At 51.5% G+C, this 115,343-nt stretch carries 94 protein-coding genes, 4 tRNA genes and 1 other annotated feature (2 of these 99 running past the window's edge); of the genes, 86 read left to right on the forward strand and 12 right to left on the reverse strand.

What is annotated here, in order from left to right; translation table 11 throughout:
• The 18 genes from NW747_RS06060 to NW747_RS06145 form a co-directional block, all read left to right on the forward strand.
• Positions 1 to 950, forward strand: partial view of a branched-chain amino acid ABC transporter permease gene (locus NW747_RS06060; RefSeq protein WP_008858530.1) — the 3' portion only. 13 nt of this gene lie to the left of the window's left edge; the window shows 950 of its 963 coding nt (coding positions 14-963); its start codon lies beyond the left edge, outside the window; it ends in the stop codon at positions 948 to 950.
• Positions 950 to 1,714, forward strand: coding sequence for an ABC transporter ATP-binding protein (locus NW747_RS06065; RefSeq protein WP_273185916.1), 765 nt, complete (start codon positions 950 to 952; stop codon positions 1,712 to 1,714). The genes NW747_RS06060 and NW747_RS06065 overlap by 1 nt, the downstream gene beginning before the upstream one ends.
• A complete protein-coding gene (locus tag NW747_RS06070; protein ID WP_008858532.1) occupies positions 1,711 to 2,433 on the forward strand; it encodes an ABC transporter ATP-binding protein in 723 nt (240 codons plus the stop codon). Before NW747_RS06065 ends, NW747_RS06070 begins: the two co-directional genes overlap by 4 nt.
• Before the next feature lie 261 nt (positions 2,434 to 2,694).
• Positions 2,695 to 5,274, forward strand: a complete 2,580-nt coding sequence (polA, locus tag NW747_RS06075) for a DNA polymerase I (RefSeq protein WP_273185919.1) — start codon at positions 2,695 to 2,697, stop codon at positions 5,272 to 5,274.
• 58 nt (positions 5,275 to 5,332) lie between these two features.
• Positions 5,333 to 5,956 (forward strand): dephospho-CoA kinase, encoded by a 624-nt coding sequence (coaE, locus tag NW747_RS06080; RefSeq protein WP_273185922.1) that lies wholly within the window; start codon positions 5,333 to 5,335, stop codon positions 5,954 to 5,956.
• Between the two features lie 8 nt (positions 5,957 to 5,964).
• Entirely contained in the window at positions 5,965 to 6,549 is a 585-nt protein-coding gene (locus NW747_RS06085; protein ID WP_187368020.1) for a lytic transglycosylase domain-containing protein, read from the forward strand.
• Position 6,550: 1 nt separating this feature from the next.
• The gene (locus NW747_RS06090; RefSeq protein WP_273096174.1) at positions 6,551 to 7,249 is read left to right on the forward strand and encodes a hypothetical protein; all 699 of its coding nucleotides are present in this window, start codon (positions 6,551 to 6,553) and stop codon (positions 7,247 to 7,249) included.
• Positions 7,250 to 7,304: 55 nt separating this feature from the next.
• Complete coding sequence (locus NW747_RS06095; RefSeq protein WP_273185926.1) at positions 7,305 to 7,844, forward strand: hypothetical protein; 540 nt, start codon at positions 7,305 to 7,307, stop codon at positions 7,842 to 7,844.
• A 13-nt stretch (positions 7,845 to 7,857) separates the two neighbouring features.
• Positions 7,858 to 8,805, forward strand: a complete 948-nt coding sequence (locus NW747_RS06100) for a ketopantoate reductase family protein (protein WP_273185929.1) — start codon at positions 7,858 to 7,860, stop codon at positions 8,803 to 8,805.
• Positions 8,806 to 8,997: 192 nt separating this feature from the next.
• On the forward strand, positions 8,998 to 11,352 hold the full coding sequence (feoB, locus tag NW747_RS06105) for a ferrous iron transport protein B (RefSeq protein WP_273185932.1): 2,355 nt from the start codon (positions 8,998 to 9,000) through the stop codon (positions 11,350 to 11,352).
• A gap of 10 nt (positions 11,353 to 11,362) precedes the next feature.
• Positions 11,363 to 12,562, forward strand: a complete 1,200-nt coding sequence (locus NW747_RS06110) for a TonB-dependent receptor plug domain-containing protein (RefSeq protein ID WP_273185935.1) — start codon at positions 11,363 to 11,365, stop codon at positions 12,560 to 12,562.
• Positions 12,563 to 12,602: 40 nt separating this feature from the next.
• The gene (locus tag NW747_RS06115; protein WP_337954997.1) at positions 12,603 to 13,382 is read left to right on the forward strand and encodes a TonB-dependent receptor plug domain-containing protein; all 780 of its coding nucleotides are present in this window, start codon (positions 12,603 to 12,605) and stop codon (positions 13,380 to 13,382) included.
• 183 nt (positions 13,383 to 13,565) lie between these two features.
• Positions 13,566 to 13,763 (forward strand) — a binding site (T-box leader).
• 181 nt (positions 13,764 to 13,944) lie between these two features.
• Positions 13,945 to 15,105, forward strand: a complete 1,161-nt coding sequence (locus NW747_RS06120) for an ABC transporter substrate-binding protein (protein ID WP_008858542.1) — start codon at positions 13,945 to 13,947, stop codon at positions 15,103 to 15,105.
• A 679-nt stretch (positions 15,106 to 15,784) separates the two neighbouring features.
• Positions 15,785 to 17,047: a Y-family DNA polymerase gene (locus NW747_RS06125; RefSeq protein ID WP_273185939.1), complete on the forward strand. Its 1,263-nt coding sequence runs from the start codon at positions 15,785 to 15,787 to the stop codon at positions 17,045 to 17,047.
• Positions 17,040 to 17,357, forward strand: a complete 318-nt coding sequence (locus tag NW747_RS06130; protein WP_273185942.1) for a hypothetical protein — start codon at positions 17,040 to 17,042, stop codon at positions 17,355 to 17,357. The genes NW747_RS06125 and NW747_RS06130 overlap by 8 nt, the downstream gene beginning before the upstream one ends.
• A gap of 230 nt (positions 17,358 to 17,587) precedes the next feature.
• On the forward strand, positions 17,588 to 18,532 hold the full coding sequence (locus NW747_RS06135) for an AEC family transporter (protein WP_273185945.1): 945 nt from the start codon (positions 17,588 to 17,590) through the stop codon (positions 18,530 to 18,532).
• Between the two features lie 157 nt (positions 18,533 to 18,689).
• On the forward strand, positions 18,690 to 19,571 hold the full coding sequence (locus NW747_RS06140; RefSeq protein WP_273185948.1) for a DMT family transporter: 882 nt from the start codon (positions 18,690 to 18,692) through the stop codon (positions 19,569 to 19,571).
• A gap of 193 nt (positions 19,572 to 19,764) precedes the next feature.
• Complete coding sequence (locus tag NW747_RS06145; RefSeq protein WP_273185950.1) at positions 19,765 to 20,523, forward strand: sulfite exporter TauE/SafE family protein; 759 nt, start codon at positions 19,765 to 19,767, stop codon at positions 20,521 to 20,523.
• Positions 20,524 to 20,815: 292 nt separating this feature from the next.
• Here NW747_RS06145 and NW747_RS06150 read toward each other — a convergent pair whose 3' ends face one another.
• Positions 20,816 to 22,546: a GGDEF domain-containing protein gene (locus NW747_RS06150; protein ID WP_273185952.1), complete on the reverse strand. Its 1,731-nt coding sequence runs from the start codon at positions 22,544 to 22,546 to the stop codon at positions 20,816 to 20,818.
• Positions 22,547 to 22,947: 401 nt separating this feature from the next.
• Between NW747_RS06150 and NW747_RS06155 the strand changes: the two genes are divergently transcribed.
• From NW747_RS06155 to NW747_RS06165, 3 genes are all read left to right on the forward strand, one after another.
• Positions 22,948 to 23,634 carry an FAD-dependent oxidoreductase gene (locus NW747_RS06155; RefSeq protein WP_273185955.1) on the forward strand — a complete coding sequence of 229 codons (687 nt, stop codon included), beginning with the start codon at positions 22,948 to 22,950 and terminating at the stop codon, positions 23,632 to 23,634.
• Between the two features lie 440 nt (positions 23,635 to 24,074).
• Positions 24,075 to 25,016, forward strand: a complete 942-nt coding sequence (locus NW747_RS06160) for a glycosyltransferase family 2 protein (RefSeq protein ID WP_273185958.1) — start codon at positions 24,075 to 24,077, stop codon at positions 25,014 to 25,016.
• A 63-nt stretch (positions 25,017 to 25,079) separates the two neighbouring features.
• Complete coding sequence (locus NW747_RS06165; protein WP_273185960.1) at positions 25,080 to 25,496, forward strand: GtrA family protein; 417 nt, start codon at positions 25,080 to 25,082, stop codon at positions 25,494 to 25,496.
• 168 nt (positions 25,497 to 25,664) lie between these two features.
• On the opposite strand, the gene NW747_RS06170 is transcribed toward NW747_RS06165, so the two are convergent.
• The 4 genes from NW747_RS06170 to NW747_RS06185 are packed head-to-tail and all read right to left on the reverse strand — an operon-like array spanning position 25,665 to position 30,292.
• Positions 25,665 to 26,345 carry a uracil-DNA glycosylase gene (locus NW747_RS06170; protein ID WP_273185962.1) on the reverse strand — a complete coding sequence of 227 codons (681 nt, stop codon included), beginning with the start codon at positions 26,343 to 26,345 and terminating at the stop codon, positions 25,665 to 25,667.
• 13 nt (positions 26,346 to 26,358) lie between these two features.
• Positions 26,359 to 28,101 (reverse strand): ArnT family glycosyltransferase, encoded by a 1,743-nt coding sequence (locus NW747_RS06175; protein ID WP_273185964.1) that lies wholly within the window; start codon positions 28,099 to 28,101, stop codon positions 26,359 to 26,361.
• A gap of 17 nt (positions 28,102 to 28,118) precedes the next feature.
• Positions 28,119 to 29,708 (reverse strand): ArnT family glycosyltransferase, encoded by a 1,590-nt coding sequence (locus NW747_RS06180; protein ID WP_273185967.1) that lies wholly within the window; start codon positions 29,706 to 29,708, stop codon positions 28,119 to 28,121.
• Positions 29,705 to 30,292, reverse strand: a complete 588-nt coding sequence (locus NW747_RS06185; RefSeq protein WP_273185970.1) for a DedA family protein — start codon at positions 30,290 to 30,292, stop codon at positions 29,705 to 29,707. Before NW747_RS06185 ends, NW747_RS06180 begins: the two co-directional genes overlap by 4 nt.
• Before the next feature lie 526 nt (positions 30,293 to 30,818).
• Between NW747_RS06185 and NW747_RS06190 the strand changes: the two genes are divergently transcribed.
• The 14 genes from NW747_RS06190 (at position 30,819) to NW747_RS06255 (ending at position 49,680) form a co-directional block, all read left to right on the forward strand.
• Positions 30,819 to 31,619, forward strand: coding sequence for a basic amino acid ABC transporter substrate-binding protein (locus tag NW747_RS06190; RefSeq protein WP_008858556.1), 801 nt, complete (start codon positions 30,819 to 30,821; stop codon positions 31,617 to 31,619).
• Positions 31,620 to 31,810: 191 nt separating this feature from the next.
• Positions 31,811 to 32,626: a substrate-binding periplasmic protein gene (locus NW747_RS06195; RefSeq protein WP_273185971.1), complete on the forward strand. Its 816-nt coding sequence runs from the start codon at positions 31,811 to 31,813 to the stop codon at positions 32,624 to 32,626.
• A 108-nt stretch (positions 32,627 to 32,734) separates the two neighbouring features.
• Complete coding sequence (locus NW747_RS06200; protein WP_273185974.1) at positions 32,735 to 32,971, forward strand: hypothetical protein; 237 nt, start codon at positions 32,735 to 32,737, stop codon at positions 32,969 to 32,971.
• A gap of 470 nt (positions 32,972 to 33,441) precedes the next feature.
• Positions 33,442 to 34,185, forward strand: a complete 744-nt coding sequence (sufC, locus tag NW747_RS06205) for a Fe-S cluster assembly ATPase SufC (protein WP_008858559.1) — start codon at positions 33,442 to 33,444, stop codon at positions 34,183 to 34,185.
• Between the two features lie 2 nt (positions 34,186 to 34,187).
• The gene (gene sufB / locus NW747_RS06210) at positions 34,188 to 35,600 is read left to right on the forward strand and encodes a Fe-S cluster assembly protein SufB (RefSeq protein ID WP_273185977.1); all 1,413 of its coding nucleotides are present in this window, start codon (positions 34,188 to 34,190) and stop codon (positions 35,598 to 35,600) included.
• Between the two features lie 9 nt (positions 35,601 to 35,609).
• Positions 35,610 to 36,650, forward strand: a complete 1,041-nt coding sequence (locus NW747_RS06215; protein WP_273185980.1) for a SufB/SufD family protein — start codon at positions 35,610 to 35,612, stop codon at positions 36,648 to 36,650.
• Positions 36,650 to 37,882, forward strand: coding sequence for an aminotransferase class V-fold PLP-dependent enzyme (locus NW747_RS06220; RefSeq protein ID WP_273185982.1), 1,233 nt, complete (start codon positions 36,650 to 36,652; stop codon positions 37,880 to 37,882). Before NW747_RS06215 ends, NW747_RS06220 begins: the two co-directional genes overlap by 1 nt.
• Positions 37,882 to 38,334, forward strand: a complete 453-nt coding sequence (gene sufU / locus NW747_RS06225; RefSeq protein WP_273096498.1) for a Fe-S cluster assembly sulfur transfer protein SufU — start codon at positions 37,882 to 37,884, stop codon at positions 38,332 to 38,334. Before NW747_RS06220 ends, sufU begins: the two co-directional genes overlap by 1 nt.
• Positions 38,335 to 38,715: 381 nt before the next feature.
• Positions 38,716 to 40,752 (forward strand): TonB-dependent receptor plug domain-containing protein, encoded by a 2,037-nt coding sequence (locus NW747_RS06230; protein WP_273185985.1) that lies wholly within the window; start codon positions 38,716 to 38,718, stop codon positions 40,750 to 40,752.
• Positions 40,753 to 40,916: 164 nt separating this feature from the next.
• Positions 40,917 to 41,876 (forward strand): ABC transporter substrate-binding protein, encoded by a 960-nt coding sequence (locus tag NW747_RS06235; RefSeq protein ID WP_273185987.1) that lies wholly within the window; start codon positions 40,917 to 40,919, stop codon positions 41,874 to 41,876.
• Positions 41,877 to 41,912: 36 nt separating this feature from the next.
• Positions 41,913 to 45,632 carry a cobaltochelatase subunit CobN gene (cobN, locus tag NW747_RS06240; RefSeq protein ID WP_273185990.1) on the forward strand — a complete coding sequence of 1,240 codons (3,720 nt, stop codon included), beginning with the start codon at positions 41,913 to 41,915 and terminating at the stop codon, positions 45,630 to 45,632.
• 943 nt (positions 45,633 to 46,575) lie between these two features.
• Complete coding sequence (gene ftsY, locus NW747_RS06245) at positions 46,576 to 47,526, forward strand: signal recognition particle-docking protein FtsY (protein WP_187368022.1); 951 nt, start codon at positions 46,576 to 46,578, stop codon at positions 47,524 to 47,526.
• Between the two features lie 106 nt (positions 47,527 to 47,632).
• On the forward strand, positions 47,633 to 48,328 hold the full coding sequence (locus NW747_RS06250) for a M48 family metallopeptidase (protein WP_273185992.1): 696 nt from the start codon (positions 47,633 to 47,635) through the stop codon (positions 48,326 to 48,328).
• A gap of 485 nt (positions 48,329 to 48,813) precedes the next feature.
• The gene (locus NW747_RS06255) at positions 48,814 to 49,680 is read left to right on the forward strand and encodes a LysR family transcriptional regulator (RefSeq protein ID WP_008858569.1); all 867 of its coding nucleotides are present in this window, start codon (positions 48,814 to 48,816) and stop codon (positions 49,678 to 49,680) included.
• Positions 49,681 to 49,714: 34 nt separating this feature from the next.
• On the opposite strand, the gene NW747_RS06260 is transcribed toward NW747_RS06255, so the two are convergent.
• Positions 49,715 to 50,116, reverse strand: coding sequence for a hypothetical protein (locus NW747_RS06260; protein WP_273185994.1), 402 nt, complete (start codon positions 50,114 to 50,116; stop codon positions 49,715 to 49,717).
• Between the two features lie 653 nt (positions 50,117 to 50,769).
• On the opposite strand from NW747_RS06260, the gene NW747_RS06265 reads away from it, so the two are divergent.
• A complete protein-coding gene (locus NW747_RS06265) occupies positions 50,770 to 51,384 on the forward strand; it encodes a hypothetical protein (protein WP_273185997.1) in 615 nt (204 codons plus the stop codon).
• 153 nt (positions 51,385 to 51,537) lie between these two features.
• Here the strand turns inward: NW747_RS06265 and NW747_RS06270 are convergent, their stop codons facing one another.
• Genes NW747_RS06270 through serC form a run of 3 tightly spaced genes read right to left on the reverse strand, consistent with a single transcriptional unit; the run spans position 51,538 to position 54,876 of the window.
• Positions 51,538 to 52,176, reverse strand: coding sequence for a histidine phosphatase family protein (locus NW747_RS06270; RefSeq protein WP_273186000.1), 639 nt, complete (start codon positions 52,174 to 52,176; stop codon positions 51,538 to 51,540).
• A 9-nt stretch (positions 52,177 to 52,185) separates the two neighbouring features.
• Positions 52,186 to 53,775 (reverse strand): phosphoglycerate dehydrogenase, encoded by a 1,590-nt coding sequence (gene serA, locus NW747_RS06275; protein ID WP_273186003.1) that lies wholly within the window; start codon positions 53,773 to 53,775, stop codon positions 52,186 to 52,188.
• A gap of 27 nt (positions 53,776 to 53,802) precedes the next feature.
• Entirely contained in the window at positions 53,803 to 54,876 is a 1,074-nt protein-coding gene (gene serC / locus NW747_RS06280; RefSeq protein WP_337954986.1) for a 3-phosphoserine/phosphohydroxythreonine transaminase, read from the reverse strand.
• A gap of 696 nt (positions 54,877 to 55,572) precedes the next feature.
• Between serC and NW747_RS06285 the strand changes: the two genes are divergently transcribed.
• From NW747_RS06285 to NW747_RS06460, 36 genes are all read left to right on the forward strand, one after another.
• Positions 55,573 to 56,526: an L-lactate dehydrogenase gene (locus NW747_RS06285; RefSeq protein WP_273186006.1), complete on the forward strand. Its 954-nt coding sequence runs from the start codon at positions 55,573 to 55,575 to the stop codon at positions 56,524 to 56,526.
• Between the two features lie 273 nt (positions 56,527 to 56,799).
• Positions 56,800 to 58,398 carry a peptide chain release factor 3 gene (locus tag NW747_RS06290; RefSeq protein WP_273186008.1) on the forward strand — a complete coding sequence of 533 codons (1,599 nt, stop codon included), beginning with the start codon at positions 56,800 to 56,802 and terminating at the stop codon, positions 58,396 to 58,398.
• Positions 58,399 to 58,846: 448 nt separating this feature from the next.
• Positions 58,847 to 59,089, forward strand: a complete 243-nt coding sequence (locus tag NW747_RS10340) for a DoxX family protein (RefSeq protein ID WP_419095306.1) — start codon at positions 58,847 to 58,849, stop codon at positions 59,087 to 59,089.
• 178 nt (positions 59,090 to 59,267) lie between these two features.
• The gene (locus NW747_RS06300) at positions 59,268 to 59,705 is read left to right on the forward strand and encodes a carboxymuconolactone decarboxylase family protein (RefSeq protein WP_273186014.1); all 438 of its coding nucleotides are present in this window, start codon (positions 59,268 to 59,270) and stop codon (positions 59,703 to 59,705) included.
• A 112-nt stretch (positions 59,706 to 59,817) separates the two neighbouring features.
• A complete protein-coding gene (locus NW747_RS06305) occupies positions 59,818 to 61,281 on the forward strand; it encodes an ISLre2 family transposase (protein ID WP_273186017.1) in 1,464 nt (487 codons plus the stop codon).
• Between the two features lie 59 nt (positions 61,282 to 61,340).
• Positions 61,341 to 61,670, forward strand: coding sequence for a cupin domain-containing protein (locus tag NW747_RS06310; RefSeq protein WP_273186019.1), 330 nt, complete (start codon positions 61,341 to 61,343; stop codon positions 61,668 to 61,670).
• Positions 61,671 to 61,802: 132 nt separating this feature from the next.
• Entirely contained in the window at positions 61,803 to 62,867 is a 1,065-nt protein-coding gene (locus NW747_RS06315; protein ID WP_273186022.1) for an iron-containing alcohol dehydrogenase, read from the forward strand.
• A gap of 140 nt (positions 62,868 to 63,007) precedes the next feature.
• Positions 63,008 to 63,898: a LysR family transcriptional regulator gene (locus tag NW747_RS06320; RefSeq protein ID WP_273186024.1), complete on the forward strand. Its 891-nt coding sequence runs from the start codon at positions 63,008 to 63,010 to the stop codon at positions 63,896 to 63,898.
• A 133-nt stretch (positions 63,899 to 64,031) separates the two neighbouring features.
• On the forward strand, positions 64,032 to 65,204 hold the full coding sequence (locus NW747_RS06325) for an alpha/beta hydrolase (RefSeq protein ID WP_273186027.1): 1,173 nt from the start codon (positions 64,032 to 64,034) through the stop codon (positions 65,202 to 65,204).
• A gap of 35 nt (positions 65,205 to 65,239) precedes the next feature.
• Positions 65,240 to 65,701 (forward strand): cyclophilin-like fold protein, encoded by a 462-nt coding sequence (locus tag NW747_RS06330; RefSeq protein WP_273186029.1) that lies wholly within the window; start codon positions 65,240 to 65,242, stop codon positions 65,699 to 65,701.
• Between the two features lie 40 nt (positions 65,702 to 65,741).
• A complete protein-coding gene (locus tag NW747_RS06335; protein ID WP_273186032.1) occupies positions 65,742 to 66,923 on the forward strand; it encodes an MFS transporter in 1,182 nt (393 codons plus the stop codon).
• A gap of 105 nt (positions 66,924 to 67,028) precedes the next feature.
• Positions 67,029 to 67,685 carry an aldo/keto reductase gene (locus NW747_RS06340; protein WP_273186035.1) on the forward strand — a complete coding sequence of 219 codons (657 nt, stop codon included), beginning with the start codon at positions 67,029 to 67,031 and terminating at the stop codon, positions 67,683 to 67,685.
• A 14-nt stretch (positions 67,686 to 67,699) separates the two neighbouring features.
• Entirely contained in the window at positions 67,700 to 68,251 is a 552-nt protein-coding gene (locus NW747_RS06345; protein ID WP_273186038.1) for a flavodoxin family protein, read from the forward strand.
• A gap of 16 nt (positions 68,252 to 68,267) precedes the next feature.
• Positions 68,268 to 68,570: a YciI family protein gene (locus NW747_RS06350; protein WP_273186041.1), complete on the forward strand. Its 303-nt coding sequence runs from the start codon at positions 68,268 to 68,270 to the stop codon at positions 68,568 to 68,570.
• A 57-nt stretch (positions 68,571 to 68,627) separates the two neighbouring features.
• Positions 68,628 to 69,314, forward strand: a complete 687-nt coding sequence (locus NW747_RS06355) for a putative quinol monooxygenase (RefSeq protein ID WP_273186043.1) — start codon at positions 68,628 to 68,630, stop codon at positions 69,312 to 69,314.
• A gap of 16 nt (positions 69,315 to 69,330) precedes the next feature.
• The gene (locus NW747_RS06360; RefSeq protein WP_273186046.1) at positions 69,331 to 70,332 is read left to right on the forward strand and encodes an alpha/beta hydrolase; all 1,002 of its coding nucleotides are present in this window, start codon (positions 69,331 to 69,333) and stop codon (positions 70,330 to 70,332) included.
• A 1,354-nt stretch (positions 70,333 to 71,686) separates the two neighbouring features.
• Complete coding sequence (locus NW747_RS06365; RefSeq protein WP_273186049.1) at positions 71,687 to 72,613, forward strand: type II restriction endonuclease; 927 nt, start codon at positions 71,687 to 71,689, stop codon at positions 72,611 to 72,613.
• Positions 72,610 to 73,131, forward strand: coding sequence for a dCTP deaminase (gene dcd / locus NW747_RS06370; RefSeq protein WP_008858598.1), 522 nt, complete (start codon positions 72,610 to 72,612; stop codon positions 73,129 to 73,131). The genes NW747_RS06365 and dcd overlap by 4 nt, the downstream gene beginning before the upstream one ends.
• Before the next feature lie 172 nt (positions 73,132 to 73,303).
• On the forward strand, positions 73,304 to 74,290 hold the full coding sequence (locus NW747_RS06375) for a TAXI family TRAP transporter solute-binding subunit (RefSeq protein WP_273097280.1): 987 nt from the start codon (positions 73,304 to 73,306) through the stop codon (positions 74,288 to 74,290).
• A gap of 77 nt (positions 74,291 to 74,367) precedes the next feature.
• The gene (locus tag NW747_RS06380; RefSeq protein ID WP_008858600.1) at positions 74,368 to 74,892 is read left to right on the forward strand and encodes a DUF1850 domain-containing protein; all 525 of its coding nucleotides are present in this window, start codon (positions 74,368 to 74,370) and stop codon (positions 74,890 to 74,892) included.
• A 5-nt stretch (positions 74,893 to 74,897) separates the two neighbouring features.
• Entirely contained in the window at positions 74,898 to 76,880 is a 1,983-nt protein-coding gene (locus tag NW747_RS06385; protein ID WP_273186052.1) for a TRAP transporter permease, read from the forward strand.
• Between the two features lie 882 nt (positions 76,881 to 77,762).
• Complete coding sequence (locus tag NW747_RS06390; RefSeq protein ID WP_273186055.1) at positions 77,763 to 79,226, forward strand: ISLre2 family transposase; 1,464 nt, start codon at positions 77,763 to 77,765, stop codon at positions 79,224 to 79,226.
• 812 nt (positions 79,227 to 80,038) lie between these two features.
• The gene (rpsU, locus tag NW747_RS06395) at positions 80,039 to 80,215 is read left to right on the forward strand and encodes a 30S ribosomal protein S21 (RefSeq protein WP_008858603.1); all 177 of its coding nucleotides are present in this window, start codon (positions 80,039 to 80,041) and stop codon (positions 80,213 to 80,215) included.
• A gap of 24 nt (positions 80,216 to 80,239) precedes the next feature.
• A complete protein-coding gene (locus NW747_RS06400; RefSeq protein WP_040379396.1) occupies positions 80,240 to 80,689 on the forward strand; it encodes a GatB/YqeY domain-containing protein in 450 nt (149 codons plus the stop codon).
• Positions 80,690 to 80,858: 169 nt separating this feature from the next.
• Positions 80,859 to 82,754, forward strand: coding sequence for a type I glutamate--ammonia ligase (locus NW747_RS06405; RefSeq protein WP_008858605.1), 1,896 nt, complete (start codon positions 80,859 to 80,861; stop codon positions 82,752 to 82,754).
• A gap of 236 nt (positions 82,755 to 82,990) precedes the next feature.
• The gene (locus NW747_RS06410; protein WP_273186058.1) at positions 82,991 to 84,886 is read left to right on the forward strand and encodes a type I glutamate--ammonia ligase; all 1,896 of its coding nucleotides are present in this window, start codon (positions 82,991 to 82,993) and stop codon (positions 84,884 to 84,886) included.
• Positions 84,887 to 85,292: 406 nt separating this feature from the next.
• Positions 85,293 to 86,546 (forward strand): peptidase T, encoded by a 1,254-nt coding sequence (gene pepT / locus NW747_RS06415; protein WP_273186062.1) that lies wholly within the window; start codon positions 85,293 to 85,295, stop codon positions 86,544 to 86,546.
• 820 nt (positions 86,547 to 87,366) lie between these two features.
• Positions 87,367 to 88,677, forward strand: a complete 1,311-nt coding sequence (locus NW747_RS06420) for a C1 family peptidase (protein WP_273186064.1) — start codon at positions 87,367 to 87,369, stop codon at positions 88,675 to 88,677.
• Between the two features lie 44 nt (positions 88,678 to 88,721).
• Positions 88,722 to 88,943, forward strand: a complete 222-nt coding sequence (locus NW747_RS06425) for a hypothetical protein (RefSeq protein WP_273186066.1) — start codon at positions 88,722 to 88,724, stop codon at positions 88,941 to 88,943.
• Positions 88,934 to 89,010, forward strand: a tRNA-Pro gene (locus NW747_RS06430). Before NW747_RS06425 ends, NW747_RS06430 begins: the two co-directional genes overlap by 10 nt.
• Before the next feature lie 5 nt (positions 89,011 to 89,015).
• Positions 89,016 to 89,089 (forward strand) — tRNA-Gly (locus tag NW747_RS06435).
• A gap of 104 nt (positions 89,090 to 89,193) precedes the next feature.
• A tRNA-Thr gene (locus NW747_RS06440) sits at positions 89,194 to 89,269 on the forward strand.
• A gap of 586 nt (positions 89,270 to 89,855) precedes the next feature.
• A complete protein-coding gene (locus NW747_RS06445) occupies positions 89,856 to 90,800 on the forward strand; it encodes a D-2-hydroxyacid dehydrogenase (protein WP_273186069.1) in 945 nt (314 codons plus the stop codon).
• A 219-nt stretch (positions 90,801 to 91,019) separates the two neighbouring features.
• Positions 91,020 to 92,345 carry a divergent polysaccharide deacetylase family protein gene (locus NW747_RS06450; RefSeq protein ID WP_273186071.1) on the forward strand — a complete coding sequence of 442 codons (1,326 nt, stop codon included), beginning with the start codon at positions 91,020 to 91,022 and terminating at the stop codon, positions 92,343 to 92,345.
• 10 nt (positions 92,346 to 92,355) lie between these two features.
• The gene (locus NW747_RS06455; RefSeq protein ID WP_273186074.1) at positions 92,356 to 93,081 is read left to right on the forward strand and encodes an SDR family NAD(P)-dependent oxidoreductase; all 726 of its coding nucleotides are present in this window, start codon (positions 92,356 to 92,358) and stop codon (positions 93,079 to 93,081) included.
• A 566-nt stretch (positions 93,082 to 93,647) separates the two neighbouring features.
• Positions 93,648 to 95,096, forward strand: a complete 1,449-nt coding sequence (locus tag NW747_RS06460) for a hypothetical protein (protein ID WP_273186076.1) — start codon at positions 93,648 to 93,650, stop codon at positions 95,094 to 95,096.
• Positions 95,097 to 95,367: 271 nt separating this feature from the next.
• Here the strand turns inward: NW747_RS06460 and rpmB are convergent, their stop codons facing one another.
• Positions 95,368 to 95,559, reverse strand: coding sequence for a 50S ribosomal protein L28 (gene rpmB, locus NW747_RS06465; protein ID WP_008858613.1), 192 nt, complete (start codon positions 95,557 to 95,559; stop codon positions 95,368 to 95,370).
• A 173-nt stretch (positions 95,560 to 95,732) separates the two neighbouring features.
• Here rpmB and recG point away from each other — a divergent pair, with 173 nt between their 5' ends.
• The 9 genes from recG to surE all read left to right on the forward strand — a co-directional run bounded on the left by recG (position 95,733) and on the right by surE (position 108,158).
• Positions 95,733 to 97,781, forward strand: a complete 2,049-nt coding sequence (recG, locus tag NW747_RS06470; RefSeq protein ID WP_273186078.1) for an ATP-dependent DNA helicase RecG — start codon at positions 95,733 to 95,735, stop codon at positions 97,779 to 97,781.
• Between the two features lie 138 nt (positions 97,782 to 97,919).
• Positions 97,920 to 99,377: an IMP dehydrogenase gene (guaB, locus tag NW747_RS06475; protein WP_273188278.1), complete on the forward strand. Its 1,458-nt coding sequence runs from the start codon at positions 97,920 to 97,922 to the stop codon at positions 99,375 to 99,377.
• Entirely contained in the window at positions 99,374 to 100,123 is a 750-nt protein-coding gene (locus NW747_RS06480) for a WecB/TagA/CpsF family glycosyltransferase (RefSeq protein ID WP_273186081.1), read from the forward strand. The genes guaB and NW747_RS06480 overlap by 4 nt, the downstream gene beginning before the upstream one ends.
• A complete protein-coding gene (locus NW747_RS06485; protein WP_008858617.1) occupies positions 100,123 to 100,770 on the forward strand; it encodes a phosphatidylserine decarboxylase in 648 nt (215 codons plus the stop codon). Before NW747_RS06480 ends, NW747_RS06485 begins: the two co-directional genes overlap by 1 nt.
• Complete coding sequence (gene pssA, locus NW747_RS06490; RefSeq protein ID WP_273186084.1) at positions 100,771 to 101,499, forward strand: CDP-diacylglycerol--serine O-phosphatidyltransferase; 729 nt, start codon at positions 100,771 to 100,773, stop codon at positions 101,497 to 101,499.
• Positions 101,499 to 102,758 (forward strand): glycosyltransferase family 2 protein, encoded by a 1,260-nt coding sequence (locus NW747_RS06495; protein ID WP_008858619.1) that lies wholly within the window; start codon positions 101,499 to 101,501, stop codon positions 102,756 to 102,758. The genes pssA and NW747_RS06495 overlap by 1 nt, the downstream gene beginning before the upstream one ends.
• A 185-nt stretch (positions 102,759 to 102,943) precedes the next feature.
• On the forward strand, positions 102,944 to 104,176 hold the full coding sequence (locus NW747_RS06500; protein ID WP_273186087.1) for an efflux RND transporter periplasmic adaptor subunit: 1,233 nt from the start codon (positions 102,944 to 102,946) through the stop codon (positions 104,174 to 104,176).
• The gene (locus tag NW747_RS06505; protein WP_273186089.1) at positions 104,173 to 107,304 is read left to right on the forward strand and encodes an efflux RND transporter permease subunit; all 3,132 of its coding nucleotides are present in this window, start codon (positions 104,173 to 104,175) and stop codon (positions 107,302 to 107,304) included. The genes NW747_RS06500 and NW747_RS06505 overlap by 4 nt, the downstream gene beginning before the upstream one ends.
• 95 nt (positions 107,305 to 107,399) lie before the next feature.
• On the forward strand, positions 107,400 to 108,158 hold the full coding sequence (gene surE, locus NW747_RS06510; protein WP_273186092.1) for a 5'/3'-nucleotidase SurE: 759 nt from the start codon (positions 107,400 to 107,402) through the stop codon (positions 108,156 to 108,158).
• A gap of 477 nt (positions 108,159 to 108,635) precedes the next feature.
• Here surE and NW747_RS06515 read toward each other — a convergent pair whose 3' ends face one another.
• Complete coding sequence (locus NW747_RS06515) at positions 108,636 to 109,469, reverse strand: pyridoxamine kinase (RefSeq protein WP_273186096.1); 834 nt, start codon at positions 109,467 to 109,469, stop codon at positions 108,636 to 108,638.
• Between the two features lie 442 nt (positions 109,470 to 109,911).
• Here NW747_RS06515 and NW747_RS06520 point away from each other — a divergent pair, with 442 nt between their 5' ends.
• Both NW747_RS06520 and NW747_RS06525 read left to right on the forward strand, forming a co-directional pair.
• Entirely contained in the window at positions 109,912 to 110,205 is a 294-nt protein-coding gene (locus NW747_RS06520) for a metal-sensing transcriptional repressor (protein WP_273186098.1), read from the forward strand.
• A gap of 43 nt (positions 110,206 to 110,248) precedes the next feature.
• Positions 110,249 to 113,047, forward strand: coding sequence for a heavy metal translocating P-type ATPase (locus tag NW747_RS06525; protein WP_273186101.1), 2,799 nt, complete (start codon positions 110,249 to 110,251; stop codon positions 113,045 to 113,047).
• 85 nt (positions 113,048 to 113,132) lie between these two features.
• Here NW747_RS06525 and NW747_RS06530 read toward each other — a convergent pair.
• Positions 113,133 to 113,218, reverse strand: a tRNA-Leu gene (locus NW747_RS06530).
• Positions 113,219 to 113,579: 361 nt separating this feature from the next.
• Between NW747_RS06530 and NW747_RS06535 the strand changes: the two genes are divergently transcribed.
• The 3 genes from NW747_RS06535 to NW747_RS06545 form a co-directional block, all read left to right on the forward strand.
• Positions 113,580 to 113,732: a hypothetical protein gene (locus NW747_RS06535; RefSeq protein WP_273097244.1), complete on the forward strand. Its 153-nt coding sequence runs from the start codon at positions 113,580 to 113,582 to the stop codon at positions 113,730 to 113,732.
• Between the two features lie 79 nt (positions 113,733 to 113,811).
• Complete coding sequence (locus NW747_RS06540) at positions 113,812 to 115,062, forward strand: M20 metallopeptidase family protein (protein WP_273186104.1); 1,251 nt, start codon at positions 113,812 to 113,814, stop codon at positions 115,060 to 115,062.
• A 167-nt stretch (positions 115,063 to 115,229) separates the two neighbouring features.
• A protein-coding gene (locus NW747_RS06545) for an HdeD family acid-resistance protein (protein WP_273186140.1) crosses the window boundary here: on the forward strand, positions 115,230 to 115,343 show its 5' end (the start). It continues 450 nt past the right edge of the window; only the first 114 of its 564 coding nucleotides appear in the window; it begins with the start codon at positions 115,230 to 115,232; the stop codon falls past the right edge of the window.

The raw sequence follows: 115,343 nt of genomic DNA on the forward strand, positions 1-115,343 counted from the left end.
TAAATGGCTACTTCCTGCAGGTATTCACCTTTGTATGCATTAACATTATCCTGGCGCTCACTGTTTACATGACCGTGTGCACCGGTATCCTTTCCCTGGGCAATGCAGGCTTTATGAGCCTGGGGGCTTACACTTCCGCAATTGTTACCACCCAGTATGGCGTACCTATGCCTGTGGGCATTGTGTTAGGCGGTCTTTTCGCCACTCTGATTGCATTGATTATCGGCCTTCCGACCATTCGCCTTCGCGGCCTTTACCTGGCCATTGCCACCATGGGCTTTGGTGAAGTGGTTCGAGTGATTGCCCTGAACCTTGACATCACCCACGGTGCTTTGGGTTTCTCCGGCATTCCTTCCATGGCCAGCGTTCTCTCTGACTATGCCAGCGACATGGGCCTTCTGGATGCTCTGGAAATTGATTCCCAGACCGGCGGCCAGCTTCTGATGAACATTGTTCTCCTCATTATCGTAGTGGCAGTAGTAACCTTCTGGTATCGCCTGGAACATTCCCGCATCGGCCGTGCCTGGGCTGCGGTAAAGGCAGATGAATATGCTGCATCCCTCACCGGCATCAATGTGGTGGAATACAAGATGATGGCCTTCCTCTTCAGTGCTTTCTTCGCCGGTGTAGCTGGTGCCCTCTATGCCCATGCTACCTTCTTCATCAGCCCCACCGACTTCTCCTGGAACAAGGTGGTTGATATCCTGGTTTACACCGTATTCGGCGGCAGCAACGTACTTTGGGGCTCCGTCCTGGGCGCTACAGTGCTTACCATCGTTCCGGAATCTCTCCGTGCCATGGCAGAATACAGAGATATCATCTACGGCCTCATGCTGGTAGCCCTCATGGCCTTCCGTCCTGACGGCATCCTGTCCTATGATGCGGTGAAATGGATTTCCCGCAAATTCAGCAAAAAGCAGAAAGCCTCTGCAGAAGGAGGAAACCAGTAATGCTTCTTGAAATGAAAAACGTAGTGAAACAGTTCGGCGGCCTTACCGCTGTTTCCAATATGTCCTTCTCCGTAGAAAAAGGAGAAATCTTCGGCGTCATCGGACCAAACGGCGCCGGCAAAACCACCATTTTCAACCTGATCACCGGCGTATACCAGGTGACGGAAGGGGATATCCTCTTCGACGGTCAGTCCATCGAAGGGAAGAAACCCTATCAGATCATCAACATGGGTATTTCCCGTACCTTCCAGAACATCCGCCTTTTCTCCGGCATGACTGTACTGGAAAACATTCTGGTCGGTCATCATGACCGGCTGAAGTCCGGCCTTCTGGCCAGCTTCCTCCACACCTCTTCCCAGAAGAAGGAAGAAAAGGAAGCCCGCCAGCAGGCGCTGGAACTCCTGCGGTTTGTAGGTCTTGAGGCAGATGCGGACCGTCTGGCCACTGAACTTCCTTACGGCAAACAGAGAAAACTGGAAATCGCCAGAGCCCTGGCCACCCAGCCCAAACTCATCCTTCTGGATGAACCGGCAGCCGGCATGAACGACAGCGAAACTGCAGCTCTCACTGAACTGATTCATAATATCCGCGAAAAATTCGGCACCACCATTATCCTCATTGAACACGACATGCACCTTGTCATGAGCCTCTGCGACCATGTCATGGTCGTCAACTTCGGTAAGAAACTGGCTGAAGGGGTACCGGAAGAAGTACAGAACAACCCCAAGGTTATTGAAGCTTACCTCGGAAAGGAGGATGAATGATGCTTCTTGAACTGAAAAATGTAGAAGCTGCCTATGGCAACATTAAAGCGTTAAAAGGCATCAACCTCTCCGTACCGGAAGGAAAGATTGTAACCCTTATCGGTGCTAACGGTGCCGGTAAGTCTACCACCATGAAAACCATTATGGGTATCATGAAACCCATTGCCGGTGATGTTCTCTTCAAAGGAGAATCCATTGCAGGCATGAAGACCCACAACATTGTAAGAAAAGGGGTAGTCCTCGTTCCGGAAGGACGTCAGATTCTTCAGAATATGACAGTCCGTGAAAACCTGGAAATGGGTGCCTACCAGAGAAATGACGCAGAAGGAATCAAGGAAGACCTGTCTAAGGTTTTTGAACGGTTCCCACGCCTCTTTGAAAGACAGGGCCAGTTCGCCGGCACCCTCTCCGGCGGCGAACAGCAGATGCTGGCCATTGGCCGCGCCGTTATGGCCAAGCCGGAAGTCATGCTTCTCGACGAACCGTCCATGGGCCTGGCTCCTCTGGTGGTACAGCAGATCTTTGATGTTATCAAAGACATTAACAAAATGGGTACTACTGTTCTTCTTGTAGAACAGAATGCGCGTAAAGCTCTCCAGATTGCCGATTATGCCTACGTTATGGAAACAGGCAAAATCGTCATGGAAGGCCCGGCGCAGGAAGTTGCCAGCAACCCGGATGTCATGGCGGCATATCTGGGCGGCAAGAAGAAACAGTGACCAATATAACAGCCGTTCAGGTTGTAACACGATCCGGGAAAAGGGACAGAGAAATCTGTCCCTTTTCTCTTTGCTAAAAAAGAACATAAAGTGGGCAGTGCTTTGCGGACAGGTCTGAAATTCAAAATTTCAAATCTCAAATCTCTCTCTTCTGAACCATCCTATGGGGTATGGTATAATAAAAAGTAACTTTATGCGAAATTCCGATTTCCCCATGATGGGAAAATCCTGCTGATTTCTGCTTCGGCAGAAGGAGGAACAATGAAGAAGAAACTGGTTATTATTGATGGCAGCAGCCTTTTATACCGCGCCTTTTTTGCCCTGCCGCCGACCATGACATCGCCGGACGGGACGCCTACCAATGCCATATACGGGTTCCTGCGCATGCTTTTGGGCCTCTACCGGGATCTGGACCCGGAGTACATGGCAGTCACCTTTGATAAGGACCGCCATACGTTCCGTACCGATATGTTTGCCGATTACAAAGCCACCAGGAAGCCGGCGCCGCCGGAGCTCATTCCCCAGTTTGATCTGATCCTGGATGTGCTTTCCGTGCTGGGGGTTGCGGTATACAGCATTCCCGGCTATGAAGGGGATGATATCCTGGGCACCTTATCTGCCCGCTATGAGAAGGAGCTGCCGGTAGATATCGTCACCGGCGACAGGGATGCCCTGCAGCTTTCCAGCAGCCGCACCACGGTGCTTCTGACCCAGAAGGGAATCACCCATATGGCAGTCATGACGCCGGAGGCAGTTTATGAAAAGTACCACATTACCCCCTCCCAGGTCATTGATATGAAGGCCCTCATGGGGGATACGGCGGATAATATTCCCGGAGTCCCCGGTATTGGTGAGAAGACAGCCCTGGGGCTTCTGACGGAGTACAAGGATCTGGATAATCTCTATGCCCATGTAGATGAAATCAAGGGAGCCCGGGGAAAGAAACTCACTGCCCACAAGGATATGGCCTATTTATCCTACAAACTGGCCACCATCAAACGGGATGTACCTATGGATGCTTCGCTGGAGGATATGAAGCAGCCTGTCCATGTGGCAGAAATGAAGGAGCTTTTTGGGAAACTGGGAATCAACCTTTTGAAGGAGTTCGCTGCACTTCCCCGCTTCCAGGAATTGTCCCAGGTGAAGAAGGAAGAAAGTGAAGAAATCCTTCCGCCTGTGGAAATCTGGAATCCCGCTGTTTCCTTTAAAGGAAAGACCGCCGCTCTCTGGGCCCATCTGTCCGGCAAGGCGCCTTTCTACAAGGCGGAAGAGGTGGTGGCTGCTGCTGACGGCCATGCCTGGCTGGTGGAGGCAGACCATTTCGGCCCTGCCGCCGAGGCACTGAAAGAGGCAGAGGCTGTGGTGGTGGAAGACAGCAAATCCCTTCTTGAGTCAGATTTCCCGTCAGAGGACCTTCCTTTCTTTGATATGTCCCTGGCAGCGTACCTTCTGGATCCCACCAGGGTGACCTATCCCTTGTCCTATATGGCCGGCCTTTTTGAAAAGCCGGTGATTTATCCCGATGATTTGGATGATATGAAGGAGAAGGGCTGCTGCATTACCCTTTTCCTGGCTTCCCTCTATGAAGATGCAAAGAAGAAGCTGGAAGAAAACGGGGTGCTGTCCCTGTTCCGAAAGGTGGAGCAGCCGCTGGTGCCGGTACTGGCAGCCATGGAGAAAGCAGGCATTGCCACGGACCAGGAAAAATGGAAGGCTGTCAAAGAAGAAATGGAGAAGGAAGAGCGGCTTCTCATGAAGGATATCTTCACTGAAGCCGGGGAATCCTTCAATCTCAATTCTCCCAAGCAGCTGGGCCATATTCTTTTTGAAAAAATGGGTATGCCTGCAGGGAAAAAGACGAAAACCGGCTATTCCACCGCCGCCGATGTGCTGGAGGAGCTGGCTCTGTCCTATCCTATGGTGAAGAATATTCTCCGCTACCGCAGTCTGGCCAAACTGGTTTCCACCTATCTGGAGGTCCTGCCGCAGCTGATTCGTCCGGAAACAGGACGCATTCACACCTCTTTTAACCAGACTGTCACCGCCACAGGCCGGCTTTCCAGCTCGGATCCGAACCTGCAGAACATTCCGGTACGCACGGAGGAAGGAAGGAAAATCCGCTCCCTCTTTGTGCCGGGAAAAGGCTATGACTGCTTTATTTCCTCCGATTATTCCCAGGTGGAACTTCGGGTGCTGGCCCATATGTCAGGCGACGAAAGTCTGATCAAAGCCTTCCTGAACAGGGAAGATATCCATAGAAGAACGGCGGCAGAGGTGCTGGGCATTCCGTTTGAAGACGTAACACCGGAACAGCGCTCTCATGCCAAAGCCGTTAACTTCGGCATCATCTACGGCATCAGCGATTTCGGCCTGGCCAGGCAGCTGGGTATTCCAAGAAAACAGGCGGCCAGCTATATCGAGGCCTACTTCAAGCGCTACCCCAGTATTCATGATTTCATGCATTCCATGGTGGAAAAAGCAAAGGAAACGGGGCGCGCCGTCACCCTCTTTGGAAGGTATCGGGAACTGCCGGATATTAACAGCAAAAACTTCAACCGCCGCTCCTTCGCCGAGCGGACAGCTATGAACACCCCTATCCAGGGTACGGCGGCAGACATCATGAAAATGGCTATGATTAAAGTGTACAGGAAGATGAAGGCAGGCGGCTATAAGAGCCGGGTGCTTCTTCAGGTACACGATGAACTGGTGGCAGAAGTGGTGAAGGAGGAAAAAGAAGAAATCGCAGCTCTTCTGAAGGAAACCATGGAGTCTGTGGTGAAGCTGAAGGTTCCCCTGGTGGCTGATGTGAATGAAGGAAAGAACTGGGCGGAGACGAAATAGTGAGCTAGTGGACTAGTCCACTAGTCCACTAGCAGACATTTTATAAAAAGGAAGTATTATGTATCGTATCGGATTAACAGGAGGCGTCGGCAGCGGCAAGAGCACGGTGTCCTCCTATATGAATGAATTAGGCATTCCTGTGATTGACGGAGATAAGCTGGCCCGGGAGGCAGTGATTCCCGGAAGTCTGGCCATGAACCGGCTGCGGGAAGTCTTCGGTCCCCATATTTTCCTTCCCGACGGGTCGCTGGACCGGCTGAAGGTGGGAGAAATTGTTTTTAACGATGAAGAAAAGAGGCAGAAGCTGAATGGCATCATCCATCCCTATATCTGGTACCGCACCAGGGAAGAGCTCATCCAGGCCCAGGAAGAAGGATTTCCTGTGGTGGTGCTGGATATGCCGCTCCTTCTGGAAATCAGCTGGCAGCTCAGGGTGGAAGAAGTATGGCTGGTGGAAGTGCCTCTGGAGGTGCAGATTGCCCGGGTCATTTCCCGGGACGGTTTCACCAGGGAGCAGGTGATGGAGCGCATCCGGAAGCAGATGCCTACCACGAATAAAATGAATTACGCAGACGTGATTATCGACAACAGCCGCTCGGTGGAAGATACCCGGCGGCAGGTGCGGGAAGCACTGAAGCATGTACCGGGATTTCAATTTCCCAAAGGAATGGAAGAAGTATGAGAGTCGCATTGAAACGCAGAAAAAAAGAGGTACAGAGACACCAGGGAAACACCGGCGCCATGGTGTTTACTCTTTTGACTGCGCTTCTTTGCGTGCTTACCCTTCTTCTTACCGATAATATCCGCTTCCTGAAGCCCAGCGAGCAGGTGTCCCATATTATCGTGCAGTGCGCCGATGAGGAGCATATTTCCGCAAGCCTTCTGGAAGCAGTGATACGGACGGAAAGCAAATTCAATGAAAAGGCGGTATCCCATGTAGGCGCCGTGGGCATGATGCAGCTCATGCCGGAAACGGCCCACTGGATTTCCGAGCAGAGCGGCCTGCCTTCAGATAACCTGGCCAGTCCGGAGCAGAATATTCCCCTGGGCGCCTGGTATTTGAATTATCTTTTGAAACAGTACCATAACAATGAAGTCTTTGCACTGGCAGCCTATAATGCAGGCCGGGGCAATGTGGATGAGTGGATTGAGAAAAATCACTGGCCGGAAGGATTTTCCGACATGGACAAGATTCCCTTCCCGGAAACCAGAGAATTTGTGAAATCCGTGGTTTCCGCAAGGGACCGGCTGGAAGCGGAAAAGAAAGGAACATAGGATGGGAAAAGAGGATAAGCTGGAACAGGAAAGGGCAGAAAGGCGTCAGAAATTCTTGGACTGGGACATAGAAAAGGAGCTGCCTTCGGATATAGAAGGGTATAAGCTGAAGCGGCTGGACCGGCAGGAGGGGCGCATTTATTTTGCCTTCTGCTGGGAAAATGAAAAAAACGGCTGGCAGGTGAGGGCTCTTTTTGATGAGGAAACCATGGATTACATGGTGAAATCGGATCTGCGTATGATGACCCTGACAGAAATCGAGCTCATTACCGGTGATTTTGAAGAATTTAAAAGAAATATGAAGCTCCTGACACCCCGGTATATTGCCAGGGAACTGGTGCATAGGGAAAATGTATCGGTGCTGGTGCGGGGAAAGGGGTTCATGGTGTGGGATTACAGTCAGTTCTTCCCGCCTGTTATCGGCCACTATGAAAGGATCATCGAACCGTCCCGTCCTCTCCTGGGGCTCAATGGCTCCTACATTATCGCGTCCTATGAATGCAGGGAAAAGGAAACAGGCATCCTTTTCTTCTACAATGTATACAGAGATGAATATTACGGCGAACTCAGGGCCAAAGGTATTCCCGGCATTATTCATCAGTATGATGCCAAAACCATACAGGACCTGGAAGAGACCATCAAGGCCCATTTGGAAAAGGACCTGAGTGAGCTGTATGAGCATCCGGAGATTCCGGACTGAAAGCAGTTTCAGATACCAAGGCATAACCGTTGATTTCATGGAAGGGGAGAAGGTCATGAAAAGCAGTGAAGAAGTGGTGATGGCCTATGTACGGCAGCTGGAAGACATGGAAGAAGAAGTATCTAGGCTTTTGAGCGAGAACCGCATACTGAAAGGAAGACTGGAGGGCGCCCGGAGAGCCGGCACGCCCACCGATTCAGAGCTTCTGGCGTCAGGAAAGGAAAAGGATCTTTATCCCGGTGAACGGCACGAAATCCTCCTGGATATTTTGAAATCGGTGAGGAAGGACATGAAAAACGGCACCCGGCGGGCCGATATTTTAGATGACCTCATCAAGGCCAATCCGGTGAGCGGTGAACCGAAACGGCGCTCGGAAGCGGTGAAGGTGGCGCTGAAGGGGTACCGCGGACTGGATGATAATACGAAACGAAAGCTGGCGGTCCTTGGCATTGAAGGAAACGAAAAGCACAGCAAGCACTATATTTTAAGATATTACGGTGATTCCCGGTACATGGTGACAATGACCGCCTCCGGCAGCGATGCGGGACGGGGCGGATTGAATCTGGCCAGTGACGTGGTTCGGAATTTCTTTTGACAGGAGGGACATCATGAAGATTCTGATTTTCGGCATAGGCGGTATCGGAGGCTTTGCAGGCGGCGCCCTGGCAGGGACAGGGAGTGATGTGTATTTCTACGTTCGGGGAAAGAACCGGGAAGCCATAGAAAAAGAAGGACTTCATGTGACATCAGAGCTTCTGGGCGATTTCACTGTGCATCCCAAAGGCATGGGACAGGATGGAAAGGCCCTGGGGAAGATGGATGTCATTCTTCTGGCCTGCAAGGGAAACGGACTGGCAAAGGCCTGCCATGACATGGCGCCCATGGTGGCAACCCACACGGTGGTGGTGCCTCTTCTGAACGGCGTCCTTGTGTCGGACCTCATGGAGCCTCTTCTTCCGCCCTGCTTCATAGCCGATGGCACCATCCGTGTCTTCAGTCATCTGGAAAAGCCGGGTCATGTGGTGCAGACGGCAGGCAGCGGTCAGGTGGTGATGGGCATGAAAGACGGCAGGGACCTGCCCCTTCTCCATGAACTGGCAGCCCTTTTGCAAAAATCGGGCATTCCGGCCAAAGTGACCCATGATATCCGGCTGGACAGCTGGGAAAAATACGCCCTCATGGCAGCCAACAGTGCCCTTTTCTGCCTTTTTGACGGTCCTGCAGGAAAAGTGCGACGCCAGAAAAACTATAGACAGGTGGTGGCAGAAACAGTGGGAGAAGTGATTGCCATGGCCAAAGTGCAGGGCGTCATCATTCCTCCGGCCTATAAGGAAGACTATCTTCGCCTCTTCGATTCCCTCCCTGACGACACCGTTACCTCCCTGTATCGGGACCTGAAGGATGGAAAGAAAGTAGAAGATACGGAAACAGAAATGATTCTGGGAAGGATGGTGGACCTTGGAAAGAAAGCGGGGCTTTCGGTGCCCTGCTTTGAAAAAGCCTATGCAATGGCTAAAAGCATGGGAAAAAGGAACTTTCGTGCAGCCATGAGATAAAACATACATGACAGAGTGACAGGGGGTGTCTCTACATCTAAAGAGGCACTCCTTTTTCCATGCTCTGACAAACATGAAAAAGTCGGTATACAGGGCGTAAAAGGGCTGCTGTTTTCTTTGAACTGCAGGCTGAATCGTGGTAACATAGACATAAAAAAGAACAATGTTTTGAAATTCAAGGGAGAGATAGGAATGACATTGGATGAACTGCCTCAGGGGAAAACGGCAGATGTGACAGTGGTTGGCGGAGAGGGACCTCTGCGCCAGCACTTTCTTGATATGGGCCTCATTCCAGGGGCAGAGGTGACGTTTATCAAGTTCGCTCCTCTGGGGGACCCCATGGAGCTCATGGTCCAGGGTTATGAACTCACCCTTCGCGTGGAAGATGCAAAGAAAATTCAGGTAGATCATCTGCGGGACCGGGATATGACAAAGAAGGAAATGAAGCAGCCCACGCTGATTCAGCACCCGGGTCTGGGAGAACCGGGACGGGTGCACGAGCTTTCACCGTACCATGATGCAAAGCCAGTGGAGGGGAAGCTCGTTTTTGCGCTGGCAGGAAACCAGAACTGCGGAAAAACCACTCTTTTCAACCAGCTCACCGGGTCCAACCAGCATGTGGGCAATTTCCCCGGCGTTACTGTAGACCGGAAGAGCGGTTTTATCAAAGGCCATCCGAACTGTGAAGTGGTGGACCTTCCGGGAATTTATTCCCTGTCCCCCTATACCAGTGAGGAAATCGTTTCCCGTAAATTCATTCTGGAAGAGAAGCCCAGTGCCATTATCAACATTGTGGATGCCACAAACCTGGAACGCAACCTGTACCTCACCATGCAGCTTATGGAGCTGGACGTGCCCATGGTGCTGGCTCTTAATATGATGGATGAGGTGGAAAAGAACGGCGGCTCCATCCTTATCAATGAAATGGAAGAAATCCTGCAGATTCCGGTGGTTCCCATTTCCGCTGCCAGGAACCAGGGGGTGCAGGAACTGGTGCGCCATGCAGTCCATGTGGCAAGGTACAGGGAAAAACCGGGCATCCGGGATTTCTGCAGCCCTTTGGACCATAAGGGGGCGGTGCATCGGGCCCTTCACGGCATTATGCACCTGATCCAGGACCATGCGGAAGCGGCCGGCATACCGCTGCGCTTTGCGGCAGGCAAGCTGGTGGAAGGAGACCATCTGGTGGAAGAGGCCCTTCATCTGGAAGACAATGAAAAGGAAATGATCGGTCACATTATCAAACAGATGGAGGAAGAAAGGGGACTGGACCATGCAGCAGCCATGGCAGATATGCGATTCCTCTTTATCCGGCGCCTCTGCGACAAAACGGTGGTGAAGCCGAAGGAAAGCAGGGAGCATGCCCGGAGCAGGAAGATGGACAGGATACTCACAGGGAAATACACGGCCATCCCCATTTTCATCCTCATCATGGGTCTTGTATTCTACCTGACCTTCAATGTCATCGGCGCCTTCTTCCAGGATCTTCTGGCCAGCGGCATCGACAGGCTCACAGAGCAGGTAGACGCAGCCCTGACGGCAGCGGGGGTGAATGGGGCGGTGAAGTCCCTTCTGGTGGATGGTATTTTCACCGGCGTGGGCAGTGTATTGAGCTTCATTCCTATCATTATGGTGCTCTTCTTCTTCCTTTCCATTCTGGAAGATGGTGGATACATGGCCCGGGTGGCCTTTGTTATGGATAAGCTGCTTCGGAAAATCGGTTTGTCCGGAAGAAGCATTGTGCCCATGCTCATCGGCTTCGGCTGTTCCGTACCGGCCGTCATGTCCACCAGAACCCTGCCTTCCCTTCGGGACCGCCGAATGACCATCATGCTCATTCCCTTCATGAGCTGCTCCGCCAAGGTGCCTATTTATGCTTTCTTTACAGCGGCCTTCTTCCCTCACACCGGGGGTCTGGTCATGACGGGCCTGTATCTTACCGGTGTATGTATGGCCGTAGTGGTGGCCCTTCTTTCCAAGAACACCTTTTTCAAGGGAGAAGCAGTTCCTTTCGTCATGGAACTTCCCAATTACCGTATGCCGGGAGCTAAAAACGTGGGCCGTCTCATGTGGGACAAAGGAAGGGATTTCCTCCAGCGGGCCTTCACCGTCATTTTCGTGGGCACTATCATCGTATGGTTCCTCCAGAGTTTTGACCTGACCCTCAACATGGTGGAAGACAGTAAGGACAGCATTCTGGCTCTCCTGGGCGGCTGGATTGCGCCCCTCTTTTCGCCCCTGGGATTCGGAGACTGGAAAATGTCTACTGCCCTTATCTGCGGCTTTATGGCCAAGGAAAGCGTAGTGGCCACACTGTCCGTGCTTTATGGCAGCGTTGGCGCTCTGGAAACGGCGCTGACACCGATGGCAGCCTTTTCCTTCCTGATTTTCTGCCTTCTCTATACCCCCTGCATTGCCACCATTGCTTCAGTGCGCCGGGAAAATGGCGGCCGCTGGGCATTGGAAATGGTGATTTTCCAGTGTGTCGTAGCATGGATCGTGTCCTTTATCGTATGGCATGGAGAGCTTCTCCTTTTTGGAAAGTAAAGGAATTGAGATGAAAAAAGTCTGGCTCACAGCCTTTCTATCCCTCTTTCCTGCAGTGGCAGGAGCAGAGGTGTATACCCTTCCCGGCGTGGTAGTGACGGCGGAAAACCGGAAGGAAACAAAAGATACCGTCTTTCTGCCCCATGAAACCTTGACAGAAAAGGATATGGAGCGCATGGGTGCTTCCAATGTGGTAGAAGCCCTTTCTACAGCACTGGGAGTGGACCTTTCCTCCGGAAGCCAGGACAGCCGGACGGTCATGGGCAGCAATCAGCTCATGATACGGGGTATGAACAGCAGCCAGACCCTGGTCCTTGTGGACGGACACCGGCTGGCCGATGAAGATACCGCTTCTTCCCAAAACATGAATCTGCTGCAGCGCTTTGACTTGTCCCAGGTGGAACAGATAGATATCATCCGCGGCGCTGACGGCGCTTCATACGGTTCCTCCGCCATGGGCGGTGTGGTCAATATCAGGACGAAGAAACCGGGCAGCGGTGAAAGCAGCGCCGGATTCCGTCTGGGAGAGGGGGAAAATACCCTCTATTTTCATGAAGACCCAAAAGGGAAGGGACCTTTCTACCTGGCGGTAAGCGGCAGAGTGACCAAAGTCAGGCCCCTTTCATTCCGGCGGGACAGCTTTTCCAGAAGCATTCATTATGACGGCTTTGATGTACCTTCCTACGGCATCCGCCGCTATGCAGGGCTGGACGGCCTTTATGATTTTCGAAACGGCAGCACCCTGAGGCTTAAAGCAGACTATTTTGATGAAGATACATCCATGCGTTTTTCCGATGCCTCCATGAACGTCTATGTCAGGCCTGTGGTGCTGCAGCAGGATGAGAAAAGCCGCACCGAAAGGACCCAGTGGAATACGTCCCTCACCTATGAAGGGAAGATAGCAGGAAATGCATACAGCGGTGAGGTCTACTACAGCCGCTTGAAGAAGTACAGCGAAACATGGAATGACAGACCGGATTTCAGGGAGTCGCTGCAAGGCTTTCCAACGGCAATGGTCCAGGGACTGGATAATCTCTTTAAAAAATGGGACTACGACCGCGCCTTCTATGAAATCTGGGGAATCAGCGGAAAGGACACCATAACCCGGGGCAGTCACAGCCTCACCTTCGGCAGCGAATGGAACAGGAGCACCTACACCGGTACCAGGTACCAGGCTTTCAAGAGAAACGTATTCCGGCACAGGAAATAAAGGCGAAGAAGGTCATGAGCAGACAAACGGTGCTTTCTATATTTCTGACACCTGGCATATGAACTCCCGTCTCACCTTCCTTCCCTCTGTCAGACTGGAGAGGGACAGCAGTTTTGGATTTCTGGGCGTACCGGCGGCAGGCCTGTCCTATCGGTTCAATGACCGCATGACCTGGAAAACGAGCTATGGAAAGGGCTTTCGCGCCCCTTCCATCAGTGAAAGATACATCCATCTGGACCACATGGGGGTTACGGTGGACGGAAATCCGGACCTTAAGGCAGAAACTTCCCGCAGCTTTGATACGGGACTGGAATGGAAGCATGGAAAAACGGCCTGGACCATTTCATGGTTTGACCAGAAGGTCAAAAATCTCATTGACTATGAAGAAATGGCAGGCAGCTCCATGGAATACCGGTATGTAAACAGGAAACAGGCGGAGCTGAAGGGACTGGAAGGAGAAATTTCCTACGCCCTTCTGCCGCGCTGGACGGTGCGGGGCACCTATACCTATCTGGATGGCCGGGATCGATCCGAAAACACACGGCTTCCCAACCGCAGCCGCCACACCGCCATGCTTTCCCTTTCCTACGACAGTAAAGCTCCCTATGGCCTCTCCGGCATGATCTGGTCCGCCTTCAAAAGAGATTTCTATTTCGATGACAGGAACTACACATGGAATGAAGTGAACCTGTCCCTCCAGAAACACTGGGGAGAGAAATTCACCGCTTCTTTTGGCCTCTACAACCTGCTGGATAAGAAAATAGATGCCCTCTATATCCACGGCCGTTCCTGGTTTGCAGGAATGGAAATGAAATGGTAGGAGTCGAATGGGTTAAAAGGTCCATCCTGAGGACCTTCCCCTCTGAACCCGGGCCGCAGCGTGGACTCATAGCGATACCACAGCCCGCGCCGTCATAAGTGTCATAAATTTTTCAAAAAAGTACTTGACAGACAGAAAAACGGGCGGTATTATATACACATCTTCAGACAACCAAACGAACTGAAACAAGCTATGAACGAGACAAAAGGTTTGTTGTTCAATCTTCAGAGAGCCGGTGTATGGTGCGAACCGGTAGATGGCAGCATTCATAATATCCCTCGAGAGCTCTTACACCGAATTAAGTAGGTGCAGGCGATCATTCACGTTACGAATAGGACTACAAGTACAATGTAGGGTGGTACCGCGATCATCGCCCCTATCTTCTGATGAAGGTAGGGGCTTTTCTTATAGGTGCCGGTTGATTTGCAGTCCGTAAGTGATAAGTGGGAGTGGTACCGCGCATAAAGCGCCTCCGCTGATGGGAAACCATCAGCGGAGGTTTTTATTTTTCCGTTTCATTCACGTTTGGAATCTATTTAATTTTTTGAAAGAGGGATAAACTATGCAGAAGAAATGGTTAAAAGGAATGGCAGCTGTCATGGCAGCTGCAGCACTGGCAGGCGCATTCGCAGGATGCGGTGGAGATAAGAAGGCAGCAGCCAGCGGCGCTGCCGGCGGACAGACTGTAAAGCTGGGCTTTGTCACCGCTTATACCGGCCCCGGCGCAGCTTATGGACAGGCTATGAAAGACGGTGTAGATCTGGCTGTTGAAGAAATCAACAAGGATCCGAACACCAAGGTTAAAATCGACCTCAAGACCTACGATACCAAGCTGAACAAGTCCGAAGCCATCAATGCTTTCAAGAAATGCATTGAACAGGACAAAGTTCTTGCCATTGAAGGACCTATGACCTCCGGCGAAATGTTCGCTGCCGGCCCCATTGCCCAGCAGTCTAAAGTCGTTGCTTTCGGCACCGGCACCACTGCTACCGGCATCACCGACCTGGGCGACTACATCTTCAGAAACGCCATCCCCGGCAAACTGGCTATTCCGGTTACCCTGAAAAAAGCACATGACAAACTGGGATTCAAGAAAGTAGCTGTTCTCTATTCCAACAATAACGACCAGATGGTTCGTGAAAATGATATTTACCAGGAAGAACTGAAGAAGATGGGTGTAGAAGTGGTAGCTACCGAAACCTTCGCAGATAAGGATACCGACTTCTCCGCACAGCTCACTAAGATTCAGGCTGCCAACCCTGATGTCATCGCTGTAGCAGGCCTCTATCAGGAAGGCGCCCTCATTGCCAAGAAAGCCCGTGAAATGGGAATGAACCAGCCCATCATCGGCAACAACGGCTTCAACAGCCCGGCTTACATCCAGCAGGCCGGCGATGCAGCTAACGGCACCCTGGTAGCTACACCGTGGAACCCGGAAAGAAAGACCGACAAGGCCCAGAACTTCCGCAAAGCCTTCGTTGCTAAGTACGGTCATGAACCGGATCAGTTCGCTGCCCAGGCTTATGATGCCATGTACGTCATCCACCAGGCTGTAGAACAGTCCGGCACCACCACGGACCGTAAGAAATTCCGTGATACCCTGGCTAACATCAAAAACTTCGAAGGTGCTACCGGCAAATTCGAATTTGACCAGAACCGCGATCCGAAGATGGACCTGGACGTACTGGAAGTCAAAGACGGAAAGTGGGTTCCTTTCGCTTAACAGTTTAAAAAGCGCATAGCCTGTCCCTGATAGGAAGCGGGGAAAACCAGTGGATAGGACAGGACGAGCAGCACCCCTGACGCTGCGTGTCCCTATCCATCATAGTTTTTCCCCAACGCAAAACCGCAGTGCATCCCTACGCACTGCGGTTTTGTATTGGGGAAAATAAGGGGCCCTCCCTATGGGCACGCCCTTTGGGGCGTGAGGGTTAACGGGCCTTTGGACCGAGGGTTATAGCCGCCTAATGGCGGCAGGTTGTGTCCCCACAGGGGAAACGACTCACTATGATTTGTGCGTCGCTGGCGCTCCTGCATCCACTGCTGTCACTGACTCACTGGATTTTCAGGTCGCTGATGCTCCCTTACAAATCCAGTTCGCATAGTGCAAATCATGTTCGCTGTGCATCGCTTCGCTCAAGGGGCAGCGGCCGTGGCGGGCATTTTTAATTTATAGATGGCGCCGGTATGATAAAACCTTCACCGTCCTCGGGGCCAAAGACCGTCAAACTTACGAACCTGACCGCCGAAGGCCGGTCCATCTTAAGTACCTTCCCCGATGGACCTTCACGGGGGTCTCTCCATCTCATTTCTAATCCTGTGTTCCGTTGCATACAGGGAACGAGCATTCTATAATAAATACAGAACGTTTATTTCACAAAAATAAGTTTGATGGAGGAGCCATGGCGGACGATGTGTATGTGTGCATAGACTTAAAAAGTTTCTATGCTTCGGTGGAATGTGCGGCCCGGGGGCTGGACCCTTTTACCACGAACCTGGTAGTGGCGGATCCTTCCCGAGGGCCCGGAGCCCTGTGTCTGGCGGTGAGTCCCGGGCTGAAGGCAAAGGGGGTCAGGAACCGGTGCCGGCTTTTTGAGATTCCTCCTTCCCTGAAATACATTACGGCTCTGCCGCGGATGGGGCTCTATATGGAAGTGTCTGCAGATATTTACAATATTTATCTTCATTTCTTTTCTGCAGAAGACGTGTACGCCTATTCCATTGACGAATGTTTCATCCACGCTTCGCCCTATCTGGCCATGTATCGGAAGGACGGCATGGCACTGGCGGAGATGATGATGAAGGCCGTATATGAAAGGACCGGCATCTGTGCCACTGCAGGGGTGGGAACCAATCTTTTTCTGGCGAAAATTGCCATGGACATTGTGGCCAAGCATGTGCCGGAGCATATAGCTTATCTGGATGAAGGCATCTTCAAGAAAACCCTGTGGTACCACCGACCCCTTACAGATATATGGAATATAGGGAAGGGCATTGCCGGAAGGCTTCAGAAATACGGGGTCTATGACCTTCACGGCGTCACCCTCCTTCCTCCTGAAATGCTGTATAGGGAATTCGGGGTGAATGCGAAATACCTCATCGACCATGCCCATGGCCGGGAACCCTGCACTCTGCAGGATATCCATTCCTACCGTCCCAGGGCCCGCTCCATCCATACGGGACAGGTCCTTTTTGAAGATTACACCTATGAAGAAGGGGAAATCCTGCTTTATGAAATGGCGGAGCTGCTGATACAGCAGATGTTGGGACAGGGCCTTGCGGCCCGGGGCATTTCTCTCTATGCCGGCTATTCGGGACGGGAGAGGAAGGGGAGCAGCGGCAGCAGGAAGCTGGATGGATATACCGACGTTCCGGAAGATATATGGCAGGCTTTCCATCAGCTGTATCAGGACAAGGTCATTCCCCGTCTGGGCATACGCACCCTCCGTCTGGCGCTGGAGGATGTGGCGCCGGCAGGTGAAGTACCCCGGCACTTTTCCCTCTTCCGTTCGCCTTGGGAAGAAGAAAGGCAGAAAAAGGTGGAGCTGGCTATGATGGATATTAAAAGTAAATTTGGAAAAAATGCGCTGCTTCGCGGTATCGATTATTTCCCGAAAGCCACCCTGCGGAGCAGGAACGGTCTCATAGGAGGTCATCATGAGTGATATCAAAAGAGCCTGCCAGTTTCTTCCTTTCGATGGTCTTTCAGGCTATGGCACCCTTCTGGCGGAAACAGGAAGGGAAAGAGAAGAGAAAAGGCAGGTATCAGAAGATCGGGCGGCAGTACTGGATCAAATGACAGGCCTTCTGAAGAAAAAAGACAGGGTGGAAGTGGTGTTTTACGACCGGGATTGCTACCGCAGGATAGAAGGCACGGTGGAGATGGTGGACCGCATCGGAAGAAAGCTCTGTTTGGAAGGAAGGAAAATAGCCTTTGCGGATGTATGGGAAATCCATAGGAAAGAGGGACCATAGAAATTTCATCAAAAGGGATGTGAAGAAAGGATTGACATTTTTTCACATTCCTTTTTCAATGCCTCTCGGCTCCATGCACCGGGCTTCCGGGCGCCTTGGAATCTGTCTGCTGCAGACATCCATAGGCCTCTCATTCCCATGGTATAATAGTAAAAATATGAAGGAACCGCTGATGCAGGAATCAATGCAGCAGGCCATGGCATCGGCAATTTTCTGAAAGGAGGGATAGGATGGACAGCCGCTTTTTTGTGGTATTTGCAGATATTCTGCTGCCCCTGGCTCTGGGCATGGCGCTCAGGCGCTGGGGCCTTTCCAGAGACATACTCCGACTGATTATAAAGGCCAATGTGGTAGGGGTGGCGTCATTTCTGTCCCTCGTATCATTCTGGTCCGTCCATGTGACCAGGGAGCTGCTGTGGCTCCCTGTTTCCATTCTGCCTATCTGCTTTCTGCCGGTGCTGATTTTTTATCTTTTCCAGAAGAACCGTTTCACAAATCCTCTGGATCAGGGAAGCTACCTGATTTCCATGATGCTGGGCAACATAGGCACCCTGGCGGGCCTATGCGCCTATGTACTGTATGGAGAAAGGGGCTTTGCCTATGTACAGCTCATTGCAGTGCCCCAGATTCTGGTGATTGTGCTCTTCTGCTTTCCCATGGCCCAAAGATTCTATGAAATGGGAAGTGCCCAGGAGAAAAGAGGGGAAAGGACGCAGTTTATCAAGCTCCTGCTTACACCGAACCAGCTGCCTGCCCTGGGCGTGGCGGCGGGGCTTCTGCTCTCCGGATGTCAGGTGGAACGGCCGGAAGCCGTGGGCACCCTGTTTACCCTGCTGATTCATGTCAGTGCCTGGATGGGCATGATGCCTGTAGGCTATGACCTTCATCTATCCAGCGTAGGCACCTGGGCTTTCCGCCTGTGGCCTATCTTTCCGGTGAAATTCATTTTTCTGCCGGCCGTTCTTTATGGTCTGACCCGTCTTTTCGTATCTGACCCGGCCATGATTACCTGCGTCATTCTGTCTGCCGGCGCGCCGACAGCCATTTTTGCAGTGGCAGCGTCCCAGCTGTATGGATTGAATGTGGATATGGCGGAATCGTCCTTCGTCACTACCACCCTGGTCTTTCTCTTCATCCTCTATCCGTTGGTCTATTTCAGCGGTCTGGCAGGATAAGCGGGCAGAAGGGAGCTGCGCACCGAAAGTGGGACATGAAATCTTCGGAAATATGGAGGCGGCCGGTCGCAGGACCATGAGGAAACGTGTATAATAGAAATACTATTTCATGGAAAGAAGCAGGGAAGCGAAAAGGAAACTTTTCAGGGGAGGATGTATGAAAGAAGAAACCATGAGGGCCAAGGGCCAGTTTATTTTTGCTATGATGATTTTCGGGACGCTGGGGATTTTCATCCGTTATATCCCTCTGCCTTCCACAGTGATTGCAGAGGCCCGGGGAATTCTGGCCACTCTGTTTCTTCTGGTGGTGGTGTGTCTGCGCCATTCTTCCATATCCAGAGAAGCGGTGAAGAAAAATTTCAAAATTTTATTTCTCTCCGGTGCCGCCATCGGGGTGAACTGGATTCTTCTCTTTGAAGCCTACCGCTATACTACGGTATCCACGGCTACCCTGTCCTACTATATGGCACCGGTTTTTGTCATTCTGGCATCTCCCTTTGTGGTGAAGGAAAAGCTGACGGCCGTAAAATTTCTCTGCGCCCTTTCTGCCTTTGCAGGCATGGTCCTGATTTCCGGCGTCCTGACGGAGCCGGGAGAAGGTGTTACCTTCAAAGGCATCGGCTTTGGCCTGGGGGCCGCCGCCTTTTATGCGTCAGTCATGCTTCTGAACCAGTTTTTAAAGGACATCAGTGCCTATGACATGACCATTACCCAGCTGGGACTGGCATCCCTGGTGCTTCTGCCCTATACTCTGGGAACAGAGGACTTTTCATCCATGACCTTTGCACCGCTCACGGTGGTTCTCCTTCTTACGGTAGGCATCGTTCATACAGGCATTACCTACACCCTTTATTTCGGAAGCATGCACCATCTCCATGCCCAGACTGCTGCCCTTTTCAGCTATATCGATCCCATCGTGGCCATCATTCTCTCTGCCTGCTGGCTGGCAGAGCCTCTGGGCTTTAGCGGTATAGCCGGAGCCATTCTCATTTTAGGCTCCACAGTGCTGAGCTCCTTTTGCAAAAAAACAAGGGCCTGAGGATTGAGGGGGCGGGGCGCCTTTTATTTAGGGTAAGCCCGTAACGCTGACTTCATGTGCATCGCCGGTTGGGGCGATACCATACCCCTCGGGCCCGCAGGGGCCGTCCATCTTGAGAACCTTTTTCCTTTCCCTTCAGACTGAAGGCCTGTCGCCCCCTGAGCGAGAACGAATCATCTATAAGGAGATTTTTATGCTTTTCGCATCTATGATTTTATTAGGCGCTGTCATCGGCTTTGTGGGAGCCGGCGGCGCCGGCGTCACCATTACTCTTCTTACCGTAGGATTTGGCGTTCCCATCCACACAGCACTGGCAGTGGCCCTCGCGTCCATGACTTTCACCATGCTTTCCGGCGCCTACAGCCATTTCCGGGAACATGAAGTGGTGGTGAAGGCAGGCGCCATTATCGGCGGCGGAGGAGTGGCCGGCGCCCTTCTGGGGGCCGCCGTGTCGGACCATATGCCCTCTGATGATTTAAGTTTCATGACCGGTCTCATGATTCTTTCCAGCGCTCTCATTCTGTATGTGAAACTGTACCACGCAGACTGGCTGAACCGCCATCTTCACGGGCGAAGGACCCTTCTTGCCGGCAGGAAACTCTATATTTACGGTATCCCCACCGGTATAGTTTCCGGATTTCTGGCAGGCGCCTTCGGCATCGGCGCAGCAGCCTACATCCAGATAGCTCTCATGGTCATCTTCGGCGTGCCCCTTCTCCAGTCCATCGGTACCTGCATGATGATTATCCTCCCTATTTCTGCTTCCGGCGGCTTGGGCTACCTGGCAAGCGGTCATCTGGATATGTGGATATTTCTCCAGACCCTGACCGGCCTCACCGTGGGCGCCTGGATGGGTGCCAAAATGACCCATCTGGCACCCCTTCCCCTGCTGAAGGCTTCCATCGTGGCTCTGCCTACCATAGGCGGCGGGATTATGATGCTCTTTCATTAACTTTCTGGCGGCGCCCATGGCGCCGTTTTTTGTGCAGCTTTTTACAAGGGGCCCGCTTCCAGCTGCCTCCGATATCATGAAAGATATGAAGAGGAACAGAAACAGGCCAGGCTGGAACAGGAAAATAAAAGGCTGAAACAACAGCTGGCTCTTTTGCAGACATCATCCTGATGCAGAAATCAAAAGGTCATGAAAAATCCTGCCGCTTCTTTGAGAGCGGCAGGATTTTTGCCTGCAGTGCGATGAAAGACAGGGGAGAAGATGGCCCATATAGACAGCCGTCTTTCAGCTCCTATTTTTCTCTTCTGAAATTCCTTCCTGCTTCGGCCGGGTGGGTGAGTTTGTATTTTTCTTTTTCTTCATACATGCGGTCGTCTGCTTCATTGAGATGATCATCAAAGGAGAGAGGCTGGGAAGGGTCATGGATGCTCCAGCCGAAGGAGGCGGAAGGATCTTTGGGCATATGGGGCAGGCCCTTCAGCTCCTGCATTTTTTTCCGAATGGTCTTTATGAGAGGGAAAAGAGAGTCTGCTTCATGGGGCGGAAGAAGGATGATAAATTCATCGCCTCCAAGTCTTCCGCAGAAGGCGGAAGAAGGGGTGACGGAAGAGAGGATTTTTGCCATGTGGCAAAGGAAGAAATCACCGGCTTCATGGCCGTAGCGATCATTCACTTCTTTCAGTCCGTTCAGGTCCATGAAAAGGAGGGCGTAGGATTTCCGGCTGTCCAGGCTTTTGGCAATGTGGAATATGCCGGCATGGTTATAAAGGCCCGTGAGGGCATCGTGATAAGCCAGATGGAGTGCTGCTTTTTTCTCCTGTGCTTCTTCTGCCTGTGCCAGGATCTGGAATCCGTAAGAGAGGATGACAGAAAAGACGAATACCAGGAGAGCCCAGGTGGACAGGGCCTGCATCACATAGATATGGATAATACTGTGGCCGGAGGTAATGTAGTACTGGGCTGTGTCCAAGGCGGCGGCACCGGATGAAAGAAGGATGCCCCAGCGCATCACGACTTGCCAGGTTTTTTCTTTGCCCAGCGGGTGGAGCTGGTACCAGCATACAAGTATGCCTGAAAGTATGATGGATATATGAAGCAGAGGCAGCATGTCATCCAGGGTATAAAGCCCCCCTGCCTGCAGAAGGAAGGCAGCGGCAAAGAGGAGGACAAACCACAGGGACAGATGATGGTAAAGGACTCTTCGTTTTCCTTCTTTTTCCGAAAGGAAAAGGAAGTAGAGAAGGGGGGCCGGCAGGAAGTAGAGAGAGCCGTATTCCAGAAGAGAATTGATGTAAGGACTGTCTATCCAGAAGGCGGTCATATGATGGTAACAAAGACACCACAGGATGAAGGATGTGAGGAAAAGGGATATGGCCAGCCCTTTTTTTACGAGTAAACTTTTTTTCAGGAAAAGAAGCACAAGGAAAGCGGACAGGGACAGGGTCAGAAGGGCGTGGTACAGGATAAAGAAGAATCCTTCTCTCTGCAGGTAGTAGGTATAGCTCTTTCTGGTGGGAATAACAAAGATATCTCCGATATAGGGAATGGAAGTAGAGGACAGGAGCTCTTCTTCTATGGTAATGGTGGAACCATAGGTGCTGGCAGGCAGTTCTGCCATACAGATGACGGCGCCGAAGTTATGGTTTCGGGATATACGGGATTCATCGTAGTAAGAAAGAATCTGGCCGTTCCATGATACCTGGTAGTATACGCGGGCTGCGGTAAAGGCCAGGATATACTGCTTTTTATCGGAATGGAGGGACACCGGTACATGGATACGGATCCGGCTTCCGCCGGGGTAGGAGAAGCGGGGATTTATATTTTTTTGAATGGTACCGTCCGGTTTGACCAGGTCTATGGTTGCGTTTTGGGTAACTTTATATTCATTGTAACGGGTACCGTAAATAACGTAGCAGGCATTGACAATGAGGAAAAAGCAGAGGACCAGGGACAGAATCGCAAAAATATAAAAGGCTCTTTTATTTTCCCCCTGGCTCTGCAGCCATTTTTTTAATTCCATCATTTGTATGTTTTCTCTCTCCTTTATGGATTTCTATGTGCACTCCATTATTATTTATTTTAACACAAAGGAAAGAATTTAGAAGAAAAGGATCACCTTTCCAACCTGTTAAAATCCGGAATGGCTTCCTGCCCCTCCGCAGTGTATGATGAAAAAAGGAGAGAAGAACCAGGGCGGTTTGAAAGTACATGATTTCTTCCATGGCGGTTATTCAAAAATGTACTTTAAACCGGCAGAAGAGTCCTTCTTCTCTGGTGAGGGGGAATGGCAGGTGATTGAGCAGTTCCGATGCCTGCGAAATCCATTTACAAATCCACGGTTTCAGCTTCCTTTTGCAGGGTGGAAGGGTATCGGATACTATAAAGATAGATGCATTTCCCTTTTGCTCAGCAGAGGAGGCAGCCATGGCACTGGTGATGGATAAGGTTATAGAAGAGATATTGAAATACAGGAAGTACAAAGTGTGGCGGTGTTTGGATGATAACAGTCTGCTTGCCTTGCAGAGGAGGGATGGAGACATTGCCACCGGCCGCCATCCGGAAACCCAGGGGCTTCTTCCTATGGAGGCAATTATGGAACGGGGCTTCTTCAAGGTGAATGAACATTTTGAAACGTCGGTGCCCGGTATCTATGCCATCGGCGACATTGTCTACGGCGGCATCCAGCTGGCCCATGCGGCGGAAGCGGAAGGGAAAGCGGCGGCTGCGGCCATAGCCGGAAAAGAACGGGCCATTGACATGGCCCTGGTGCCCCAGTGCGTCTACACCATTCCGGAAATCGCAGCCGTTGGAATTTCCGAAGATCAGGCCAAAAAAGACGGTCTTTCCTTCAAGACAAGCCGGGTGGTCATGGGCAGCAATGCCAAAAGTCTCATCGCCGATGAAGGGGGATACATGAAAATCTTCACCGATGAGGAAAATCATATGCTGGGAGCCCAGCTCCTCTGCAGCGGCGCAGACAATCTGATTTCCGAAGTGTCCCTGGCCATAGCCGGCGGAATGACCATAGAAGATTTCCTCAAAATCATCCGTCCCCATCCTTCTGTGGAAGAATCGCTGGGACAGGCGGCGGAAGGTATCCTTTTGAAATAAACCAAAAGGGCTGTGAAAAAATGTAAATCATTTCTTCACAGCCTTTTTTCGATGACTTTTTCTGATAATAAGGCCTCCAGTCCCTGTGTCATCTCGAGCGGGGCTGCGGGCCGGTATGATGGTAAAGACTTTGTCTCTATTGAGACTCTGAGCCGAGAGATCTCCTGCCACCATGTTCTCTGTACCATTGAGAAGTGAGATTTCGATACTTTGCTTCGACCGCCGAAATGACAGTGGGACGGAGTGATATCTGTGTCATTCATGGTATGGGATTCAGGAATTTTGATTCTCTTCCTTTCAAAGGCTTGCTGCCTGATAAAGATCCAATCTTTTTTTCACGGCCCCTTTTCTGTCTGCAGCGGTTCCGCTCTTCTTCCGGCTATAGGATTCTCCCGGCAAATGGAGTAAAATAGTAAGGTATCTGAGCGAATGGAGATGAAATGATGGACAGGATTGCCGTATTGATTCCCTGCTGGAATGAAGCCCTTACCATCGAAAAGGTGGTGTCCGATTTCAAAAGGGTGCTTCCGGAAGCGGTGATTTATGTATATGATAATAATTCCACTGACCGCACCGCAGACCTGGCGGCCCGAGCAGGCGCCGTGGTACGCCATGAGTACCGACAGGGGAAGGGGAATGTGATCCGATCCATGTTCCGGGATGTGGATGCGGACTGCTATGTCATGGTGGATGGAGATGATACCTATCCGGCGGAAAATGCCAGGGACATGGTGAATCTCGTTCTGGAGGGAAAGGCGGATATGGTCATCGGTGACCGTCTTTCCTCCACCTATTTTGAGGAAAATAAAAGACCCTTCCATAATTCCGGCAACATGCTGGTGCGCCGTTTCATCAATATGTTCTGGGGAGAAAACAGCCATGAAATCAAGGATGTCATGACGGGCTACCGCGCCTTTTCTCCCATGTTTGTAAAGACCTTCCCCATTCTTTCCAAAGGATTTGAAATCGAAACGGAAATGACCATCCATGCCCTGGACAAGAATCTTCTCCTGGCCAATGTGCCTGTATCCTACCGGGACCGTCCGGCCGGCAGCGTAAGCAAGCTTCATACCTTCCGGGACGGCGCCAAAGTACTGAAAACCATTTTCATGCTGTACAAGGACTACCGGCCTCTTCGCTTTTTCACCTTCGCCGCTGTCCTTCTGGCCTTCATTTCTCTCGCCCTCTTCCTGCCGGTGTTCCATGAATACGTGATGACAGGACTGGTTCCCAAGCTGCCTACCCTGGTGACTTCGGGCTTCTTCATGATGGCGGCGGTGGTTTTCCTGGGCATTGGCCTCATGCTGGATACGGAGGTCAAAAACAGCAGGAAAAACTTTGAAATCCAGATGAATATGATCCGCATGATGCTGAAAAAATAGATTCCTTTGGCCATGGAAGGTGACTGATTTCCTACTTTCCCTTAATTCAAGAAAGGCAAGACCATGTTTGATTCTCTGATTCGTCGATTCTTTCCTTCCACAGAACGATTCTGGGAAGTTTTTCGTTTTCTCGTGGTAGGAGGCGGCTGCTTCCTGCTGGAATATTTTCTCCTCTACACCCTGACTGAATATGGAGGCCTTGATCCACTGGTATCGGCGCCCATCGCCTTTACCGTGTCCCTGGTGGTGAACTATATCCTCTGTGTCTATGTCGTTTTTCATGCGGAAAAGCAGACAGGCCTGCAGATGGCTCTTTTCGTGCTGACTTCCCTCATGGGCCTTGGCATTAATCAGCTGGTTATGTGGTTCTTTATCGACATCATGGGCATATGGTACATGTTTGCCAAAGTCATTGCCTCAGCCATTGTGATGATATGGAACTATTTCACCAAGCGCTACGTGCTTCACGGCCATGTGTGACAGGCGGGGAGAGGGAGGGGTGAAAGCCCTTTGCGGCAATCCAAAGCTTTCAGCGCAAAAGGCGCTGTCAAACCTGAAGACCTTAAGAACCTCCGGGGCGAAGCCCTGCCAACCTTCCCCGCTGCACGTAAAAAACCGCACCATGGAAAATGTCCATGGTGCGGTTTTTTATGCCAGTGCTTCTTTCAGCTGGAATCGGAAAATATTGGCGCCTCCGTTGGCAGGATGCCGGAGACCGGTGACGGTAAAGCCGGCTGCGGTGAGGGTGTTTTCGCTCTTTTTCCCGATAGCGAAGAGGGGAAGGGGACCGGTGAGGGAGAGGAGCTCCCTGGTATAGGCAAGGCCTGCGGCCAGTTCTTCTTCCGAAGGGGTGCGGTTGGTGAGAAGATTTCCTTTTTTATAGGGATGGAAAGGGAAGATATTCCAAAGAAGGAAATCCCGGGGAGAGAGGCCTGCTTCCAGGCAGGCTTTCCACACCACCGAATCGGTGGGTTCATTGAACCCTTTTTCCTGCTGGATAGGTTTTAAAAAGGGACTGTCCTTCCGGCTGGTGCGGTTTCCCTTATGGCCCAGGACCATGGCGCTCGTAACGGCAGGGTGAAAGTCCAGGAGCATTCTTTCGCAGGTCATGGCGATGCCGGAAAAATGGCCGCCCTGATAGCCGCAGGCTTCGGCCACGAGAAAAATTCTGGCGCCGCCGATGCGAAGGGTGAGGTAGTCTTTCAGGTTGGCTCTCCGGATGGCGAGGGCCTTTTCTATTTCATAGTTTTCATCGTGGTCGGCCCAGGGGTTGAAGGTATTTTCACCGCTGTATTGGGCCAGATGGTTCAGAAAACAGGATATATCCATGGCAGGGCTCCTTTTACTCATCACTTTCCGCGGAATCATCAGTTTCATGAGATTCCTTGATGTCCTCTTTGATCTGCTTTTTGGCTTCTTTGAAGGATTCAGGAATATTTTCTTCGCTGGTCAAAATGTAGATGGTGCCGGTCAGGAGAGGCTTCACAGGTTTGAAACGGTATTTGAAGAACCAGTGGTCGAAGTGATTGGCATCGCTTTTAGAAACGAAAAGGAATACCGGCTTGTCCGGGTGGCGGTGGCTGTCCATGAATTCTTTGTCGGACAGGGAGGGCATCACATACTTTTCATTCCACAGGGGATTTCTTTCTTCGATTTCACCGGAAACAGGCGGTACCACCCTGATGGCGGTTTCACCGGAATAGAAGGTGTATCCGGCAGGGTAGGAACGGAAGAAGTAGTGCTCTCCCGGCGCAGCTTTCATTTCCGGTGCCAGGTCGATGGCGGAGCGGCGGGGGAGATAGTGGGGCAGGCCTTCCATCATGAGGCAGAGGAACACCGAGGCCGTTACGGCGGTGATTACAGTGAGCCGCCGGCCGCTGCTTTTTTTATAGCGAAGAACCAGGGACCAGAAGGCATAGAAAATCACCGCATAAAGGACCCACCAGCTTCCTTCCTTGATGTAGATGGAACCGCCGATGGCAGCAGCGAGGAAAAGGGCAAAGCCCAGAGCCGTCCACAGGTAGGGCTTTTTCTCTCCCTGCCGGATGGCAGGCGCTGCCAGGGCAGCGAAAATGATGGCCGGTACCACGGCAATGTAGGTGTAGGTGACGTACTTGGTGGCCATGAGAGTGTAGAACAGGAGGGTGCCCCAGCACCAGACCATGAGGAAACGGTAGAAGGGGGTCCTTTCCTTCCAGCCCCGGACCATTTCGTAAAAAGAGGTGAAGGCCCAGGGGAGAAGAGCGGCAGGAAGAAGAACCAGATAGTAGTACCAGTGGTTGTCTTCGGGGTGCTCGGAAGATGTGGCTCTCAGGATATTGTGAAGGCCCAGAAACTGTTCTACGAAATCATTGCCATGAATGAGGTACATGCCGCCGTACCAGGGAAGGGTGACGGCAAAGAAAGCAAGAATGCCCTGCCAGGGGAAAAGGCGGGCTGCCATTTTCCCCGATTTCATGGTGAGACACCACAGAAGGAGCAAGGCGCCGGGAAGCACCAGCCCCACGGGGCCCTTGGTCAGGCAGGCAAAGCCGGCGGCGGCATAGGCCAGCACCAGGTGCTTCCTGTTTCCCTCCATCACACCGATATAGCCGGAAAGCATGGTGGGAATAGTGAAGAGAAGGAGGATGCTGTCAGTAATGACGGCATGGGAAATGACCCAGAATTCCAGAGACAAGGCCAGCATGGCGCCGGACCATACGGCAGTCACATTATCCTTCCGAATCCGCTGCATGTACCAGATGAGGAGGGTCACCGACAGGGCGCCTGAGACGATGGCAGGCATGCGGGAGGCCAGACTGGTAAATCCCAGAATGGTATAGGAAATGGAAAGAAGCCAGTAGACCATGATGGGCTTGTCGTACCAGAACGTACCGTAAATCTGCGGTGACATCCAGTTGCCGGAAAGCACCATTTCCTTGGCCGTCAAAGCATAGTTGGACTCCACCGGATCCGTCACCGGAAGGAGCCAGGAGCCCCAGAGAAGGAAAAGAAAGGCAGCCAGGAAGAAAAAGAGAAGGGTTTTCAAGACGCCTCTATCCCCGGTTTCCTGCTTTCCATGATTCAGTTTATTTTTTCTTTTCATGCGCTTTGTGCTCAATGTCAGTCTTCTTTCTTTAACAACAGAAGGGCCGTATCCTTTTCCCAGAGAACCGTGAGGCCCGATTTCTGTTCTTCCGGCCAGTTTTTAAATACTTTTTTCTGCACCAGGATATACGCATTCTCCGGCAGATGGGAGGTTTCTTTTCCTGGAAGGAGGACGCCCTTTTCTTCATTCTTCTCGTCTGTTTCCTGTTTCCTCCGGTCAAACTCAGGCAGCGCATTTCCGTAGATGTCGGTGTAGAAAGCAGCGGAGGGACGGTAGAAGGTGTCCACATAGAGGGGGATAGACGGGTCCCGGTCTGTGCTGGCAAGCTTCTCCGCAATGGCGGCGGAGGTAAAGAGGGAAGATACGGCGGAGGCAAAGGCGCCCCATATGGAAAGAACGAAGACGAGTATCAGAAGGGCCTGGGTCATCATGAAGGTGCGGAAACGGCCCTTTTTGAGGCCCAGGGCGGCCAGAACGGCGGCAAGGACCATGAAGAAAACGATGAGCCACCGGATGATGGGGCCCCCGTCGGGATGAATGGGCGCCAGGGCAATGGCCCCTGCTGTGAGTAGGGAAAAGAAGAGATGGGAAAAAATCAGGGCCTTTGAAATATGGCCTGACTCTTCACAGTCCGTCAGATACATGCCTGCCAGAAGGGACAGGGGCGGGAACATGGGAAGCACGTAGGAGAAAAGCTGGGTGGAAGAAAGGGAGAAGAAAATAAAAATAAACAGGGTCCATACCAGGAAGAAAGCACTGGTCCTATCCTTCAGCCATTTCTTCGTACGGCGGAAAATACCGGGCAGGGTGCCGCTCCAGGGATAAAATCCGGCAAGAAGCACCACTATATAGAGCCAGTAATGGTTCTGTCCCGCATGCTCCGGGCTGACAAAACGGGTCAAATTGTGGTAGCCCAGAAAGGTGTCGATGAAGGCGCTGCCGTGGATATGGCCCATGGCTACATACCAGGGAAGGCCTACCAGGCAGGCCAGCGGGATGCCCCAGTACCATTTGAGGCCCAGGATTTCCTTCACATGGAACTGCTTTGTAAGAACCATCCAGATGCCCACAATGAGGGCAGGAAAACCAAAGCCCACAGGCCCCTTGGTGAGGAGCGCCAGACCGCAGAATATGTAGGCCGCTATATATTCCTTTCGGAGGAAGGACATGAGAGCGATGGTAAGGGTCAGCGTAAGGAGGGTATCGGTGACACTGCTCCTGGCAAGGACGATGATTTCAAGAGAAGTGGCGCAGATGAAAGCACCCCGGAGGGCAGCCTTTCCGCCAATGAGCTTTCGGGAGGAAAGATACAGGTACACCGGGGTGAGGGCGCCCAGAAAGAGGGAAGGAAATCGAGCGGCCCAGGTAGAAACGCCAAACAGGCTGAAAGACAGCGCTTCCAGCCAGTAGAAGAGAGGCGGCTTGTCGTACCAGAATTCTCCGTAAATGCGGGGAGAAAGGAAATCGCCGGTGGCTATCATTTCCTTGGCCGTTTCCCCGTATACCGGTTCATCGGGGTCAAGAAGTGGAATGGTGCCAAGAAAGGCGCCGTAGAGGACAATACAGAAAAGAAAGAGGAAGATACAGTTTTTATTCAGCTTCATTTTGATTTTCTCTTATGGTAGATATAGTAAGCCAGACCGATGCATGCGGAAATGGCGGCGCAGACAGCAGCGATTTCCAGCTTGTAGTCCAGAATCATGGTCCAGTTGTGCCCCAGCTCGGAGCCTACATAAACAAGAAATATGGTCCAGGGCAGGGTGCCCAGTATGGTAAGGATAATGAATTCGGGCAGAGGAAACTGGGCGATACCGGCAGGAAGGGAAATAAAGGTGCGTACCCCCGGCAGCAGGCGGCCGGTGAAAACAGCAATGGCACCATAATTTTCAAACCAGTCTTTGGCGGCAATCATCTTTCTGGCACCAAGGCCTCCTTTGGCGGTGTGCTTCAAAATCATGTCGCGCCCTCCTCTGGCGCCCATATAGTAGGACACCACGGACCCCGTAATACCGGCGGCGGTTCCGATGATGACTGTAGGCCAGAAGGAGAAAATATCCTGGGAAACCAGAAAACCGGCAAAGCCCAGAATGATTTCACTGGGGATAGGGATATTCATATTTTCCAGCACCATGCAGATGAAAAGAGCCAGATATCCCCATTCAGAGAGAAATGAAATAATGAATTCCATAAAGAAAGTCCTTTGTCAATTCAAAAACGAATGAATCCTGTGGCGGGAATTTTTCCTGCCTGCTTTATTATATGTAAGGAAAGTATACATTACATATACAATATATAAACAATCAATGAACGGACCTGAAGGTAATCAAATCTACCTTTCGAGACTATCACTATAAAATATAACATGGTAAGAGGGCAGGGTCAATGAACAGGATGAAGCACAGGGAAATTGACTCTTCCGGAATCCCTGAAAAGAGGCAATTTCGGGTATCCCATAAGTTCGTTTCCCCTTTCCCGTCCAATTATGCATGTTCTATTTGACAACTGTATAAAATATTGATAAAATATGCATAGATTGCATAAAGATACCGACTTGCGAAAATGGTACTTGCAAAGTTTTCGCTGAATTAGGACGAAATTTGGGAAAATCAACGAAATCTTCCGGATGTCTTTATGAAAGGAAAACAGGAAGCCTGAATAAAAATTCATAGGGGAGCTTCCAGTCAGTGAAAATATCTGTATGGAGATGATTTGTCATGATGGGTAAGAAATTAAAAATCGCATTGGCATTAGGCGCTATGGCCGCTGTATTTGGCGCAGCAGGCTGCGGCGGTGGAAGTTCAAGCAGCAGCTCTTCTTCCTCCAAGAACGGCATTCCTTCGGTCATCCGTGTAGGTTCGGAAACCACCTTCCCGCCCTTTGAATTTACAAAGGACGATAAATATGTAGGCTTTGATCTTGACCTGACGGATGCCATCATCAAACAGATGGGCAGCAAGATGGAATTCAAGAGCATGGGCTTTGATGCCCTCATCCCGGCCGTACAGTCCGGTCAGATCGACCTCATTGCTGCCGGCCTCAATGCCACTCCTGAAAGAGCGAAACAGGTAGCCTTCTCGGATCCTTATTTCACCCAGGACGGCTTCGTTATCGTCGTCAACAAAGACAATGACAGCATTAAAGACTGGGCTGATCTGGAAGGAAAGAACGTAGGCGCCCAGGTAGGCACCCAGCAGGTGAAAGTGGCTCAGGAAGCCAAGGCAGCCAATGTAAAGCAGCTGGATTCCAACTCCCAGGCCTTCATGGAACTGCAGGCAAAGACCCTGGATGCGGTGGTCATCGACCAGCCGGTGGGTATGTACTACCTGAAACAGGGCGCTGACAAAGACCTGAAGATCGTGGGCACTGCCAAAGACGCAGAAGGCATGGTATTTGCCATGAAGAAAGACAACAAGGAACTGCAGGCTGCTGTCAACAAGGCGCTGAAGGAACTGAAGGACAACGGCACCTATGACAAGATTTACACCAAGTGGTTTGGCAATGAAGGAAAGAAATAATTGATATAAGGAAACCGGGCTCAAAGGGGCCCGGTTTTTTTAGTTAGCAGGATTACTGGTGGACTGGTGTACTGGTGGGAGCTTCTGAACCCGGGAAAGCAGGCGGTCCCTCTCATTTCCCATTTGATAATTCAATTTCCGCCCTATATAATGAAGACAACACTTGGTGGGTTTTTCGGGAGGTGTTTTGTATGAACAGATGGATGAAAGCAGGAGCAGCAGCGCTGGCCCTGTGCATGATGGCCGGCCTGTCCGGCTGCGGCGGCGAAAAGCAGGCTGTGTCGAAGGCAGCTTCGGCGCCGGCGAAGAAGGAGCTGAAGGTGGCCTGCGTGGCTACCTATCCGCCCTTTGTGTACAAGGACAAAGAAGGGAAAATCGTAGGCTTTGACGTGGATATCACCGGTGCCGTGGCAAAGGAGCTGGGAGCTCAGGTGGTGTATGAAAGCATGCCCTTCAATGAAATGGTACCGGCCCTTCAGGCCAGCAAGGCGGACATAGCGGTGGCAGCCGTAGACATGACCCAGGACCGGGCGGACAAGGTGGATTTCAGCAATATCTACTACAGCAAGGAAAATGTTTCCATCCTGGCCCGGAAAGAGGACAATGAAATCAGGGGACCGGAAGACCTGAAGGGGAAAAAGGTGGCCGTGGAAAAGGGTACGGTCTATGTAGAAACAGCAAAACAGTACGGCGCCGAAGTGAAGGAGTATGACTACCACGACCAGCTCATCAAGGCGGTGGAGGACAATGAAGCAGACGCCCTGATCCTGGATAAACCGGTGGCCCGCTTCTACCTGGCCCACGGCGCATCGGAGAAATTGAAGCCTGCCGGCATTATCAGCGGTTCCGGCGGATTTGTCATGATGGTGAGCAAGAAAGATGAAGGCCTCCGGGAAAAGGTGAATGAAGCCCTGGATAAGCTGATGAAGAACGGCGAATATGATAAGATTTACGATAAATGGTTTGCCGATGAAAACTTCAGCAAAGAGCCGGACGTCAAGTCCTGAGGGCCGGAAAAAAAGAATCGCTGTCTCATGGGGCAGGGCTTCCGAACCATGGTATAATAAATGAAGAGGCGTAGACCTCTTCATTTACAAAGAAAGAAGGATGATTCCATGAAGAAAAGCACCCTGATTATTTCCCTGGCTGCTGCTGGTCTGATTTCTCTTGGCGGCTACAGTGTATTTGCCGATAACAGTGACAGCAGCTGGAATGGCTGGTGCCCGGGCCCAAGGCAGACCGTGAGCCGGGACTCCCGTGACGGCAGTTACGGCAGAGGCTACGGCTGCGGCGGATACCGGCAGAGCGGCCGGGATGATTACTACTGCCCCGGACCGGGATATAGAAGGTAAGGAAAAAGAGCGGAAACTATCCGCTCTTTTTTCGTGCCTGTGACACGCTTCCCACTGGGGTGGTAAGGGATCGCCCTTCTGTAACTTGGCTTCCCTGCCTGCCAGGAGGAGTGGGACCACGCTTCTATAACTTGCCTCCCCCTGCCTGCCAGGGGGAGGGGGACCACGTCAGTGGTGGAAGGGGTATGCCGCCGGATAGCGGCCTGTAAAAGCTGCGGCGAAGCGGCCGCCGCCACCCTATGAACCCTATATAATATACTCATTTATCTTCCCTAAATCCGTATGGATAGGATTACATATTGAAAAAGTTAGATAGGATGTGGCCCTGCAGGGTGAAATGGCAGGAAGGATGCAGTTTCCGGGGCAGCCGTGTATTTACATATCGATATAAATAATATAAAATGGAATAAGATTTCAATTGTATACGTCTCATGACGCATGCAGGTTACAATATATTATGAGGTGATTAAATGAGTGAATTGCTTCGCGTGGAAAATCTCCACGTTTCCGTAGGCGGGAAAGAACTCCTCCACGGCATTAACCTCACCGTAAACAAGGGGGAAGTCCATGTTATTATGGGTGTTAACGGGGCAGGCAAGTCGACGCTGCTTCATGCCATCATGGGAAATCCTGTTTACAAGATAACTGAGGGTCATATTTATTTTGAAGGCCAGGAAATTACAGGCCTGTCTGTAGATAAAAGAGCGAAACTGGGAATCTTCCTTTCTTTCCAGAATCCTATTTCAGTGGCCGGCATTACCATGGAAAATTTCATCCGTACTGCCAAGACTACCATTTCCGGGAAGCAGCAGCGCCTTTTCCCTTTCAAACGTCTGATGAAAGCAAGGATGGAAGACCTTTCCATGGATCCCTCCTATGCAGACCGTTACCTCAATGACGGCTTCTCCGGCGGCGAAAGAAAGAAGAGCGAAATCCTGCAGATGCGTATTCTGGATCCCAAGCTGGCCATGCTGGATGAAACTGACTCGGGTCTCGATGTGGACGCAGTGCGCATTGTTTCTAAAAATATTTCCGAATACCATAATGAGAATAATTCCCTTCTCATTATTACCCATCTGAACCAGATTCTGAAATTCATTACGCCGGAATTTGTGCATGTGCTCATTGATGGACGCATTGTTAAAGAAGGCGGCCCGGAACTGGTGGATGAGATCGAAACCAACGGCTTTGATGCATACCGCAGTGAGGTGTAGTCATGGCTGAAGAAAAGAAAAAGAGCCAGGTAGAGGATATTAACCGCAGCATTTATGATGTGAAGGATAAGGTGGAATATTCCTACAAGGCAGACAAGGGACTGACGGAAGATGTAATCCGTGAGATTTCCAGAGAAAAGGATGAACCGGAATGGATGCTGGAAAAGCGTCTCAAGGCCCTTGAAATTTACAACAAGCTCGACGTACCGCCCTGGGCACCGGACATTTCGGAACTGGACATGGAGCACATTGATACCTACGTCCGCCCGAAAACAGATATGAAAGCCCGCTGGGAAGACCTGCCGGAAAACATCAGGGAAACCTTTGACCGGCTGGGGATTCCGGAAGCGGAAAAGAAATCGCTGGCCGGTGTAGGCGCCCAGTATGACTCCGAAGTGGTATACCACAATATCCAAAAAGAACTGGAGGAACAGGGAGTCATTTATGTTGACTTTGAAACGGCAGTCAAGAAATATCCGGAACTGATTAAACCCTATTTCGGAAAGCTTATTACTCCGAACTACCATAAGTTTGCAGCCCTTCACTATGCCGTATGGTCCGGCGGCTCCTTCGTGTATGTGCCCAAAGGGGTTCATGTGAAGATGCCGCTGCAGAGCTACTTCCGCCTCAATGCGCCGGGAGCAGGCCAGTTTGAACATACCCTGATTATTGTAGAAGAAGGAGCCACCTGCCACTTCATCGAAGGCTGCTCGGCTCCCCGTTACAATGTGGCCAATCTCCATGCCGGAGCTGTAGAACTTTTCGTTAAGAAAGGGGCAACCCTTCGGTACTCTACCATTGAGAACTGGTCCAAGAATATGTACAACCTGAATACCAAGAAATCACTGGTAGAAGAAGATGGTCATATGATCTGGGTGTCCGGTTCCTTCGGATCCCATACCTCCTGCCTCTATCCGGATACGGTGCTCAAAGGGGACCGTTCCACCTGTGAATTTACAGGCATCACCTTTGCAGGCAAAGGACAGTTCCTGGATACCGGCTCCAAAGTGGAAGCCCTTGGGAAAGATGTGTCCATGACCGTCAACTCAAAATCCATTTCCAAAGCCGGCGGCACAGCCATTTACCGCGGCGTAGTCTATATCGGACCCAATGCCAAAGGGACAAAGGGCTCCATCAGCTGCGAATCCCTCATGCTGGATAATGAGTCCCGCTCCGATACCATCCCGGACATTGTCATTGAAAATGATGATATCGACCTGGGACACGAAGCCAAAATCGGACGCATTCCGGATGAAGATATTTACTACCTCATGAGCCGGGGTCTTACGGAAGAAGATGCCAAGGCCATGCTGGTCAGAGGCTTTGCAGAACCGATTTCCAAGGCCCTGCCTCTGGAATATGCAGTAGAAATGAACCGCCTCATCGATCTTGAATTCGAAGGGGCCATAGGATAAGGAGGCATTATGGAAGAAATCAGAATCAACCGGCTGCCTCTTCTCACATACCGTTATCTTCATACCAACGATACCCCTGTATCCTTTGAAGCACCGAAGAAGGGCGGAGAACCTCATTTTTCCGATCTTTCCTATGTGAAAGAAGGGGGCACCCTTCCGGCGGACTTCAAGGGGGCTTCCGAAGAAACGGTGAAAGCTCTCAAGCAGGGCAGTCATTACACCATAACCATTCCCGCTGAAACAAAGGCGGAACTGACCATCACCCTTAGCGGCGAGGGCCAGGCAGACTTTGCAGGAAGTTTCCTTTTCCACCTGGGAAAAGAATCATCCCTGAACCTCATCTGGATTCTGCAGGGGAAAACAGAAAAAGGCACCTGTGTCGCAGGAGCCTACTATGACCTGGCAGAAAATGCCAATTTGAAAGTATCCCGGCTGGAAAGCGGCCTTTCCGGTGTGGAAATTTTCGACCAGCGCCATGCGGTACTGGCCAAAGGTGCCAGAGCTGATTTTTCTGCTGCCGAATTGGGCGGTGAAAATATTTACGTTCACAGCTACGGCCTGCTGGCCGGCGACCATTCTGCCATGACGGAAAAAGCAGTCTATGCCGGCACGAAAAAACAGCATTTGGATTTCTTCTACCACATCGATCATGTGGGAAAGAAAACCCATGCGGAAATCGATGTGAAAGGCGCCCTGGACGATGATTCCAAGAAGATTTTTCGGGGTACCCTGAATTTCAAAAAGGGCTGCAGCGGCTCTGCAGGCGACGAAGGAGACTATGCCATCCAGCTTTCTCCGAAGACGAAAAACATTTCCCTGCCCCTCCTTCTCTGTACGGAAGATGATGTCCAGGGAAACCATGCATCCAGTGCAGGACAGCTGGATGCCAATACCATTTATTTCCTCATGAGCCGTGGATTTTCCTTGGAAGAAGCCAGAAGAATCGTGATTGAAGCCCTGATCCGGCCGATTATCGATGGCATGGATTCATCGGTGAGAGATGAAATTATTACAGAACTCAGGCAGAAACTGGATTCGAAGGAGTTATAATGAACAGCGAATTACTTAGAAAAGATTTTCCCATACTGGAAACCAAAGTGAATGGTCATCAGATCGTTTATTTTGATAATGCTGCCACCACCCAGCGGCCGCTTCCGGTAGTGAATGCCGTTTTGGACTATGTTACCCACGACAACGGCAATCCCCACAGAGGTGCCCATATTTTCGCCATTTCCGCATCAGAAGCCTATGATACGTCCAAGGAAGTGGTACGGAAATTTATTAACGCCAAAAACGCCGGCGAAATTATTTACACCAGAAACACCACCGAATCCCTGAACCTGGTGGCCCGTTCCTATGGCGAAACCCATCTTCACAAGGGAGACCACATCCTCATTACCATTGCGGAACATCATTCCAACCTGGTCACCTGGCAGAGAGTGGCAGAAAAAACCGGCGCTGTGCTGGACTACATTTATGTAGATAAGAAAACCGGTCATTTCCCGGAAGAAGAACTGAAGAAAATCGATGACCCCAGAGTGAAAATCCTGGCCTTTGCTGAAGTATCCAACGTACTGGGCATCGATTTCGACCCCAAGCCCCTCATTCAGCGGGCCCATGCCCATGGCGCCGTGGTGGTGCTTGACGGGGCCCAGTCTACTCCCCATAAGAGAGTGGATGTACAGGATTTGGACTGCGATTTCTTCGCTTTCTCCGGCCACAAAATGTGCTCCATGGGAGGCATTGGTGTCCTTTACGGCAAAGAAGAACTGCTGAATGATATGGAACCATTCCTCATGGGCGGCGATATGATTGATGAAGTGCAGGAGCAGAAAACCACCTTCGCCGACCTGCCTGCCAAATTTGAAGCAGGCACCCAGTACGTGGAAGGGGCTGTCAGCCTGGTAGCTGCCATTAAATATGTGGAATCCGTAGGCTATGATGAAATCAGAGCCCAGGAACGGCGCCTTGTCACCCGCTGCCTGGAAGGCATGAAAAAACTGCCCTTCATCCATATCATCGGACCCACCAATCCCGAAGAAAAAGAAGGCCTCGTAGCCTTTGAAGTGGAAGGCGTACATCCCCATGATGTGGCCCAGATCCTTTCTGCCAAAGGCATCTGCATCCGCACCGGCCATCACTGCGCTGAACCGCTCCATCACTACCTGGGCATCAATGCCAGCTGCCGTGCCTCTTTCTACTTCTACAACACAGTGGACGAAGTAGACTATTTCCTGAAAGAACTGAAGGACGTACGGAAAGTCATGGGGTATGACGACTGATGGAATTAAAACAGCTCTACACCGATCTTATCCTGGAATATAACAAGGACAAGACCAATAAACGCAAAATCAGCAGCCCCACAGTCCACGAACATGGACACAACCCCAGCTGCGGCGATGATATCGACATCGAAGCCAAAGTAGAAAACGGAGTCATCACCGACCTGGCCTATACCGGCACCGGCTGCGCCATCAGCCAGGCATCCACCGCCATGATGGCCGAACTCCTTCAGGGAAGAACCGTGGAAGAAGGCCTCCGCCTCTGCCGCCTCTTCCTGGATATGATCCGCGGCAAAGTCACCGATGACTCCCAGCTGGAAGAACTGGAAGCCGCCATTACCCTGAAAGACATCTCCCAGATGCCTGTCCGCGTCAAATGCGCCACCCTGGGATGGCACACCCTGGAAATGGCACTGGAAAAAGTGGAAAAACAGCTGAAAAACAACGGCTGACATCAAAATAAAAAGCATGGAACCTCATAGAGGACCATGCTTTTTTTTGACAGGAAGGGTCAGATGAGATGTGGCCTGGTGCCATGGGCTGACTGATGACTGGGGACAAAAGGGACAGGGCATCCTCCTTTTAGTTAAGCTTTATGCTGATAGCAGCCATGGGCCCCCATACCCGGGGGCATTAAGGAGAAGGAAAGAGTATAAATCGAAATTTGACAATCAAAGGAAAAGAGTATATAATGAGTAAAGACTAAATAATAATTATAACAATAAATCAGCAAATTAAACCTTTGATATATTATGATGGGGAATATGAGAACTGAAGCGCACAGCGCTTTTTTCAGTTCTCTTTTTTTATGTCAAAAAGCGGGGAGAAAACGTATGAATCAGAAAATCAAGTATGCAGCTCTGGGGATTGCTCTTGCCTGCACCGGCTGGACCGGCGCTTCCGCAGAGCAGGTGTATGAACTGAATCCCATTACCGTAACGGCACAGCGTTATGAGAAAAAGGACGTTGATGTGCCTGCCACGACACAGACATTTACTGAAAAAGACATTGCTGCTACCGGTGCAGATAATATGTCTGTAGCTTTAGGATATCTGGATGGCGTTGTTACCTCCGGCAAGGGGCCCAACGGGGCGTCTAATTCTTCCATGACCAGCAAAATCGTGATGCGCGGCGTTGAAAATGGCACGGTGGTTATGGTTAACGGTACCCCTATCAACTGGAGAAATCTTTATAATCTGGAAAATATTCCGACCAGTGCGGTATCCCGGGTAGAAGTGGTCCATGGCGGCGGTGCGGTGATGTACGGCAGCCAGGCTACCGGCGGTGTCATTAATATCATTACGAAGAAAAAACTGGATAATCAGGTAGAGGCAGGCTGGGGCAACCGTGGCAGACAGAGCTATAAGGTTTCAGCCAATGCGGGCAGCTTCTCCTTTGCCTATGATTACAATAAATGGGGGACCATTGATAAGGTCTCCGATTATAATACAACGGTGAATACGACTACAAAGGAGAATGGGAAGACAGTCACCTTCCCGGTCCATATGCAGCAGAAATTCAAAGGTTCTGAAAAGAACAATTTCAATGCCATGTATCAGTTCAATGACAAGCTGGATTTGCTCTACAACCATAATGAATCCACCAATCGCTGGTCCTATAAGTACAGCGGGATACCGGAAAGCAATAAATATGCGGGCTTGAATGGAAAGGCAAGGTACAATACCAAATTTGAAAGGGATGGCGATTTCGTCCAGTTAAATCTTCATGATATGGATGGCTTCAGCGGCCATATTTTCTATAACTATAACTCCCTTGCCACTCACCATACCAATTTCTACAGTTCCGAAGCTTCGCCGTATAAACCGGATAATCCCAAATATAGAAGCTATAGCAAGGAAAAGAATAAGACCTATGGCTATGATTTCCAAAAGGTGTGGGACCAGAAGGACAAACAGACCTTCCTGCTGGGGACATCCCTGGTTCGAGAAGAGTATAAGAACCATGATCCCGGTGCCGCCGACGCTCTGGATAGAGAAATCAGTGAAGGAAGAAATATTTATGCAGCCTTTGGCTCATGGAACAGAAATATCACACCGAAGGATACCTTTACCTTGAGCGGACGCGGCACATGGACCACGGGAGGAAAGAAGCAGTATCATAATTTCAGCACCCAGGCACAGTACCTGCATAAGCTGAATAACAACCAAAGCATCTATGCCGGCTTTGGTCAGTCCTTTGTGCTGCCTACCCTTCCCCAGCTGCATTCCAGATATGATATTTCTTCACCGGACCGTATTATTGGGAATCCCGACCTGAAACCGCAGAAGGGTACCCACTATGAAATGGGCTGGAAGATGGAAACGGAACATAGACAGTACAAGGCAGCCCTGTTTACCGAAAGAATTAAGGATGATATTTCTTACTCGAAGCAGAAGCAGAACCGTCAGGATTACTGGAATACAGTCAATGAAGATTTCAAGAATAAAGGACTGGAACTGACAGTAAAAGGACAGGAAAAGAACGGATTTGGATGGCATGCCGGGTTTACCTATCAGAATCCTAAAACTAAGGAAAAATCACAGAAAAAGAAGGCCAAGACCTATTGGGATCGCCATTATGGAAGAATCCTTCTTAACGGCGGCGTGGATTACACAAAGGATAAATGGGAAACTGCATTGAACTTCAGTTACCTGGCTGACAGGGTCATGACACCTACCAGTGCCCATTCCTATGATACAAAGCCTTATCTGCTTACCTCTTTCTTTGCTAAATATTCACCCAACAAGTCCGATGATATTATTCTGACCGTGGATAATATCCTTAACAGGGAAGATGTGACGTCCCACACGTCAAGTGATTATTATTCCACGCCAACTACATTCCTTTTGTCCTATCGTCATAAATTTTAAACAGCCATTTTCATACAAAGATATATGACATAAGGGCTGGTCATAATATATGAGGAAGTGCCTGAGTGCAGGGAAACATAGATTTAATGCGGCAAGTATCGAGTATTTTGTCTTGGTTTCCTTGACTTAAAAGGCGCTTCCTTTGTATTTCAAAGGAGTTTCTCTTGAAACGGTTTGCTCTATTTCTCCTCTCCCTTCTTTTCGGTACCCTTCTCCTGTCCGGCTGCGGAAAAGTGCAGCCGAACAGCCACCTGCGGCAGGTGGTGGACGATACAGGACAGTCCGTATCCCTCCCCAGCCATCCCTCCCGTATTGTGTCTCTTACCTATGGCACCGACGAGATTCTTCTGGGTCTGGTAGATACGTCAAGGGTGACAGCTCTCTCCCAATATGCTGGGAATCCGGATATTTCCTTTGTGACGAAGGAGGAGGCGGAGGCCGTGGGGAGGAAGGTGGACATGAATGCAGAGTCCATTATGGCCCTGAAGCCGGACCTGGTTATCGTCTCAACAGCGGTGTCTCCTCAGCTGGTCAGTCTTCTACGGCAGTCCGGCATTCCGGTGTATGTGTCCCTGGTGGCGGAAAGCTTTGATGAAATGGAAGAAAAGGTCAGAGGAGTGGCCAGGGCAGTGAACGAGGAAGCCGGCGGTGAAGCCATGGTGCAGGATATGGAAAATAAAAAAGCGAAGCTGGAGGAGAAGCTTTCCGCCATAGGTCCTTCGGATGAGCGGTGTGCCCTGGGACTTTCTTTCAGGGGAATCCTGGGAAAGAAGGGCACCCTTTTCAGTGAGGTGCTGGCCATGGCCCACGTGAAGGATGGTGCGGCCCGGTATGATGTACCGAAGGGGACCAATGCCTATCTTTCTATGGAAATCCTGCCGGAAATCAATCCCGATGTGATTCTTATGCCCGTATGGAAGGTGAAAAGCGGGGACGATGAGACAGCCTTTGCCAGAAAAATCATGGAAAATCCGGCTTACCGGGATGTAAAGGCTGTTAAGAACGGAAAGCTGGTACCATTTCCGGAAAAGTACAAGTATGTCATGAGTCAGCATGTGACTGATGCCGTAGAAGCCAGTGCCCGGGCGGTGTATCCGGAGCTGTTTGACAAGGATTCCCACTGATGGCAGGCGTCTGATTTCATATAAGGGAGAAGCAGAATGGCAGTGAAACTGATTTATTTGACAAATGTGGACCGCCGGTTTTTCATGATGAGCCGGGCCATGGAGTCCCTGCAGAAGGAGGGCCGGCTTTCCGAAAGCTGCCGGACGCTGAAGGTGAAAGATGACAGCAGTTTTGCTTCCTATGCGCCTCTTCTTGAGGGAGCTTCTCTGGTGATGATCAAGTTCATGGGAAATACGATTCGCACGAAATTCTGGCAGCAGTGCCTTGCCTTTTTAGAGGGCCGTGGGATTCCCTATTACATGGATGCAGCCGGTTCGGCGGAGGAAGAATGCGGGAAGTGGATAGGGAAAGAGGAAATAGAAGTCATCAAAAAGTACAGCTTTTATGGTGGACTGGAAAATTATAGAAATCTGTGGCTCTATGGCGCTTTCCTCTTTGAGACTTCCCCGGTAAAACCACCGGATCCCAGTCCCCTCTGCTGGGCGGGACTCTACCATTTTGGCATGAAGAACAGGTATATGACGGATCTTTCTTCCTATAGGGAGAGATTCTGCAAGGCTGAAAGGCCTACCGCCGGCTTTCTTTTTTATCGGGATGAATGGATCTGGGGAGATACAAAATACCAGGATGCTTTCATTGAGGAGGCGGAGCGGCAGGGGCTTAATGTCATTCCTGTTTTCACTAACGGTCTTCCAGATACGAAACTGGGTATGCCATCCCTTGATGAAGTATTTCATCGGTATTTTATGAAAGATGGAAAGCCTGTGATTGACTGCCTGGTGAATGTGATGAAATTTTCATTCACCACATCCGGCTCCATATCCCGCGAGGTGCTCCATGAAATGGGGATTCCTGTGCTTCAGTGCTATTCCCTGCTCATGCCGGAGGAGGAGTGGAAAAAATCAACGGAAGGCATGAATGCCATGGAAGTGTCCATCAGTGTTTCCATGCCTGAGTTTGACGGCATTATCCACGGGGTGCCCATAGCGGCCAAGCATGTGAAGAAAACAGGAGAGGTGGAATATCTGCCTTTGAAAGAGCGGATAGCTGCCATGGCAGCTAAGGCCGGTGCCTGGGCCAGACTTCACAGGAAGAGAAATGAAGACAAGAAAATTGCCATTATTTTTCACAACTATCCGCCTAAGAATTCCAATATCGGAAGTGCCTTCGGCCTTGACAGCATAGAAAGTGTACGCCGCCTTCTGGAAAAGATGAAAGCGGCGGGGTACAGGATAGATTATGTCCCGGAAACAGGCAATAAGCTCGTTCAGCTCATCACCAGCCAGGCCACCAATGATTTGTCCATGATGACGGAAGCGGAAGAGAAGGCCTGTCATAAAGTGACAGAAAAACAGTACAGAGACTTTTTTCAGACCTTTCCTGACGATGTCAGGGCCCAGATGGAAAAGGACTGGGGCCGTGCTCCCGGCAGTGTCATGGTGGATGGGGAAGGCAGCATTCTGGTTCCCGGTGTTATGGATGGACATGTTTTTATCACGGTGCAGGCACCCCGGGGCTATGGTTTTGATGCAGCCAAAATCTATCATGATCCTTTTATCGCTCCTACCCATCAGTATCTGGCCTATTACCTGTGGATACGGGATATCTGGAAGGCGGATGCCGTCATTCATGTAGGCACTCATGGAAATCTGGAATGGCTGCCGGGCAATGGCGCGGGACTTGACCGGAGCAGTTATCCGGATCTGGCACTGGGCTCTCTTCCCAATGTGTATCCTTACCATATGACTATCACAGGCGAAGGAATACAGGCCAAAAGACGGGGGAGTGCCTGCCTGGTAGACCATATGCCTGCACCCATGGCAGATGCAGGCACCTATGACGAGCTCTCAGAGCTTGAGAAGAATATGGATGAATATGCCCATTTCCTTGCAGTGGAGCCGGAAACTGCATCCCATCTGGTGCCGGAAATACGCAGACTGGCAGTGAAAGCGGAGCTGGATGGGGAAGTGCCCTATGATGAATCGAAGCCATTTTCTGAATATCTGACAAGGCTGCATCAGTACATAGAGGATATTAAAAACAGTGAATGCCATGTGGGCCTCCATATATTGGGACAGATGCCGGAAGGAGAGATTCTCAGAAATGAAATTATCCAGCTCATGAGGCAGTCTGATGGCTCCTGTCCTGCCATTCTGGATGTGTTTGCAGAAAAATACGGATACACAGCCAAAGAATTGATGGAAAACGCACAGACCCTTCTTCCGGAGAAAAAGACGGGCAGCGAAATGATGGCGGCTGTCAGAAAAGAAACGGAACAGTTTATCGACACTCTGATGGTTCATCATTTTAGTGAAGAAGGCATCAGAAAAGCCCTTTCAGCCAAGTCAGTACGGGAAGGGGATGCCTTGTGGCAGAAGCAGGTAGAAAAAACGGCCGGTTTTATCTGTCATGACCTGTACAAAAGGCTTTCCGGCACGATTCAGGAAATGGACCATACCCTGGAAGGAATAGAAGGGAAATACATTATGCCCGGGCCATCAGGCTCACCTCATGCCGGCGGTGTATCCCTCCTTCCGGCAGGAATTAATTTCTATGGTATCGATCCCAGAAAGCTTCCCACCAAAACGGCCTGGGCGGTAGGGAAAGAATTGGGTGATGAGGTTATTGCCCGTTATATCAGGGAGGAAGGAAAGTACCCTGAAAATATAGGCATGGTTTTCTGGTCCGGTGCCAATATGCGAAGTCACGGGCAGTGTATAGCGGAATTTCTTTATCTCATGGGCATTCGTCCTATCTGGGAGAAAGGAAGCCTTTATGTGAAGCGCTTGGAGCCGATTCCTCTTTCGGAGCTGAAAAGGCCCAGACTGGATGTAACAGGCAGAATCAGCGGCCTTTTCAGGGATACCATGCCGGCAGCAGTTTCTCTTATGGACAAAGCAGTCCTGCTGGCTGCATCCCTTCCGGAGAAGGAGGAAGACAATTTTATACGTAAACATGTCCTTTCCGAAAGCAGTGCCATGGAAAGGAATGGAATGACGACAGAGGAAGCCTGGCGGGAAGCCTGCTATCGTATTTTTGGTGATGCGCCGGGAACCTATGGCGCCGGTGTGGGTGCCCTGCTGGAGTCACGAAACTGGGACAGCCTGGATGACCTATCCCGCGTTTTTGTCAGATGGGGCGGCCATGCCTACGGCAGCCGTTCCAAAGGAACCTACAAACCCGGGCTTTTTAAAGAGCGCCTGTCCCATATGGATGTGACCTTGAAAAATGAGGATAACCATGAAACGAATATGATGAGCAGTGATGATTACAATGCCTATCATGGTGGAATGATAGCGGCTGTACGGAACCTTTCTGGTAAATCTCCCCGCTCCTATGAAGGCGACAGTACGGAAAGGGGCAGCGTCAAGGTCCGCAGCGTGCAGGAGCAGGCTAAGCGGGTTTTTCGCATGGAAACCATCAATCCCCGGTTTATACAGGGCATGATGAAGCATGGCTACAAAGGCGCAGCCGATCTGTCAAGCCGTGTATCCATCAGCTTCCAGTGGGATGCTACCAGCAAGGTGATGGAAAACTGGATGTATGAAAAACTGGCTGAAAATTACGCGCTGGATGTCACAGTACAGGACTGGATGAAAGAAGTCAATCCCTGGGCACTCCAGCGCATTACAGAAACTTTGCTGGAAGCGGAAAAACGGGGCCTGTGGCAGGCAGCGGATGAAACAGTCAATCAACTGCAGGCTCTGTACCTGGATATAGAGGGAGAACTGGAAGAGAGTCAGGATGATACGTGAAATCAGGGCTTATGGGAAATAGAAAACTCTGTCAGGGAGATGTTTTTCATCGGGCTGCAGAGGCTTCATCCTTCTCTATGAGATTTCTGTTTTTAAAGGAACATGGACCTGCATAGAGGATCGGTTTTCATTATGAACGAATACCGGATAAATAGATAATTATAAAAAGGGGCTGTGATAAATGTAAATCATTTCTTCACAGCCTTTTTTATAATTTTTTCTGATGGTAAGATTCCAGGCCCTTTGTCATCTCGAGTGGGGAATGTGCCGGCATGGGTGGAAAACTTTGGACTCTATTGAAGCTTTGAACCAAGAAATCTCCTGCCACCAATGCTCTCTGTACCATTGAAAAGTGATATTTCTCTACTCCGCTTCGCAACGTTCGAAATGACAGTGGGGCGGAGTGGTATCCATGTCATTCATGTATTTTTTCACAGACCCGTCCATCATTGAAGGCACTACGAAAAGCCTGAAAAGAGCGTGCGCACAGACAGATTCCTAGGTGAAACTGTCCGATCCATAGAAGGACGCTTTCTTCAGGCTTTTCTATCGCGAAGGCGATTGATTTCTTCTTGAGTTCTTGGCCGAAAAGGATTTGAAAACTCAGAACGCATTGAACGGGCTTGAGACCCGGAGCTCTTATGTATTCATCTTTGCGAGATGGCTTGCAGCCGAATCAGGAATCGGGTATTTTTTTGTGGCCACTCCCCGGACCTTTTCCATGCTCTCATCTGTTCTCTATTATAACGGATAGGGAAGAAAATGGGAATAGGAAATACAGAAATTATGTTTGCTGATTTTGGAGGTATGGAAGGGAGAACTATGAGTTTTATAGATACATTTTCTCGGGAATTCATAGAGAATGTAAGAAAGATTCACCGGCCTTTTCCTATTTCATCGTCACTCATGGTACAATAGAATATATTATTGTATGTTCGGAGGAATGAGTATGGGATTTTTTGACAAAATCAAAAGAGGTCTCACAAAGACCAAGCAGAGTTTGATCAAGAATATTGAAAGCGTAGTCATCGGCTATGCCCAGATTGATGAGGATTTCCTGGAAGACCTGGAAATGGTACTCCTTTCCGGTGATATCGGTGTCCGTACTACGGATTATCTGATGCGCCAGATTCGCCGGGGCGTCACGGAAGGGGTGATTCACAATACGAACGAAGTCATGCCTTTCATGGAGAAAACAGTGAAGGAGCTTTTGAAGGATGATACGGCGGGTGAAGAGTTTACCCATCATCCCGAGGTGATTCTGGTGGTCGGTGTGAACGGGGTAGGCAAGACCACCACCATTGGCAAGCTTTCCGGTCGTCTCCACAAGGAAGGAAAGAAAGTCCTTCTGGCAGCGGCTGATACTTTCCGCGCTGCTGCATCGGAACAGCTCACCATCTGGGCGGAAAGAACGGGCGCTGATATTGTAAAGCATGCAGAAGGCGCCGATCCTGCAGCAGTTGCATTTGATGCCGTATCGGCGGCCAAAGCCAGAGGGGCTGATGTGGTCCTCATTGATACGGCCGGCCGTCTCCAGACGAAGGTAAACCTCATGGAGGAATTGGGGAAAATCAGCCGGGTAGTGAAGAAAGTGATTCCTGATGCACCGCACCAGACCCTTCTGGTGCTGGATGCCACCACCGGTCAGAATGCCATCAGCCAGGCAAAGAATTTCGGTGAAATCGTGCCCCTTACCGGCGTGGTTCTTACCAAGCTGGACGGCACTGCCAAAGGGGGCGTGGTGCTTTCCGTTCATGAAGAACTTCATGTGCCGGTGAAGTGGATCGGCATGGGTGAAAGGGAAGATGACCTGGACCGCTTCAATCCTGATGAATTTGCGAAGGCTCTTTTTGAAACGGATGACCATGTGCTGCAGGAAAGCACAAAGGTGTAACAGGTATTCAGTCATGGCAGGGGTGCATATCCGATGCATCCCTGTTTTTTGAATGCTGCCTCAGGGCAGGAGAAAAGGACATGAGGAAGGAGTAGGGGGACAAGTGATGAAGCAAAGGATGCAGAAAATGGAATCTTTCGCCTATCCTGTAACCATTACACGGAAGAGGGGACTCAGGGCCATTTATCTTCGGATTTCCCGGACAGGGAAGGTTCTTGTATCAGCCCCATCGGCCATGGCTCTAGGGGAAGTGGAACATTTCGTGGCTTCAAAGGATGGATGGATCCGGGAAAAGCTGGCCCGTATGCCTGCCATCCCCTGCTATACCTATGACAGTGGCGAAAAACATTTCTTTCTGGGCAGGGAATACCCCATTGTTTATGAACGAGGCCCCCTGAATTCCGTGTCTGTGGAGGAGGGAAAGCTCTGTCTTACGATAAGCCCCCGGACGAAAGACAGGCCCCGTGCTTACAGGAATCTTATGAAGGAAGAACTGCGGAAGGTCATAGAAACGTATATAGAAATCTGGGCGCCCCGCATGGGCGTCCAGCCTTCTTCCTTGACCATCCGCATTCTAAAGAGCCGATGGGGCAGCTGCAATGTAAGAACCGGAGAACTTTCCTTTGCCCTGGACCTTATCACCAAGCCGGAGGCATGCATTGAGTCGGTGGTGGTGCACGAGTTGAACCATCTTCTGGAAACAGGTCATACCCGCCGCTTCCATGCCCTCATGGCCCGCTGGCTTCCGGACTATAAGGAAAGAACGAAGAAACTTTACGACTACCCCAGGGAGTTTATTTAATGGGGCTCCTGAGGCTGGTTTCCTGCTTTCTGGTGCCAGGAGTGATTGAAATACTTATGCAGTTCCCGTAACGCATAAGGCCCTTTTTTAAAATCTGCGGCGTCAGCCGCCACCACACCCTCTGAACCTTTTGAACCTTCTGAACCCCATGAACCCTCACGCCGTAGGCGTGTCCAATAGCAAAGCCGCCACCACAACCCTCAGCCCAAAGGGCCGTCAAACTTAAGAACCCTCCGGCCCCCTGGGCCGGTCCATCTTAAGAACCCTTTCCATGCCCCCTGAGCGAAGCGATGCACAACCCTTCTACACAACCTGCGGCGCCAGCCGCGCCCCTCTTTTTAACCTGCGGCCGGTCAATCGTAAGAACCTTTCCTTACGCCCCCTACTTCTCTTGACAGAAATATGGTATAATCTAATAAAATAATTTTATACCAAAAGATTTTTATACCATAGTATTCGTATTATGGTGAGTAAGGGGTATTTCAATGAATAACACGGACTGGAAAATCCTGATCTATCTTCGTGAGGAACGAAGCATCAATAAGGTGGCAAAGCGGCTTTTCATGACTCAGCCTTCCTTAACCTATCGCCTGAGCCAGATGGAAAAGGAAATCGGCTGTCCTTTATTTATTCGTACCAATAAAGGGGTTCATTTCACCGATGCAGGCAACCGCCTTTTCTCCTTTGCAGAAAAGGAGCTGCAGCAGTACCAGGACATGAAGAATTATGTGACCCATGAGCCCAATTCCATTTCCGGCGTGCTCCGCATCGGTGCCAGCCAGTCCTTTGCCCAGTCCCATATGCCGGCCATTCTGAAGGGCTTTGTGGATAAGTACAGCGACATTGAAATTTCCCTCACCACCGATACCAGTGATGAACTGGTGAAGCTGGTAAAAAAAGAGGACATCCATCTGGCCATTGTCCGTGGGAACCAGGAATGGCCGGATGCCGATATTCTTCTGGAAGATGCGCCGCTGTACCTGATTTCCGCCAAGAAAATCGATTACAGCACGTTGCCGGACCAGCCTTCTATCCGCTACCGCAGCGATCCTTCCCTGGATGAGCTCCGTACCCGGTGGTGGCGGCAGAATTTCACCGATTCCCCCCATTTCATGCTCACCGTGTCCGACTGTCTGACCTGCGTGGAAATCGTGAACCAGGGCCTTGGTCACTCTCTGATTCCGGCGGACCTGCTTCCTAAGTGCGCGCCCCAGGTGAACAGGGAAATGATTTACGACAAGCAGAAGAGACCTCTGCTGCGGCCCAGCCATTTGATTTTCAAACAGCCCATGCTCCAGTCCACACCGGTGAGAATCTTCGTGGACTACCTGCGCAGCTATTTCAAGGTATGAAAAAAGCCCTGTGAAGCCATGACTTCGCAGGGTTTTATAATTTTACAAGAAATCCCAGCATGCTGAAGAGCCAGGTGGAAATTCCGAGAAACAGGGCACAGCAGAGCTTTTCCAGCTTCAGCCGGATGGCAAAGCGCCGGTGATGGTGGGCATTACCCCATACGGTATTGATGAGGCCGTGATAGTCTACATGCATCATACGTGCCAGGGTGCAGTAGTTGAGCAGCAGGTAAGTACAAATCAGGGCGGGACGGAGTTCATCCATCATGAACCAGGCCATCCAGGGAAAACAGAGATTATATACAAAGGCTATGTGTCCGCCAAGAAAGTAGGCCATTTTCTGGCCAAAGGTTTCGGACAGATCAGTTTTATAGGCAAAGACAAGGTATCCGTTAATGGCGCAAAGAAAAAGGCACCAGAAGAACAGGAACGGCATACAGATTTCCTCCGAATATATTATTATTATTGTTCGCTTATAATTCGATTATAGCATGATATCTTTTGCCTGCCCATGGCCAAAAGGCCGGATGAAATCGATGAAATCGGGCCATTCGGAAGCACCGCCCATGACCGCGGAGGAGATGGAAGGACGGAAGAGGAAAAAGAATCACCGGCGGTAAGGATTTTATATTTTTGCCTGAAAAGGGGTAGAAGAAAAGTATATTCTAAAAATAAAGAGATATAGAAAAAATCTTCCGGCTCCTTATAAATAACTTATAACTGGCCAGAATGGAGGAAAGTGATAGAATGGGGCTGGAGACTGGAGGGGCGGCTGTCCGCTGTCTGCTGTCTGCTATCTGCTATCCGTTGTCCGCTTACCCCTTCCTTAATGCCGACTGTTTCATACGCGGCCTGTACCGAGATTCTTCGCCTGCGGCTTAGAATGACGAGTGGGAGGAGGTCAGTTTCAGCACGTAACGCCCAGTCCCCTTTCTGTGGAAGGGGGCTCCGGATCTTCGTCATAGGGATATGGTTGACAAAAAAACTAATTACGTAACGCTGACTTTGTAAGCATTGCCGCGAAGCGGCTATCCACCACCCTCTGAACCCTCTGAACCTTTTGAACCCTTATAACCAAAGGAGGTTTCCATGAAAAAACTGATTGCTTTTTTACTTTCTTTTTTCCTTGCCCTGTCCTTGGGGCTTCTGGCGGAGGCGTCGGATACACTGGAAATGAATCGGAAAATGGGGTATTTTGACAATACCCGTACGGTACTTCTCCTGTCTCCCCGTGTAAGCGGGAACGGCGGCGAAGCGGCATCCTATGTGAATCGGGAAATGAAGCAGATTTTCCGCTATCCCTATTACAGGACTCTGGATACTGCCGGTTATGAAGGAGCGGTGTCTCCGGCAGACCTGCCCCGGCTGGCTGATGAATCGGGGGCAGACATAGTAGTGATGCCTGTAATCCAGTGGCATCAGTGGATTTTCCACCGGTTCCTCTTTGATGATGGCGACGATATCATCCAGACCAGGGCTATCGTGGATATTTACAGCTATAAGAAAACCGAGGGCACTGTGCGGGATGACCGGGGCACCTATTTTGATACGGAAGACGAGAGTACTGCCCGGAATGTGTACATCCTTGACGATATCATGAAAGAGGTATACAAAACATTCCCCTATCGCCGGGTGCCCACCGATGTGTCCAGGAGCCTCACGGGAGAGACGGAGGACCATACGCCCAAAGCAGTGATGAGATAGTGAGCTGGCGGGAGAAAGACAGCTGCCCGCTGCCGGCTATCGGCTGTCCGACTTCTGAACCATAGGGCTCTGCACCGGTGCCAAAGGGCAGGGAACCCATGACAAAAAGGACCTGGAAGAAATAGTTTATCATTTCTTCCGGGTCCTTTTATTTTACAGCCCTTTCTGTTCAATGCCGCTCACCAGGTAACCCAGATGGGCGGTGCTGTTTAATGTGACCAGGCGCCAGGTGCCTTTGTCACATTCCAGTACATTGATACAGGCATTGTCCTGCTTGATCTGCCAGAAGTGGCTCATATCAAGGCCCAGGAGGTCGCAGATAATGGCCTTGTTCACGGCGTCGTGGGCAGCCACAAGCACCGTTTCCCCATCATAGGTTTTTGCGTATTCATCGAAGGCTTCCCTGGCCCGTTTCCGTACGTCCTCCAGATTTTCTCCTTCCGGCATCTGCACCAGGTCCGGGCGGGTGTGCCAGAGGCGGAATTCTTCGGGGTAGCGGGCCTCGATTTCATCGGCGTGGATGCCTTCCCACAGGCCGTGGGAGATTTCTGTCAGTCTTTCGTCCTTCATCACGGGAAGGTGGTGGAAATCGGCAGCCAGGCGGCAGGTTTCATAGGAGCGGGAGAGGGGGGAGGAAATGGCCCGGTCTATGGGCACGTCCTTCAGAGCCAGCGCCGCTTTTCGGCCCTGTTCCCATCCCCTTTCGGACAGGGGTGTGTCTTCCTGGCCCTGGTAGCGGCCTTCTATGTTCCAGGTGGTTTCTCCGTGACGGAGAAGGATGATGCGTATCATAGGTGCTCCTTAATGTTCACAGTGAACGACTTTGACATCGTGGATGCCGTCGATATTCATGAGGGCCGGAATCAGGGCCGAGGGGATATCCTTGTCCACAGCCACCACCATGACGTTGGTGCCTGCTTCCTTGCCGGCGCCTACCTGCATGCCGTTGATGTTGATATGTTCTCTCCCAAGTACCGATGCTACCTGGCCGATCATGCCGGGCTTGTCTTCATGGGGCGCAATGATAATGCAGCCTTTCGGTTCGATGTCCACGCGGAAGTGGTCGATGGATACGATTTTGGCTTCTTTCCGGTCAAAGAGGGAGCCTGTAATGCGGTGGCTGCCTTTGTCGGTGTCTACGGTGAGGGAAATGGTATTGGTGAAATAGTGGCCCTTCTTGGCTTTTACTTCTCTTACATCCATGTGCCTTTCTTCTGCAATGCCCCGGGCATTGACGAAATTGACGGTCTGCTGCAGTACCGGAGCCAGAAGGCCTTTCAGTACGGCTGTGGTGAGTGGTGCTGTTTCTGTTTCTGCCAGTTCACCGGTATATTCCACGTTCACCCTGTTGATACGGCCGCCGGCCAGGTCGATGGCAATATTGCCCATGCGCTCGCAGAGGTCGAAGTAAGGCTGGATCACGTGAAGGGTGGCTTTGGTAATAGGGGAAGCGTTCACGGCGGTGGCCACCGGTTCTCCGTGGAGGGCCTGCATGACGCCTACAGCCACATCGGTGGCAACGCCGGCCTGGGCTTCTTTGGTGGAAGCGCCCAGATGAGGGGTGAGGGCTACATTGGTCATGCCCAGGAAGGGATTGTCTTCCGGTTTCAGCGGTTCATTGGGCCATACGTCGATGCCGGCGCCGGAGACCTTACCGCTCTTCAGCGCCTCAGCCAGGGCGTAGATATCCACCACGGCGCCCCGGGATGCATTGACAAGGCGGACGCCATCTTTCATTTTGGCAATTTCTTCTTTGCCGATCATGCCCCTGGTCTCATCAGTAAGGGGCGTATGAAGGGTGATATAGTCCGATTCCTTCAAAAGGGTATCCAGGTCCACCAGCTCCACGCCCAGCTGTTTGCCTCTTTCCAGGGGAATATAGGGGTCGTAGCCGATGGTTTTCATGTTGAAGGCCTGGAGGCGTTTGGCCACATTGGAACCGACCCGGCCTACGCCGATGATGCCTACAGTCTTGTTCAGAAGCTGGATGCCGGTGAAGCTCTTCCGGTCCCAGCGGCCTTCCATAATGGACTGGTGGGCCTGGGGAATGTGGCGGGTCATGGACAGCATGAGGGCAATGGTGTGTTCGCAGGCTGCAATGGTATTCGACTCCGGCGTATTGACTACGGTAATACCTTTCTGGGTGGCTTCCTTTATATCAATGCCGTCGATGCCTACGCCGGCGCGGCCGATGACCTTCAGGTTTTTAGCAGCGTCAATGACTTTCTTTGTGACCTTGGTCTGGCTTCTTGTAATGATGGCATCATAGTCGCCGATGACTTTCACCAGTTCCTCTTCCTTCATATTCGGCTGGATATCTACGATAAATTCCTTTTCCAGGATTTCTTTGGCTTCTTTAGCTACGTCGGCAGTAATGAAAATTCTGAACATAATGATTTCCTCCTGTAAATAATCAAATTATCCGTTGACTCTTTCGTATTCTTTCATGAACTGGGAGAGCGCTTCCGCTGCTTCCGGTGTTACCGCATTGTAGAGGGATACCCGGAGGCCGCCTACCAGACGGTGGCCTTTCACGCCTATGAAATCATGGGCCTTTGCTTTTTCCACGAAATCCTTCTCCATGGCTTCATTGGCCAAATTGAAGGTAATGTTCATGCGGCTTCTGGCATCCTTTTCCGCATGGCCCCGGTAGAATCCGCCGCTTTCATCAATCACGTCGTAAATCAGGGCTGCTTTGACCTTATTTCTTTCTTCAATGGCCTTGAGACCGCCCATATTTTTGATCCAGTGGAGCATGCGGTTCAGGGTATAAATGCAGAAAACCGGCGGCGTATTGTAGGTAGAATCTTTTTTCACAAAGGTCTGGTACTGCAGGAATTCGGGGATATCGGGGCGGGCCGTTTCAAGAAGGCTCTTTTTGATGATAGCCAGAGCCACACCGGCGGCGCCCAGATTCTTCTGGATACCGGCCCAGATCATATCGAACCGGTTGAAATCGATGTCCCGGGAAAGAATGTCTGAAGACATATCGCAGATCAGGGGCACCTTCACCTCCGGGAATTTCCAGTACTCCGTGCCGTAGATAGTATTGTTGGCGCAGATGTAGAGGTAGTCCGTACCATCCTTGATGTCATAGGTGTCAGGAATATAGGAGTAATCTTTATCCTGGGCGGAATTGGCATCGTAGGTTTCACCGAAGAAGGCGGCCGTATTTCTTGCCTTGTGGGCCCATACGCCGGTGTCTGCATAGGCAGCCCGGGTATGGAGGAAATTGTATCCCGTCATGAGGAACTGCATGGTGCCGCCGCCCTGGATGAATACGATTTCATAATCCGGCGATAAATGCATGAGCTGCCGCAGGAGATCCTTCGTCTCATCCAGCATATCCTGGAACTCTTTGGACCGATGGCTGATTTCCGTAATACCCATGCCTGTGTTTTTGAAATTGGTGAGATCCTCCTTCATAGCCTCCAGCACTTCCAGGGGCATAGGGGACGGACCGGCGTTGAAATTGAATACTCTCTTCATCATGAACCTCCAAATAACACAAAAAGAGAAGACGTCCCATGGGACGAGCTTCTCTTTTCTCGCGGTGCCACCCAATTTAGCCATGGCAAAAAGGAGCGAGGTATAAAAAAACGCTCTCCATCCACTAAGGGACGAGAGCACCCGCGATACCACCCAAATTGCCAGAAGGCCATCTTTGAAAGGCTGTAACGGGCCTGCCCGAAGGATTCTTCATCCATGTCTCCGAAGTGGAAAGATAATCAGCCCCTGACAGCTCTCACCGGCCGCTGTCTCTCTGAAAAGGTCTCATTACCCCTTCTTCATCATCGCTTGTTTCGTATGGCTGAATTATAGCGCCGGCCCTTTCACTTTGTCAAGAAGAAATTTTTTGGACACCATTTCCTTTGCCGCGCTTTCGCAATACCGGAAGTATCGCGCAAAAGGGGCCGCAGGCGTCTGCCCCGGAAGCGATGTAACCTTTCTACACAACCTGCGGCGCCAGCCGCGCCCCTTTTTATAATCCACGGCGAAGCCGCCATCGCTACCCTTTGAACCTTTATGCAGGGAGTGGTATAATACATGCATATTATCATGTAAAGTGATTATACTATGCATGGTAAATATAATGCAGAATCCATATAGGAGAAGAGAAGTATATTTCCTGGAGAAGGTGCTGACAGCCCATTCCCGGAAAATCAGGAAAAGGAGTGTGGAATTTGTATGTCTATTAAAACAAGGAAAATCGGTATTATCGGTGCAGGCAATGTAGGATCCCATCTGGCCCTCCAGTTTGCCGTGCAGGGTCTGGCAGATGAAGTGGTATTCTACGATACCAACATGGACAAAGCCATCGGCGAATCCCTGGATCTTCTGGATGCCGTCAGCTACCAGCCCCACCATTTTGAGGCCTATGCAGGCACCATGGACGATATGAAAGATGCAGATATTCTGATCAATGCATCCGGCAAACCCCGGAAACAGGGACAGAACCGTCTGGACATGATGGATGGCGCCATTGCCACCAGCAAGGAATTCCTGCCGCTGATTCAGAAATCCGGCTTTGACGGCATTATTATTTCCATTTCTAACCCCTGCGACATTATTGCAGAATACCTGCAGTACAAGCTGGACTGGCCGAAAAAGAAAATCATCGGCTCCGGCACAGCCCTGGACTCTGCCCGCCTGCAGATGCAGCTTTCTACCCAGCTCAAAGTCAACCGCCGCTCTCTCACCGCTTACCTTCTGGGCGAACACGGCGATTCCAGCATGATTCCCTGGAGCCATGTCAAAGTGGCAGGCAAGCCCATTGATGAACTGCTGAAGGAAAAGCCGGATCTCTACCATATGGATTCCAAGGAAGAAATCCTGAAGAAAGTCCATGAAGAGGGAAATATTGAAAACGCCAAGAAAGGCTGCACTGAATTTGGCGTTTCCTCTGCCACCGCCGAGCTGGTCCGTGCCATTTACCACGATGAACATAAAATCCTTCCCTGCTCCGTCTATCTGGACGGCGAATATGGCATCCATGACAGCTTTGCTTCCGTACCGGTGAAAGTGGGCAAGGACGGCGTGGAAGACATTATCGAACTCCATTTGACCGATGAAGAAAATGAAGAACTCCAGCGTTCCATCAAAATTCTGAAGGAACACTTCGAAAGAGCGCTCACACTGTAATCGTTTGAACAAAAAGGGTACCCGCCGGGGTGCCCTTTTTGTTTTGTAAGTGCCATGCTCTTATGAAACATGGTTCACTGGTTTTCTGAACGGAAAAAAGGAGTCCCCAATCCCCAGTCCCCAGTCTCCAATACCCAGCCCCTAGCCCCCAGCTCCCAGCTCCCAGTTCCCAGTTCCCAGTTCCCAATCCCCGTTTATAGAGAAAATCCCTTTTCACAGCCCCGCCCCATGGGGTATAATGGTATGACGCTTATTTTAATTTTGAGGTGAAACATGACTGATTTGGAAGAAATAAAAAGACGCCGCACCTTTGCCATCATTTCCCACCCGGATGCCGGCAAGACGACGCTTACTGAAAAACTACTGCTCTACGGCGGAGCCATCCATCTGGCAGGATCCGTCAAGGCAAGAAAGACAGCCCGCTATGCCGTTTCCGACTGGATGGAAATTGAAAAACAGCGTGGTATTTCTGTCACCAGCTCGGTGCTCCAGTTTGACTACCAGGGCTGCCGCATCAATATTCTGGACACCCCTGGGCATGCGGACTTTTCTGAAGATACTTACCGTACCCTCATGGCGGTAGACTCCGCCGTCATGGTTATCGACGTGGCCAAGGGCGTGGAAGCCCAGACGAAGAAACTCTTCAAAGTCTGCTCCGACCGGAGCATTCCGATTTTTACCTTCGTCAATAAAATCGACCACTTCGGCAAGAATCCCTTCGACCTCATGGCCGATATTGAAGATGTACTGGGCATCCGCTCCTGCCCTATGAACTGGCCCATCGGAGTGAATGGCGATTATACCGGCATTTACGACAGAGAAACGGAAATGTGCCATCTCTTCATCAAGGACAATGCCCATGGCGTAAAGAAACTGGAAGTGATTTCCGGGAAAATGGACGATGAAAAAATCACCTCCCATCTGAGCCCTGAAATCATTCAGTCCCTGAAAGACGACCTGGAACTTTTGGACGAAGCAGGGGACCCCTTCGATGAAGAAAAAGTGGCAAAAGGAGAACTGACCCCCATGTTCTTCGGCTCCGCCATGACCAATTTCGGCGTACAGCCCTTCCTGGAAAAATATCTGGAGCTGGCTCCGCCGCCGGAACCGAGAAAGACACTGGAAGGCACAGTGGCCCCGGAAGATCCCAATTTCTCCGCCTTCGTTTTCAAAATCCAGGCCAATATGGACCCCAAGCACCACGATCGGGTGGCTTTCATGCGCATTTGCTCCGGTGTCTTTGAAAAAGGGGCGAGCGTGCTTCACCGTCAGAGCGGCAAAATGATCCGCCTGTCCCAGCCCCAGCAGTTCCTGGCCACCGAAAGACAGACCGTTGAAAAAGCCTATCCCGGCGATATTATCGGCGTTTTCGATACCGGTGAACTAGGCGTAGGGGATACGGTATGCGAAAAGAAACATCCTGTCACTTTCATCGACTTCCCTGTGTTCCCGCCGGAACTCTTCGCCCGCCTTTCACCGGTGAGCAGCATGAAGAGAAAGCAGTTCCTGAACGGCGTTACCCAGCTGGCCCAGGAAGGGGCCATTCAGGTGTACAAGCAGCCCTACATCATGGAATCCTTCATTATCGGTGCCGTTGGCCAGCTGCAGTTTGAAGTCATGAAATACCGGCTGGAAAACGAATACAACGTATCGGTGAACCTGGAACCCTTAGGCTTCACCGCCGCCCGCTGGACCGAAGGCGATGTGCCGCCGGAAGAACTGGTAGGCATCGACAATGCCATGGTGGTCTACGACCGCCGCGAGCGGCCGGTATACCTCCTGCCCAATGCCTGGCAGGCAGGCTGGCTGGCCCAGAGAAATCCAAAAGTCAAATTCCTTGAAAGCCCGCCCCTGGGTGTGGCAGAATTGTAAGGAAATTAATCAAAAGCAGCAGAACCGCAGATGGCTCTGCTGCTTTTTGGCATTCTGGCAAGCGCTGTGAGCTGCTTATGAAAGGACTGCTTTTCAGAGCTTTATTCTGCCCCCGCTTGCGGGGGCAGTCCGGCGCACCCGGATAGGGGGTGTATCTGCCGAAGGCAGATAATTCAGCAGAATGGTTATTTTGCCATATGACACAGAAAGGTGAATCCGTAACGCTGACTTTAATAATCTGCGGCGAAGCCGCTACCACCACCCTCAGCCCGGCAGGGCTGTTGCCCCCTGAGCGAAACGATACACAAACCGCCGCCGGATAAGGGGGAGCCGCGCAGCGGCTAATCACCAGAATGCCAATCAAGCCCTATGGCACAGAAAGGTAAATCCTAACGCGGGCATCCATTTCTTCCCGACGTTCTTCGGCCTGCTTTCCGGCCTGGCGGAGATGTTCGGCGGGATCTTCATCCTGCTCGGCCTGTTCTACCGCCCGATGGCCCTCTTTCTCGTCGGCAATCTCATGATGGCAGCCTCCATCGAGCTCGCCCCCGGCGCGCCGCTCCTGCAGGGCTCGCGCCCCTTTGAGGAAGGTGTCTTCTACATCGGCGTCGTCTTCGCCGGTCCAGGCCGCTACAGCCTCGATCACCTGTTTCGCAATGAAGTCGGCGAAGAAAAACACAATCATTTCTGAATCTCCACAAGAAAGCCCTGTCTGTTTTGGTTCAACTGGAACAGGCAGGGCTTTCTCTTTGGCTTATGAGTAATACGTTTTAGGAATGCTGGATGATTTTTGATAAGCATTTTACATGGTATGCATACCCTGTTATGATAAAAGAAAAAGATGAAGTCGTGGGACAGGAGGATTTATCATGGAAAAACAGACAGCAGGACGCAAGGCATTGGGCGATTTTGCACCGCAGTTCGCGGCGCTCAACGATGATGTGCTCTTCGGTGAGGTGTGGGCCAAGGAAGATGAGCTTTCGCCGAAGCTTCGCAGCATCGCGACGGTCTCGGCACTGGTCGGCAAGGGAACTGCTGGCGATGCCTTGCGCTACCACCTGCAGACGGCGCGCCAGCACGGCGTTACGAAAGAGGAAATGGCCGCACTGCTCACGCATCTGGCCTTCTACGCTGGCTGGCCGAACGCCTGGGCAGCCTTTCCTGTGGCCAAGGAAGTCTACGCCGATGCAGCGGATGCAGAGGGCCGCGGTGGCTTCTTCGGCCTCGGCGAGCCAAACGATGCCTATGCCAAGTACTTCACGGGCCAGTCGTACTTGAAGGTCCTGTCGAAGCCGGGCTTAGTGTAAAATTTTACTCGGTAGGGAAATTTTTCCAGAAACAATAAAAGAGGAAAGCCTCCCCTTGAGTGGAAATGTTATAATTTCCGTGCACAAATAAAACAAAGAAAGGGCTTTCCTCATGGATATTATAACAAAAACTGGAGAAATTTGGAGTGAAAATGCAATAGGAGCAGTCATTTCTCTCATTAAGGAATCTGATGACTCTATCGAGGCTGAAAGGAAGCTAACTCATTGGCTCACTGAAATGAACTGTCAGCTTATAGCTATGGCCCTGGCGCGTATTGACACTGAGCTGTATCAGATTTACAAGGTACAGGGGTGGCGTGTGACGCGCCGGGACTCTAGGACAATTTACTGTCGCTATGGAGAGCTGACCTATACGCGAAGACTTCTGCAGAAAGACGGGAAGAGCTTCTATCCTTTGGATCGTAAAATGGGCTTTGAGTCCAGAAAGCACTACAGCCTGGGAATGATTGAGCGGATTGTCGAGGCTGTCGCAATTACCACATCTCGCAGTGCCAGCGAACTCCTGCAAAGCCTGGCAGGGATTACCATCTCCCATCAGTCCGTTATCTCACTCAAGAATTATGCCGGTAAGAAGGCAAAGGCTTACGAAAAAACATTGGCAGAAGAGGAAAAGGTTGAAAAGCCGACACAGCCGGAAATTATAGCGATTGAAGGAGATGGAATTGTACTCAAGAACAAGGAGAAAGGCGGCGTTTCGGAAGTGCACCGCCTCCAGGTATATGAGGGAGTCAGGAAAAATGGCAACAGGACAGAACTGGTAGGACTTCGCTGCTTTGCATCTACCAGCAGAAAAGAACTTTTTGCAATGGTAAGAAGCTATCTGCTTGAGCACTATGACCTGTCTAAGACCACAGTGCTGTCGAATGGGGATGGAGGGTCCGGATACCAGTTTCAGGACTTTGAGCGAATGGTAGAAGGCTGCCTGGATCACCAGCACTTCCGCGACTGCTATCATGTGCATGAAAAGATCCGGACCCGGCTCAGCTTCTGCAACAGGAAACTGATAGACCGTATTATCCGAGAACTTCACCAGAGCGACGATATTATGAAACAGATTCCCGTATGGATGGATACTGCCCGGAGCTGCGCTCGAACAGAGGCGGATTTGGAGGCGGTAGACAAGCTGCAGAGCTATCTGGAGAGAAATGCTCCCTATATCCCCAGCCTGAGTCAGCGCGGCATCCATACAGAGATTCACCTGGGGACTGCAGAAACAAATCACCGGTTCTACAGCTATCGCATGAAGCGGCAGGGACGGAGCTGGTCCAGCGAGGGAATGGAGTGTATGGTTTGGGTATTAACCGCCCGGAAGAATAAAACACTTACAGCAGCTCTCCTGTACCATGCTAATGGGAAAAGCTACAAAAAGATGGATAGAGCCATGCACAAGGCTGCGGTGCAGGCAGAGCGTAAAATCACACAGAATGTCCGGAGTGAGGCGCAGAAGCGCAAAATGAGAAACTATAGGCCAGGATGCCTGGAGGGGCGTATAGGCGTTTATGGAGCTTCTTCTTCACCAATGGGGAGACTGGCCAGAGCTATACAGAAATACTGATAAAACCGAAGCCACGGAGATCGTAATCATCGACAGTCAAATGAATTACCGAGGAAAACTTGACACTTACGAAGCCGGGCGAGCCGCTTGTCATCTGCAACGTCACGTTCGAGCCGGGCTGCCGCAATTTCTGGCATATCCACCACGCGAAGCAGGGCGGCGGCCAGGTGCTCATCTGCGTCGACGGCGAGGGCTGGTATCAGGAGGAGGGCAGGGCCCCACAGAGTCTCAAGCCCGGCGATATCGTCGAGATTCCCGCAGGCGTCAAGCACTGGCACGGTGCCAAGCAGCACAGCTGGTTCTCTCATCTCGCGTTCGAGATCCCGGGCACGGAGACAAGCAATGAGTGGTGCGAGCCCGTCACAGATGAGGTGTATCCGCAGGACTGACACGATAGTTTAGAAGTAGATTGGATTGTATGTTAGGAAATTTTTCGTATTGCAACCCGGTAAAGCTTTATTTTGGCGATCAGTCACTCGATTACTTGAACACGGAACTGCCGAAGTACGGCAAGAACCGTCTTGATCTACGGCGGCAGTTCCATCAAGAAGAACGGCATCTACGATGATGTCATCAAGAGCCTTGAGGCGCAGGGCAAGAATGTGGCAGAGATCGCGGGCGTCATGCCGAATCCGACGCTCGCAAAGCTCTATGAGGGCATCGAGATCGCGCGCAAGCATCAGGCGGATCTGCTCCTGGCCGTCGGCGGCGGTTCGGTCTGCGACTATGCCAAGGTGGTGTCCGTCTCAGTCAACTGCGAGGAAGACCCGTGGGAGAAATACTTCGTGCGCTTTGAGGAGCCGTCCTGCGAGACGCTGCCAGTCGGCTGCGTGCTGACGATGGTCGGGACGGGCTCGGAGATGAATGCAGGTTGTGTCATCACAAATCAGAAGACAAAGCAGAAAATAGGTCACGTCTTTGCAGACGAGAAGATCATCCCGCGCTTTGCCATCCTGAACCCGCGGTACACGATGACACTGCCACATCGCCAGATGGCAGCAGGCATCTACGATATCTTCAATCACATCTGCGAGCAGTATTTCTCCGGTGAGGATGATAACACGAGCGATTACATCAGCGAGGGCCTGATGCGCTCCGTCCTGCACGCCAGCCGCATTGCCAACAAAAACCCGCAGGACTACGAGGCACGCAGCAACCTGATGTGGACGGCGACCTGGGCGCTCAACACGCTGATTGCCAAGGGGAAAAGCATGGACTGGATGGTCCACATGCTCGGCCAGGCCGTTGGCGCCTATACGAATGCGACGCACGGCATGACGCTTGCAGCTGTCTCACTGCCGTACTACCGCTACATCCTGCCGTACGGCCTGCCGAAATTCAAGCGCTTCGCCATTGAAGTCTGGAAGGTCAACCCGGAAGGCAAGACAGATGAGGAGATTGCCGAGGAAGGCCTCAAGGCCATGGAAGATTGGATGAAGGAACTCGGGCTTGCCATGAAGATCTCCGAGCTCGGCGCGACAAAAGATATGATCGATGGCATCGCCGATGCTACGCTCCTCCTCGAGGGCGGCTATAAAGTCCTTAAGCGCGAGGAAGTCGTCGCCATCCTGAAAGAAAGTCTTTGATGCTTGCTGGTTTATGGGGGCTGAACGGAAGAGACGTTCCGTTCAGCCCCTCGTCTATTTCAATTCTTTTCTATATTGCGGCTTTGCGTATATAATAGAGGAGGTGTACCAATCATAGAAGATGATGGAGGAGTGGGAGAATGGAAATACGCGTACTGCAGTACTTTATGGCGGCAGCCAGACATGAGAACATCACCAAGGCGGCGGAGGAACTTCACCTGACGCAGCCGACGCTTTCGCGGCAGCTGTCGGATCTCGAGGACGAACTGGGCGTGCAGCTGCTCGTGCGCGGGAAGCGCAAGACGCAGCTGACGGAAGCCGGACTGATATTCAAGGCGAGAGCGCAGGAGATTCTCAGCCTGACAGAAAAGACGAAGGAGCAGTTTGCCAAGATGGATGAGCTCGTGGCGGGGGACATCTACATTGGTGCCGGCGAGACGCAGGCGATGGCCTGTGTCGCGAAAGTCCTGGCGCCGCTGCGCCGATCCTATCCTCACATCCAGTTCCATCTGGTCAGCGGCAATGAAGACCTGATCTACGATTCTCTGCAGAAGGGATTGCTCGACTTCGGGCTCGTCTGCCGGGCGGATGCACCGCGGACGTATGCGTTTCGCCGCATCCCGCACGACGATGCCTGGGGGCTCCTGATGCGGGCAGACAACCCTCTGGCAGTCAAAGAGGCCGTACAGCGCGCCGATCTCTTGCAGGAGCCGCTCATTGTATCGGAGCAGGCGATGAAGCATCACGAGCTGGATCATTATTTCGGCAGCGCAGCGGAGAAAATCGAAGTGGCCGGTACATACAACCTGCTCTACAATACGATCTTCTTCATCGAGGCGGGCATGGGCAGTGCGCTTTGCTTCAAGGGCATGGCGGATGCCGTAGGTTCGTCACGCGGGCTCGTCTTCCGTCCATTGGACCCCGTGATTTACTCGGCGAATTATGTGGTCTGGCGCAGAGACCAAGTCTTCTCCCACGCCGGTCGTCTCGTCGTGGCGGCCCTGGACGAGGCGTTCTCTAATCATGCCTAAAGCCTATCATAGATTATTAAAACCAAGTATTTGTAATCATATACCCCTTCCCTTATAATGAATGCATCAAGTAAAACAACTGGGCATGCAGCGATGAGCTGCAGCGATGCAACATTAAGGAAGGGGTTTTTCCATGAAGACATTCAAGAGCAAGAAAAGAGCCGCTTGGCTGATGGCTGCTGTAATGATGGGGACGTTCACTTTTGCAGGGATGGCGATGCAAACGACTTATGCAGCTGTGCCGACGAAAACGCTCGTGCACGATTCACAGATGAAGAATGCGACGATCCAGGATCTGGACAACGACACGCGCGTCTTCGCCGTGGACAAGACGATTGAGGTCAAGAAGGTCACGTTCCAGAATCGCTACGGCTTCGATGTGGCGGGCCACCTCTACCTGCCGAAGGATTTTGATGACAAGAAGCAGTACAAGGCTGTCGTCGTGACGGGCCCGTTCGGCGCAGTCAAGGAGCAGTCCTCGGGCCTCTACGCACAGGAAATGGCCAAGAACGGCTTTGTTGCCGTCGCCTTCGATCCATCGACCACGGGGGAGAGCAGCGGCAAGCGCCGCAATATGGGCTCGCCGGAGATATTCACGGAAGATTACAGCGCGGCAGTCGATTTCGTCAGCAACCTCAAGTTCGTCAACCCGCAGCAGATCGGTGCTATTGGCATCTGTGGTCTCTCGGGCATGGCCATCACGGCAGCAACGAATGATACGCGCATCAAGGCGGTCGCGACATCGGCTATGTACGACATGTCGGACAGCATCCGCAACCACTATAATGGGGATTACTACACGCCGGAGCAGCGCGAAATCGTCAAGCACCACCTGGCCGAGATGCGCGATGAGGAGGCAAAGACAGGCAAGTCTATTCCCGGTTCGCATGAGCTCGCCGTCGACAAGGATGGCAAGGTGATCTCGACGAAGACGATGTTCCCTGACAAGCTGCCGGCGGATGCATCGGATGTGGTGAAGGGCTTCTACGATTATTACGTCGGCCGCGCTTACCATCCGCGTGCCATCAACTCCAACACGCTGGCCTGGGATTCGACGACGCCGTACGGCTTCTTCAACTTCTCGCTGATGGAGCACATCAAGGAACTCAGCCCGCGCCCGCTGCTCCTCATCACAGGGGACAAGGCGCATTCTAAGTACTTCTCGGATGCGGTCTATGCAGCGGCAGATGGTCCGAAGGAGGAGATTGTCGTTCCGGGTGCTACGCATACGGATCTCTACGACCAGATGGACAAGATCCCCTTCGACCGCCTCGTCGCGTTTTTCAACAAGTACCTCAGTGAATGATTGCTGGAAAGACGTACCCGGGAGGAGGATGTTTGATGAGCAGATTGTTCTTTTTCTGTTGTGCTCTGATTGCACTTATCGTGCTGGGATGTGGCGGCCCCGGAGTGGCGGCCCCATCCTTGTCCGGGAAGGAGGCAGAGATGCACGAGACAGGAGCGGCGTCCCTACTAGCGGGCAGCAAAGCGTATGCTCTGAAGTGGGCTGATACGGAGGCTGCTGCCGAGCTGCGGCAGCAGCTGCCTCTGGCCAAGACGTTTACAGAACTCAATGGCAACGAGAAATACTACAAACTGCCGAAGCACCTGACAGTGGCGGATGAAGATGTCCGCGAGATCCATAAGGGGGATGTCATGCTGTTTGGCGGTCAGTATGTCGTGGTGTTCTATCAGGATTTTCAGACGACTTACCGCTACACGCGCCTGGGTCACGTCGAAGCAGACAATGATCTGGACGCTGCTCTGGGGGCAGGTGATGTATTCCTGACCTTGCAGCCATGAGATGGAGAGAGCGGTCTGGAGACGGAAAGGATGAGATGATATGAAACGACAGCAGCTATTGCTCTTGATCTTGGCATTTGGTGTGTTCAGCATCCTCAATACGGAGATGGGCATCATCGGCATCCTGCCGATGGCGGCGGCGATGTACCAGGTGGATATCGTACAGGCGGGGATGCTCGTCAGTCTGTTCGCGCTTGGCGTGGCCATCGCAGGGCCGACGATGCCGCTGCTGTTCTCGCGCTTCAATCGCAAGCACGTGATGCTGCTTGTGCTGGGTGTGTTCACGATCTGCAATGCACTGGCCGTCGTTGCGAGCGACTTCTATCTCCTTTTAGTGCTGCGCGTCGTGCCGGCCTTTTTCCACCCGGTCTACTGTGCACTCGCCTTCAGCGTGGCCGCTGCCTCGGTGGCTCCAGAGGATGCGCCGCGGGCTGTGGCGCGCATCAACATGGGCGTCGCGGCCGGTATGGTCGTCGGCGTGCCCATCAGCAATGTCTTGGCAGCGACGTTTGACTTTTCGGCGGCGATGGTCTTCTTTGCAGGCGTGACGGGGCTCATGTTTCTGCTGACAATGGCCTTTGTGCCGGACTTGCCGGTGACGCAGCCAATGCGCTACGGCGCGCAGCTTTCCGTTCTGAAGCGTCCGCCGGTCTGGCTGGCCATCGTGGCGGTTATTTGCCTCAATGGCTCCATCTTCGGCGTCTACAACTACCTCGCTGATTATTTGCAGAAGGTTGCGGCACTGCCGGGAGAGCTCATCGCAGTGCTGCTCCTCGTCTATGGTCTCTTGAACATCTGCGGAAGCTATCTGGGCGGCAATCTCCTCGCCAGGTGTCCCAGCGTGACCGTACGCCTTTTCCCGCTGTGTACCATCGCGCTCTACTGCCTGCTCTTTGCAGGTGGTGGGAAGCTGCTGCCTCTTCTCGCGGCATTGATCGTGGCCTGGGGCATTCTCGGTGGCATCAATGCGAACATCAATCAGTACCTGCTGGCCTGCGTGGCATCAGATGCGCCGGATTTCAGCAACGGCCTGTTCCTGACAGCGGCCAATCTCGGCTGCATGGCGGGAACCATGATCAGCGGCTTTTTCATACACAGCCTCGGACTGCCCTTCGTCGTCTGCGGTGGCCTGCTGCTGGCGGCCGCTGCCCTGCTGCTCACACCGTTCGTACACTGCCGGGCAGATGAGCAGCAGGCGACGGATTGTCTTATCGGCTCGTAACAAGTGGTTTTATGGCAGATTGCTGTTCGTTTTTGACGCTTCGGCGATGTACTGCTGGAGCTCTTGGATAAGTTCTGCCCGGAGATGAGCAGCAGGACAAGAAAGATGGCAGAGGCAAGCTGTGAGCGTCTGGGCATTGATGTAATCGACCTGTACTGGATTCACAATCCTGCAGATGTGGAACGTTGGACTCCGGTACTTATCCCTCTGCTGAAGAGCGGCAAGGTGAAGAATGTGGGCGTATCCAACCACAATCTGTCCGAGATCAAGCGAGCTAATGAAATCCTGGGGGAACAGGGCTTCAGGATTTCTGCCGTGCAGAATCATTTCAGCCTGCTGAATCGTTCTTCGGAAAGCTCCGGCATCCTGGACTACTGCCGGGAGAATGATATTACTTTCTTTGCTTACATGGTGCTGGAGCAGGGGGCATTATCTGGCAAATACGATACCAGGCACCCTTTCCCGGAAGGCTCTGACCGTGCCAGGATCTATAATCCTGTGCTGGCCCAGCTGGAAGAGCTTACGGCAGCCATGGGAGAAATCGGTAAAAAGCATGGCCTGTCCGCAGCACAAGTGGGAACGGCTTGGGCCGTATCCAAAGGAGTTCTTCCCATCATTGGCGTGACCAAGGTGCGCCATGTGGAAGACGCAGCAAAGGCGGCAAGTGTGATCTTGTCCGCAGAAGAAATAAATCATCTGGAGACCCTGGCTGATAAGGCTGAGGTAAATACCATCCGCGAGTGGGAAAAGAAGATGGACTGAAGAGGAGAGCAATCATGAACGTTTTAGTCATTCATGGCAGCATGAGAAAGAACGGCAACACGAAAATCTTGTCGAAAGAATTTGTGCGTGGAGCCAAAGAGGCAGGCCACAAGGCAGAAATAGTGGAACTGCGTGATAAGAAATTTGGCGATTGCCTTGGCTGCCGGGCTTGTTTCAACAACGGCGGCAAGTGCGTACAAAAGGATGATATGGCAGAGATTTTGGACAAGCTGCGGGGAGCTGATGTTATCGTGCTGGCTTCTCCCATGTACTATTTTACCTGGACAGGATTGATGAAGCGTTTCCTTGACCGCACTTATCCCCTTTTGACAACACTCCATGACAAGGATTTTTACCTGATTACCTTGGGAGGAGTGCCGGACAAGAAGCTCATGGCCAATATCCTGTCCGATTTCAATAATTATGTGGCTTGCTTCAGCGAGTTCAACCCCCATGCCAATATGAGGAATGCCGGAGCCATCATCGGCACTTCGGCTCTGGCACCGGGAGCCATCCGTGCCTCGGCGGCCATGCAGGAAGCCTATGAAACGGGCAAGAATCTTTGACTGGGAGGGAAGAGCCATGTTTCTTATCAATGAAACCTTGAATCCGGAAAAGATTCCACAGGGCAAGGAAGAGGAATTTTTCCAGCAGCATGTTGCGTGGTTTACCCGCCATTTTGAACAAGGAAATTTCCTGCTGGTGGGCCCCTATACGGATCAGGAAATGGCGGGCATCATGCTGAGCGGCCTCGAAAACCGCGAGGCTTTGGAAGCTGTACTGAAAGAAGATGTTTACTACGCCCATGGGATGGCAGATTACGAAGTCCATGCCTTTAAGGCGGGAAAAATCGCCAGGAATTTTGCATCGTACGAGGGTAAATAAGATGGCTTTAAACGATTGTTTAAAATAGGGATTCTGACCTTGTTTGGAGGTATATTTATGGCAAATTCCTTTTGCTCAGCCCATTCTATCCGTACCCCGGAGGGGAATATGCCCATGGTGCACTGGGCAGTGGTGGAATCTACGCCGGGTGGTATGACAGCTATGGGACGCATTGCCCAGGAAACGGTTGGACCGCAGTCGGCCCGCGAAGCAGGCACGTATGCGCTGTATGGTGGTGTCGATGCCAAGAATCCAGATGTGATGAGGCTTCTGGAAATCTATGAAAGCTATGAAGCTTATCGCATACACAGCACCAGTGAAGCTTTTCAGGCATATCGGGCAGCCAGACTGCCTGTTCTGAAAAATTTGCGGATATTGGAAGCGGATGGCATCGCCTTGGAGCAAAAAGACAAGGGCGTGGGCAAGGTGGTTTACATGCACCGCTATGAAGTCATCCCGGAAAAGCTGGCCAAGTATCAGAAGCTGACAACCCAGGAGGCTCGCAGGGCTGTAAACGAAGATGACGGTGTTCTGGGGATGTTCGTTACTGCAGAACACGACGCACCAAACGTCATCCATACCATGGAAATCTATCGTGACAGAGAAGCTTTCAAAAAATATCAGGCTTCCGAGGCATGCCAAACGTATATGATGGAGGTCATGCCTATGTTCAGCATGACTCACATGGTTGAGAATATGCCTGGCAATATCGTGCTTAGCGATAAGGGAATCCATAATAAGTGATTATGGGGGGAGCGGTATGAAAAATAAAATTATCTATGGCATCACCATAGGCATCATTGGGGTCATGCTGGCAGGGGCTCAGACTGCCATGTCTGCAGCAGCTTGGATGCTTCCTGAAACTGGCCTGCAGATGGAAAGCCAAGCCAAACAGGCTTATGTTGCAAAGGAAATGGGCAAGTTTTTCCATCCTCAACCGGGAGACGCAAAACCTGCTCCTGTGAAATTCGAGGTGCCGGATGGTTGGATCTACCGTACTTTTACAGTAGATGGCCTGAAGATGGAGCAGGTGCAAAATCCATCTGGCAAGAAGGGCCGGATCATGCTGAAATTACATGGCGGCGGCTATGTACAGGGACTCCATGACAGACACCGACAGATGGGGGTAAATCAGGCAGTGCTTACGGAAGCACAATCGCTTTACATGGTTCATTATCGTCTTGCACCAGAGTATCCCTTCCCGGCTGCTTTAGAGGATGCCTTTAAAGCATATGAGTATATCCTGAATCAAGGTGTTGAGCCGGAGAACATCATCGTCATTGGCGATTCGGCTGGGGGAAACCTGGCCTTGGAACTGGCGGTATATCTCAAAGAGCATAATATGCCGCAGCCCAAAATGCTGATACTGATTTCACCCTTGACCACCTTTGCCAATGACCTGCCTTCACGTGGATATAATATGAATCGTGATTTGGTTTTGGGACGTAATGCCTCACCCCTTTACAAGGCTGTGGTAGATTCTACCTATTCCAAGGGTACAGACCTTAAAAATCCTCAACTTTCCCCATTATATGCCAATCTTACGGGGCTTCCCCCCATGTTGATACAGGCTGGTGGCTATGAACTCCTGCTGGATGACAGTATTGAGCTTATGCGTAAGGCAGCATCCAATGATGTGGATGTAACCTTGACTGTTTATCCCGGTATGCCTCATGAATTCTCTCTGATGATGCCGGAGCTGGATGACAGCGTGGCTTCCTTTAGGGAAATTCGGGACTTTGTCAGCAGGCAGATGCGCTAGGGAAGCACTGATTAATTCATAGAGTCTGCTTTTATAAGGATTTTTATGCACTGCTTCGTCATGGGGCTCCTTAAATAGCTCGCTATTCGCGTCGCCCCATTCCTTACATTGCATAAAAATTCAAGAATAAAAGCAGACAACGATTTAATCAGCGCTTCCCTAGTAACAGATTTTTGACATTTTTTATTCTTGGCTCACATGGGAAGATTTTTATATGATTATTGACAATTTGCTATAGTAATTAAAAGACAAGAAGGATTCCTTTGGTGTGTGCAATTTACACTTTGCTATACACCAAGGGAGTCCTTCTTTTTATATTTTTACGCATGAAAGGATAATTATGTCTTTTGCGATTACCGATTTGCTTTTGAACACGGGGGGTGTTCAAAAGCCCTGCTATCGTTCGATTGTATCAAATACAGACACCTTTGAGACCCCGATGGCGGAATAGTTGGCTTTCTGAACGATGCGGCCATCTTCACGGACGTTGACAGGGTCAAAAATACCAAGTTTATTAACAGGAATCTAATTTACACAAAGAATTTTACACTCTCGGCAGTCGGGATAGCGATAGAGTATCACATCGCTGCTCAGCCCCGTACACCCTTTTGCCACTACGTGGCATTTCACCCACAGGGAAGCGTGTCACTGGATTCTCAGTCGCCTACGGCTCCTTGCGAATCCAGTTCCCTTGCCACCGCAAGGGGAAATAAGAAATTTGAGGAGAAAAACAGAGAGTCATATACTTCATGTACCACTCCGGCATTCCCCCTTTGGTGGCTGGCGCCACCACCTTTCCCCCGCAGTTCGGTGGGGCGGCAAAAGGAAAGCGCCTTAATGGGCAGGCTAGGCGCCTTACTTCGCCCCACTTGGAGGTCCTATGCAGGACCTCCACAGTGGCACAATAACCCGTGCTTACTGTAGAGCCATTTATGAAGAAAGTGTTTCGCGGTGTTTTATTCTGCCCCCTGAACAAGGGTGGCAAGGGAACACGATTCGTAAGGGAGCAAAGCGACCTGAGAATCGTGTGACACGCTTTCCCGTGGAGAAGTCCGGCGCAGCCGGATAGGGGGAGGCGAGCGCAGCGAGCCAATCCGCAGAATGCTTATTATGCCATATGATACAGCAAGGTCATCCCGTAACGCTGATTTCATAAGCATTGCCCGTAGGGCAATCCGACACCCTCTGAACCAGCCTGCCAAAGGCAGGCCGAACCCTCTGAACCCTCTGAACCCAGGCCACACAGTGGCCCGTCAACCCTCACGCCGCAGGCCTGTCCTTCTATCTTAAGAACCTTTTTCCTATTGCCGTAAAATGGTATAATATCCTAAATAGCGGAAAAGGCGGTGGAACGATGGCACGGCGCAAAGGGCTGAAGAAATGGGACCGGATTACGGAAGAGGGCTGGCTCATGCTCATGGGAGATACCTCTGTTATGAGCCGTCTCATGATGGATATTTTTGATAGGCTCTATGATTCCACGGACCATATGGACAACGGCAAAAGCATTGCTGCCGCTCTCCACATGGAGTATCGGGCCCTGAATTCCGCTGTGGGATGGGCCGGCGGAAAAATCCGGGACATGGCGGAAAAGGGACTCCTTCCCCTGTATCCGGAAGAAAAGAAGGCCCGAAGGCCGAAGAAATCAGTACCTCTTGTGCAGGAAAACCTGGAGAAGGAAGAAGAACCGCTGCAGGAATCCTCAGTCATGGCACCCTGGGAGTATGTGTTTGACGGGGTGGAAGGGGAAAACGGTACCTATTTCTGGATATTGAAGCCTGCAGCCGCCGCTGCTTTCGGTGAAATGAAAGAAGCCGGGGACCGGAGGATTCGAGCCATTTCCAAAATCCTGGAAGATGATAAGACCGCAGAGGGGCGGGAAGAAAATCTTTTTTCCAACCCCTCCGACACCTCGGTAAGGGCGATCCGGCGGCTTCTGGAGAAGGACCGGGATTTCCAGCGCAAATCCTTTGGCCGGGACCATCCCTGCTGTCTGGTCTGCGGAGCGGATCGGATGTCCCTTCTGCGGGCCTATCCCTATGGGGAGAAGGAAGAGGGGGAGAAGGGGCTTCTCTTCTGTCCCACCCATGGTGCCCTTTTTGCGGCCCATCTCATTTCCTTCAGCATGAAAGGGGAGCTTCTCGTTTCAAAAAGACTCACGGAGAAGGAAAGGGAGCTTTTCCATCTGACGGCGGGCGAGAAGGCTCATGGACATTTTGTGCGGCGCCGCATGGCGGAGCACCGGAAGATTTTTAACCAGGAAGGCAGGAAATTGAAATGATTTTATCCGGCAGGGAAATCGTAAGACATATGGGAGAGGAAATCATTATCGATCCTTTTGACCCGAAAAAGGTCAACCCCAACAGCTATAACCTTACCTTGTCTGACGAGCTCATGGTTTATGATCATCATGAGCTGGATATGAAGAAGAAAAATGAAGGCCATCTGCTCCACATTCCCGAAGAAGGCATCGTGCTTCAGCCCAATAAACTGTATCTGGGGCGCACCAGAGAGTATACGAAGACCAAGTGCTTCGTGCCCATGCTGGAAGGCCGTTCTTCCATCGGCCGTCTGGGTCTTTTCATTCACGTCACCGCAGGATTCGGAGATGTAGGCTTTTCCGGCTACTGGACACTGGAAATGTTCTGCGTCCAGCCTATCCGTATTTATGCAGGCGTAGAAATCTGCCAGATTTATTTCCATACGGTCCTGGGAGAAGCGGACAGCTATAACGGAGGCAAGTACCAGAACAATCAGGGGATTCAGCCCAGCCTCCTTTACAAAGATTTCGAAAAGTAGTATTATAATAGTAACTTTATAACACATGGGGCAAAGAAGCTGCAGCTGACGTATAGGTTTTTCCTATGCGCCGGGCTGCTTTTTTATTTCACCCTTTGTGTATTTCGGGACATTCCGATGGAATTTCAAGGAGAACCGGATGGTCCCAGTGAGGGTATTCAAGGAGGACAGTATGATGAAGAAGGCATTGAAAAAACTGATGGTAGCAGGTGCATTTTGTCTGGCTGGTACGGCACTTCTTGCAGGCTGCGGCGGCAGCTCCGGCTCCGGCTCTGCTTCGGCAGGCGGCAAGCAGTTCCTGAATATCGCCACCGGCGGTACTGCAGGCACCTATTATCCTCTGGGCGGCGCACTGGCTGAGCTGCTGAACCAGAATATCAAAGGCATGAACGCTTCTGCCCAGTCCACCGGCGCATCGGTAGCCAACGTAAATATGCTGAAGGACGGTTCCGTAGATATCGCTTTCATTCAGAACGATATCGCTTACTATGCAGCTAACGGCAAGGAAATGTTCAAAGACAACAAGATGGATAACATCCGCGGCCTGGCTGCCCTGTATCCGGAAACCATCCAGTTCGTTACCACCCAGGATAAGGGCATCAAGACAGTGGCTGACCTGAAGGGTAAGAAAGTTGCCGTCGGTGCTTCCGGCTCCGGCGCCGAAGCCAATGCCCGTCAGATTCTGGAAGCCTATGGCATTACCTATAATGATATCGACGTACAGTACCTCTCCTTCGGCGAAGCTGCCAATGCACTGAAGGATGGCAACGTAGATGCCGGCGTAGTGGTAGCAGGTTTCCCGACTGCCGCTATCCAGGATCTGGCTGCCAACAAGTCCGCTGCCATCGTCAACATCGATCCGAAGATCGTTGACCAGCTCATGCAGAAATATCCGTACTACACCAAGATGACCATTCCGAAGGGCACCTACCCTGGACAGGATGAAGACGTCAACACCGTAGCTGTAAAGTGCGTCATCGTTACCACCGATAAGCTCAGCGACGATCTGGGCGAACAGATTGTGAAGGCCATCTATGAACATCTGGACCGTATGAAAGCAGCCCATGCCGTAGGCAAGTACATCACCAAGGACACCGCTCTGGAAGGTATGTCCGTGAAGATGAACGCCGGCGCTGAAAAGTACCTGAAGGCTAAATAAGGAAGAATCCCCATCGGATCCATACCTTGCATAGAAAGGAGGGAGAACGGGCCTGACAGGGGTCCGTTCTCGCTTTCATGAAAAAACAGAAAAATGGGACACTGGAAACAGTGATTATTATCATCGGCATTATCGTGGCCCTGGTGACAGGAATAGGCGGCTGGTACATCCGCATGCCTTTCCTCTTTGCCCAGACCTCGGACGGTATCATTTTTAGACAGCGGGTGGACGCCGGCACGCCGGTGACCCTGGCCTATCGCCATTCCGTCCAGAAGACCATGATTTATGAGTATCTGGAAGTCAATCAGATAGCAAACGGATTTGTCCTGAAATCCACCAAGTATCAATCCATGGGGGTGGGGCTTCCCTTTTCCGCTGACGAGGGAAAGTTCCGGGAAGAGGACGGCTGGTTTATTCTGGATGATATCAACCGGAATTATCCTGAGCTCTCTATCCGCAACGGAGTAACAAATCATGGAGTCCTGACCGTAGGAGACAAAGACTACGATCTGGATGCCATGGTCCCTCTGGGAAAAGAAATGAAGCTATATGTAGCGCCACTTTATAAAGGGTGGTACATGAAAAAAGAAATTAGGAGTTGATTATTTTGGCTGATTTAGAAAAAAAGGGAGCCCCCGCCGGAGCAGAGGCTCCGGCAGACGGCAAAATGACGGACGAACTCCAGGAAAAACTGAAATCCCTGGATAAAGAGTCCAATACCATGGAATACGGAGGCATCTGCGGCAAAATTGTAGCCGCCATCTGCATCTGCTTTTCCCTCTTCCAGATTTACACCGGTATTTTCGGCACACTGGATGCCATGATCCAGCGCTGCGTTCATTTATCCTTCGGTATCTGCCTCGTATTCCTTCTCTGCCCTACGAAGAAATCCTGGGTCAAAGGCGGCAGATTCCATCCCCTTGACCTGCTTCTCACGGTGCTGGCCGTGATTCCGCCGCTCTATATCCTGGTCAACTACCAGCAGCTGATTCTCCGCGCCGGTACCGTGACCCCCACCGATGCGGTAGTAGGACTTCTGGGCATCGTGATGGTACTGGAAGCAGCCCGCCGTATCGTAGGCCTTCCTATCGTGATCGTGGTTCTCTGCTTCCTGGCTTACGGCTTCCTGGGCCCCTATATGCCGGGACCGCTGGCCCACAGAGGATTGACCATCAACCAGATGGTAGGCCACCTCTTCTTCACCACCGAAGGCGTCTTCGGTATCCCCCTGGGTGTATCGTCCACCTTCATTTTCCTCTTCATCCTTTTTGGCGCCTATCTGGAAAAGACGGGCCTGGGCAAATTCTTCATTGATATTGCCAACGCCCTGGCCGGCTGGGCTTCCGGCGGACCGGCCAAAGTAGCCGTTATCTCCAGTGCCCTCCAGGGCACCATTTCCGGCTCCTCCGTAGCCAACGTGGTCGGTTCCGGCTCCTTCACCATTCCTATGATGAAGAAACTGGGCTATCACAAGAACTTCGCCGGTGCCGTAGAAGCAGCCGCATCCACCGGCGGACAGCTCATGCCGCCGATTATGGGCGCCGCCGCCTTCCTTATGGCTGAATTCGTAGGCATTCCCTACATGGAAGTAGTGAAAGCCGCCATTGTACCGGCCATTCTCTACTTCCTGGGCGTGTTCCTGGGAGTTCACTTCGAAGCCAAGAAAAACCACCTGGAAGGCACCCCCAGAAGCCAGCTGGAACCCTGGGGCAAGATTATGAAGGAAGAAGGCCATCTGGCCATTCCGCTGATTGCCATCATCGCCCTTCTGGCTTCCGGCTACACACCTATGAAAGCAGCCCTGGCAGGTATCTTCATCTCCATTGGTACCGCCATGCTCCGGGCCAGCACCCGCATGAGCTTCTATGACATTGTGGACGGTCTGGTCAAAGGTGCCAGAGGGGCCCTGGGCGTCATCATTGCCTGCGCCTCTGCCGGCATGATTATCGGTATCGTTACTAAAACCGGTGTAGGCCTGAAACTGGCTTCCGCCCTGGTCACCGTGGCAGCAGGCAACTTCATGCTTCTGCTTCTCTGCACCATGCTCACCTCCCTCATTCTGGGCATGGGCGTGCCTACTACCGCCAACTACGTCATTACCTCCACTATCGCTGCACCGGCACTGATTCAGCTGGGTGTACCGATTCTGGCGGCTCATATGTTTGTATTCTACTTCGGCATTATCGCCGACATTACCCCGCCGGTAGCCCTGGCAGCCTACGCAGGAAGCGCCATTTCCGGCGGCGATCCTCTGAAAACAGGGGTGAATGCGTCGAAACTGGGCATTGCGGCATTCATTATTCCTTATGTATTCGTCCTCTCGCCCCAGCTTCTGGGCATCGGTGCCACCTTCGGCAGCGTACTTTTCACCACCTGCACCGCCATCATCGGTATGACCGGTATCTCCGGCGCCATGATCGGCCAGTTCTACTGCAAAGCCAATGTATTTGAACGGCTCCTCCTTCTGGCCGGCGGCCTCTGCCTCATTGATCCCCATACCCTCACGGATATTATTGGCGTGGCCATCCTGGTCGGTGTCTTTGCACTTCAGTACTTCCGCACCAAAAAGGCAAAAGCCGCAGAAGCCTGAAGTACCGAAAAAGCTCTCCCTCTCGGGGAGCTTTTTTTGATGGAAAGAAAAAGACTGTGAAGAAATGTGTATCCATTTCTCACAGCCCTTTTTATGATTCTTTTTCGGGGAACCTGTCTGCATGGTCATCTCGAGCGGGGGAACGTGCCGGTATGGGACATAAAGCTCCTGGGGCTATTGAAACTCAGAGTCGAGAGATCTCCTGCCCCAATGTTCTGTGTACCATGAGGGAGTGAGATTTCTCCACTCCGCTCCGCTACGGTCGAAATGACGAGGGCGGGGGCGGCGGTTTTTGTCATTTTTTCTCTCTTTGAAATGACTGTATGCTGCCTGCCGCTATTGTCATCTCCAGCGGAGACAGGGGCCGGTATGGTAACAGAGGGACTTCGGCTCTGTTGTGGCTCAGGGCCGAGAAATCTCCTGCCGCCATGCTAACTGTACCATAGGGGCGTGAGATTTCTCCGCTCCGCTCCGCTTTCGTCGAAATGACGAGGGAGGGGGCGGCAGTTTTTGTCATTTTTTCTCTCTTTGAAATGACTGTATGCTGCCTGCCGCTATCGTCATCTCGAGCGGAGACAGGGGCCGGTATTGTAACAGAGGGACTTCGGCTCTGTTGTGGCTCAGAGCCGAGAGATCTCCTGCCCTGATGCTCACTGCACCAATGAGGTGTGGAAATTTCTTACATCCTCTTTTGATGGGAAAGGAAGGCGGACCTGTTATGGGCAGCTTCTTTCTACCCATCTTCTAATGCAAAATAATCTTAGTGTAAAATTTTACTCGGTAGGGAATTTTTCCAGAAACAATAAAAGAGGAAAGCCTCCCCTTGAGTGGAAATGTTATAATTTCCGTGGCAAAGAATAAAACAAAGAAAGGGCTTTCCTCATGGATATTATAACAAAAACTGGAGAAATTTGGAGTGAAAATGCAATAGGAGCAGTCATTTCTCTCATTAAGGAATCTGATGATTCTATCGAGGCTGAAAGGAAGCTAACTCATTGGCTCACTGAAATGAACTGTCAGCTTATAGCTATGGCTCTGGGGCGTATTGATGCTGAGCTGTATCAGATTTACAGGTCACAGGGGTGGCGTGTAGCGCGCCGGGACTCCCGGACGATTTACTGTCGCTATGGAGAGCTGACCTATACCCGAAGACTTCTGCAGAAAGATGGGAAGAACTTCTATCCTTTGGACCGCAAAATGGGCTTTGAGTCCAGAAAGCACTACAGCCTGGGAATGATTGAGCGGATTGTCGAGGCTGTCGCAATTACCACATCCCGCAGTTCCAGCGAACTCCTGCAAAGCCTGGCAGGGATTACCATCTCCCATCAGTCCGTTATCTCACTCAAGAACTATGCCGGCGAGAAGGAAAAGACTTACGAAAAAACATTGGCAGAAGAGGAAAAGGTTGAAAAGCCGACACAGCCGGAAATTATAGCGATTGAAGGAGATGGAATTGTACTCAAGAACAAGGAGAAAGGCGGCGTTTCGGAAGTGCACCGCCTCCAGGTATATGAGGGAGTCAGGAAAAATGGCAACAGGACAGAACTGGTAGGACTTCGCTGCTTTGCATCTACCAGCAGAAAAGAACTTTTTGCAATGGTAAGAAGCTATCTGCTTGGGCACTATGACCTGTCTAAGACCACAGTGCTGTCGAATGGGGATGGAGGGTCCGGATACCAGTTTCAGGACTTTGAGCGAATGGTAGAAGGCTGCCTGAATCACCAGCACTTCCTCGACTGCTATCATGTGCATGAAAAGATCCGGACCCGGCTCAGCTTCTGCAACAAGGAACTGGTAGACCACATTATCCGAGAGCTTCACCGGACCGACAATATTATGAAACGGATTCCGGTATGGATGGACACTGCCCGGAGCTGCGCCCGAACAGAGGCGGATTTGGAGGAGGTAGACAAGCTGCAGAGCTATCTGGAGAGAAATGCTCCCTATATCCCCAGCCTGAGTCAGCGCGGCATCCATACAGAGATTCATCTGGGGACTGCAGAAACAAATCACCGGTTCTACAGCTATCGCATGAAGCGGCAGGGACGGAGCTGGCCCAGCGAGGGAATGGAGTGTATGGTTTGGGTATTGACCGCCCGGAAGAATAAAACACTTACAGCAGCTCTTCTGTACCATGCTAATGGGAAAAGCTACAAAAAGATGGATAGAGCCATGCACAAGGCTGCGGTGCAGGCAGAGCATAAAATCGCCCAGAATGTCCGGAGTGAGGCGCAGAAGCGTAAAATGAGAAACTATAGGCCAGGATGCCTGGAGGGACGTATAGGCGTTTATGGAGCTTCTTCTTCACCAATGGGGAGACTGGCCAGAGCTATACAGAGATACTGATTAAACCGAAGCCACGGAGATAGTAATTATCGACAGTCAAATGAATTACCGAGGAAAACTTGACACTTACCATTACCGAAGCGGACCGGAATATGTACAAAGACAAAAAGAATCCAAGAAAATAAAAGAAATCATCAACGCCCCGTCCGGCCCAGTGCCTTGGAGCGCAGCGAGCCGGAAGGGGTCGGCTGCCGCTGGATTTTTTAGTGAACTAGGGAAGCACTGATTAATTCATAGAGTTTGCTTTTATAAGAATTTTCATGCACTGCTTCGTCATGAGGCTCCTTAAATAGCTCGCTATTCGCGTCGCCTCATTCCTTGCATTGCATAAAAATTCAAGAATAAAAGCAAACAACGATTTAATCAGCGCTTCCCTAATGAGCTGGTGGACTAGTGGGCTGGTCGGAGTTAATGTCAGGGTGTACCAAGATTCTTCGCCCGGGTTTAGAATGGTCGGTCGGCCAAATAAAAGGAAGGCCCTTTAATGTGCAGGCTAAGGGAGGGCTTTGGCCGACTCGCGCATTCTATGCAGAATACGCGCAAGTGGGGGCAGGAAGAAAAGTACGTAACGCTGACTTCATACGCATCGCCCGATAGGGCGATACCACCACCCTCAGCGGCGAAGCCGCTGTCAAACCTAAGAGCCCTTGGGCCCGAAGGGCCCATCAATCTTAAGAACCTTTTGCGTCCAAAGGGCGCTGCCGGGAATTTCTATTTCCATAAAAAATAAATTGACAGATAGGCCGTTGTAATTTATAATTTATAAGTGTGCAATAGCACCCCATCAGTCTTATTGGGAGGGAGGGATATAGATGTCTGAGATCAAAGTTCAAAAGGGCGAATCTCTTGATAGTGCTCTTCGCAGATTTAAACGTTCCTGCCAAAAAGCCGGGGTTCTTTCTGAAGTAAGAAAACGTGAACATTATGAAAAGCCCAGCGTTAGACGTAAACTGAAATCTGAAGCCGCAAGAAAACGCAAGTATAAGTAATAACAGGTTGTAAGGTGATTAGTTTTGTCAATTAAAGAACAGCTTATGGCTGACATGAAGACAGCCATGAAAGCTAGAGAAGAAGGTAAGCTTGCACTGAACACGATCCGTATGGCCCGTGCTCACATCAGACAGGCTGAAATCGACGACGGACACGCGGACTTCAATGATGATCAGGTTCTTGCCGTTCTCCGGAAAGAAGTGAAGCAGAGGAAAGAAACCCTTGCTGAAATCGCTGGTTCCGGAAGAGAAGACCTGGTTAAACAGACCAAAGCGGAAATCGAAGTACTGGAAAAGTACCTGCCGGCAGAAATGTCTGCAGAAGAAGTAGAGAAGATTGTGAAAGAAACAATCGACGCCTTGGATCCTGGGCAGAGAAATATGGGTTCTGTGATGAAAGCTGTCATGGCAAAGCTCAAAGGCAAGGCAGACGGCAAACTGATTAACGGGATTGTTCGTAAACTGCTGGCCTGAGCTCAAAGGCTTGACAAAAGTAAGACACGTGGTGTATCCTTATTACATAAGTTCATATGCTGCGTCAAGGATGACTCATTCCTATCGGGATGGGTCATTTTCTTTTGTAACACATAGGACTTTATAAATATAAAAAAGTGGAACAATTTAAGTCTATAGGAGGGCTCAAATGAACAAAGAATTATTGTACTGCATTCCGGCCGGCCAATACGGTAAAGAAGGGGTTCTTTCCCTGCTGGCGCAGCATCCGGAAATCCGGTTCGTGTCTCTCGTAGGCATTGACCTGGCAGGCAATGATACCGATGAAAAGATCCCCATCGAGATTTTTATGAAAGACTACGAAGACTTCTTCGCTGGCAAAGCTGTGCAGACCGATGGCTCTTCCGTAGTATTCATGAATATCGCTACCCTGAACGATGCGCGGGTAGACATGGTGGCCGACAGCACGGTCAACTGGTATGTGGACTATAATGATGATAATGTGATGGAAGAAAACGGACGTCCCGTAGGCACCCTGCGGATTCCCTGCTTCCTCATTCATAACGGAAAATTTATCGATTCCCGCTCCATTCTGAAAAACTCCTGCGAATACGTAGCCAGAGAACTGAAGAAAATGCTTCTCGGCGCCACCGTGAAGGGCATGGAAAACTTCCCCTTCTCTGAAATCCAGGATATCGTATTTACCACGGGCACGGAACTTGAATTCTGGGTGAAAACCCCCAGCGAAAAGGAAACGGTACAGCACCTGTCCATTTCCCAGCGCCTCCAGGAACAGTACTGGCAGCGCATGCGCGGCAACGTCCGTACCGCCATGGAACAGACCATCGAAGAACTGGATGCCCGGGGCCTCCATGTAGAAATGGGCCACAAAGAAGTAGGCGGCATCAAATCCAAAATCGATGACGACGGCCATATCTTTGATGTATGCGAACAGCTGGAACTGGACTGGCTCTTCTCCACCAATCCCCTGCAGGCTGCAGACAATGAACTGGAAGCCCGCATCGTGGTACGGGAAGTCTTCCGTCGGAACGGCCTGGACGTATCCTTCAAGGCAAAGCCCATTATCGGCGTAGCCGGCAGCGGCGAACATACCCATGTAGGCATTGCAGCCCTCCTGAAAAACGGCAAAACCATCAATTTGCTGGCACCGGAAGATATGTCTTCCGATTTCCTCTCCACCATTGGCTATGGCTTCATCATGGGCATTCTCCACAACTACGAAGCCACCAATCCCTTCGTTTCTTCCACCACTGACGCCTTCAACCGCCTGAAACCGGGCTTTGAAGCACCGGTCTGCATCGTCACCTCCCTGGGCCATACGCCGGAAGTACCGTCCCGCAACCGTTCCATCCTCATGGGACTGATCCGGGATATCGGAAATCCGAAAGCCACCCGCTTCGAACTCCGTGCGCCGAACCCCTTTACCAATACCTACCTCTGCGTTTCCTGCCTCTACCTCACCGCCTTAGACGGCATCGAATATGCCTTGAAATCCGGCAAATCGGCAGCAGATCTTCTGGCTGAACTTTCCAAGAAGCCCGGCGAAGACGCAGACTACCTGGAAAAAGACAGAGCCTACCGCTGCGAAGAAAACGTATTCGAAGACTTCACCGATGAAGAAAGAGATGCAGCCTTCGGCAAACCGCCTGCCACGGTTTGGGAAAACGTGAAAATCATGAAAGCCAACCCGGACAAGGTGGCAGTTCTCACCAGAGGCGGCACCCTTTCCGAAAAGATTGTAGACTCCTTCCTCGCTTCCATCGTGTACCGCTGGAAGAACGAACTCATCGACCGGATTATTCCCGGCGTGGAAGCTGCCGTGAGAGGCTATAAAAAACTGGATAATGATGACAAGATTGATGAAAGACGCTGGAAATCCATCAAAGCCAAACGGGTGGAACTGGCAAAAGATCTGGACGATGAAAAATGCATCTGCACCAGGCTGAAAGAAGCCCTGGAAAAAGACGACTACGACACCGCCTCGGACCTCCAGCTGGAAATGATGAAAAAAGCCCAGGCCCTGGAAAAGGAATACCGCGTGTATGCCCTGAACATTCTCGACTGATTCAATCTGCCAAAGCTGAACATCAGGCCAATGATGACCCATTCTTAACAAAGGATGGGTCATTTTATATTTCATGACATAGATGAAAATGTATATACAGGAGGCATGGATGATGAGGAACTGGAAAAAGAAATACCGCTTTTCCATTCTGGGTTTCCCGTTAATCACGTGACGGGGGACTCATCTGGAAACTATTTCATATAGAAAAAATGATTATAAAACAGGAGGAATTCAACATGAACAAGGACTTACTTTACTACATCCCCACCGGTGAATTTGGCAAGGAAGGCGTACTTTCCCTTCTGAAAACCCATCCGGAAATCCGCTTCGTATCCCTGGTAGGCATTGATCTGGCAGGCAACGATACCGATGAAAAGGTACCGATTGAACTGTTCCTCAAGAACTACGACGACTTCTTCGCCGGCACCGCCGTACAGACCGACGGCTCCTCCGTAGTACTTATGAACATTGCCACCCTGAACGATGCCCGGGTGGACATGGTGGCTGATCCCTCTGTCAACTGGTATATCGACTACAATGAAGACAATATCTATGAAAACGGCCGCCCTGTAGGCACCCTCCGCATTCCCTGCTTCCTCCTGCACAACGGCAAATTCATCGACTCCCGCTCCATTCTGAAAGACTCCTGTGCCTTCGTGGCAGATAAACTGAAAGCACTTCTGGCGGGCGGCAAAAAAGTGAAAGGCATGGAAGACGTTCCCTTCGAAGATATTGAAGACATCGAATTCACCATCGGTACGGAACTGGAATTCTGGGTGAAGACCCCCAGCGAAAAAGAAACCATTCAGCACCTCTCCATTTCCCAGAGACTGCAGGAACAGTACTGGCAGCGCATGCGCGGCAACGTCCGTACCGCCATGGAAGAAGCCATTGAAGAACTGGATGCCCGCGGCATGAGCGTGGAAATGGGCCACAAAGAAGTGGGCGGCATTAAACCGAAAGTAGACGACGCCGGCCACACCGTGGATGTCTGCGAACAGCTGGAACTGGACTGGAGATTCTCCATGAACCCCCTGCAGGCAGCAGACAATGAACTGGAAGCCCGTATCATTATCCGTGAAGTATTCCGCAAATACGGCCTCGACGTATCCTTCAAGGCAAAGCCCATTATCGGCGTAGCCGGCAGCGGCGAACACACCCATGTAGGCATCTGCGCCACCTTGAAAAACGGCAAAACCATCAACCTTCTGGCACCTACAGAAATGAAAGCCGACTTCCTTTCCACCATCGGCTACGGCTTCATCATGGGCATCCTGAAGAACTACGAAGCCACCAACCCCTTCGTATCCTCCACCACCGACGCCTTCAACCGTCTGAAACCGGGCTTCGAAGCACCGGTCTGCATCGTCACCTCCCTGGGCCACAAACCGGAAGTTCCGTCCCGTAACAGAACCATCCTCATCGGCCTGGTAAGAGACATTGACAATCCGAAAGCCACCAGATTCGAACTCCGTGCTCCGAACCCCTTCACCAACACCTACCTGGCAGCCTCCTGCCTCTTCCTCTCCGCCCTTGACGGCATCACCTACGCTGTCACCTCCGGCAAGACACCGGCAGACCTTCTGGCCGAACTTTCCAAGAAACCGGGAGAAAAAGCAGACTACCTGGAAGAAGGAAGAGCCTATCGCTGCGAAGACAACGTATTCGAAGACTTCACCCAGAAAGAAAGAGATGCAGCCTTCGGTAAACCGCCGGCTACTGTCTGGGAAAACGTGAAGACCATGAAAGCCAACCCCGACAAAGTGGCAGTCATTGAAGCCGGCGGCACACTCAATGCCACCATCGTAGACTCCTTCGTAGCCTCCATCGTATACCGCTGGAAGAACGAACTCATCGACCGCATCATCCCGGCCACCGAAGCCCTGGTCAAAGGCTTCAGGAAACTCCCCAGCGAAGACGACCTGGACGAAGAACGGTGGGCTGATATCCTTGATAAGAAATACGAACTCATCAAAGATACCAAAGCCGGCAAATCCCTCTGCACCAAGCTGAAAGACGCTCTCGAAGCCGATGACTACGACACCGCCTCCGACCTGCAGATCGAAATCAATAAGAAAGCAGAAGCCCTCGAAAAAGAATACGGCGAATACGCCCTGAACATCGTAGGCTGATACAGGAAATCCCAAAAAGGACTGCGAAGAAAGGTCAATCATTTCTTCGCAGTCTTTTTTATTGCCATATGATGATATGCAGCCTGCCGCCATGGTCATCTCGAGCGGGGGAACGTGCCGGTATGGATGGTAAAGCCCCTGGGGCTATGGAAACGCGGAGCCGAGAGATCTCCTGCCACTATGCTGTGTACCATCGGGGAGTGAGATTTCTCCGCTCCGCTCTTTCATTGTAAGAAGCGGGAATAGGGGCAGGGACCGCCAGCTATTATCTCCATAAAAGTAAATTTTATGAATGAGTAATTGCTTTTTGAGCATAAAGACATAAATTGTTACGTTACACCTACAGGCGACCCCTTTGCAGTTCCCTCCCATTTGGTATATGATGGATGCAAATCAAAAATAAGAGGTGGTACCTTTGGATTTAGATACAGAAAAGATTTTGAAACGGTTTGAAGATTATATTTCCTACAACACCCAGTCCGACGAGGAGAATGACCAGGTCTATCCCAGTACGCCGGGGCAGATGGTGCTGGCCCGCCATTTGAAGGAGGAACTGGAGCAGCTGGGGCTTCAAGAGGTGAGTCTGGATGAAAACGGCTATGTCATGGCCACCCTTCCGGCTAACGGCGCAGAAGGCAGTGTGGTAGGTTTCATTTCCCACATGGATACCAGCCCTGACGCCCCCGGCGGTCCCATTCGAAGCCGGGTGGTTCATGACTATGACGGAAAGGATATCTGCCTGAATAAAGAAAAGAATATCTTCCTTTCTACGAAGGATTTCCCGGAAATTTTGAAATACAAGGGCCAGGACATCATCGTCACTGACGGTACCACTCTTCTTGGCGCCGATGACAAGGCGGGAGTGACGGCCATTGTGAGCGCCATGGAGTACCTGCTCCATCACCGGGAAGTGAAGCACGGAAAAATCCGCATTGCCTTCACACCGGATGAGGAAACGGGACGGAGTCCTCTTCGTTTTGATGTGAAGAATTTTCATGCGGACTTTGCCTATACTATTGACGGCGGCGAGCTGGGTGGCCTGGAATATGAAAATTTTAACGCCGCCAATCCGGAAATCATCATTCATGGAAGAAGCGTGCACACCGGCGATGCCAAGGGAAAAATGGTGAATGCCATTTCCATTGCTTCCCAGTGGCAGTCCCTGCTGCCGGAAGGGGAGAAACCGGAATGCACGGAAGGCAGGGAAGGATTTTTCCATGTGTATAAAATTAGCGGCTCCGTGGAAGAATGTACTCTGTCCATGCTGGTGAGGGACCATGACCGGGCGAAATTTGAAAAGAAGAAACAGTACCTCCAGCACATGGCAGATTTCCTGAATGAGAAGTATGGGGAAGGCACGGTGGAAGTGAAGCCCCATGATGTGTACTTTAACATGCTGGACATTATCCGGGACGGTCATATGGATATCGTGGAGCTGGCGCGGAGGGCTATGAAAAAAGCGGGGGTTACGCCGGTGGAACTTCCTATCCGCGGCGGTACTGATGGCGCCCAGCTTTCCTTCAAAGGACTGCCCTGCCCCAATATTTTCACCGGCGGTGCCAATTTCCACAGCCGTTTCGAATACCTGCCCATACCTTCGCTGGTAAAGGCTTGTGAAACGGTCATCGAAATCGCCTGCCACGGGTGGGAAATCAGGTAAATCAGTGAACTGGTGGGCTGGTGAGCTAGTGACTTCTCAACTGATCGTGCCGCCCTTTAAGTGACACTCTCTTACTGGGGAAGGATAATATAGCACTCCGTCATGCAGAACTGGTAACACAAACGCAAATCCCGTAACGTCTTGCGTCCCCTTTAGGGTGGCAAGGGAACTGGATTCGTAGGGGAGTGAAGCAACCTGAGAATCCAGTGACATGCTTTTCCATGAAGAAGAGGACCGCGGAGCGGCGCAGGGGCGTAGGAGGCTGTAAGTCGGATTGACACTCTATGCTGGCGTGACCGCCAAACGGCTCCTTCCTGCCGACTGGTATTTAAGGAAGCACTGATTAATTCATAGAGTCTGCTTTTATAAGAATTTTTATGCACTGCTTCGTCATGGGACTCCTTAAATAGCTCGCTATTCGCGTCGTCCCATTCCTTGCATTGCATAAAAATCCAAGAATAAAAGCAGACAGTGATTTAATCAGCGCTTCCTTAACGGCATTTGTCTCATATGCTTCAACTACCGAGATCCTTCGCTGGCGCTCAGGATGAAAAGTGGGAGGCAGGAAGGATAGCACGTAACGCTGATTATGAAACTCATCGCCCCCTAAAGGGGAAACGACTCACTACATTTTGCGCGTCGCTAGCGCTCCTTCACCCACTGCTGTCACTGACTCACTGGATTTTCAGGTCGCTGATGCTCCCTTACAAATCCAGTTCGCATAGTGCAAAATGTGTTCGCTGTGCACCGTCAGGGCGATACCACAACCCTATGAACCATCTGAATCCGGGCCGCAAAGCGGCCCAAAGGAGGAATAACGATGAAAGATATTTCTGATACCCTGCTTCAGCAGTTTCATATTTCCTACGAAGCAGATAAAAATGCCCAGGTGCTTCATGGCGCTCTGGCGAAGACGGATATGATGAATCTGGCTTATCATCCTGGGAAGGGAGCGGACCTGAAAGGGGCCTTCACAGTGGAAGTGAAGACCCGGGGGATTACGGCCCAGGAACAGTCTGGGCGCTGCTGGCTCTTTGCGGCGCTGAACATTCTTCGGGAAAAGGTGGCGGAAAAGTGCCATCTGGAGCAGTTTGAGCTGTCCCAGAATTACCTTTCCTTCTATGACAAGCTGGAGAAAGCGAACAATTTCCTTGAAATGGTGATTGCAAATGCAGATGCGCCGGTGAAGGGACAGCTCATGCAGTATGTACTCCGCGGCATGAGCGACGGGGGATACTGGACGGAAGCGGCGGATCTGGTGGAAAAGTACGGTGTGGTGCCTAAGCAGGTGCAGCCGGAAACTTATCAGTCCGGCCATACGGACCGTTTCGTTTCTACGCTGAACCGGCTCCTCCGTAAAGATGCCATGGAGCTACGGGAGCTGGTGAAGGCGGGCAGGGATCCCTACGCCAGAAAAGCGGAAATGATGGAAGAGGTGTATAAGGCAGAATGCATTGCCTTCGGCGAGCCGGTGCAGACTTTCGATTTCTCCTATCGCGATAAGGATAACCATTTCCATGAAGACCGGGGACTTTCGCCCCTCGACTTCTATCACAAGTACGTAGGGATTTCTCTCTATGACTACATGGCTGTCATCAATGAACCTACCTTTGATAAACCTCTGGGCCGCCTCATCGCATTCCACGGGGTGGAAAACATGGCAGGCCGGGATATGAAGGGGCTGAATCTTACGGGGAAGGATATGGAAGATCTCTGCGTGAAGCAGCTGAAAGCCGGCGAGCCCGTGTGGTTTGCCTGCGATGCCGGTGCGGCAGGCGCTAGAAAAGAAGGGGTGTGGGACCCGGTGAGCGTGCGGTATGAAGACCTTCTGGGCGGGTTCTCCATGGACATGGATAAGGGAAAACAGCTGGAATACAGCGCCAGCTCCGCCACCCATGCCATGCTTCTCACCGGCGTCCATCTGGACGAAAAAGGAAATCCGGACCGCTGGAAAATCGAGAACTCCTGGGGCAAGGACGTGGGGGACAACGGGTACTTTGTGTGCTCAGAAGCCTATTTCCGAAAATTTGTGTATGAAGCAGTGATTCTGAAAAAGCACTTCACCGAAGACCAGAAGAAAATGATGGAACTGGAACCGGTATATATCAACGCCTGGGACGAAGATTATTGAAATCAAAAGGGGCTGTGAAGAAATAATTTACAGGAAGCCCCTTTTTGTACGTGAAATATAAGGCTTGCAAAGAGCCTGCCCCTGGGCTTGGGGAGGCTCTCTTCAAAGGCATAAACCTGAGGGAGCCTTTTCCTTGTGCCAAAGGAAAAGGCTTCCTCAGGTTTGCTGTTATGCCACAGGCTGAAAAAATAATAAAGATTTTTCCCAAAAATCCATTGACAGATTGCAGGTCTGCTGGTATAATCAATTACGTTGTCGGGGCATAGCGCAGTTTGGTAGCGCACTTGGTTCGGGACCAAGGGGTCGCAGGTTCAAATCCTGCTGCTCCGACCATTTATGCGGGTGTAGCTCAATGGTAGAGCGCCAGCCTTCCAAGCTGGTTACGAGGGTTCGATTCCCTTCACCCGCTCCATTTTTTTATCCGCTTTTGGCGGATTTTTTATTTGCCCTCCATAGAGGAGGGTGAAAATAGAGTTTGACAAATACAGGGACGTCCTGTAATATATATATGTTCATGCCGGTATAGCTCAGCTGGTAGAGCGGCGCATTCGTAATGCGTAGGTCGCAGGTTCAAATCCTGTTGCCGGCTCCAAGAGTTTAAGGTCTGGAATTCATCGATAAATACGATTCATTCCAGGCCTTTTTTCTATTGTTTTGAAGTGCTGAAATACTCTTAAAAAATAGCCATAATCGGGTTACTAACCAGATTTTTTGTGATTAGTGGTTTATCTCGGATCATTCTGCAGCTCCGATGGCATATTAGGTCATAAATTGGCCGCCGGGGATTTAGAGATAAAACCGTTAAAAGTCACGGCAGGCCCCTTCGGGGCCTCGGATTTTCAGCGAAAATCCTGCTATCCTCCGTCGCCTGCGGCGCCACTGTCGGGCATTAAGATGCTTGCTTCATGTGCAGGCTATCTATTGCGGTGAAGCCGCCACCACCACCCTCTGGGTCTTTTGAACCCTATGAGCCTTCACACCGAAGGCGTGTCCAAGGGCATAGCCCCGTCAACGTACACCCTTTCCCGCTGATCGGGAATTTCCCTCAAGGGGAAACAGGAAGTAAGGCGGCCAGGGCATTCCGCCTGAGAGGCTGTGAAAAGAATTTTCTGGCTCCACAGTATGATATAATACAGAAAACAGGATTGCCATGATTTCAATGAAAGAGGTTGATTCCTATGAAACTGGTTGTGATTAACAAGTTATCCGATGAAAAAATCGATGCATTGAAAAAGGCGGTGCCCGGCTCCGTGGTGGAAGCCTACAAATCACCGAAGGAAGCCCTGCCCCATGTGGCAGACGCCGATGCCATTGCTCTCTGGGGATTCCAGGATGTGGAGCCCCTCCTTCAGGCAGCGCCTCATGTGCGCTGGGTTCATTCCCTGTCTGACGGGGTGGAAAAACTCCTCACTCCCAGTATGATGGAAAGGCCCATTATTCTCACCAATTCCCACGGTGTCCATGACCGGGCGGTGTCGGAGCACACCATGGCCCTCCTTCTTTCCTGGTTCCGCCGCATCCCTGATGCTGTCCGCAGTCAGAGCGCCCATACCTGGTCCAGGCCCCACGGGGAATCCCTTTTCGGCAAGACCATCCTTATTGTAGGTTTCGGCAGCATTGGCAGGGCCATTGCCCAGCGGGCCAAGGTTTTTGAAACCCATATTCTGGCAGTGAAGAAACATCTGTCCCATGAAATGTTCGCAGACCATGTATACACCCAGGAAGAAATCATGGATGTCCTGCCCAAGGCAGACATCATCATCGCTGCTCTTCCTGCCACACCGGAAACGGATAAGTTCTTCGATGAGGAAAAATTCAAAGCCATGAAGAAATCGGCCCTTTTCATCAACATTGCCCGGGCCTCTGTAGTGGATGAACCGGCCCTGGTAAAGGCTCTTGAGGAAGGGGACATTGCCGGCGCCTGCATGGACGTTTTCTCCAAGGAACCGCTTCCTGAAGATCATCCCTTCTGGGACATGAAAAATGTGATCATGACCCCTCACATTGCCTCCATGGTACCGGATTTCTGGAATAAGCTCACCTTCCTTCTGGAAACCAATTTCATCGCCTTCAGCCGCGGCGAGAAGCTGCTGAATGAAGTGGATAAGAAAAAGGGTTACTGATGGCTATGTAAAAAGAGGACTGCTCGGGCAGTCCTTTTTTTATGGCTGTTCTTGGTCGGTTTTTTACGTTTCAAAGCCCTTCCGCATAGCCTGCCTGCTGCAGCAGGCCATAACCTATGTTGAAAGCGGGTCCTTTGAGGCTCTGAACCTTTTTTCGCCGTATGCTATAATATAGAAAATAAATTCGATGATTACTATTTCGTACATGAGGAGAATACCATGGCAGGAAAAAAGCGGGTGCGGAGAACGAGAGCGGCAAAGAAGGGAGGACATCCTTTTCTGGTGCTTCTCTTCTTTATAGCCCTCATTATGGGTTCTGCCTATATGACGGACCGCATGACCAATGCCCCTGATTCGGAGGTGGCCCAGAACGTTACCACCATTGGCCACCTGTTTAACGATAAGGAAATGCAGGGACTGGTACCGAAGGAAGATCAGGGTACGCCGGAAAGCGTGAAAGAAAAAATCAAAGCCGCCATGGATAAGGTGGTGACGGTGCAGGTAAAGGCCGATGATGAAGAACCGGCGGGAAGCAGCGTTTCCTCCAATGAAAAAAAGGACGGCAGCCAGACAATGGAAAAGGGGAAAAAGGCTTCCTTCAGTCTGCCTTCTATTGTGTCTAAAATTACAGGAAAAGAGGAAAGCCATGAAAACACAGCGGTCCCTTCTTCTCTGCAGGGAAAGCCAACGGAAGCGGCTTCCTCCGCTGTTTCATCGACCCCTTCATCCACTGCTTCTGCTTCGTCCTCTTCCCCTACGTCTTCAGCGGCAGCTGTTCCTTCCGTGAAGAGGAATGCAGGACAGCCAAAGGCTCCTGCCAAACAGAATGCAGCGCCCCTGAAAGCTGCACCGGCAGCTTCGCCAAGGCCCAATACGCCTTCAGCAGTAAAGGGAAAGCTGGCCGTGGTCATCGATGATGCAGGACGGGACCTGGCATCCCAGCATGTCTATGAATCCCTGGGCATCCCGCTGACTCTGGCTGTCATGCCGAACCAGGTGCACACCAGGGATGCTGCCCTGTCTTGGCATACCCATGGCCTTCCTGTCATCCTTCACCAGCCTATGGAATCGGTTTCCGGTATCGGTATGGAATCCAAGGTCATCCTGACTTCCATGAGCGATGAGGAAATCAGGAGCCTTCTGAAGAGCTCCCTTTCCCAGGTGCCGGAAGCGGTGGGCATCAATAACCATCAGGGTTCCAAGGCCACCACGGACCGTCACACCATGGAGGTGGTAATGAATGAGCTTCATCATCGTCATCTCTTCTTCTTCGACAGCCGCACCAATTCCACCACCGCTGCCGACGGAGCAGCGGCCTCTTACGGCGTGCCTTATGTAAGAAATGATCTTTTCGTAGATAATGAAGCCGACGTGGCTGCCATTTCCGCCATGATCCGGGAAGCAGCCAAACGGGCGCAGAAATACGGCACCTACGTGATTATCGGTCACTGCCGCCCCAAGACGGCGGAAGCCTTCCGTCAGATGGTGCCCCAGCTGGAAAAAGAGGGCATCCAGTTCGTTTACGTTTCTTCTCTTGCCAAATAAGGAGAATCCCATGGTACAGACAGTTCTTATTTCCGGTGGCACTTCCGGCATCGGTCTTGCCACTGCCAAAATTCTGGCAGGTGAAGGCCTTCGGCCTGTTCTTCTGGGAAGAAATGAAGAGCGGGGACAGAAGGCTCAGGAGCAGGTCAAGGGAAGCCTATACATTCCCTGTGATGTGACAGTTACAAAAGACTGCCAAAAGGCGGTGAAAGCGGCATCGGCCATTGGAAAAATCACGGGCCTTGTCCTTTCAGCCGGCATCTATGAAGAAAAACTGCTGGAAAATACCACTGATGAGGAAATGGAGCACTTTTTTTCCGTCAACGTTTTCGGCGCCATGAAACTGACCCGGGAGGCCATCCCTGCCATGAGAGGGGCAGCAGGCAGCATTGTGGCGGTGGCTTCTGACGCCGCTCTCCAGGGCAATGTGCAGTGCAGCCTTTACGGCGCTACCAAGGGCGCCCTGGTTTCCTTCATCCGCTCCCTGGCCCTGGAAATGGCAGTGGAAAACATCCGGGCCAACGTGGTATGTCCCGGAGACATTGATACCCCCCTTCTGGACAGGCAGCTTCATGACTACGGCGGCAGCCGCAAAGAAATGGGAGACTGGTATCCCCTGATGCGCATCGGCCGTCCGGAAGAAGTGGGAGAGCTCATTGCCTTCCTTCTCTCACCGAAAGCTTCCTTCATCACCGGCGCCGCCATTCCGGTGGACGGCGGCCTTACAGACTGGTAAAAAGAAAAGAAGGTCTTTCCTCACCGGGAAAGACCTTCTTTTTTCTTGTTTTTATATCCGAGACGCCATCCATTTACATCATGCCAAAAAGGCCTCACCGGAGAGGTGAAGCCTTTTTTGAAAAGGCACTTCTCATGAATGAAATGAAGAGGCTTCCTGTATCAGAGCGTTCATTTCGGGGCCGAAGGGACTTTTCTGTTTTCAGTGCACTGAAGGGAAGCAGCCGGGCCCTTTTCATCTCCTCCCTCCTGCTCCATGGATGGGCGCCTGCAGGATTTACAAGAAGGCTTTCGGCATTGGCTGTTTCTATATGCATAGTCAGGGAGAAGGGGAAAGGGTATCAGGGGGAGAAATAGAAAGAGGAGTATAGCCGGTGGAAGAATATTTCATTTCAAATGGCAGGGGCTGCCTGGCAGGTGCCTGCGAAATCAGAATTTCTATTGGTGCTTTTTATGTTTTTAGGTATAATAGAGATAAGTAATGGTTTGAAATCACCATACATCAGCCATTCTTTACACTGGCAGATTCATGGTTTACGGCCCGGATGTCCGGGCAGGGAGGTTTCTATGAGCGAAGAAAGAGATATGGAAAAGACACCGGTTGTTCGTCCTGAAGCAGCTCCTGAGGTGAAGGAAGCGGCTAAGCCGCCCATGGAAAAGGAGGAGACCGGCCTTCCGGCAGAAAAAGCGGAAGCCGGACTTCCTGCTGAGAAGGAACCGGCAGGCCTGCCGGCGGAGAAGGAAAAAGGAGAGGTACCGGCAGCTGCTGCGGAGGAAACGGAAGAAGTCCATGTGGATTCTCCGGAGCCTGATATGGAAATCAACATCATTGATGACCGGGATAAGGAAGCGGAAGGTCTCATCCGCTGGGCTGCGGGCCGGGCCGGAGTCATTGTGGCGGCTCCCCTTCTGGGTACCGCTGCCCTGGTGGCCAATGAGGTGTACATGATTTCTAAAATCGGTACGGTTTATGGCGTGGAACTGAACCAGAAGGCGGTATTGTCCTTTATCGGCTCCCTGGGGGCTACGGTGGTGGGATCCACGCTGGCCACGCTGATTCCTATTTCCTTCATGCAGATCCCCATCGGCGTTTCTGTGACCTACGGCATCGGCAAGGCTGCCCAGCGCTGGATCAAGGACGGCATGCCCGATGATACGAAACCCTATCGTGCCGTTTTTGAAGAAGAAAAGGCGGAAGGGGAAAAGGATGTAAAGGAACTGGAGGAGAATCCGAAGAAGGATGAACCTCTGGGCGATGAGAAGAAGGATTTCACAGCCGAACTGAAGAAGAACTGGAATGAAGTATATCCGGAAAAGGCTCATGACGCAGTAGACAAGCTGGCCCGCCAGCTCACCGAGTCTGCCGGCATTCTGGGAAATAAGCTGGTAGATGCGCTGAAGAAGGCCGGTGTCACTGACGAGCAGATTGAAAAGGCCAAGTACACCGCCCTTGGTGCATCGGAGGTGGCTCAGGAAACGGCGGAAAAGACGGCGAGGGATCTGCAGGCCATTGCCCGCATCAAGTCCAGGGAGTTCAGAAAAGATGCAGCCCGCCGGGCTGATGAAATGAAGGCCCAGGCCCGGGTGCAGATGGATGAGCTCCAGAAGAAGACAGAGGAAATGAAGCGGCAGTCTGAAATCCAGTCCCAGCAGATGAAGCTGAAGTCGGACAAGCTGAAGGCCCAGGCCCGGGTACAGATGCAGGAGGCCAGAATCCAGGCAAACAAGCTGAAAATCCAGGCCCAGGAGCAGGCGGAAACGGCCCAGGCCAAAGCCCAGGAGATTTCTGGTAAGGTCATGGAATCAGCCGGCCGGTATCGGGATGCTGCTGTGGAAGCGGCCACTCAGGCAAAGGCAGATATGATGAGTACCGCTGAGGAGTATCGGGCAAAGATTGAGGAAAGGGCCCGCCAGAAACAGGCTGAAGCAGCAGAAAGGGATGGAAAAAGCGTTGAGGGTGCTGGAAAAGCTGAAGAAACTGCTTCTTCCCCTGACGAAAAAACTAAAAGCGAATAACCGGGAAGTGGAAGGGGACCTGTCTGATCTTCATAAGGAAAAGGTGGGACCTGTCACGAGAAACGTGGTATCTCCCTGGGGCAGAAGGCGGATAGGCCACCGGCGGTCCAATCACCCCTGGGTTAAAGGAAGGTAAGAGAAAGGAGCGGTGAAATCACAGGTTCAATGATTTCACCGCTCCTTTTATTTACATACCATCTATGCCTTTCCGAGGACGGAAAAAGAGACCATGCAAAAAAGCCGGCTTTGGCCGGCTGAAAATGCAAAGAAATCAGATGTCTCTGTTTACTTTATGAGAACGAAGGCAACGAGTGCAGACATTCATTCTCTTGACCTGTCCGTCTACCAGTACGCGAACTCTCTGGATATTCGGTTTCCAGGTTCTCTTTGTTTTCAGATGGGAATGGGATACGTTGAATCCCGTAGCGGTTTTCTTGCCGCAAACTTCACAATAGTTAGCCATGTGCTACACCTCCTTGCACTTCCGTAATTGCAACATTCATAATATATCACAATTGCTTTTTTTAAGCAAGTCTTTTACGTAATCAATTTTCAGGAATATAATAAATGGAGACATTGCTGTTTTGTCCCGGGCACACTTTTTTTCCGGGTTCTGTTTTCGGAAAGGTTTTCCTCATGCATTTATCAGATTCCGTACAATATATTAAGGGCGTAGGGCCCAGTATGAAGGAAAAGCTGGCGCGGCTGGGCATAGCCACGGTGGAAGATCTGATATCCTTCTATCCCCGGCGCTATCAGGACTGGACCAAAATCACAAAAATGGAGGAGCTTCGTCCCGATGATGAAGCTGTCATTTACGGCAGGGTGGCGGATATGCGGATGCTCACGCCAAGGCGGGGCATGAGCATACTGAATGTGCTTCTGGTAGACGGCACCGGCGCCGTGACCCTGGTGTATTTCAACCAGCCCTGGAAAGGGGAAACCTTCCGGAAGGACACCCATGTGCTGGCCTACGGCCGGATTGAGTACAACTACGGAAAGCTCCAGATTTCCAATGCAGAAATCGAAATCGTAACGCCGGATGAGCTTTCATCCTTCCAGAAGCTGGTACCGGTGTATCCTTTAACCGAAGGCATACGCATCGGGAAGATGCGGGATATGATTTCTATTGCCCTGGACCAGGTGGAGGATATGGATGAAAATCTGCCGTCGGACACTTTGAAAAGGGAGCATCTCATGGGCCGGCTGGAGGCAGCCCGGGCCATGCACAATCCGAAGAACTGGGAGGAGCAGAAGGAGGCCCGGCGCCGTACGGCCTTTGAGGAGCTCTTTTTCATGCAGGCAGGCATCCTGCTTCTTCGGAAGAAGCGGGAGAGCCATGTGATGAGCATCAAGTGCGCGCCGTCGGGAAAGCTGGTGCAGTCGGTGCTTGCCAATTTCCCCTTTCATCTGACTGCCGGGCAGCAGCAGGCCTTTTCGGATATTGAAGATGATATGGAAGGGCTCATCCCCATGCAGCGCCTTATCCAGGGGGACGTGGGAAGCGGAAAAACTGCCGTGGCGGCACTGGCGCTGGCGAAAATCGTGGAGAACGGATACCAGGGAGCGCTGATGGCGCCTACGGAAGTGCTGGCAGGACAGCATTACAGGACCTTCCAGGAGTTTTATAAGGGACTTCCCATCCATGTGGCTTATTTGTCAGGCCAGACGAAGACGAAGGAAAGAAATGAAATCCTGAAAGGGCTGAAGGATGGGTCCATTGATGTGCTCATCGGCACCCATGCCCTCATTGAGGAGGATGTGGTGTTTGCTCATCTGGGGCTGGTCATTACGGACGAACAGCACCGGTTCGGCGTAAAGCAGAGAAAGGCTTTGGAAACGAAGGGAGGCTATCCCCATATCCTGGTGATGACGGCCACGCCTATTCCCCGGACCATGGCTCTTTCCATTTATGGGGATCTGGACCTCTCCTCTATCCGGGGCATGCCGCCGGGACGCCATCCGGTGAAAACCTATGCCATCGGCAGCGCCCTGCTTCAGCGGGTATTCAATTTCATGGGAAGGGAAATGACCGCCGGCCATCAGGTGTATGTGGTGTGCCCGCTGGTAGAAAAGAGCGAGAAGCAGGATCTGGCCTCTGCCGTGGCGGTGTATGAACAGCTGAAGGAAAAGGTGTTTCCCATGTTTCAGGTGGGCCTGGTGCACGGCCGCATGAAGAATGCGGAAAAGGACCGGGTCATGACTGATTTCCATGACGGAAAAATCAATCTTCTGGTGGCCACCTCGGTCATCGAAGTGGGGGTGAATGTGCCCAATGCCACCATCATGTTCGTCTATGGGGCGGACCGGTTCGGCCTTTCCCAGCTTCATCAGCTTCGGGGCCGGGTAGGAAGGGGCAGCGCCCAGTCCTACTGCATCCTTTATTCCGACAACCAGAATGAAATCACCCGGCTCCGCATGAAACTGATGTGTGAAATTCAGGACGGCTTCCTCCTTTCCGAAAAGGATCTCCTCCTGCGGGGCTCCGGCGAATTTTTCGGCTACCACCAGCATGGCATGCCGGACCTGAAGGCGGCGGATATTGTGAAGGACCTGCCTCTTCTGGAAAGGGCGAGGAAGGAGGCGAAGCGGGCGGTGGATGGCGGCGCTGATTTCAGAGATGAGCTTTCCCATCGCTTCGGCGGCGCCTTCTTCAAGAAACTGTATGAAGAGGATGGAAAGTAAAGGGGCGGCAAACCGGTCCCCTTTGCAATTCCTGTTTTCCTGTCCCTTTTATTTATGTTATAATGATTAAATTAATGGATTCAAAATCATATACCTGAAGTGAAAGAGGAAATCTGATTTCAAGAAACGGAGGCTATGATGAGAGCAGACAAGTTTGGCAAGAGAGGGCTTACTTTTGATGATGTACTTCTGATTCCGGCCCATTCCACGGTACTTCCCCGGGATGTGGACGTAAGCACGAAGCTCACAAGACATATCCGGCTGAACATCCCCATTATGAGTGCCGGTATGGATACGGTAACGGAAGCGGAAATGGCCATTGCCATGGCTCGTGAAGGCGGTATCGGCGTCATCCATAAGAATATGAGCATCGACGAGCAGGCCCGGGAAGTGAAGCTGGTCAAGCGTTCCGAACACGGCGTCATTGTGGATCCTATTTACCTGGCTCCGGACAATACCCTGGCTGATGCGGACGAACTGATGAATAAATACCATATTTCCGGCGTTCCCATTACGGAAGATGGAAAGCTGGTAGGCATCATTACTAACAGGGATATGCGTTTTGAGACGGACCTTTCCCGCCCAATCAGTGACATCATGACTCATGACGGTCTGGTGACAGCTCCGGAAAATACCACCATTGATGAAGCCAAGGAAATCCTGAAGGCCCACCGCATTGAAAAACTGCCGCTGGTGGATAAAGAGGGATACCTGAAGGGCCTCATCACCATCAGGGATATCGAAAAGATGAAGAAATATCCCAATGCCGTGAAGGATGAGGACGGACGCCTTCTGGCAGCAGCAGCCATCGGTGTGACACCGGATGTGGAAGACCGGGTGGAAGCCCTCCTTGCTGCCAAAGCAGATGTGCTCGTAATCGATACGGCCCATGGTCACAGCGAAGGGGTGCTTGAAACTATCCGCCGCCTCCGCAGAGATTTCCCCCATCTGGAACTGATTGCAGGCAATGTGGCAACCTATGAAGCCACCAAAGCGTTGATCGAAGCCGGCGTAGATGCGGTGAAGGTAGGCATCGGCCCTGGCTCCATCTGCACTACCCGTGTGGTTGCCGGTATCGGTGTGCCCCAGATTACCGCTGTTTATGACTGCGCAAGGGCGGCTGAAGGTACAGGGGTGCCCATCATTGCCGACGGCGGCATCCAGTATTCCGGTGATATTGCCAAAGCCCTTGGCGCCGGCGCTTCCTCTGTCATGCTGGGGAACCTCCTGGCCGGCACCGACGAAAGCCCGGGAGAAACCATCATTTATCAGGGGAAGAAATACAAGGCTTACCGCGGCATGGGCTCTCTGGGAGCCATGCAGGCCGGAAGCAAGGACCGCTATTTCCAGCAGAATGCGAAGAAACTGGTGCCGGAAGGCATTGAAGGACAGATCCCCTACAAGGGCCATGTGTCCGATGTGCTTTTCCAGCTCATCGGCGGTCTCCGTGCGTCCATGGGCTACTGCGGCACGCCGGATATCAAAACCATGAATGAGGAAACCCAGTTTATTGAAATCACCGGCGCCGGCCTCCGTGAAAGCCATCCTCATGATGTAAGCATTACGAAGGAAGCACCGAATTACAGTACGAAATGAAGGATATAACGTTGACATCCCATGTAGTCATGGATATCCGCATCCATGCGGTGACCATGCAAGAAGCACTGGCCTTTGCGGAAAAGAGAATCATGGAAGGGAAGCCTTCCATGATTGCCACGGCCAATGCGGAAATGATTATGATTGCGCAAAAGGACCCTGAGCTGGCCCGCATACTGAACGGCGCAGATCTTGTGGTTCCTGACGGCGCCGGCGTACTCTGGGCCGGAGAAAAGCTGGGCACCCCCTTCCCGGAACGGGTGACCGGGGCGGATCTGACCACAGAGCTTTTGAAAAAGGCCTCGGCCATGAACTGGCCGGTCTATTTCCTGGGTGGAAATCCGGGGGTAGCGGCCAAGGCAGCCAGAAAATTCATGGAAGACCACGGAAGTTTTTCCCTGGTAGGCTGCCATGACGGCTATTTCAATGAAGAAGAAGAAAAGAAAATTATCGAAGATATTAAAAAAAGCGGGGCAAAGCTGCTTTTTGCCGGCCTTGGCGTGCCAAAGCAGGAAAAGTGGCTCTATGCCCACAAGGAGGAATTGGGCGTTCTTTCTATGGGAATCGGCGGTGTATTTGACGTCATGAGCGGCAACCTGAAGAGGGCGCCTCTCTGGATGCAGAGAAACCGTCTGGAATGGGCTTACCGCCTGTACCTGCAGCCCAGCCGCATCGGCCGCATGATGGCTCTGCCGAAGTTTATGCGGGCTGTGGGGAAATGGAAAAAAGAACGCAGGAGTCAGTGATGCTGAAAAAACCTATCATATTACAGGAAGGCTATCCCTTCATGGCGGTGACTTTCCTTCTCGGAGTTCTATTCTGTTATCTGAAATGGTATTACGCAGCAGTGATACCGTTCGTACTTTGTCTGTATTTTACTTATTTTTTCCGGTGCCCGCCGCGGAACGGGAAAATCGTCCCCGGTGATGATACCCTGGTGTCCCCGGCAGACGGCACGGTGGTGGATGTGTCCCATGATGTGGAGGAAGATACGTTTCTTGGGGAAAAATGTCACAGGATTACCATTTTCCTCTCCATTTTTGATGTCCACTGCAACCGCAGCCCCATGGCAGGTGAAATCAAGTACCAGTCCTATACCCAGGGCCGGTTCCTTCCTGCTTATAAGGAAGGGGTAGGTTTTGAAAATGAACGGGGTGCCATCGGTATTACAGGAAAGAAGCGGTCCATCCTGGTCATCCTCATTGCCGGCATCCTGGCAAGGCGGGTGGTTTCCTGGAAGAACCTGGGAGACAAGCTCACCAAGGGAGAACTGTACGGAATGATTAAGTTCGGCTCCTGCACGGAGCTCTACATTCCCGGTGACTGCGAAATCTGTGTAAAAAAAGGCGATAAGGTCAAAGGCGGTCTGACTGTCGTAGGGAGGCTGAAGTAAGTGAATAAATCTTGGATTGCAAATGCCGTCACAGCAACAAATGCGTTATTTGGCGGTCTGTCGATTATGATGTCCATTGAGGGCAATTTCAAAACGGCAGCTCTATTCATTCTTATCGCCATGGTGGCGGATGCTCTTGACGGAAGAGTGGCCCGGGCCCTCCATACGGCAGGTCCCATGGGCGTGGAACTGGATTCCCTGTCCGATGATATTTCCTTCGGCATCGCCGCCGGCGCTCTCATGTATGCCTACCAGCTCCATGAACTGGGACCGGTGGGATTCATTCCCTGTGCCCTTCTGGGTACCTTCTGCGCCTTCCGTCTGGCCCGGTTCAATGTGAAGGTCACCAGTGTGCACGGCTATTTTGAAGGTCTGCCCTGCCCGACGACCGGTGTCATTGTGGCAGCTTATGTACTTTCGGGCATTAAGATCTGGAACTGGCTGGCCGTGCTGTGCGTACTTCTTCTGGCCTTCCTCATGGTCAGTGAAATCCATTATCCCGACAACAAAGGGGCCAGCGCCGATCAGCTTCATCTGCCGGCTCTTCTGATCTGCTTTGCCTTCTTCATTATCTGCACCATTTTCTACTGGCCTGTATGGGCAGCAGCTCTCTGCGCCGGCTATATCATGTTCGGCATGATGAATACCTTCCTGAACCGCAGAAAGGCAAAACGGAAAGCAAAGAGAACCAGGAAAACTGCCGGAGAAAACGGCGAAGGGAAAGAATAATGACTTACATACTCGATATAATCATGATCCCCGTACAGCTGATCGTGGCGTTTTTTACCATTTACTATACGGTCATTGCTGTATGCGGCATGTGGCATCGAAAAGAAAAAAATCTGGCACCTCCAAAGAGCAAATTTGCTGTGGTCATACCGGCCCATAATGAAGAAATGGTGCTGGCAGACCTTTTGGAAAACCTGAAAATGCTGAAATACCCCAAAGAGCTCTACGATGTGTATGTGATTGCAGATAACTGCACCGACCATACCGCCGATATTGCCCGCGCCCACGGAGCCCATGTCTTTGAACGGACCAACAGGGAGCTGGTGGGCAAGGGTTATGCCATGGATTGGGTATTCCCAAAGATTTTCGCCCTGAATAAAGGCTATGATGCTTTCTGCGTCTTCGACTCTGATAACCTGGTCCATCTGGATTTCCTGGCGGTTATGAACAACCGCCTTCTGAAGGGCCAGAAGGTGCTGCAGGGCTATTTGTCCGCCAAGAACCCCACAGATACCTGGGTATCCGGTACCTTTGCTATTGCCTTCTGGACCATCAATCATCTGTGGCATCTGGGCAAGTATAATCTGGGCCTGTCCTCCTGCCTCGGCGGTACAGGCATGTGCATTGCGGCGGATATTGTGAAGAAATACGGCTGGGGCTGCGACTGCCTCACTGAGGATATGGAATTTTCCATGAAATGCCTGTCCCATGGTATCCGTACCTGCTGGGTTCATGATGCCATTATTTATGATGAGAAACCGCTGGGCTTCATGGCTTCCTGCCGCCAGAGAAAGCGGTGGGCCCAGGGCCAGTTCGACTGCTCTGAACGGTACATTCCCATCCTTTTCAGAGAAGGCATCAAAAGGCACAGCATTGTCATCCTGGATGGCATCATGCAGCTTCTGCAGAACTATTTCCTTCTGCTCTCCACCTTCTACCTCATCATGACATATATCAATATGTTCTATCCCTGCTTCACGGTGATTCTGTACAACGATGTGCTGGTGCCCCGCCAGTTCTGGGCGGTGCTTGGCTTCATCCAGTCCGTGGTGCCCCTCATCGTGCTGCTGCAGATCGAAGTGCCTCTGAAGATTTATCTTTACTGGCTCATTTATCCTGTATTCATGTATTCCTGGATTCCTGTCACCATCCTGGGCTGGAAGGACCGCCACAAGAAGGGTTGGGTCCATACCATCCATACAAGAAGCATGCATTTTGAGCAGGCCAAGCTCACCAGAAAGAAAGAAATCGATCAGTAAAAAAACGGTGAAGAAATGTTCCTCATTTCTTCACCGCTTTTTTCTGTTGCACCCGCGGCTGCGGGCAGAGAAATGATAAGGAATGATAAATTCTTTGCAACAATCTATGAATCATATCATGGGCCCTGTATAATGAAGGAAGCAGACGATTCATGGTGGTCATGAATCATCATGGGGAGGATTTTATGCAGCTTTCATGGCTTCATTCTAAAAAAGCAAAAATCATCATATGGACTGTTATCCTTGTTTTCCTGCTTTGCGGCATTTACGCCTATACCCACCGCAGCCGGGTAAGCATAGGGAAAACATCGGCCCATCCGCTGGTGAAGGTGGAGAAGATGGAGAAAAAAGACATGATGAAACGGGTGGTACTGTCCGGAGAGACAGTGCCCCGGGAATCGGTGGATATTTCTCCCAAGTATGCAGGACGGCTGGAAAAGGTGTATGTGGATCTGGGGGACAAGGTGACAAAAGGGGATATCCTTGTTTCCCAGGACACGAAGGACATCAGCTTTTCCATTGCCCAGAATCGGGCTGGCAGCCAGGAGGCTGCGGCAGATGCGGTGGAAAGCAGGGCTTCCTATGATGCAGGTACCCTGAAAGCCCAGAGTGATTATGATAATGCCCTTTCCACTTTTAACCGCTATGACACCCTGTTCCAGGAAGGCGCCGTTTCCAGACAGGAGCGGGATGACAAGTACCAGGCCATGATGGAAGCCAAAGCGGCCCTTCAGAACCTGACCGGTCAGGATGTGGAGGGCGTGCCGGCAGTGATTGCAAGCAAAGAAGCGGCAGCAGAAAAGGCGGCTTATACTGTAGATTCCCTGGAAAGTCAGAAGGGGGATATGACCATGTATGCCCCTGTGTCCGGTACCATCGGCTATCGGGATGCGGAAGCAGGCGAGTGGGCGTCGGCAGGCCAGAAGCTTTTAACCATTGTGGATAACAGCGCCCTGTACCTGGACTGCGCCGTGGCGGAACAGGACATCGGGGTTCTTCGGGAAGGCATGGACATGGATGTTTCCATCGATTCCCTGGGAGAGAAGGTAAAGGGAAGAATCATTTATATCAGCCCGGACCTGGATGCCTCTACCCATTCCTACAGGGTCCGTATCCTTCTTGACGGTGAAGGGAAAAATCTTCGGGGCGGCATGTTTGGCCGAAGCACTGTGATGGCTCTGGAAAGGAAGAATGCCCTGTACCTGCCCAAGGAAGGGGTGCTTGAAAATAATGGAAAGAAGTGGGCCTTCCTGATTGACAGCAGCCATAAGGTGAAAAAGGTGGAGGTCACCACCGGCCTTTATAATGATGACTCCATTGAAATCCTTACAGGAATTTCGGAAGGAGACCGGGCTGCAGTCACCAATATTTCCAAACTGAAGGACGGCATGACGGTGGATGTGGAGGGAACGGTATGAATCGGTTGAATATGACCCGCTACGCCGTCACACATCCTGTGGGCATCATCATGATCGTCCTCTTCTTCGTGACCCTAGGGCTTTACAGCTACTATCGCATCGGTGTGGAACTGTATCCGAAAATCAATACGCCCTATGTGGTAGTCAGCGTTACCTATGACGGCGCCGATGCGGAATCGGTGGAGCAGCAGGTGACCAAGCCCGTGGAGGATGCTCTGTCTTCGGTGTCCGATGTGAAGCATATTACTTCCAAGTCCAGGACCGGAAAGTCCCAGGTTACCCTGGAGCTTAATTTTGATGCCGATGTGGATGCAGCGGCGGTGGACGCTTCCCAGAAGGTGAATGCTATCAGGAAAAGCCTTCCTGATGACGCCGATGACCCGGTGGTGGAAAAGAGGGATATGGATGCAGCGCCTATCCTGGACCTGGCCCTGGTTTCGCCCCATCCTCTGGATGAAATGTATTCGCTGGCAGACAATACGCTGACCAACGATTTCACCAAGGCCGACGGTGTGTCGGATGTGGAACTTTCCGGCGGCAGAGACCCCGAAATTGCGGTCAAGATAGACAGGGACAAACTGTCCTACTACGGGATTTCCATGAATGACATCATTTCGGCTCTGAAACGAGAAAACAAGCTGGCTCCCGCCGGCTCCTCCTACACGGATCGCCGGCAGACCCAGATCCGGCTGAATGCGCAGTACCATTCGGTGGAGGATATCAAGAAAATCTATGTCACCGCCCAGGGCGGCGGCGCCATACCCATTACCGCCCTGGGAGACGTGGTGCGGGAAGATAAAAAGGTGTCCCGCTATGCCCGGATCAATGGCCAGGACGCCGTGGGCATATCCATTTACAAGAACAGCAATGCCAACCTGGTTTCCACGTCCGACGCTGTCATGACAGTGCTGGAGCAGCTGAGAAAAGAGTATCCGGACTATCAGTTCATTGTCGTCAACGATTCTGCTGCTTACGTGCGGACAGCCCTCCATAATACCCTGGGCACCCTGGTGGAAGGCCTTTTCACCACAGGCCTGGTACTCTTTCTCTTCCTTCGGGGCTGGCGTTCCGCAGCGGCCGTCATGATTGCTATTCCTACCTCCCTGATTGCCTCCTTTTTTGCCATGTACCTGGCTGGCTTTACCTTCAACATGATGTCTCTCATGGGTATGACCCTCTGTATCGGCATCCTGGTAGACGATTCCATTGTGGTGCTGGAAAATATCCACCGCCATCTGGCCAGAGGGGAAAGTCCCAAAGAGGCGGCAGTGAAGGGCCGTATGGAAATCGGTATGGCGGCGATTGCCATTACTATCTGCGATGTGGTGGTGTACCTGCCCATCGCCTTCATGACCAGCATGACCGGCCAGTTCTTCCGCCAGTTCGGACTGACCATCGTTTTTGCATCGCTCTTTTCCCTTTTCATTTCTTTTACCCTCACACCTATGCTGGCCTCCCGATTCTTCCAAAAAGGCCTTCACGTACCGGACAGAAAGCTCTGGCGGGCGATGGACCAGATAGAAGAAGGAATGCAGGATTTCTACGAAGAGGCGCTCCACTGGAGCTTTCATCATAAAAAGAAACTCTTCGCCGGCACAGCCCTGGCGCTGGCCCTCTTTACGGCCATGGTGCCTCTGGGCATCATCGGCAGGGAGTACATGCCCCGCACTGATGAAAGCGGTTTCAATGTGCAGATCAAGCTTCCCACCGATGCCAGCATTGAGCGCACAGATGCGGTGACCACCCAGCTGGAGGACTATTTGTCCCGGGTGCCGGAAGCCAAGTACTACATGGCCATGGTGGGCGGCGGTAACGGTGTCAATTCCGGCCGTATCCGGGTGTCTCTCATGGACAGGCAGGACCGGAGCCGCTCTATCTGGGACATTACCGATGAAATGAGAAACTGGATTTCCCAAAACATCCATGACGGCGATGTGAGAATCAAGGAAGACCAGGCCTCTGTGTCCGGCACCTCCGGCGGAGGGCTGGGCCAGGGCGGCGGCGCTTTCCGCCTGGAACTCCGGGGCAACAACATGCAGGATCTGATTCTTGCTTCTGAAAAGGTCCAGGATATGCTGAAGCAGGGGGACTATGGCATTACCGATGTGAGCTCCACCTATCAGGAAGGACTGCCGGAGCTCTCCATCGTTCCGGACAGGGAGAAGCTGAAATACTATGGCGTCACCGTGGGAAACCTCTATGATACCCTGTCATCCGCCATCAGCGGCAGCGGCGGCGGCGTCCTTCCAAACGACGTGAAAAACAGCGGCAATGATACGGATATCAATGTATATTTCAGGGGCGGTGAATCCTATAAGAAATCGGATCTCGCAGTGATTCCCATTGAAACATCCAAAGGCCTGGTCCATATTTCCGATGTGGCGCAGATCAAAGATGAAGAAGGGCCCATTACCATTAACCGCACCGATAAACAGCGGTCCATCATCATCGGTGGAAATCCCGGCAGCCGCCCGCTGAGCCAGGTCATTGAAGAAGTGACCCAAGACCTTAAAGACGCCGGACTGCCGGAGACTGTGAGCTTCCGATTCTCCGGACAGGCGGACAGCATGAATGAAAGTTTCACAGAACTCCTGGCGGCCCTTCTCATGGGCATGGTGCTGGTGTACATGGTCCTGTCTGTGCTCTACGAATCGGCCAAGACTTCCTTCATCCGCATGTTTTCCCTGCCCTTCGGACTTATTGGCTCTCTCTTCTTCCTCTTCCTCATGAATGATTCTCTGAATATTTACTCCATGATCGGCATCATCGTCATGGACGGCGTGGTGGCCAAAAACGGTACCCTCCTTCTGGACTACACTTTGACCCTCATGCATACCAGGGGCATGAATCCGAAGGACGCGGTGCTGGAAGCGGGCAGGACCAGGCTTCGTCCTATCCTTATGACCACCTTTACCATGATTGTAGGCATGCTGCCTACGGCCCTGGCAGTGACGGCAGGCTCCGAAACAAGAAGCTCCATGGCCTGGGTGATCATCGGCGGTCTTCTAACCTCCACCATTTTTACGCTCCTTGTGATGCCCATGATTTTCCTTTTCTTCGAAAATCACTCGTTCCTTCATTTCCTGAAAAAAGAGGAAGGAAGAATCGGCGCTGCAGCCAGGAAGTAACAGGCTTTGGACTTTACAGAATCTATATAGAATCTTTTCTATTTATATGGTACAATAAAAGAATCAGAATCTTTGTGTTAGAAATCAGGTGAACTATGCATATTTTTATGACCAATGATGACGGCTTCGAGTCTCCCGGACTGATTGAAATGGCAAAAAAACTCTCCCGCCTGGGCCGGGTCACCGTCATTGCTCCCAATCGGGGAAGAAGCTCCTGTTCCTCCTCCCTGTCCCTCCAGACCTATCTGCGTATGTGGCACAAGGAAAGCTATGGAGAAAATATTTCCGTCCTTTCCTGCAACGGCACCACGGCAGACTGCTGCAAGCTGGCCCTGGAACACTGGCTCCGGAATGACATGCCGGATCTGGTGGTATCCGGCATCAACAACGGTTACAACAGCGGCACCGACTGCCTTTACAGCGGTACCGTAGCCGGCGCCCTGGAAGGAGCGGTATTCGGCATTCCTTCCATCGCCCTTTCTGCAGAAACCATCAAGGACAAGGATTTTCTGGATAAAGCCTCCACCTTTGCCTTTGACATCGTAAGGAAATATTTCGTCCAGGAAAAATACAGGGGCACCTTAAGCCTCAATATCCCTAAAGAGGGAAAGGAACTTTGCCTGGAAAATCTGAAGGTGGTGAAACTTGGCGTGCAGCGCTATGAAAATGCCATCCGCGAAATGAAGGATCCCTCCGGTCATTTGGGATTCTGGCTTTCCGGGAAAATGCTGCCCGATGCAGCGCCGGACACCGACGTTTTCTGGATTCACCGCGGCTATCCTACCCTGACGCCCCTGACCTGGAACATGACGGACCGGGACGCTTTGGAAAAAGTGAGAGATTCCATCCAATAAAAAAGCATAAAAAAAAACAGCCCGAGGGCTGTTTTTTTATGCTTTTTTTCATGGGGAAAAGGAAATCTTACCTTTCCCTGCGTCCCCCCTCGATGAGTGCAGTTGGGATTCTTCCCCGTGGGGCGGGGAAATCGCCGAATGAATCCAGTTCCTCTGCCACCTAGAGGGAAGCGTCGGAATGCTTTTCATGCCATATGATACAGCAAGGTCATCCCGTAACGCTGACTTTATACTTATCGCCCGAAGGGCGATACCACCACCTTCAGCGCCGCAGGCGCTGTCGCCCCTGAGCGCTAGCGAACATAACCCTTCTATACGACCCGCGGCGTCAGCCGCGCCCCCCCTTTTTTTTTACTTGCGGCGAAGCCGCCACCACAACCCTCGGCCCGAAGGGCCGTCAAACTTAAGAACCTTAAGAACCTTCGGGGCGAAGCCCCGTCAACCTTCACACCGCAGGTGTGTCCAAAGGCGAAAAAATCAGTTTTCCAAAAGCTTTGCAAGGCAGGGCTCCACCTGCACTCCTTCCCGGTAATCGCTGCCGTCTTTATAAGTGTATTCGATGGCATAGGAAAGGAAGAAAGCCGCTTTCTTCACTGCGTCGGAAAGACTTTTCCCCTGAAGAAGGGAACCGGTCACCACGCTGGTGAAAAGATCGCCGGTGCCGCAGGTGGCAAAGGGGATGCGTTTCACCTTGTAATCGGAGTAGGTGCCTTCCTTGGCATCAAAGCAGGCAATGCGGATGGTGCCTTTATCCGATGGCACGCTGGTAATCACCACCTGTTTGGGACCCCGGGCAGTAAGGTCATGGGCGATGGAAAGAAGGGCATCTGTGGTAACCGGCTTGTCATCATAGGGGCGGTCTGTGAGAAGGCAGGCTTCCGTATAGTTCGGTGTCACCACGGTGGCGGCGCTGATGAGTTTTTTCATTTCCTTCACAATGTCCGGAGTAAAAACGGGGTAAAGCTTTCCGTCATCTGCCATGGCCGGGTCCACCACCACCAGGGTATCCTTTCCGGCAAAACGGGAAATGGCGTCGAGCACTATGCCGATCTGGCCTGCGTCTGCCAGAAAACCGCTGTAAATGGCATCATAAGAGTAGCCAAGCTTCTGCCATTGATCCATAAATTCCTTCATATGAGGAGTGAAATCAGAAAAAGTGAAATCACCGTAGGTCAGATTATTGCTGAAAATAGCAGTGGGGAAGGGATTCACCTGAAACCCCATGGCGGAAATCACCGGCAGCGCTGCGGTGAGTGAACAACGCCCGAAGGCGCATAAATCATGAATAGCGAGTACGCGTTTTGTAGACATAAGTACCTCCTGCTGTATAGAATAATTCTATTTTACAATGGCCTTGGTACTACGTAAACGACCAATTTCTAAAAGAAATATATGACCAGATTGCCCGCTGACCGCTGTCGGCTGACCGCTGTCGGCTGACCGCTATCGGCTGACCGCTATCGGCTATCGGCTATCGGCTGTCGGCTGTCCGCTGTCCGCTGTCCGCTATCGGCTATCGGCTGTCCGCTGTCCGCTGACTGCTGTCCGTTGTCCGTTGTCCGCTCCCATTCCCCAATCCCAGTCCCGGGCCCGATCCCGATCCCATTCTCGATCCCGATCCCAATCCCGAATCCCGACTCCCCATTCCCCAATATCCCCTTGACAGGGGACCCCAGGGGGGTGTAGTATGGTGGACGTTAGGGATACAGAAATTTTGACTTCTAAAAAATATAAATTCAGCAAGGAGAACGAAATGGAACACTGCGAATGCCGACACACCATGCGAACGGAAAAGGAAAGAAAAGTACTGATGACCCGCCTGAAAACGGTGGAGGGCCAGATCCGGGGCATTGAAAAAATGGTGGAAAGCGACGCCTACTGCCCGGATATTGTGATGCAGGTGTCTGCGGTGACCAATGCGCTGAACAGTTTCAACAAGATTCTCCTGGCTGCCCATATCCGCGGATGCGTCACAGAAGACATCCGGGAAGGAAAGGAAGACAAAATGGATGAACTCTGCAGCATGCTGCAGAAAGTGATGAAATAGGATTTTCCTTTGTCTTTATCCTTAACAGAAAGATGGTGATTTTATGAGTGAAAATAAATGCCAGTACATGGTGACCGGCATGACCTGCGCTGCCTGCCAGGCTCACGTGGAAAAAGCGGTGAGCCGGGTGCCGGGAGTAGACAAAGTGACAGTGTCTCTTTTGACCAATTCCATGTCCGTAGAAGGGAAGGCTTCTGCCAGCGATGTGGTGGAGGCGGTGGAAAAGGCAGGCTATGGTGCCAAACCCATGGATGCTTCCTCTGCCGGTATGTCCCGGCTGGAAGCGGAAAAGGAAGCTCTGGAGGACCATGAAACGCCGAAGCTCAAAAGACGGCTTCTCATTTCTATCCTGTTCCTCATGGTCCTCATGTACTTCACCATGGGACACAAGATGCTGGATCTGCCGGTGCCCTTCTTTTTGAATCATAACTATCTGGGCCTTGCCCTGACGGAAATGATTCTGGCCTTTATTGTTATGGCAGTGAACCATGCCTTCTTCGATTCCGGCTTTAAGTCCCTTTTCCACAGGAGTCCCAATATGGATACCCTGGTGGCTCTGGGGGCTTCCGTATCCTTCGGCTGGTCCCTTTATGTATTTTATAAAATGACCTGGCTCATAACTCAGGGCTCGTCTAGTATGGACATCATGCCCCTCTATCATGACCAGCTTTATTTCGAATCGGCTGCCCTGATTCCTGCCCTCATTACAGTGGGAAAACTCTTGGAGTCCATTTCCAAAGGACGCACCACCGATGCGCTGAAGGGGCTCATGAAGATAGCCCCGAAAACGGCCCTGGTGGAAAGGGAGGGGAAGGAATCCCTCATTCCTGTAGAAGAAGTGCGGTTAGGAGACATATTCATAGTGAAACCGGGCGATTCAGTGCCGGTGGATGGCGAAATCCTGGAAGGGGAAACGGCGGTGGATGAGTCCGCCTTAACCGGGGAATCGGTGCCGGTGGACAAGACGCCCGGAGACCGGGTGAGCGCCGCCACCATGAATACCAATGGCTATATCCGGGCCCGGGCCCTCCGGGTCGGAGAAGATACTACCTTTGCCCAGATTATCCGCATGGTCAGCGATGCAGCTGCCACCAAGGCGCCCATTGCCCGCATCGCCGACAAGGTATCGGCAGTCTTTGTGCCGGCAGTGATTCTCATTGCCCTTCTGGTATTCATCCTGTGGATCCTGCTGGGGGCTCCCGTTTCCAGGGCCCTGGAATACGCCATCTGCGTCCTTGTCATTTCCTGTCCCTGTGCCCTGGGCCTGGCAACGCCGGTGGCCATTATGGTGGGCAATGGCATGGGTGCTAAAAACGGCATCCTCTTCAAAACCAGCGAAGCCCTGGAAAATGCAGGAAAAATCGATATAGCCGTCATGGATAAAACCGGTACCATTACAGAAGGAAAACCCAGGGTGACCGATATGGTTCCGGCAGAAGGGGTTTCGGAAAAAGAACTTCTGGAAAAAGCTTACGCCCTGGAAGTGAAATCGGAACATCCCCTGGCTCTGGCAGTGGTGGATTATGGAAATGAGAAAGCGGTGAAAGCCCTTCCCCTCACTGATTTCAAAATCCTGTCGGGCCACGGGCTGGAGGGAAACCTGGGAGGAAAGAAACTCCACGGCGGTTCTGCTTCCTATATTTCCACCTTCACCTCCATCAAAGATCTCAAGGATCGGGCGGAAGCACTTGCAGAAGAAGGGAAGACGCCTCTCTTCTTTGAAGAAGAAGGGAAACTTCTGGGACTCATGGCCGTGGCTGATGTGATTAAGGAAGACTCGCCCCGGGCTATCCAGGAGCTTAAGGATATGGGCATCCAGGTGGTCATGCTGACCGGCGACAATGAAAAGACGGCTGCCGCCATGGCTCGGAAGGCCGGCGTGGACCATGTGATTGCCGGCGTCCTTCCCGATGGAAAGGAAGCGGTCATCAGAAAGCTCCAGGCCTATGGGAAAGTGGCCATGGTGGGTGACGGTATTAATGATGCCCCGGCACTGGTGAAGGCAGATACAGGCATTGCCATCGGTGCCGGCACTGATGTGGCCATTGACTCCGCCGACATAGTACTCATGAATTCCCGTCTCTCCGATGTGTCCGCCGCAGTGCGGCTTTCCCGGGAGACTTTGAAAAATATTCATGAAAACCTTTTCTGGGCTTTCGCCTACAACGTGCTCCTCATCCCCATGGCTGCCGGCCTGTATCCCGGCATCCGCATGAACCCCATGTGGGGCGCCGCCGCCATGTCCCTTTCCAGTTTCACTGTCTGCATGAACGCTCTAAGGCTCAATCTCTTCAACGTCCGCAGCTCTTCCCGGGACAAAAAGAAAAAGATGGCGGCCCTGCCGGACTGGGATACTATTTCCGGCAAGCCCTCCTCTGAAGAAAAGCCAGAAGCGGCGGGAGGAAAGGCAGTGGTGCTGGTAGAAGGCATGATGTGTGAAAACTGCGAAAACCACGTGAAGAAAGCGCTGGAATCGCTTCCTTTCATTACCGGTGCCCGGGCAGACCACAAAACAGGCCGCGTGTCCATTACATACAGCACACAACCCGACGAGGCAGCCCTGAAACAGGTGCTGGCCAAGGCGGATTATGAATATAAAGGCATTTTATTTCCAAAGGAGGAAACAAACATGAAAGAAACAGTTAAAATCGAAGGTATGATGTGCAATCACTGCGAAATGACAGTGAAGAAAGCCCTGGAAGCCCTGGACGGTGTAGAAAAGGCCGATGTATCCCATACCAAAGGCACCGCTGTTCTTACTCTGGATAAGGCAGTAGCTGATGGAGATATTAAGAAAGCCATCGAAGACAAGGATTACACCTTTAAAGGCATTGAAAAATAAGGAATCAAAAAGCCGTGAAACGGGAAACCGCTTCACGGCTTTTATGTTGTAGAAATCAAAAAACCAGCCTGCAGGCTGGTTTTTATGGTGCCGGAGGCGGGACTTGAACCCGCACGATGTTGCCATCGCCAGATTTTGAGTCTGGTGCGTCTGCCATTCCGCCACTCCGGCATATCGGTAATTATTTTATCATACAGACTGACCTATCGTCAATGAAAAAATGGGGGGAAGCACGTAACGCAGGCTCCTTTCTTGGAAAGGAGCCTGCGAAGCGGTGAGAATAGCCTCTATAAAAACTGCGGCGAAGCTGCCACCGCTGCCCTCGGGCCTGCAGGACCCGTCAAACCTAAGAACCCTTGGGCCCTGGGCCCATTCATCTTAAGAATCTTTTTCCACAACCCTTTTCCACAACCCTTTTACACAACCCGCGGCGCAGGCCGCACCCCTTCGCGCCCAAAGGGCGCTGAACCCTTTTGAATCCCTTGTCCCCCTGTGTTATGATGGATGTATCCTTTTCAAAGGAGATGAGAGTGTGAATATAAAGCTGGTGCTGCTGGGGCTTCTGGCCTTGTTCAGCCTGTATCGTTTGTATGAACATAATGATTTCATGACTCTCTGTGCCACGGTGATCGTGGTGGCGGCCTTTGTGCTGTCTGCCATTCACCTGTGGCGGAGACGACAGTAGGAATGCGCTGCTTTTATGAAATGGATGAGCGTTTTCCCATAAGAAAAGCCTGACTGGCTTTAATAGAGGAGGGATTCTTTTGGATTGCAGAGATGCAGCTGAAAAAGAAAGGGACACAGTGATTTCACTGCGCCGCCATTTTCATGAAAATCCTGAGCTTTCACAGAAAGAGTTCAGGACCATGGATTTTATTGAAAAGTTTCTTCATGAATTAGGAATTGAAACAGTACGGGTGCCTCATGGCGGGGTATTCGGATTTATTGACAGCGGCAGGCCGGGCTGGACGGTGCTCATGCGGGCAGACATTGATGCCCTTCCTATTAAGGAAGATCCGGTGAACCTGTCTAAGGAAAGGGTGTGCATTTCCCAAAACGATGGCGTCATGCATGCCTGCGGCCACGACGGACATATGGCCATGCTGCTGACAGAGGCCAAAATCCTTTCTCTCCATAAAAAGGAGTGGGAAGGAAAGGTGGTTCTTATGTTTGAGGAAGCTGAGGAAATGGGAGAAAGAGGAATTGCTCCCATGCTCCGTTACCTCAGGGACCATCATATCCATGTGGATACCTGCTTTGGCACCCATGTGAAATGGGATCTGCCGGCAGGAAAGGTAGGCATCCTTTACGGCACTGCCATGGCAGGGGCCTATTTCTTCCGCATCAAGCTTCATGGAAAAAGCGGCCACGGTTCCCGCCCCGATATGGCGGTGAGCCCCATCGAATGCTTTGTTTCCATTGCCTCGGAGCTTAGAGCCTACCGCATGCGGGTCACGGCGCCGACGGACAGCTTCACCTATTCTTTCGGCTCCGTGGAAGCCGGTCATGAACCGAATATTATTCCTGAAGAGCTCATGTTTGCCGGCACAGCCCGCTGCACGAAAAACGAAGACGGCCTGGCTTTCCGCAAGACCCTTCTGGAGGTCACGAAGAATACCGCCGCCCTTCACGGCTGCACGGTGGAAGTGGTGGAGGACCAGTACTTTCCGGTGACCGTCAATACGAAGGAATGCGTGGACCTGGCAAGAAAGGCAGTGGTGGATCAGCTGGGCGAAGGGGCCCTGGACAGAAATTGCCCCATGTGGATGGCTACGGAAACCTTCTCCATTACCGAATCTACCTGGCCGGGGGTATTCTTCTTCACCGGCATTTATGACAAAGATGTGGGAAGCGGCAGCCCCCATCATACACCGAAATTTGATATAGCCGAAAATGGTCTGGTTACCGGTGTGGCAGCAGCCCTGTCCTATGTGACAGCGGTGCTGAAAGAAAAGCCGGCCTGCCCCTCCTTCCATGCAGTGGATCTGGAAAGCATGCTGAAGCTCACAGAATGATCTGAAAAAAGGCTTTGGAGAAATGGGAATCCTTTCTCCAAAGCCTTTTTTGGCGTCACTGAAGTTTCCTATCCGGTATGGTTCCTATGGAAATCATCTCTGTCTATGTGGAATAGACAGCATAAAAGGACTATAATATAAACAGGAGATAAAGTAAGGAAGCATTCATGAAATCTATTTCTTTTTTCATGAAAGAGGCGATAGGTATGCTTCCATCAGCATTGCTTTTTATTGGCAGTATTCTTTTTATAGGCGCCGGTATTTTCTGTATTGCGGAGCCG

It is taken from the genome of Dialister succinatiphilus (assembly GCF_928721695.1).
In the GTDB taxonomy this organism is placed as follows: domain Bacteria; phylum Bacillota; class Negativicutes; order Veillonellales; family Dialisteraceae; genus Dialister; species Dialister succinatiphilus.

Bases quoted from the DNA above. Each gene is read 5' to 3' on its own strand.
- NW747_RS06495 (WP_008858619.1), top strand. From the start codon at position 101,499: ATGACTTACATACTCGATATAATCATGATCCCCGTACAGCTGATCGTG.
- NW747_RS06120 (WP_008858542.1), top strand. From the start codon at position 13,945: ATGCAGAAGAAATGGTTAAAAGGAATGGCAGCTGTCATGGCAGCTGCA.
- NW747_RS06525 (WP_273186101.1), top strand. From the start codon at position 110,249: ATGAGTGAAAATAAATGCCAGTACATGGTGACCGGCATGACCTGCGCT.
- NW747_RS06350 (WP_273186041.1), top strand. From the start codon at position 68,268: ATGTTTCTTATCAATGAAACCTTGAATCCGGAAAAGATTCCACAGGGC.
- NW747_RS06505 (WP_273186089.1), top strand. From the start codon at position 104,173: ATGAATCGGTTGAATATGACCCGCTACGCCGTCACACATCCTGTGGGC.
- NW747_RS06325 (WP_273186027.1), top strand. From the start codon at position 64,032: ATGAAGACATTCAAGAGCAAGAAAAGAGCCGCTTGGCTGATGGCTGCT.
- NW747_RS06420 (WP_273186064.1), top strand. From the start codon at position 87,367: ATGAAAGATATTTCTGATACCCTGCTTCAGCAGTTTCATATTTCCTAC.
- NW747_RS06480 (WP_273186081.1), top strand. From the start codon at position 99,374: ATGAAGGATATAACGTTGACATCCCATGTAGTCATGGATATCCGCATC.
- rpsU (WP_008858603.1), top strand. From the start codon at position 80,039: ATGTCTGAGATCAAAGTTCAAAAGGGCGAATCTCTTGATAGTGCTCTT.
- NW747_RS06345 (WP_273186038.1), top strand. From the start codon at position 67,700: ATGAACGTTTTAGTCATTCATGGCAGCATGAGAAAGAACGGCAACACG.
- NW747_RS06320 (WP_273186024.1), top strand. From the start codon at position 63,008: ATGGAAATACGCGTACTGCAGTACTTTATGGCGGCAGCCAGACATGAG.
- coaE (WP_273185922.1), top strand. From the start codon at position 5,333: ATGTATCGTATCGGATTAACAGGAGGCGTCGGCAGCGGCAAGAGCACG.
- NW747_RS06185 (WP_273185970.1), bottom strand. From the start codon at position 30,292: ATGGAATTCATTATTTCATTTCTCTCTGAATGGGGATATCTGGCTCTT.
- NW747_RS06160 (WP_273185958.1), top strand. From the start codon at position 24,075: ATGATGGACAGGATTGCCGTATTGATTCCCTGCTGGAATGAAGCCCTT.
- NW747_RS06380 (WP_008858600.1), top strand. From the start codon at position 74,368: ATGAAAAAACAGAAAAATGGGACACTGGAAACAGTGATTATTATCATC.
- NW747_RS06285 (WP_273186006.1), top strand. From the start codon at position 55,573: ATGTCTATTAAAACAAGGAAAATCGGTATTATCGGTGCAGGCAATGTA.
- sufU (WP_273096498.1), top strand. From the start codon at position 37,882: ATGGAATTAAAACAGCTCTACACCGATCTTATCCTGGAATATAACAAG.
- NW747_RS06165 (WP_273185960.1), top strand. From the start codon at position 25,080: ATGTTTGATTCTCTGATTCGTCGATTCTTTCCTTCCACAGAACGATTC.
- NW747_RS06305 (WP_273186017.1), top strand. From the start codon at position 59,818: ATGGATATTATAACAAAAACTGGAGAAATTTGGAGTGAAAATGCAATA.
- NW747_RS06390 (WP_273186055.1), top strand. From the start codon at position 77,763: ATGGATATTATAACAAAAACTGGAGAAATTTGGAGTGAAAATGCAATA.
- NW747_RS06130 (WP_273185942.1), top strand. From the start codon at position 17,040: ATGAGTGATATCAAAAGAGCCTGCCAGTTTCTTCCTTTCGATGGTCTT.
- NW747_RS06170 (WP_273185962.1), bottom strand. From the start codon at position 26,345: ATGGATATATCCTGTTTTCTGAACCATCTGGCCCAATACAGCGGTGAA.
- dcd (WP_008858598.1), top strand. From the start codon at position 72,610: ATGATTTTATCCGGCAGGGAAATCGTAAGACATATGGGAGAGGAAATC.
- NW747_RS06360 (WP_273186046.1), top strand. From the start codon at position 69,331: ATGAAAAATAAAATTATCTATGGCATCACCATAGGCATCATTGGGGTC.
- serA (WP_273186003.1), bottom strand. From the start codon at position 53,775: ATGTTCAGAATTTTCATTACTGCCGACGTAGCTAAAGAAGCCAAAGAA.
- NW747_RS06065 (WP_273185916.1), top strand. From the start codon at position 950: ATGCTTCTTGAAATGAAAAACGTAGTGAAACAGTTCGGCGGCCTTACC.
- sufC (WP_008858559.1), top strand. From the start codon at position 33,442: ATGAGTGAATTGCTTCGCGTGGAAAATCTCCACGTTTCCGTAGGCGGG.
- rpmB (WP_008858613.1), bottom strand. From the start codon at position 95,559: ATGGCTAACTATTGTGAAGTTTGCGGCAAGAAAACCGCTACGGGATTC.
- NW747_RS06270 (WP_273186000.1), bottom strand. From the start codon at position 52,176: ATGATACGCATCATCCTTCTCCGTCACGGAGAAACCACCTGGAACATA.
- NW747_RS06175 (WP_273185964.1), bottom strand. From the start codon at position 28,101: ATGAAAAGAAAAAATAAACTGAATCATGGAAAGCAGGAAACCGGGGAT.
- NW747_RS06460 (WP_273186076.1), top strand. From the start codon at position 93,648: ATGAGCGAAGAAAGAGATATGGAAAAGACACCGGTTGTTCGTCCTGAA.
- NW747_RS10340 (WP_419095306.1), top strand. From the start codon at position 58,847: ATGTTCGGCGGGATCTTCATCCTGCTCGGCCTGTTCTACCGCCCGATG.
- NW747_RS06195 (WP_273185971.1), top strand. From the start codon at position 31,811: ATGAACAGATGGATGAAAGCAGGAGCAGCAGCGCTGGCCCTGTGCATG.
- cobN (WP_273185990.1), top strand. From the start codon at position 41,913: ATGGCAGTGAAACTGATTTATTTGACAAATGTGGACCGCCGGTTTTTC.
- NW747_RS06145 (WP_273185950.1), top strand. From the start codon at position 19,765: ATGCTTTTCGCATCTATGATTTTATTAGGCGCTGTCATCGGCTTTGTG.
- NW747_RS06140 (WP_273185948.1), top strand. From the start codon at position 18,690: ATGAAAGAAGAAACCATGAGGGCCAAGGGCCAGTTTATTTTTGCTATG.
- NW747_RS06220 (WP_273185982.1), top strand. From the start codon at position 36,650: ATGAACAGCGAATTACTTAGAAAAGATTTTCCCATACTGGAAACCAAA.
- NW747_RS06110 (WP_273185935.1), top strand. From the start codon at position 11,363: ATGAAAAAAGTCTGGCTCACAGCCTTTCTATCCCTCTTTCCTGCAGTG.
- NW747_RS06515 (WP_273186096.1), bottom strand. From the start codon at position 109,469: ATGTCTACAAAACGCGTACTCGCTATTCATGATTTATGCGCCTTCGGG.
- feoB (WP_273185932.1), top strand. From the start codon at position 8,998: ATGACATTGGATGAACTGCCTCAGGGGAAAACGGCAGATGTGACAGTG.
- sufB (WP_273185977.1), top strand. From the start codon at position 34,188: ATGGCTGAAGAAAAGAAAAAGAGCCAGGTAGAGGATATTAACCGCAGC.
- NW747_RS06250 (WP_273185992.1), top strand. From the start codon at position 47,633: ATGAAGCAAAGGATGCAGAAAATGGAATCTTTCGCCTATCCTGTAACC.
- NW747_RS06330 (WP_273186029.1), top strand. From the start codon at position 65,240: ATGAGCAGATTGTTCTTTTTCTGTTGTGCTCTGATTGCACTTATCGTG.
- polA (WP_273185919.1), top strand. From the start codon at position 2,695: ATGAAGAAGAAACTGGTTATTATTGATGGCAGCAGCCTTTTATACCGC.
- NW747_RS06455 (WP_273186074.1), top strand. From the start codon at position 92,356: ATGGTACAGACAGTTCTTATTTCCGGTGGCACTTCCGGCATCGGTCTT.
- NW747_RS06230 (WP_273185985.1), top strand. From the start codon at position 38,716: ATGAATCAGAAAATCAAGTATGCAGCTCTGGGGATTGCTCTTGCCTGC.
- NW747_RS06520 (WP_273186098.1), top strand. From the start codon at position 109,912: ATGGAACACTGCGAATGCCGACACACCATGCGAACGGAAAAGGAAAGA.
- NW747_RS06450 (WP_273186071.1), top strand. From the start codon at position 91,020: ATGGCAGGAAAAAAGCGGGTGCGGAGAACGAGAGCGGCAAAGAAGGGA.
- NW747_RS06260 (WP_273185994.1), bottom strand. From the start codon at position 50,116: ATGCCGTTCCTGTTCTTCTGGTGCCTTTTTCTTTGCGCCATTAACGGA.
- NW747_RS06500 (WP_273186087.1), top strand. From the start codon at position 102,944: ATGCAGCTTTCATGGCTTCATTCTAAAAAAGCAAAAATCATCATATGG.
- NW747_RS06335 (WP_273186032.1), top strand. From the start codon at position 65,742: ATGAAACGACAGCAGCTATTGCTCTTGATCTTGGCATTTGGTGTGTTC.
- NW747_RS06300 (WP_273186014.1), top strand. From the start codon at position 59,268: ATGGAAAAACAGACAGCAGGACGCAAGGCATTGGGCGATTTTGCACCG.
- ftsY (WP_187368022.1), top strand. From the start codon at position 46,576: ATGAGTATGGGATTTTTTGACAAAATCAAAAGAGGTCTCACAAAGACC.
- NW747_RS06290 (WP_273186008.1), top strand. From the start codon at position 56,800: ATGACTGATTTGGAAGAAATAAAAAGACGCCGCACCTTTGCCATCATT.
- NW747_RS06100 (WP_273185929.1), top strand. From the start codon at position 7,858: ATGAAGATTCTGATTTTCGGCATAGGCGGTATCGGAGGCTTTGCAGGC.
- NW747_RS06255 (WP_008858569.1), top strand. From the start codon at position 48,814: ATGAATAACACGGACTGGAAAATCCTGATCTATCTTCGTGAGGAACGA.
- serC (WP_337954986.1), bottom strand. From the start codon at position 54,876: ATGATGAAGAGAGTATTCAATTTCAACGCCGGTCCGTCCCCTATGCCC.
- NW747_RS06265 (WP_273185997.1), top strand. From the start codon at position 50,770: ATGAAAAAACTGATTGCTTTTTTACTTTCTTTTTTCCTTGCCCTGTCC.
- NW747_RS06365 (WP_273186049.1), top strand. From the start codon at position 71,687: ATGGCACGGCGCAAAGGGCTGAAGAAATGGGACCGGATTACGGAAGAG.
- NW747_RS06200 (WP_273185974.1), top strand. From the start codon at position 32,735: ATGAAGAAAAGCACCCTGATTATTTCCCTGGCTGCTGCTGGTCTGATT.
- NW747_RS06095 (WP_273185926.1), top strand. From the start codon at position 7,305: ATGAAAAGCAGTGAAGAAGTGGTGATGGCCTATGTACGGCAGCTGGAA.
- guaB (WP_273188278.1), top strand. From the start codon at position 97,920: ATGAGAGCAGACAAGTTTGGCAAGAGAGGGCTTACTTTTGATGATGTA.
- NW747_RS06405 (WP_008858605.1), top strand. From the start codon at position 80,859: ATGAACAAAGAATTATTGTACTGCATTCCGGCCGGCCAATACGGTAAA.
- NW747_RS06410 (WP_273186058.1), top strand. From the start codon at position 82,991: ATGAACAAGGACTTACTTTACTACATCCCCACCGGTGAATTTGGCAAG.
- NW747_RS06375 (WP_273097280.1), top strand. From the start codon at position 73,304: ATGATGAAGAAGGCATTGAAAAAACTGATGGTAGCAGGTGCATTTTGT.
- surE (WP_273186092.1), top strand. From the start codon at position 107,400: ATGCATATTTTTATGACCAATGATGACGGCTTCGAGTCTCCCGGACTG.
- NW747_RS06150 (WP_273185952.1), bottom strand. From the start codon at position 22,546: ATGATGGAATTAAAAAAATGGCTGCAGAGCCAGGGGGAAAATAAAAGA.
- NW747_RS06070 (WP_008858532.1), top strand. From the start codon at position 1,711: ATGATGCTTCTTGAACTGAAAAATGTAGAAGCTGCCTATGGCAACATT.
- NW747_RS06155 (WP_273185955.1), top strand. From the start codon at position 22,948: ATGGCACTGGTGATGGATAAGGTTATAGAAGAGATATTGAAATACAGG.
- NW747_RS06135 (WP_273185945.1), top strand. From the start codon at position 17,588: ATGGACAGCCGCTTTTTTGTGGTATTTGCAGATATTCTGCTGCCCCTG.
- recG (WP_273186078.1), top strand. From the start codon at position 95,733: ATGCATTTATCAGATTCCGTACAATATATTAAGGGCGTAGGGCCCAGT.
- NW747_RS06215 (WP_273185980.1), top strand. From the start codon at position 35,610: ATGGAAGAAATCAGAATCAACCGGCTGCCTCTTCTCACATACCGTTAT.
- NW747_RS06485 (WP_008858617.1), top strand. From the start codon at position 100,123: ATGCTGAAAAAACCTATCATATTACAGGAAGGCTATCCCTTCATGGCG.
- NW747_RS06180 (WP_273185967.1), bottom strand. From the start codon at position 29,708: ATGAAGCTGAATAAAAACTGTATCTTCCTCTTTCTTTTCTGTATTGTC.
- NW747_RS06445 (WP_273186069.1), top strand. From the start codon at position 89,856: ATGAAACTGGTTGTGATTAACAAGTTATCCGATGAAAAAATCGATGCA.
- NW747_RS06125 (WP_273185939.1), top strand. From the start codon at position 15,785: ATGGCGGACGATGTGTATGTGTGCATAGACTTAAAAAGTTTCTATGCT.
- NW747_RS06190 (WP_008858556.1), top strand. From the start codon at position 30,819: ATGATGGGTAAGAAATTAAAAATCGCATTGGCATTAGGCGCTATGGCC.
- NW747_RS06340 (WP_273186035.1), top strand. From the start codon at position 67,029: ATGGCAGAGGCAAGCTGTGAGCGTCTGGGCATTGATGTAATCGACCTG.
- NW747_RS06355 (WP_273186043.1), top strand. From the start codon at position 68,628: ATGGCAAATTCCTTTTGCTCAGCCCATTCTATCCGTACCCCGGAGGGG.
- NW747_RS06090 (WP_273096174.1), top strand. From the start codon at position 6,551: ATGGGAAAAGAGGATAAGCTGGAACAGGAAAGGGCAGAAAGGCGTCAG.